Here is a 115,343-nt window from a genome sequence, read left to right on the forward strand (position 1 = left end):
GCCCAATACATAGACCTATTTTTAAAAGATTTTATCATCATGGGAATGCCCTATCCCGGGGTAAAAACTAGCACTTCCGTTTGGCGTGGATTGGAGGTTGCTGCCCGTGCCAAGATATGGTCCAGAATATTTTATGGCTTATTGGAGAGCGAATATATTTCCCCTGCCACACAACTACTAATGCTCAGTAGTTTACCCGATCATGCCCATTACAATAGAAATTTTCACAGCAGCAATAATTGGCTTACCATGGAAATTTCTGCTTTGGCTACTGTTGCGGCCTATTTTCCAGAATATAAAAATGCGGAAGAATGGTTGGACTATGCCATTGAAACTATGGTGGAAAGCATGAAAGATCAGGTATATCCAGATGGGGTACAAACCGAACTAAGTTCGCATTACCATAATGTATCCCTAAACAATTTTGAACTTTTCAAGGAAATCTGCGAGAGGGCCAATAAGAAGTTGCCCGATTTCTACAACCGTACCATTGAGGCCATGTATGGATACATTGCCCATATGGTAAGACCAAGTGGTTATAGAATAATGAACAATGACGGAGATAGGGGCAGTGATCACAGCCTTATAATGAAAGGCGCCCAAAAATTTGATCATGAAGATTGGGAATACATTGTCACCAATGGAGAAACAGGTCGCCAGCCAATGGATGGCCCCTCCTATTTTTATCCTTGGGCAGGGCATTTTGTTTCCCGAAGTGGCTTCGACCGGGATGCCCATTGGTCGTTTTTTGATATAGGACCTTGGGGCAGTGGCCATCAACATAACGACAAGGTACACCTTTCTGTTTCGGCTTATGGAAAGGATTTTCTGGTAGACTCGGGAAGATTCGCCTATACCGGTGAGGTAGCTGAAAAATTCCGTCCCTATGCCAAAAGCAGTGCCGCACACAATATTTTATTGATAGACGGCAAGGGTCAGGTAAATGGACCACCGCTGGCGGAAAAGCCATTGGGAGAAGAACAGTATAAAATAACAACAAGTTTTGACTATGCCAGCAATTCTTTTGATGCGTTTATGGATTTGGAAGGCGCTGTAAAACATACCCGGGCAGTTTTGTATGTACGTGGAGAATTTTGGGTAGTGGTAGATAGGGTGGAAACGGACAGGCCACGCACCGTTGAAGCCCTTTGGCACTGGCATCCTGATAATATGATGGAAAAAGAAAGGTCCATTGTGAAGACGATTAATGCAAGGGGAAACCTCGCAATTATCCCTGTAGGTAGGCAAAAAATTAACCCAAAGTTTATCAAAGGGCAGGAAACACCAGAAATCCAAGGCTGGTATAGTCCGGAATACAATATTTATGAACCCAATATAACAAGTTCATATACTACCAATATAACTTCCGATGCTACTTTTGTTTGGTTACTTATGCCTTCAGAAAAAGCTATTCCGAAAATAAAGGCGAAGATAGAATCGGAGAATTCGGAAGGAATTACGCTTAGTGTATCTGCCAAGGATAAGAAATGGCTGCTCAGCATTCCTTTTTACAAAAGTGCCAATGCAGCAATGGAGAAATCACATTAATATAGTTTGGCAAAATCCAGGCTTGATAAAAACACCTACGGCAATCCTGAATTTTTAGTCTAAATACGGGGCAAAACACAAATGGATTTTAAAGATTTCCTATATTGGGTGTATTAAAAATATATGATCTATGGTCATATATAATTGCTAGCTACAACCATTAAATGATCAAAAACAGAAAATACATTATTGGGATCGGAATACTAATATTCTTAATTGCTGCATATTTTATAGCGGACAGTATTCTATTTAGTGGTGTAAAGCCAAGACCCATAAATGAAAATGGTTTTCAGGCAAATTATTTTGTAAAAACCGATACCAAGAAAAAAGTATCAATAGTTTTGATTGGAGGAGGACCCTGGGGAGATTACTGGGGGCAACAGTTTGCGAACAGCGGATATAGTGGTTTATCATTACCATATACCCAAAGGGAAGGCTTACCCAAATTACCCGAGGAAATTAATTTAGAATATTTTGAAAAAGCTTTGGCATGGTTAAAAATACAGCCAGAAGTTGATCCAAATAAAATAATTGTAATGGGAGCATCGAGAAATGCGGAATTAGCTTTAGTCCTTGCTTCCATATTCCCTGAATCTATTAGTGGAGTTGTTGCCTACGCACCAAGCGCTGTCTCTTGGTCAAATACAGTTTTACCATACAATTCCAACGAATTGAAATCGAGCTGGAAATATAAAGGGGTTGATATTCCATACGTGCCTATGAATAAGATCTCAGGAAACGAATCGAATAAAATTAAAATGGTAGAGTATTGGAAAAAGGGGTTGCAAAAAACAGATTTCATTGAACAAGCGGCTATCAAAGTAGAAAAGATCAATGGACCTATTCTACTTTTTTCTGGACACGATGATCAGGTTTGGCCATCATCCATAATGGCAGATATGATAGAAAAAAGATTGGAAGCCAATAGTTTTAAATACTCTTTTCAGAATATAAAATATGAAAACGCTGGACACTTAATTTCTAGTAATCCCGATGACAATACCAGTTATAGAACTGGAACAATTAATATTAGTGGAAAAAATTATGAATATGAATTTGGCGGAAATGACGATGGAGATTTTAAAGCTAAACGAGACGCCAAAATGAAATTGATGGAATTTTTGGAAAAGATTTAAATGTTGACATTAAAACCTTTGAAGTAATGAAGGCCCCGGTTTCTATTCCAAAATTTTGTCCAAATTTCCGAAATCTCAAAATCGGAAAGGTTTTGTTATCTGATTTGCGGAAAGCAAACGATAGTTTGCTCTCCTACTTTTAATAACCCAACCGTTTTGCTCTATGATGGGAAACCGTAATAAAGATTTATAAAGTGGAGATATTTCATGGAACTTGGTTAATGATTAAAAAAGGGTCCGATTATTGTCCGCCTGAATTTATTGAATTTGAAAACACCCAAATTATTCACTTTAAGTTAGAGAAAATAAGCGTTGACGGATTAACAGAAAAAGTACATGAAAGGAATGAAAATTTTTCTGAAACCAAATGTGTGTTTATAAATGAAAATCGGATAAGAATATTCAGAATGGGAAAAACCCATACAGCCATTAGCGAAACAGAATCGCTTACAGCTGATACTGAATTCGCTACGGATTACGAAAGAATAAGACCTACAAAAACAAAATTGACCGCAAAGAAAATTCAGGAACTCGAATTCGAAGCTGAATGGAATGATGAAAAATTCCCCTTCGTGTTTAATAAGATTTTGGATAATCCAACAATAAATAAAATCAACAAAAGACTTAATATAGAGGGTCAAAAATTAGTGTTGGAAAAACTTCAGGGAACATATTTTGCTTCGATGTATGAAAATGGAGAAAGAAGTACACTTATCGGAATTAAGGAAATTGACGAGGAAAAAGCAATTCTTTTTGGTTTTCCCGAAACACCCTATCAAATAACAGCAAAATGATTAAAAATATCATAGACGGGACAATGCGTAAATTCTACCGGAATTACCAACGTTAGTGCCAAACCAAAAGTCAATGTATAGACACCCTTAACTAACGGTTATACGAGATTGTAGTTGGACCTTTTTTGAAGAATATTTTGCATGGAAAAAACAAAAATTTTGAATAAATGAAATCAAATTTGCACCCTCTTAAAATGACAAAATTACTTTTTCTATTTACAGTAATCATTAGTACAGGATGTAAGGAAAAACATTCAGAATCAATAGTTGGAACACAGTTTAAAGATTATTGGAGTTTAAACCAACTAGCCAATTTTGAAAAGGTATCCGATACTACTTTTTTTAATGATGAAATTGAACCTAAATTCAAATTACTTCATTTAAAAAATAAAAACAGAGACCTTGTTATCTATTCCAGGATCCAGTATGACTCTAAAAATAACAGGATTTACAAAGTATTGGATACCTTATCATTTTTGACTTCTGACAATAGTGAAAAACTAACAATTGGTTATTGTGAAATTGACTTAAAAAATAATAACAAGGGTAACATAATTGCATTCATTGAAAAAACCGATGATGAAAATATGTTTATCGAAAAAATAATGGAGGCATGGGTTGCCAACCCCGTTTCTGAACGAATTGAAAAATTAAAAAATATTGATAAAGTGGATTGTTTCAATGATTCATACAACGGATATGAAACCAAAATAAATTACGATCTTTTAAATAATTAAAACCGAACATAAAATGAAAAGTACATTTCCAGCTCTAGAATCTGAAAGGGTAGCCCTAAGACAATTTGTTGATTCGGATTTGGGAAATGTTTTTAAAGGGCTTTCACACCCCGATATTATTAAGTACTACGGAATTAGTTTTAATAGTATGGAAGCAACGAAAGAACAAATGGCCTGGTTTGCCGACCTGGAAAAAAATGAAACCGGAATTTGGTGGGCTATTTGCTCAAAAGAGGATGGCAGATTTCTTGGAGCAGGAGGATTAAACAATATCAGTAAAGAAAATAGAAAGGCAGAAATCGGTTTTTGGCTGATGCCAGAAAATTGGGGAAAAGGACTTATGACCGAGGTAATGCCCCTAATCCTTAATCACGCATTCACTAGTATAGGATTACATAGAATTGAAGGTTTTGTGGAGACTAAAAATGTGAATTGTAAAAAAGCTCTTGCTAAACTAAAATTCAATTGGGAAGGAACTATGCAAGATTGTGAAATTAAAAATGGAGAATTTATTAGTTTAGATATTTACTCAAAATTAGTTGATAAATGAAACGTCTTGCAACAGGGTGTTTGAAACATTCCCCATAAGAGTTAAAACGAAAGTTTGCGAATATTTGTAATGAGCGGCAAACAAAATAAAAGGCGATAGCAAAATGTTACTGCAAGTATCCTATCCCCATTACATATACTAACCATTGGCTATAATTATGAATAAAATCCATCTCCAAATAATAGCACAAAAAGAGGCGAAAGAATTATTTAGCCTGATAAACAGAAATAAGAAAAGATTAGCTAGATATTTTCCCCTTACCTTAAAAAAGAACGAAAATATTGGTTCGACTATCAATTATTTAAAGGAGTTAACGCAAAAAACAAAAAAGAAGGAAATTTATGCCTTGGGAATTTATTCCCAACAAGATTTGATAGGTATGATGTTTGTTAAAAATATCGATTGGCGGGTTCCAAAATGTGAATTAGGTTATTTTATAGACAAGGCATATGAAGGAAAAGGAATAATGTCCATAGCCATTGATGAAACCATTAAATATTGCTTTGAAAATCTGAAGATGGAAAAAATATTTTTAAGAATTGGAACTGAAAATATTGGTAGTAAACGCGTAGCCGAAAAAAAAGGATTTGAATTGGAAGGAATATTGCGCAGAGAATTTAGATTGGAGACCAAGGAATTAGTAGATGTAGAATATTATGGAAAATTAAAGACTCCTCCCAAAAATTCATAACCGCTTCTTGATCTAAAATTAGCAATTTAAAACCTGTAACGCATGGTTCTAGGAGACTATTGTACTTAATTGCCAAAATAGATTGTATTAAATCTGAAATTGGATTTGAAAATATTGTATTAAGTCACATCTTTACGCCTCTCATGAAGAAATCTATACTATTTTATATAGCTTTATCAGGAGTATTCGCCAGTGCACAATCTTAGGTCAAATTATTTTCCCCATCAATATCATCTACGGATTACTGAATCAGAAAGATAGAACCAATAGCTAGTACAGATCTCAATTTGGTCCTCACCTATTCCTAAGAAAAAACTTCTTGCTTTTTGTCCGTCACTATTCCTATCCTGTATAACCCTCCTAGACCTAAAATCCTGACAGGCCTGAATTTCTAGGTTCAATTGGGCAGGTTCGATATGTATTTACTAAATTAGTTACCAAAACATTAATATTAATTTTACACCAGCATTTTAGCGCCTATTGGATAAATGAAACTATTGAAACGTCTTTTGAAAATTTTCTTTGGGATTGTTGGTATGGTGATTATAGCTGCCATCATTGCATTGGGGCTGGACAAAATGGGGACGCGTTATTTGAAAATCAAGAATGTGCCGGCTTCCAATAACTCAACCTATCTTATAACCAATGTAAACATAATCCCAATGCTTCAAGATACTGTCTTGGCCAATAAAATGGTGTATATCCAAGATGGTATCATTAAAAGTATCTCCGAAAGCCTACCCGACAAAGAAGTAGAGATTGTTGATGCCCAAGGTAAATTTCTACTCCCCGGACTCATAGACATGCATGTGCACGTATGGGACAAATACGAACTTGGACTGTACCTTGCCAATGGTGTCACTGCGGTTAGAAATGTATGGGGTATACCAATGCATTTAAGGATCAAGGAAGACGTAAACAATGACAAAATACTTTCCCCCCACTTTTACACAACGGGGCCAAAGCTCACAGGGCCGGAATTTATAGGTGACGATAATTTAAATTTAACAAGTCCCAGTGAAGCCAAAGATAAAGTGATTTCATATAAGGACAGAGGCTATGATTTTATTAAAACCTATTACGGCTTGAACAGGGATATATTTGATGCCGTTGTAGAACAGGCTGCCATTTCCAAAATGGATATCGTTGCCCACCCTTCACAGAAAGTGCCCTTTTCATATCACTTAAACCCACAGATCAAATCTATGGAACACGCCGAAGAAATTGTGCAACAACCTTTGCAGTTCAATTTAGACACCATTAAACTACAATCTATAATCGATTCTCTTTCCAATTCAAAACATAGCAGTTATTGCCCAACGCTAACGGTGTTCAACAATATTTATCAGATGATGATAAATGATTCCATTTTAGAGGCGGAACCCTTATCCTATATGAATCCACTCATCAAAAAAGTAGATAGTAAAAATCAATTTAACCGCTGGCACAATGCCAAGATGGAAGATTTCAGTGTGGTGGATAGAATAAAAAATCAGCACGATTTTCATTTGGAAATCGTTGCCCAACTCCACAAGGCCGGGGTTCCAATTATATGTGGAACCGATGCAGGAATAGGAGTTACACTGCCTGGATTTTCAATTCATAAAGAACTTGCATTTTACAAAGAGGCAGGACTTTCCAATTACGAAGTTTTGAAAACGGCCACGGTAAATGCTGCTCAAACACATTCCATTATGAACCAACTGGGAACTATTGAAGAGGGTAAGGTAGCCAATTTGCTACTGGTAGATAATAACCCATTAATGGAATTATCCACATTGGAAAACCCTTCATCCATTTTTATTAAAGGAAGGAAGATAAATAGAAAGACCCTCCTTTCCTTTAAAGAAAAGGCCAAGAATCGGAAAAATTTAATAGCCTCAGCACTGACGTACTTGGAGAATTTGCTCATTGAAAAATAGATTATCGCCCATAATTAACCTATAATCACAACAGCCGGAAGGATTGTTGTTTACTATCAACAATTAAACAAATAAATAACCATGCAAATTACCTCCCAACACATGCAGGATGTACTCTACAAACTGTTCCTAAAGTATAAGTTTCATAAGGAAAAGGCCCAGTTGCTGGCCCAAACCTATACCGAGAGCACCTTAATGTAATTTACTTCAACATGAGATGTTAAGTACGACTCAAATAGCCTCAAAACAACAAATTTGTCCGGTAGCTTAAATATGTGTCACACTCTTTTAATGGTAAATATTGTGGTAATGCTTAATACTATACTTGATTTCAAAGGGTATTAATGGAATTAAATTGGTCTTGTGGATGTATTCCTTTGGCATCTTTCAAACTCTTTTTACCCTTTACTGTTATCTTTAAGGCTCCAAATTCAATATTAATATATAAGAATAGTGTATAAATAAATAACGCTATTCCGAACATTTCCATCGCCTCCTCAATAGTCATCAATATTATATATGCCCAATTTTCCTCACCTTGTAAATAATCAATCTTGGCAGTCACCATTTCTATTCCAACAGCTCCCATTAAAAAAATAGCTCCAGACAGTATAATGTAAAACCTTACTTTAGAGGGGAGATCCATAACAAACCTGAAATAAGTAATACCCAGAAATAAAATGAGAATGCCATAGGGTATTACCCAACCATAATATAAAAATCCAGTTGTTTTAAATGAATTTTGAACCATTCCCGATAAATGTTCATGTATCACACAAATTTCATCAAAACTTAAGAACATGAAGACTAGTCCCAACCCTATCCAAGATAAATGTTTATTTCCCATTTCCTTCTTTTTAAACCCAATAACCAGAAGTATTAAGGCTGAAATCATTAAGGCACATGCCGAATAAAATGTAGGAATAGCCATTTCATTATCCAAATAAAATAACTTGACAAAAAACCTTATTAATTTATTATCTATATATAATTGAAGACCTTTTCCAACTGTGCTTAATATTACAAAGGTTGTAATAATAATACTCAATAGTTTAAGAACATATTTCGGAGTTAATTTTTTCTTCATAAGTTTTAATCAATTAGATGCCATAAATTAATGGGAAACTCTTAAATCAGTTTGTTCGCTTCGGAAAACTTAACAAAGCCCGTCAACGAAAATGAGATCATGAATTTCCTGAGAAAATCATAACAATTTTAGTTTACAATAGGTTGCAAAAAATTCATCATGAATCAAATGTTAATTAAAAGTTAATCAAATGTAAAATAAATGTCAATAAAATAATAATACTTCTGATTAAGGGATAGATTTATTTGTTGAAATAATCTCTTTTAGTTCCAAATGAATACCTGATTACCAATTGATTATCCTATTGGAATTACGTAAATTGAGAATTCAAATATAAAAAGTAGTATTTTTAAAAAACTCAATCATAAATTTACCTGCTTAATTATTTCACTAATAAACCACTTTAGAAGATTTGGCGCATTTAAATGGAAGCAGTTCAGACATGAATTTGATTAAGTATAAATATTGACAACGGAGCCATTCATCAAAAGTTATTAATACCAAACGAATAAAACCATGCAAATTACCTCCCAACACATGCAGGATGTACTCTACAAACTGTTCCTAAAGTATAAGTTTCCCAAGGAAAAGGCCAACTTACTGGCCCAAACCTATACCGAGAGCACCTTGTCCGGTGTAAATTCCCATGGTATCAACAGGGTGCCCCTTTTTCTGGAATATGTTGAAAACGGCAGCGTTAAAATTATGGCCGAAGCAGAAAAAGTGGAATCTTTTGGCAGTATCGAACGGTGGGACGGCAATTATGGCCCGGGAATCATCAATGCTACCAAGTGTACCCAACGGGCCGTGGAACTGGCCAAAACACACGGCATGGGCCTAGTGGCCTTACGCAACACCAATCATTGGATGCGTGGGGGTACCTATGGAAAGTTGGCAGCGGATGCAGGTTGCATCTCCATCCTATTCACCAATACACAGCCCAATATGCCGCCTTGGGGCGGTAAAGACAGCCGGATTGGCAACAACCCGTTCATTGTATCCATTCCTAGGAAGGGAGGAAATGTAGTATTGGACATGGCCATTTCCCAGTTCGCCTTTGGAAAAATTAACGACTATAAACTTAGGGGCAAAAAACTACCCTTTCCAGGGGGGTGGGATGCCAATGACGAACTTTCCAACGATCCCGAGAAGATTACATTAAAGGAACGTGGTTTGCCCATTGGCTATTGGAAAGGTTCTGCCCTATCCATAATTTTGGATATGTTGGCCACCCTATTGTCCGCCGGGAATTCTACTTATAAAGTAGGGCAAAAAGATTTTGAAACGGGAATATCCCAAGTATACCTCTGCATTTACCAGGAGGTTTTTAAGGACAAGGAGCTGCAAGAAAAACTATTGAACGAAATTATTGATTATACCCATGACGTGGAACCCATGCAGGCCGGAGACAAAATTTATTATCCCGGGGAAAGAAGTGCCCTTACCCGCGAAGAAAATCTAAAGAACGGGATGCCAGTAAGCGATAGTGTTTGGGAAAAAATAATGGCACTGTACGAATCATAAGAAATTAAATAGACTTTGCAAGAAATGAAAAAATCTACCATAGCGGAGATCAGGGAACGGTTCGACAAGGATGTGGAGCGCTTTTCCAATTTGGACACTGGACAACTTACCACCATCGACGCAAAAATTTCTTTGGAACTCATTACCGAAGCGGCCAAAAGAATCGTACCCAATGCCCAGCAATTATTGGACATTGGATGTGGCGCAGGAAACTATTCCCTAAAAATGCTCTCCAAGCTTCCCAACTTGGAATGTACTTTGGTGGACCTTAGTGGACCCATGTTGGACAAGGCCTTGGAAAGAGTTTCTAACCAAACCACCAAAAAGGTGCATGTGGTAAAAGGAGATGTAAGAGAAGTTCACCTAAAGGAAAACCATTTTGATATAATTCTGGCAGGAGCCGTATTGCACCATCTTAGGGACGATCACGACTGGGAAACCACCTTTAAAAAAATATATGGCCTACTAAAACCGGGAGGATGTTTTATGATTTCGGACCTAATCACACAGGACAGCGAAATACTCAATGATTACACTTGGGAAAGATATGGGGACTATTTAGAGGATCTGGGGGGAAAGGACTACAGGAAAAAAGTGTTGGACTACGTGGACAAAGAGGATTCTCCCAGATCCATGAACTATCAGCTGGACCTTATGAAAAAGCTAGGCTTCAGCAAGGTGGAGATATTGCATAAGAATATGTGTTTTGGGGCTTTTGGGGGCATAAAATAGGTATTTCACCCATTATTGAACAAAATTCAGCAATTTTAGGTAGATCCACATTCTTATTGTGCCCTTTGAAGCAACAATATTTTAAAGGAAGTTGTAAATTAATTCTCAAAAAATTAAAGGTATGGCTACTAACCTAAAACTACGATATATTTACCTATACCTTATTTCCACGCTCGGATTTGTATCCTGTGGATCAACTACAACTAAAACCGTAGAGATTAAAGGAGTCTATGGGAATCCCAAACCCCTTTGGGAAAAAGGGTATAAACTTAATGAGCTTGGGGTAAATGCCATATTTGTCCACAGCGGGTCCATTAACGAGGACATGATTATCCGCGCAAGGGCCGAAGGCGCCATGGTATATGCCGAATTCGCCACCTTAAACGGTAAAGGTTACGTGGATACACATCCAGAGGCCTGGGCCATAAATGACAAGGGCACAAAAGTTGAGGCTGCCACCTGGTTTATGGGTGTCTGTCCTACCGAACCCGGATTTAGAAAATACCGCTTTGATCAGTTGCGCGACTTACTTCTAGAGTATGATCTGGATGGGGTTTGGATGGACTATGTACACTGGCACGCCCAATTTGAAGACCCCGAACCCATTTTACCGGAAACTTGCTTTTGCAAACAATGTCTAAATAGCTTTTCAAAAGATTACAATATACGTTTGCCAGATGCCACTACCACAGAAAAGGCTGAATATATCCTTACCAACCATGAACCAGCTTGGCGCAAATGGCGCTGCGAGGTTATTTACGATTGGACTACCAACATTAAAAGCATTATGGCCGAAATTAAACCCAACGCCCTTCTTGGTCTTTATCATTGTCCTTGGGACGATGACGAATTTAACGGTGCTAGGGAACGTATTTTGGGTTTGGATTACGATCTTCTAAAGAAAACGGTGGATGTTTTTTCACCTATGGTCTACCATCAAAGAATGGGGAGAGAACCCAATTGGGTGGAAGATAACATTGTATGGTTTGGCAAAAAGATAGATGCAGAACTTGGTGCTTACCCCAAAATATGGCCCATTGTCCAGGCCTACAATGAACCTGGCATAGTTACCAAGGAAGCCTTTGAAACGGTATTACGTGGTGGTTTAGCTGGGAAGTCGACCGGAGTTATGATGTTTACCACCAATGCCATGGCAGAGGATGTAGGTAAAACGGAAGTGATGAAGAAGGTGTATAAGGAATTATTGGAAAGTCATGGTGAATAACCATGAGGAGGCTAAATGTTAATAGGTATTTTTTATTGCTAATAATTACCTGTACCCACTTCCATTCAAATTTCCTCTAGCTTTTTATGCTTGGACAAAGCCATGTCTTTTTAATTTTATGAACCAATTGTATTAACGAACATCCAAAAAAAAGTAATACTATGGCCAAAAGTAGGAGATCAACCATTGAAATGGATAAGAAGGAGTTTCGAAAAATTGGATATCAATTGATTGATGATATTTCCAATTTTATAGGGTCCATAGATCAGAAACCTGTTACACCTAATGAAGGTCCTAGTCAATTGCAGGACTTATTGGGAAATACATCCCTACCCGAAAATGGTAGGCCTGCGGCTGAATTAATTGCTAAAACAACAGATTTACTGTTCAACCATTCCTTGCTTAACGGACACCCTAAATTTTTGGGATATATTACTTCATCTGCAGCCCCAATTGGCGCCTTGGCCGATCTATTGGCATCATCCGTAAATCCGAATGTTGGAGCACAAATATTAAGTCCCATAGCTACTGAAATTGAAAAACAAACAATTAAATGGCTATGCGATTTTATAGGAGTCCCATCAGACTATGGCGGGATATTGGTCAGTGGCGGCAACATGGCAAATTTCACCGCATTTCTAGCGGCTAGAACAGCAAAAGCACCACAGAACATTAAGGAAGATGGGATTCAAAATACATCTAATAAATTAACGGTATACTGTTCCAAAACAACGCATACCTGGATTGAAAAAGCCGTAATTTTATTTGGGTTGGGCACAAAATCCGTTAGATGGATACCAACGGATGCTTCCAATAAAATGGAGACTAAGGCACTGGATAACACCATAAAAAAAGATTTGGAAAATGGTTATCTACCCCTAATGGTAGTGGGTACGGCCGGGGATGTAAGTACAGGGGTTGTTGATAATTTGAGCGACATATCAGCTATTTGCAAAACATATAATCTGTGGTTCCACATTGATGGTGCTTATGGCGCCCCTGCTGCAATAGTCCCTAAACTCAAACACCTGTTCACAGGAATTAAAGATGCAGATTCCATTGCCCTAGACCCCCATAAATGGCTGTACAGTCCACTGGAAGCTGGTTGTACCTTGGTGAAAAACCCTCAGCATTTAATTGACACCTTTAGTTCACATCCAGAATATTATAATTTTAGTAAAAGTGGTCAGGATAAGGCTCAAAACTTTTATGAGTACGGACTACAAAACTCACGAGGCTTTAGAGCTTTAAAAGTTTGGCTGGCATTGCAACAAGTAGGCAGAAGTGGTTATAAAAAACTGATCAGTGAAGATATTGAGCTTTCTGAGATGTTATATGACTTGGCCGACCAACATCCTGAATTGGAAGCGGTATCCCAGAATTTAAGCATTACCACTTTCAGATATGTCCCTTTAGAGAATATTGACCATAAGGAGTATCTTAATACCTTAAATGAGGCTATATTGAATGAATTACAAACAGGTGGCGAAGTATTTTTATCCAATGCCATTGTTAACGGCCAATATTCTTTGAGAGCTTGCATTGTGAATTTCAGGACATCCAAAAAGGACATAGAAGAAATTATTGAAATAATCATCGGAACCGGGAGAAAGGTGCATTTAAAAATATCCCAAGAAAGAGCATAATAAACCCGCCCAGAAATACATAGGCAAACAAGTTGCCATTTAAAATAAAGAATAATGAAGGTTAAAGCTATTGTATGCCAAGGCCATGGGGTTGCTTCCGGGAAGGCGAGGGACCCTCGTTATCCCCATGGCACCTTAAAGGCCCAATACAAATATTTTTTGCAAAAAGGCTTAGACCTAAGTCAATACTTTCTGGGGACCATCAATTTAGACATTGCTCCGTTTATTTTTAAAATAAAAAAACCGAAATATTTTCTAGAGAATGTAAATTGGTCCGAATACATTCCCCCAGAAAATTTTTACTTTTTCGATGTATTCCTTCAATTTAAGGAAACTACCTATGAGGGTTTAATTTATATGCCAGATCCTGCCACCAAAGCAGATCATTTTCAGAACCCGACCATATTGGAGCTTTTACTTCCTTGGATAGAAGGCTTAAAATATGGGGACATGGTAATGCTTGAAGTAAGTGATACGCAAATGGAATTACAAGTAAAACAATTGGATCAACAATAAAGTATAAGTAATGAAAACAACACCCGAACACAATGAGCGAGTTGCAAAAATGACCTTCTCGTCAGTATATCCACATTATGTAACAAAAGTGGAGAAGAAAGACAGAACGAAAGAGGAATTACACCAAGTGATAGAATGGCTTACTGGATTTGATGAAAATAAAATAAAAGAACTCATTAATGAGAAGGTAACCTTTGAAACATTCTTCCAAAGGGCAAAATTAAACCCCAATGCCCACCTCATTACCGGGGTAATCTGCGGCTATAGGATAGAGGAAATTGAAAATACCTTAACGCAACAAGTACGGTATTTGGACAAGCTGGTGGATGAGCTGGCAAAAGGAAGAAAGATGGAGAAGATTCTACGTGCCGGGTAGAGTTACAGCCTGTCACTTCGAGTGATTTTATGGAGAAAAACGAAATAAAATTGTATCGACAAGAAGACCAACTACACATATCCAGCTCTCAATACAAAATGGTTGCCATTTCACTCGAACTGACGATAGAATACCTGTATAAAGTCGCCAGAATTTGAGCCCTACCCTATTCCGATTGCGATTACGCCTGTATGCCGCCACGCAGGCTAAATCTCCGGTTAATACCCTGAAAATGGAAACCTGGAACCTTGATCTTTAAACTTTGAACCTTAAACCTTAAGCCCCGCCGTTCCATAAAAGGACAGCAAAAGCAAGATGCCTGTCTACCAAATATATTATACATTCCGATCTGAGCAATTGATTTATTTATTACCTTGATGCTTAATATGGGGCAAAACTATTCTAAATCAACCTTTTAGAACCAAACAAAAGGCTTTAAAAGCCTATCCAATTGCATGTCGCCATATGGTTATTAAACATATAATGATATTGCCCATGGAAAAATTTACCTTAAACATCAATGACCAAAAGGTATCAATTGAATGCGCTCCCGACACCCCATTATTATGGGCGCTTCGTGATCAATTGGGGCTGACCGGAACCAAATACGGTTGTGGAATAGCCGTATGTGGATCTTGTACGGTCCATTTGGACGGTACGGCAGTTAGGTCCTGCAGTCTACCAATTTCCGCTATCAACGATAAAGCTATTACCACCATTGAAGGGGTCGGAAAAGATGGACTTCACCCTGTACAAAAAGCATGGATTGCTGAGAACGTTCCCCAATGTGGATTTTGCCAAAGTGGCCAAATCATGTCGGCCATTGCATTATTGGAACAAAACGGAAATCCTTCGGACGCAGACATAGAACAAGCTATGTCCGGCAATATTTGTCGCTGTGGAACCTATATCCGAATTAGAAGTGCCATTAAGAACGCTGCTAAAAACAATGTGTAATATGAAACCTAACCCTTCCAATAATAAACTGTTTAAAGTTAGTAGAAGAGATTTTGTGAAAATTGGGGCCTTGGGCAGCACTGGTTTGATCCTTGGCGTTCCTTTGGGGTGCAAGCAAGATAAGAATGCCTTTTTAACCGGTCGGGAAGACGCTGTCTTTGCTCCTAACGTATATATCACGATTTTGGGAACCGGGGAGGTGCAACTCATTGCCCACCGCTCGGAAATGGGCACTGGTATTAGAACAAGCCTACCCTTGGTCATGGCCGATGAAATGGAAGCCGATTGGACCAAAGTAAAAATAATACAGGCTGTTGGAGATGTAAAATATGGAGATCAAAATACGGACGGCTCCTATAGCGTTAGAATGTTTTATCAACCTTTAAGGATAGCCGGCGCTACGGTGAAATTAATGTTGATGCAGGCAGCGGCCCAGGAATGGCAAGTAGATATTTCTGAATGTAGTGCCGTAAATCATGAAATAGTCCACAGTTCGGGAAAAAGTTTGGGCTACGGATATTTGGCCGAAAAAGCCGGTGCCTTGCCCATTCCAGAGGAAAATGAAATTACTTTAAAGGACTCCAAAGATTTTAAATTTATTTCCAAGGAAACGGTTATCTATGATCTAGAGGATATCGTAACAGGGAAGGCAGTCTATGGACTGGATGTACAGATTCCAGATCTCAAGGTCGCGGTCATAAAAAGAAATCCAGAGGCTGGGGCTGGAATAAAATCGTTCAACAGCGATATGGCCACTGCTATTGAAGGTGTCTCCAAAGTATATAAAATGGAGTCAACCGCATTTCCTATGGGCTATAATGCCCCGTTGGGGGGTATTGTAGTGGTGGCCAACAATACCTGGACAGCATTAAAGGCACTGGATACGGTGGAAGTGGTTTGGGATAAGGGCATAAATGCTTCCTATGACTCCAACGCCTTTATGCAACAAATGCAAATATCCGTACAGAAAGAAGGGCAGGTGAAAAGACAACAGGGTTCGGCAACCAAAGCTTTAAAAGAAGCTGCCAAAGTCATAGAGTCCGATTTTTTGGTACCACACTTGGCCCATTCCCCTATGGAAACCCCTTGTGCCGTTGCGCGTTACAATGCAGATGGAACCTGTGAAATATGGGCACCCGTACAGTCGCCACAATGGGTACGGCAGGCAGTCGCCGCTGCCTTGGGCATTGAGGAATCCGAAGTTACCATTAACGTTACCCTATTAGGAAGTGCCTTCGGCCGTAAATCCAAACCCGATTTTGTAGTGGAAGCTGCCTTGATCTCAAAAGAAATGAATACGCCCATAAAATTGTTATGGACCAGGGAAGACGATATTCAGCACGATTTTTACCATTCCAATTGCGCACAACATATAAAAGTTGGTATCGACAAAAACAATAAGGTCACTTCCTGGGTGCACCGTACGGCTTTTCCATCCATTTCAGGTACGGCCAGCGCCGATGCCAAAGGGCCTTCATCGGACGAATTGTGCATGGGAGTTTTGGACATGCCCTTCGAAATTGATAATATATCCTGTGAATCCTTGGATGCAAAAGCGCAGATAAGGATTGGGTGGCTGCGATCTGTCCACAATATCAACCATGCGTTTGCCATAGGTTCTATAGTAGATCAGGTGGCCAAGGCCAGAGAGATGGATCCCATAGACAACATGCTGGATCTATTGGGCAGCGATCGTAAAATCGATTTTGCGGCCCAAGTGGAAGGGTTCAACAATTATAACGTTACATTGGAAGAGTACCCATGTGATACCCATCGCCTTAAGCAAGTAATACAATTGGTAAAAGAAAAATCAGGTTGGGGCAAAAGCCTTCCTAAAGGCAAAGGAATGGGGTTTGCTGCCCATCGAAGCTTTCTTACTTATGTAGCCTGCGTAGTGGAAGTGGAGGTAGATGACAACAACAATATTAAAATACCAATGGTACACTTTGCCATAGATTGTGGAGTACCAGTCAATCCGGATAGAATAAGGGCGCAATTTGAGGGAGGTGCTGCCTTTGGTGCCAGTTTGGCCTTAAAAAGTGAGATAAATGTGAAAAATGGGGCCGTTATGGAGGAAAATTTCAACAACTATCTTGTGGCCCGGATGGAGGATGCCCCCATCAATACGGCGGTACATTTTGTAGAAAATGAGGAAAAACCCACAGGAGTTGGGGAACCCCCTGTTCCCCCGTTCATACCAGCACTTTGCAATGCTATTTTTATGGCGACCGGAAAAAGGATTACGAGATTGCCAATAAGGCTATAGGATAATAAATTGTCATAATTGATTGGAATCATGAACAATTGACCATAAGGTTCAATTAACTGGACTATCTGGACCGACTACCTTCTTTTGGTAATCGGCTTTTATCTCTAGTCTCGTTCTGGGTGCTAATTGGCTGTCGCCTGCTCGTCAATTCAAGCCTGCCTATCGGCAGACAGGCCCGTCACGACGTCACTTCGAGTGATTCTATGAAGAGCACCGAAATAAAATTGTATCGAGAAGTATACTAACTACACATAACCAGTTCTCGATACAAAATGGCTACTGCCATTTCACTCGAACTGACGATAGATAAGCTCACAATGGTGCCCGACTTTATGTCCTCCCCTACTTCAATTTCGACTACGCCTGCCTGACGGCGGAGATGCTCGAGCCAGCGATTAGTCAATTGAATTTCGATTATCGAGTAAAAGAATGTATAGTAGGGTTTACTAAACACAACGTACAAAGGGATTTACTATCTTAGATTTTTGAAAGCGATAGGATCAACATTCATCTTAAATTGTCCTATACCATTAGCAAACAACCATGGAGAATTTATTAGCCTATATAAAATCGAGAGTTTCTTTGACTCCAAACGATGTTGATTTACTTAAAAAGCACTTGGTTTATGAAGAAGTCCCTGCGCAGACCCATCTTTTAAAAGCTGGAAACGTAGAACGCTATATTTACTTCTTAAGTGATGGATTTGTAAAAGGCTATCAGAATATTGATGGGAAAATGGTGGTGCAGCATCTTGTAAGTGAGAACGATTTCTTTACTTCTTTGGAAAGTTTTATGACGGAAACTATTTCAATGGATTATTACGAAACCATTACAAAATGTAGCCTTATAAAAATTTCCAAACCCGATTTTGACCTTTTACAAAACGAAACCGATTTTTGGCAGACTGTAGTAAAAGAGGTTACCAATGAGCACCTAAATTGTAAATTGGAACGAGTCAGAGATTTTCAAATTTTAACGGCCAAAGAACGTTACTTAAAGTTTGTAGATCAATATCCAAAATTGGCCTTAAATGTTTCCATAGAAAATATCGCTTCTTTTTTAGGCATGGAACCACAATCCCTGAGCCGTATACGTAAACAAATCGCTTTCTAACAAATGTTATTTTCCAATCCTTGAAAACCATAGAAATTTGCTCAAACAAAAGATATAAGCATGAGCAACGAAATTTCATTGGTAACGGGTGGAAACGGACATTTAGGAAACAACTTAGTTAGACTCTTACTTTCCGAAAATATAAAGGTAAGGACCACCATAAGAAACATTAACGACCAAGAATCTTTTAAAGGTCTCAACTGTGAAGTTGTACAAGCGGATATTACCGATAGGGAATCCTTAAAAAAAGCATTTATAGGAGTCACGAACCTATATGCCGTAGCAGCAAATTTTAGTATGTGGGCCAAGAATCCCAAAACTGAAATTTATGATAATAATATGCAGGGAACTCAAAACGTATTTGATATTGCCAAAGAATGTAGCGTAAAGAATATTGTGTACGTAAGTTCCGTAGCCAGTCTGGATTTTACAAAATTACCTGCCAATGTAGATAACGGATACAACAAGGATAGAAGAAATTGGTACTATAATTCCAAAAATGACTCGGATAAATTGGCATTGGAATTGGGAGAAAAATATGGCATAAGAACCGTTTTGGTGCTACCTTCTGCCATGATTGGCCCGGAAGCACATAAATTAAGTTATTCCAATAAGCTTGTACTACAAGTATTAAATGGCGAAATACCTGTAGACACCAATATAACCTTGAATTGGGTGGATGTAAAAGATGTGGCCTTAGGCACATTTAACGCAATGAAAAAAGGTAGCAATGCCGAGCGTTATATTTTATCGAACGAGAAACATACCACATTACAAGAAAGTGTAAAAATAGCATCCGAATTATACCCTGAACTAAAATTAAGGATACCTAAAAAAGTACCCAAATGTCTATTGTACTCTGTTGCCGGTTTAATGGAGTTTAGTAGTAAAATTACCGGAAAGGAACCTATACTTCAAAGACATTACCTAGACATGTTTTATAACTTAAAACAAGATTACGATATTAGTAAATCAAGAAAAGAATTGGATTTCAACCCCAAATCGTCAAAAAAAGCTTTGGAAGATGCTTTAAGATATTTAAAAAACGATTGGAAAAAGAGGTAATGACCAATGCATAAAATATAGTGGGTGACCTCGCTAGTTGGCGCGAGCCTTCTGCTCGTGCCAAAACAAAATAAGACATGGCCTTAGCCAGTACAAGCTACTAACAACCACCATCCATACTTATAAATATTCCTGCCTTTTTCAAAACATAAAATTCACTACATTTAAGCTATTATATAACAACACTAGTGCGAAACTTGTGTCGTCACCGAGGACACCACTAGTCTTATACAAATAGACGACCAAACGATAATACCACTATGAAAAAATCTATGTACAAATACCTTCTATTTTTAGTGCTAACAGGGCTAATCTCCTGTAAATCCAATACGAAGAATGAGAAGGTTGATGATGCTAAAGCAGAGACCACGGTGTCCAAGGAACACAAAGAAGAGATAGTCAATGATGCCAAGGCATGGCTGGTTTTAATTTATGACAATGATTATTCCCAAAGTTGGGATAATGCGGCTTCCCTTTTTCAAAGAGCGGTTACAAAGGAACAATGGACGCAACAGTTAAGTGGTATTGTGCCTCCCCTGGGAGAAGTAATCAGCAGGGACGTAATTTCATCGGAATACCATACAACACTACCAGGAGCGCCTGATGGGGAGTATATCGTTATCCAATTTAAAACCTCCTTTGAAAATAAAAATGAAAGCATAGAGACCGTTACCCAGATGAAGGATGGTGACCAATGGAAGGTATCCGGGTATTTTATAAAATAAATCACAGCCAGATCCTTGTGCGACTCGAAATTAAAGCCAATTCTTCGTGTGATTCGTAAAAGTCCACCTTCACCATTAAATCCTATATAGAACATGAACGAAACAATTACTTTAAGGAATAGTCCAAAATTGGATATTAACCTTCAAAAAGATATGTTCGAAATTGTGGATCAGCTAACTCCAAAGAATAATGGCAGCTATGCCTATGGCAGTTTAAAGTCGGTCCAATTAAACAAAGGCTGGTTGCTTTCCCTGTTGAGTTATATTCCATTTTTTTGGACGGTCCCCTTTGAACCGGGATTTAGAAACAGAACTCATCTTAATATTAAATTGGCCGAAAAGACGCTAAGAATATGGTTACTAGGTTCGGATATGGACAAAGCGGCCAGTGTAAAGAAAGAATTGAACAGTAAAAAGGTATGATATTTCGGATAGCATTTTGTTTAACGGCAATATTGAACACGGGCTTGGGATTTAACGCTTATGCCCAGGACCGTCCCAATATTCTTTTTGCCATTAGTGATGACCAATCATTTTTCCACACTAGTTACCAAGGGTCCAACTTTGTCAATACGCCTGCCTTTGATAGGGTGGCCCGCGAGGGGGTATATTTTTCCAACGCTTATGCCGGTTCTCCGGGATGTGCGCCTTCCAGAAGCGCCATTATTACGGGCAGACACCATTGGCAAAATGAACAGGCAGGACAACATGCCTCCGCATGGTTAAAGAAGTATGTACCCTTTGTGGATTTGCTTAAGAAAAATGGATATGCAACCGGAAGAACCGGAAAAGGAGTTGGTCCTTTCCAATACGCCCGCACTGAAGAAGACTCGCTTTGGCGAAAAAATGATGCTGCCGGAGTTTCGCATAGCAACCTTAAATATGAAGAACATAATGATGAGCGATTTGCCAAGGGCATCAGCAAGACCAATTACTTTGGTAATTTCAGGTATTTTGTAGAGAACATTAAAAAGGACAAGCCATTTTTTTTCTGGTATGGCGGTGTTGAACCACATAGAACTTACGAAAAAGGTTCATGGAAAAATATGTCCAAAAAATTAGAGGATGTAGAGGTACCCGAATTTCTTCCCGATAATAAGGAAATACGGGGAGATTTATTGGATTATGCGGTTGAAATTGAGTGGTTTGATCTTCATCTTCAAAGAATGCTGGAATATATGGAGGAAATTGGGGAATTGGAAAACACCATTGTAATCGTCACTGCCGATAATGGTATGCCTTTTCCCCGTGCAAAAGCCAACAGTTATGAATATGGAGTACATGTGCCTTTTGCAGTTCGTTATCCAAAGAAATTTCCAGGAAATAGGGTTGTGGAAGATCCCATTGGATTTATTGATTTGGCACCTACTATTCTAGAAATAACGAATACCTCTCCCAAAGGAATGCTCCCCATTACTGGAAAAAGCATCCTGAATCTGTTGCAGTCAAAGGAAAATGGAGTCTTGTCAAAAACGGAAAGAGCTGTATATTCCGGTAGGGAACGCCACTCCTCGTCCAGATATTTAAATTGGGGTTATCCCCAAAGGTCTGTTAGAAAAGGAGATTATCTTTTTATATGGAACATGAAACCCGAAAGGTGGCCAGCAGGTGCTCCTCAAAAGTTTGCAGAAAATGATAGCACGCAATTGCTTCCAATTCACGGACTGGACAAAAACAATACCTACATTAACGGCAGTGCCTATACCGATATTGATGATTGCCCAACAAAGACCTATTTAATAGAGCATCGAGAAGAAATAGAAATTATGCCCTATTTCGATTTAGCGGTTGAAAAACGTCCTGAATTTGAACTTTACAATGTGCAGCAAGATCCTTCTTGTTTAAAAAATTTATCGGGAACACCGTTATTTAAAAAGATGGAAAAAGCCCTGAAAACCGAATTCTTGAGCGAATTGAAAAAATCCAACGACCCACGAATTGTAGGTCCCGATCCCGAAATTTTTGATAGCTATAAGCGTTATTCCCCCATGAGAAAATTCCCTGAGCCCGTATCGGCAAATTGATTTTAATGGGTAAACATATCGGAAACTGGACCGCTTCGCTACAAGAGTTTAAATACTTGACTCTATTTTTGTCCCAGCTCTAGACTCTAGATTCTACGCTACTGTTTACTGCCAAATTACTACTCACCAACCAATACTTCGATTTCGACACCGCCTGTCAGCCGATAGGCAGGCTCAATCTCCGTAAAGACCTAGAACATTAAACTTTGAAATTTAAATAGATTCAGCCACTGCCTACTGAATACTGAATACTGGCCACTGACTCTTGGCTCAAGTCTCTAGACTCTAGGCTCCGTACTATTGGCTAATGGCTCTTGCCTATTGGCTCTAAATACTTACCGCCCACTGATTACTGCCTACTCAATACTCTACACTAACTTCTCAATACTCCCGACAGCCTTTAGAATCCCCTGGTATATGAAAGTATTACATACTGATGGGATCTGGCACCTTCAAACTCCGGAGAATTATATCGTACCCCTACCCAATAATCGTTTCGTCCATAGCGCCATTGAAAATCAAAACCGGCATATACTACTGTAGTATTGGAAGCAACCAATAACACGGAATCATCTCCCAAGGCATTGCCTTCCAACAGTCCATTATGACCTACCAAGCGATATCCCCCACGAAGGGCAAAGAAGATCTCACTGTCCGTAGATCCAATTTGGTTGTGCGCTATGCTAGCGGATAAGGGATTTCTCCTTCCAAAATAGGCCACCAACTCCGGATGTACATAGATATCCCTCGTACCAAAGGCAAATTGGGACTGTGTTGCAATGTGAATACTAAAGGGATTGGGTACCAATTGCCATTCGTAGAGGTATCTGGTGTACAGATTATAATGAACACTATTTTCCATTTCCCCCACCCAGGTAGGGGTTTCTGTCTTCATAACGGAATGATGGTACCATCTTTGCAAACTACCTGCTCCCGAAGCCTTACCTGCCAACCCTAAAAGAAAATTTGCCTCTATTAAACTGTTACGGCCCACATGGGACCATCCGGACCTAAGTGCCGAGAACCCTACATAGGCACGGTCCAATAGTTGGACGTCTTCAGTAATAAGATAGGATGGAGTTATAATTTCCTGACCAAGGGAAAAAGTTAACTGTTCGTTTTCGGAATTAAATAATCCCTTTTCCAGCCGGTGCCTATACGTTAAGAATAGTCCAGCGGTATAATACCGATCCGTGAGCAATATGAAATCATTATCGTGCCGTAGCCCAATCTGGTTCCGAATAGTAGCCCTTTCCCCTCCAACCTCCCCCTGCTGTGCTATGGAAAACACGGTCCCACCAAGGAAACATATCAACACTAGGAGAAAGTAAAATGGACCTTTGGAAAAATTAGGCCACATTGAAAGTGGTTTATTAACTAGGTTCAACTGAGTGGTTTTGGTTTTGCAATGAAAAAGTACAAATAATTCATCAGAATTGTAAGTACGTTTAAATTATGGGGAGGGAACTTCTTTGGACTACAAACATGATCTAAAAAGATTCTGGACTGCTGAGCTACCAGAACCTAGACTCTTGACTCTAGTTTGTCTTGGCTCCAGTTTCGAGACTTTTGGCAATTGGCTATTGTCTCCTGAATACTGACAATTGATTACTAGTCACTATTTACTAACTATTACCCCCTGATTACTGAATACTGACAACTGTTTACCGCCAACCAGCATCTCACCATTCTATAAGTTCCAGATCAACAGGTTCATCAAAGCCCTTTAGCATTTGCGGACCAAGCGACTTAAAGGAAATATCTTTTCCAATACAGAGGTCTTTTACCACCTTGGCGCTAATAATTTGTCCCGAATTTCCATAACTACAGATACGGGCCACGAGGTTCACTGTTGAACCAAATAGTGCATCCCCATCCTGGACTGGTTCTCCCGCCCCAATCCCAATCCTTGCCTGGAGCAGAATCCCATCCTCACGCGATTCATTGAATTTGGATAATTGGCGCTGTATTTCCACCGCACAGACCGAGGCCATATAGGCAGATCTAAAACTGGTCAGGAATCCATCCCCTGCCCTATCCACTTCTCGCCCCCCATGATCAACAAGGGCCTTTCTTACCACGTTCCTATAGGTATGAACTAAATCCAATGCCTTGGCATCTCCCAAAGCTTTGGTAATATCTGTTGAACTCACCATATCTATAAACATAATAGCCCTAAATGGACTCTCGGTCATGGGTTTGCCGTCTTCCTTTTCGGGGTCTATAACCCGGCCCAGAAATTGGGCTACTGCCGATCCATCCACTTCAATAATCTGGTTGGGTATAAGGCCGTGGGCTTCCTTGTGCATCCCGCGCACGGCAGCGGCAGAAGGGGCTTCTATAAGACAAAACGCCACACCCTTTTCTTCATCATGCCAATAGGTCAATGCCTTGCAATGATGCCTTGATTGGATTTTCATGTCTTCATGATGGGCTTTGGCCACCTCTTCAGGAGTGGCTCCTTCAATATAATGTCGATCCATGAATAGTGGCATAATTTCTCTGTTTTAGGATGGGGGAGGTAAAAATTGGTTAAAGCTGGGAACTAGTAAAGGTATAAGGACTCATTTTAGGCCATATAACCATGACCACCAGCCAAATAAAGATACCAAATTATTGGTTATAAAAATTACAAAAGGGCAAATCATTGGTTGTGATCGTTAAATTTGGTAGATAAGGGAATTAGCAACTAGACCGCTCCGCTACAAGAACCTAGAAGCAAGACTACTATTTGTCCTTACTCTGGACTCTAGACTCTTGGTTCCTAGCCCTGAACATCCCTGATTAGAGTTGACCGATCACTGCTACTGTTTTCTGATTACTGTTTACTGAAAACTGACTACTCTTTACTAACCATTGGCTCTTGCCTATTCACTTCAATCTGTCGATTAAAAATAATACCCCAAATCTAGCTCGGGTAAGAATGCTGGCTCAAATTTAAGAGTTTGGGCATTTTTTGATATATTAGTTAGACCAAGATTTATGAACCATGCCCCATGCATTTAGAACATCGTTAATAACCTTGGAAGTATTATCAAATATTAAATAATATAATTATGAAAAATGTAAACCCAGTGGTTTGGTTCGAAATTTATGTTGATGACTTAAAGCGGGCCAAAAAATTCTACGAAGCCGTATTTCAACTTGAGCTGAGTGAAATGCCCATGCCGCCTTCTGCCGAAGACAATATGAAAATGTTATTTTTCCCCTCCAATATGGAATCCAAGAACAGTGCCTCAGGAGCCTTGGTAAAAATGGATGGATTTAAGGCAGGCAACAATAGCACCATTGTATATTTTATGAGCGAGGACTGTAGTGTAGAGGAATCCAGGATTAAAGGTGCAGGTGGAAAAGTAATGAAGTCCAAAGTGTCCCTAGGAGAATATGGCGCCATGGTTCTTGCCACTGATACCGAAGGGAATATGATAGGAATACATTCCATGAAGTAGTATTCTTTACAAGGATACCATGGCAGGTCTCAAAAGTATATTTTAAACGAACTTGCCAGGTAAATGAACAATGCCCATTAAAAAAGGGAACCAGCTTCCACCCATTCCCTTTTCTATAAACATTAAAATTTACTTTCTATGCCTGGCATGTCCGGTAATTTCCAACCTTCCCGATACGTATGCTTAATTAATTCTGCGGCAAACTCACTAGCAGAATAGGGTTCTGTCCATTCTTTTTCAAATTTGGGACGACCGTCCTTCATTACAAAATTATCGCGGATTACGGTTTTAATGGTCTCGTCCTGTCCTATATTCGTAAACCTCATATTCTCTCCATCCCAGTTCAAAATTTTGTTTAAGGATTGCAACCTAACGGCTAACACTCCCATAACGACCATTTCGTTAAAGGGACCAGCTTCTGAAAAATCGGATGTACAAGGTTTGCGATTCTCCGGGCTTTCCTTACAGGCCCTAACCCAATCCATTTCATGTGCTCCTTTACCCCAACTGAGCCCCATCTCCTTCTCTACCCTGCGCTCCGTCTCAGCTACTTTGGGTAGTTCCCTACCCAGTATTTCCGGTTCCAATCCATAACATCCGGCATGTATAATTCCTTTGGTACCGTAGAAGAAAGTACCTCCGCCCGACTTGTTAGGGTTTTTGCCACTAGGCCAGTTGGCCGGTAGATCTGGCTTTATACCTCCGTCGTACCAGTTAACCTCTACTTCTGGCAGTTTAATCTTGCCTTTCCTGCCCCTTTCCGGGAAGGTCATTTGGACGGACTGTGCCGTTGGGGCACTGTCCCTTAAGAGTAGGGAGGAACTTCCCTGAACTTTGGTAGGATAGCCTAATTTTAGGGCTTCAAATACGGGATGCAGAATATGGCAGGCCATATCTCCCAAGGCACCTGTACCGTAATTCCACCATCCGCGCCAGTTCCATGGGTGGTACACCTGATTGTAGGGAATCAATTCTGCAGGCCCGGTAAATAAATCCCAGTCCAAGGTATCTGGAACCCATTGTCCTTGGGCCAGTGGATTCACTCCCTGTGGCCAGATAGGCCTATCCGTAAAGGATTCAACTTTGGTTATATCCCCAATGGCACCGCTCCAAATTAATTCGCAGGTTTGGGCCACTCCCTCTCCGGATGCCCCTTGATTTCCCATTTGGGTAGCCACCTTATACTTCTTGGCCAACTTGGTCAGTAACCTGGATTCATATACGGAATGTGTAAGCGGTTTTTGTACATAAACGTGTTTTCCACGTACCATGGCATCTGCTGCAACAATGGCGTGGGTATGATCGGCCGTGGCTACCAGAACAGCATCAAAGTCGTTGCCCATCTCGTCATACATCACCCTAAAATCCTTGTATTTCTTGGCTTTTGGAAAGTGATCAAAACAATTTTTTGCATATTTCCAATCCACGTCACACAATCCAACAATATTTTCGCTCTCTAAATTTCTTAGGTTGCCAAACCCCATACTTCCTACTCCTACCCCAACTATATTCAATTTATCACTGGGCGCTTTATGTCCCAATCCCGATATTACGTTGCTCGGGAGTATAGTAATTCCGGCTGCGGCAACGCCTGTTTTACTAATAAAAGATCTTCGAGTAAGTGGTAAGGGCTTGTTTGGTTCTTTTTTCATGGTTTTAGATTGTTTTTTTTGGATTCGCAATAGACTCTATTTGCACTTTATTCCCCTAAAATTCGGAAAAAATTTGGTAATTAGGGGACAACATGGATAATTTGCCTTTAAATTAATCTGAATTTTACTTAGTTTACATCCAAATATCTATATAAAAACATGTCCAAAACCCTCTACCGAGTCTATGTTGTGGAACTTTCCAAACGCGTTTTTACAGAGAACGCGAAGTTTAGGGCCGCCAATCCGCAATTTAACGGTGTACTGGAATGTCTATACGTAGGCATGACGTCCAAGACACCCAAAGAGCGATTTGAACAGCACAAGACCGGATATAGAAATATGAAGGGACATAAATTGTCGTCCGACATCGTGCAAAAATATGGTCTATACCTAAGGCCTAGTCTTTATAATCATATAGATCCCGTATTGACCAGAGCCGAAGCATTGGAAATAGAGGAAGGTCTGGCCTTGGAACTTAGGCGGGAGCGTTATGCTGTTTGGTATAATTGATTAGGTAGGGACACTGAATAAAAACCCCTAAATTTAGTCAAGACATATCCCTTAATGAAAAAATGTATCCCTTTCGTTTTTATTCTTTTTATAGTCACCATCGGCTATTCCCAAATCCTAAAAAAGGAAATACCGGACAAATTAGTGGTACTCACCTTTGATGATGCCCCTGCCAGTCAATATTCCGTAGTAGCCCCACTGCTAAAGGATTTCGGTTTTGGTGCTACCTTTTTTGTGTGCGAATTTCCTCCGAATCATAAAGATAGTACCCTCTATATGAATTGGCGCCAAATCAAGGCTTTGGACAAAATGGGTTTTGAAGTGGCCAATCATACCCACACCCATGCCAATGTAAGCAAACTCACACAATCCGAGTTTAATGCTGAGTTGGAATATATTGAAAACAAATGTGATTCCCTTGGGATCCAGAAACCCCAAAACTTTGCCTATCCCGGTTACGGACTAAATGCCAATGCCCTTGAATATTTACAAAAAAAGGAATACGCCTTCGCACGAGCCGGTGGCAACAGGGCGTACGACCCATTAACGGATCATCCCTTTCTTATACCCAGTTGGGCAACCAATGCGGATAACAAAAATGAAATTATTAGTGCTCTGGAAGAGGCCAAAAACGGAAAGATCGTGGTGATTACCCTGCACGGTGTGCCCGATGTGGAACATCCTTGGGTAAATACACCGCCAAAGTTGTTTAGGGAATATCTGCAGTATTTATCCGATCAGAATTTTAAAGTGGTTTCCCTTCGGGATTTACAGGCCTATATTGATGTGGATATAGCCAAGGGTAGCATTGTGCCCGATCTGGACAGCCCACTTAAAAATTAATAACGACCTCCTAAGTACTGGTTTTTAAGCCTTTTCATCTGCATGGTTACCTACAATAAATAACAGGGGAAATAAAAGGTATTAAACCTCAGGGCAAGCCTGTCTACCGACAAAGGCAGGCCCTGAAGCCAATAATAGGAATCGACCCTAGGGTCGAGGTATTGAACATAGATCCCGCCGAAAAAGGCGGGATTAGTTCAACTTGCAATTTTAAGTGCGTCTTACTGACTTCTCAAAATTGAGTTTCACTAATAAATATTATCGTTATTCAACAAGGTATAAATTGACATCATGAAATGTCGCAAAATTCTACCTTTGGTACTCGTTTTTCTGCGGATAGTTCAAGGGATTTCACTATATTTCAATAGAATAATAGCAACGCTCCTACCCTCCCCCTGCTCAAGCTATAACTTCTTGGCAAGGCATTTGGTGGCCCTAAAGCAATGAAATGGATACACTAAGTAAATTATTGGATTTTAATCTGATCAGTATTGGCGATTATAAAGTTAAAGTGTACAGCCTTGTCATTATACTTTTAATTTTACTGATCACCAAGGTGATAGTGCAGCTAATAAAAAAAGCCCTGTTTCGCCGTTATAAGGGGGTACATTTTGATACAGGAAATACCTATGCGCTGTATCAAATTATTAAATATGTAATATGGGTCATTGCCATTGGTTTTATACTGGAATCCGTAGGCATTAAGTTGACCTTATTTTTAGCCGGTTCGGCGGCGCTTTTGGTTGGGGTTGGATTGGGATTGCAGCAAACCTTCAACGACATAATTTCAGGCATAATTTTGCTTTCGGAGAAGTCGATCAAAATAAACGACATCCTGGAAATAGATGGGGATATTGTTGAAATCCAAGAAATTGGATTGCGAACCTCAAGGGGACTCAACAGGAACGACATATCCATCATCATCCCCAATTCCTTGATCACCACCAACAAGGTCATCAACTGGAGCCACCAGAAGAAAAAGACGCGTTTCAAGATCGGTGTTGGGGTGGCTTATGGGAGTGATGTTGATCTGGTGGTAAAAATATTGGAGGAAAGTGTATTGGAACATCCCGATTTTGAGGACGGTAAAACCATAGAGGGCCGCTTCGTAAACTTTGGCAATTCCTCCCTAGATTTTGAGGTGCTTTTTTTTAGCGAAAATGTATTTAGGATAGAGAAGGTGAAAAGTGATATCAGAAAGATCATCAACCGGAAATTCAGTGAAAACAAAATTGTTATACCCTTTCCCCAGATGGACCTGCATTTTAAGTCGGGCCATACTGAGATAATACCCAAAAACGAATAGCCAGGTTCAGGAACATGAACCAAAATAATCCAGAAACATGTGATCAACAAAAATTTAAACATGGCAAGATTCTTAAAGAAATCGAAGGAAGAAATAGGAACCGCACCGGATGAACTTATCTTCCGGGGAGATAAAAAAATAAATGAAGTACTACTTCGTATAATCGATTTTGATGCCAATAGCCTCGCTGAAGAAACCATTAAGACGGTAAAAGATGTTCTGAAGTATCAGGAAAAGAACACGGTTACCTGGTTTAACATAGATGGACTGCACAACACCGAAGTTATTGAAGGCATTGCAAAAGAGTTCAATTTTGACCGAATGGTTTTGGCCGATGTACTGAATACCCAGGCACGGCCCACGATCAAGGAGTATGACAATTGCATATTTATATCCATAAAGATGCTGCAACAAGCCCCCAATTCCGATACCATAAATGTTGAAAACCTGAGTTTGATACTCACCGAATCCATTCTTATTTCCTTTCAGGAAACCAAAGGGGATGTCTTTGAACCGGTCAGGGAACGGATCCGAAAACAGAAACGAAGAATTAGGAACGGGGGTACGGATTATCTGTTATTTGCCTTGCTGGATATTGTAATAGACAACTACATCTACATTATTGGGGTTCTGGGCGAAAAAATTGAAACCCTTGAAGAAAGCCTGCTACAAGAACCCAAGCAGGAGATTATAGGGGAAATCAACTCCTACAAACGGGAATTGAATTTCTTGAGAAAGAATATTAAACCTGCCAAGGAAGTGATTTTGAGCCTTGCCAAAATGGAATCGGATTATATTACGGAAAGTACCGAAATGCATTTTAAGGAACTACAGGACAACATAAATCACGCTAGCGATTCTTCGGATAGCTATAGGGAAATACTGTCCGACCAATTAAATATTTATCACACCACTATAAGCAGCAAGCTGAACGACATCATGAAATTCCTGACCGTGTTTTCGGTAATTTTTATACCGCTCACCTTTATTGCTGGTATTTACGGGACCAATTTTGATGTTGTTCCGGAACTACATTATAAATACAGTTATTTTATCATGTGGGGGGTAATCATTGTTATTGCCATTGGAATGTTGATCTATTTTAGAAAGAAGAAATGGTTGTAAAAACTCTAAATAGCATAATACGTACCAGCCTTCTTCTAATAGGAGTTTTGATTATGAATTATACCTATGCACAGGATCTAAAAAAACACCAATGGGAAAATCGAGTTGTTATAATCGCGTCCCAGAATGAGGATTCCAGAACATATCAAGAACAAATTACCAAATTCAATAGTCTTCCCAAGGAATTCAAGGAAAGAAAAATTATAGTCTATCAGGTTTTGCCGGATAGGTATAAATTGACGGATTACCAGATTAAAGGAAAAGATATCGAATCGATTAGTTCTCCTGCTCTTTTTGATAAATTTGTAAACAATAAGGAGCACTTTAAGGTGATTTTGATAGGCTTGGACGGGGGCATAAAACTAGAAAAGACTAAAGTACTTTCAACAACGGAACTTTTTGCAGCCATTGACGTTATGCCGATGAGAAGAGCCGAAATGAAAAACAAAAACAGGTAAATCAATGTTAGGAGCACTGCTATTGAAATGGCAAATCCGTAATTGTTTATTTTTAAAAAATATGGATCCTAAACCATCAAGCTGATCCAATGAATAAAATCCACACCATGGAAATAACCAAAACTTCCACATACTACCTTTTATTGCTTTTAACGGTTATGCTCGGCAGTTGTAAAAAAGAAACCGAGAAAAAACCGACCCAAATTAATACTGGAGAGTTGTTATTCAATTCTTCCAACAAGGAATTGGACAAGGCTTTCAGCTGGGCTAAGAACAAAGCCCTGTCCTACGCCCATGACAATGATGACCCGGTTGGGTACTGGTATGAGGCTGCATTACCTGACCGTGAAGCGTTTTGCATGAGGGATGTTTCCCATCAAGCGATAGGTGCGGAAATATTGGGATTGGGGAAACATAATTTAAATATGTTCCTGAAATTCGCCCAAAACATTAGTGAAGAAAAGGATTACTGTAGCTATTGGGAAATCAATAGATATGATAAACCTGCTCCGGTAGACTACGAAAATGACAAGGATTTTTGGTACAACCTGCCCGCCAACTTTGATGTAACCTATAACGCCTTCCGACTTTATAAATGGACAGGAAACAAGGAGTACCTTGATAATCCTGATCTCATTAATTTCTATGAACTTAGTCTTAATGAATACGTAGACCGATGGGAATTGGGTTGGGACAAGATCTTAAACCGAAGTCGCTCCCTACATGCACCAGAGAATCCTGAAAAAAGCAGGTTTGGAAACAAGCGGGGCATTCCTACATACAACGAAGGTGGCCGGGGAGAAACTTTGTTGGGAATAGATATGTCCGCCTCCATTGTAGCCGCATATAAGTCCTACTCCGAGATGTTAAAGCTTAGGAATGATTTGCCCCAGTCCGAAAAATATGCCGAAAAGGCCCGTCAAGAGCAGGAATTCCTAGATCGGTATTGGTGGGATCCCGAAAGGAAAGAATACCGCTCTATACTTTATGATGACGGTAACTTCGATTATTTTATGGTAGGTGAAGATCAGGCTTTTCTACATTATCTCTTTTATTTTGATGCCATCCAGGACGATTCCAAAATATTGGATCTGGTTGGGAAATACGAAACCCATTTCGGTAAATTAATTGTGGAATTAAAGTCTTATTTGCCCATCATATTCTATGAAAACAACAAAGCTGCGCTGGCCAACAAGATGATCATTAATTTGTGCAGTCCCTTAAACCCTAGAAGGGCCTATCCAGAGAATTCCTATACCGTAATTGAGCATATCACCAGAGGTTTAATGGGCATTGACGCGGATGCTGCCACCAATGGATTTATAAGCCTTTCCCGACTCGATAAAAAAAATGATTGGGCAGAAATTATGAACGTTCCCTTACTCTCCAATAAAATTAGCGTAAAACATTATGGAAAAACCAAAACAACGGCCCATAATGTTAATGGCGGTACCATAAAATGGATTGCCAAAATACCGGGTGTCCATGAATTTTTATTTGTAAACGGGGAAAAAACAAACTGTACCACAGAGAAAAATGTACCACAGCCATATTCCTATCTTACCATAGACCTCAAAAAAGACGAAACGGCCACGGTATCCACAACGCCAGAATCCTAATAGAAAATAGAACTGCTTAATATGGGTAATTTGATGTTAACATAATATAAAATGACCATTGTCATATTTCAAAAGAAAAAATCACCTTAGGTTTATTCCCGCTTATTACTATCATAAAATGTAATATACCTTGAGCACCTCACTGAATACCCTTGACTACCATTTGATTCTACTATGAACAAAGAATTTATTCCTAAGTTGTTCTCTCTTTTAAAAGAGGGAATTTCAAAGGAAACCATTACAAAAGATGTACTTTCTGGACTTATTGTGGGCATAGTAGCCCTTCCTTTGGCAATCGCCTTTGCCATAGCTTCCGGAGTATCGCCGGAAAAAGGAATCGTTACGGCTATTATTGCCGGGATAATCATTTCTACATTTGGGGGCAGTAGGGTCCAAATTGGAGGCCCCACGGGAGCTTTTATCGTAATCGTATACGGAATTGTTCAGGAATTTGGGGTTAATGGGCTTACCATAGCCACTTTTATGGCCGGATTTATCATCATTGGCCTGGGACTGGCCCGCTTGGGAAACTTATTAAAATTTATTCCTTATTCCCTGATCGTTGGATTTACCAGTGGTATAGCCCTGATTATTTTTTCCTCCCAGATCAATGATTTCTTCGGACTTCAAATAGCCAAAGTACCGGCCGACTTTATGGATAAATGGGTGGTATATTTTGAAAACATCGACAAGATCAACGGGTATGCCATTGCCATCGCTGCCGGAACGGTGATCATTACCCTTTATTTCCAAAAGTTGATCAAGAAAATTCCAGGTTCCATAGTGGCCATCCTATTGTCCACTATTGTGGTCCAGATTTTCGGGATTCCTGTGGATACCATTGAAAGCAACTTTGGGGAGATCCCAAATCATTTGAGCATGCCCAGCCTTCCCAATGTGGATTACGCTACCGTGAAGTCGCTCATCCAACCCGCTTTTGCCATCGCCTTATTGGGCGGTATAGAATCCCTGCTGTCTGCTGTGGTTTCGGACTCTATGATAGGCGGTAAACATCGTTCCAATATGGAATTGATAGCACAGGGCGCTGCCAACATATGCTCTGCCATCTTTGGGGGCATCCCTGCTACTGGGGCCATTGCAAGAACTGCCACCAATGTAAAGAATGGGGGCAGAACGCCAATTGCGGGCATTGTACATGCATTGGTGCTCTTATCCATTATGCTATTATTTGCCCCCTACGCCAAGTTGATCCCCCTTTCCTGTCTGGCCGGAATATTAATGGTGGTAGCCTATCATATGAGCGAATGGCGACAATTTAGATCCATTTTAAAGGGAAATAGAATGGATATCATCATTCTTTTGAGCACCTTCTTCCTAACGGTCATTTTTGATCTAGTGATAGCTATTGAAATTGGGATAGTGCTTTCCAGTTTTATGTTTATGAAAAGGATGAGCGAATCCGTCTTGGTCGAAAAAATCACTGCGGATAATATTAACGGCGAACATTTGTTCGACGATGAATTGTTGGAGCTCCCCAAAAACGTGCTGTTATATGAAATTAACGGACCTTTGTTTTTTGGTGCAGCCCGGCAATTTCAGGAAACCATATCCAATACCCACCTACAACCAAAGGTCATTATAATTAGGATGCGTTATGTTCCCTTGATCGATGCCACCGGATATCAAAGCTTAAAGGAGATCATAAAATCCTATAGGGCCAAGGGAATAAAAGTGATCCTCTCTGGAATAAACGAAGAAACCAAAAAGGATTTTGAGAAGAATGAAATGTTCTTAGTACTGGAAGAAGAGTATATCCTAAAGCATATTAATGAGGCTTTGGATAAGGCCAAATCCTTTAAGTAATTTACCTCAAACATCTTAGGATCAAGGATGGTGTAATTGCCTTTAATTATCCAAAATCCCGTAGAAGTTTCAGTATCACTGTAGTGAAACCACGCAAAACCCAATACTTTAAAACCCTTTTTGTTTCCTAGGGAAAAGCTTCAATTAGCCCTTCACAAATAATGGAGAGAAAATCCGGTTAAAAAAAACACCTACAACTCTCTGATTAAAAGTAGATTGTTAAAAAATTCTTCATCGCTTTAATCGAAAAATTCACTAATTTTAGTATGGACTGCGGAGTATACAATGATAACAACCAACAACTAAGCCTACCGTATGACCAATGGACAACCAATGATAAAATTCTTTCTTAAAATTTATCCCCCACATTTTTAGAATTTAATATTGAACAAGAACTACGGTGTATTGCGTAAAATAATACCGATTTACGGAATACTGGCCAAGGTGTGTAGATAACAATTTCAATAAAAAATAAAACGTTCCCACATATTGAGTACACTTTGTTTAATTAATTATAATTAAGATGAAAAAAGTATTTAAAATTGTTGGTATCGGACTAGGAGTTATTGTTCTTTTAATTGCCATTGCATTGATCTTTATCAGTGCCAGCGAAATTCCTTCCTATGAAGTTGAAAAAGTTGATTTTAAGGTAAAAAGTAGTCCAGAAGCGATAGCAAGGGGCGAAAAATTAGCCGTTATGTTGTGTGCCAGTTGCCATATAAACCATCAAACCAATAAACTTACCGGACAAAAGATGATGGATGCGCCACCGGAATTTGGAGAAATATATTCCCAGAACATTACCCAGGACAAAACCTATGGTATTGGGGATTGGACAGATGGCGAACTGGTATATCTTCTAAGAACGGGTATAAAAAGGGATGGAAAATACAGTCCTCCCTATATGGCAAAATTACCGCATATGGCCGATGAGGATATTAATGCCATTATCTCGTTTTTAAGATCGGACCACCCTATGGTCAATGCCGATCCCACACCCGATATCCCACCCATGCCTTCATTATTGACCAAACTCTTATGTAGGGTGGCTTTTAAACCCCTTCCTATGCCCACAGAAGCAATTCCCCTGCCCAATGAAAACGACCCCGTGGAATTGGGCAAATACCTGGCTCATAATCTGGATTGTTTTGCCTGCCACTCGGCCGACTTTAAAACCAACGATTTATTAAATCCGGAATTAAGTGAAGGGTACTTTGCAGGCGGTAATAAACCCTTGGATCTGCAGGGAAGGGTAATGCTTACCTCCAACTTAACACCGGACAAGGAAACTGGAATTGGCAACTGGAGCAAGGAAGATTTTATAAATGCACTTAAGTATGGGCAGAAAAAGGGTGAAAAGGCCCTGACCTACCCCATGCTGCCCTATCCTCAACTTACCGATGCCGAAGCCGGGGCCATTTTTGAATACCTACAGACCATACCTTCTATAAAGAACAAAGTGGAGCGGTCCATTTACTAAAATGCATAGCCAAATCCCAAGGATGCGTAAATCTGTCCATTAGGTAACCAATGAAGTAAACTTGGGAGTTATATTACAATTTAAAGGAATTGGTACAGGCTTGGGAAATAATGCCACTCAATCCGTATTAATATCATTCCTAAATGCCCTAATTGAATATGGTCTTTAGCCTAAGTTGTCGTAAATTACCCTAAAGGTAAATTATGAAGTATCTTTTGGCCACTTTAGTTATTATGACACTTATGACCTCAAAAATAATTTTCGATTTCAACAAAAATTCCAACATCAAGGAATGGAGAATTGTGAATGATGGGGTCATGGGTGGCTTATCGGTAGGCAGCTTTACCTTGAGCCCTGACGGACATGGATTATTTGCGGGCAAAATCTCTTTGGAAAACAATGGTGGATTCTCTTCTGTCCGTTACAGATTTGACAAACTACAAGTAACGACTGATAGTTACATTAGCATTCAGCTCAAAGGCGACGGGAAGAAATATCAATTTAGGGTAAAGGACGATTCCAGCACTTATTATTCCTATATCACTACCTTTCCAACTTCCGGGGAATGGGAAGAAATAAGGGTATCGCTCAAAGATATGTACCCTTCTTTTCGGGGCAGAAAATTGGACCTGCCCAATTTTTCAAAAGAATACATTGAGGAAATCGTCTTTCTGTTTGGGAACAAAAGAACTGAAAACTTTCAATTGTTGATCGATAAAATAGTATTGCATCAACCCTAGTCCTAGGACCGTGTATTGAAAAAATATAAAATTCCTTTTAATTCGATTACAATTCCGCTACCAACCATATTACTGGAAACAGTTGTGGACTTTCTACCCAACTTGAAACCATAAATATTTGTTACATTTATCGGAGTACTATCTCCTTATGCAAATTCCCTGTGTATTTTCTTGAGGAACATTTTAATAATAACCTAATACACTATTTTTTAAACAACTATGAAAGTATTGAAAACCTTATTATTGGCATTGCTATTAAGCACTGCCACTGTCTCCTTTGCACAAATACAGTTACCGGCCTTTTTTGGGGACCACATGGTCTTGCAGCAGAAAGACAATGTTTCCATTTGGGGAACCGATAAACCCAATACCAAAATTAAAATAACAGCTAGCTGGGGGGAAGAAGCCTCCGCATCTGCCAATGCCCAAGGGCAATGGAAACTAAAGATTAAAACACCTTCCTATGGCGGACCTTACACCCTAAACATTAAGGGTAGCAATGAAGCTGAGCTTAAAAATGTGATGATCGGGGAGGTTTGGTTGTGTTCTGGGCAATCCAACATGGAAATGCCCGTAAAAGGATTTAACAACCAACCCATAAATGGTAGCAACGAGGCCATTTTAAACTCCAAGAACAGCCAGATACGCCTGTTTACCGTAAAAAGAGCCAGCAGTTTGGAACCTCTGACAAATGTGGAAGGAAAATGGGCCGAGGCCAGTCCGGCAACCGTAAAGGACTTTAGTGCCACTGCCTACTTCTTTGGAAAAAAACTGAATACCCTCTTGAACATACCCATAGGACTTATACATACCTCTTGGGGCGGGTCCAATGTGGAAACCTGGATGGATAAGGAGACGCTTTCCCAATTCAGTACCATAGAGCTTCCAAGTAAACTTCCAGAAGGAGCACCACAGCGCACCCCTACCCTATTGTTCAATGCCATGATCAACCCCTTGATAGGGTACAACATAAAGGGAGCCATTTGGTACCAGGGAGAATCCAACAGAGGCAGGGCCGAGGAATACAGTCGACTGTTCCCCACTATGATCAAAACTTGGAGGGAAAAGTGGCAACAGGGCCAATTTCCATTTTACTTCGTACAAATTGCTCCTTATGGCTATGATGGCGGCAATGCAGGCTATGTTAGGGAGGCACAATTGCACACTATGAAAACGGTTGAGAACACTGGTATGGCTGTAACTATGGACATTGGAGATTGTGATTATATACACCCTAGGGAGAAAAAATTGGTAAGTGATAGATTGGCCCTGTGGGCACTTTCAAGGGATTACGGCTTGGAAGGTTTTGCCTATAGTGGTCCTGTGTATAAAAAAATAGAAGAAATTAAAGAGGGCAAGGTAACGTTGTCCTTTGACTATATTGAGAACGGTCTCTCCAGTTACGGACAGCCATTAATTGGCTTTGAAGTGGCCGGTGCGGACAAAGTCTTTCATCCTGCCAAAGCCAAAATTAATGGGGACAAGAGCCTTAGTGTTTGGGCAGAAGGGGTTACAAACCCCGTTGCCGTTAGGTATGCATTTAGCAATTGCGAGGCTGGCAGTTTGTTCAATACGGAAGGCTTACCAGCATCATCCTTTAGGACAGATACTTGGGAAAAATAATTTCATGAAAAAATGATGCTTAGGGTACAACTCCTTGCAGTTCTGTGCCCTAATCATCAATGTTTCTACCCTTATGGTAATTAGGTAGCACCGCACCCATACACAATCTTAGTCAAGCTGGATTATAAATAAATTGGAACAGATAACGCACCTTGTCCCAAAGCTATTTCCCTTTTAAGCATCTCACTCCTACCTATTAAGTCTATCAAGGTTCAATGCCTATATTACCCCAATTAAGAACAAGGAAATGAACTAGATTTAATAGACAATTATGGTGGGCAAAAACCTAAAAAGTGCATTAGGCTTTTTTATAAAATAAATACATCCATATTGTCCTGGACAACCTAAAATTGAAGGCACTACTTAAGAGGGCTATACCTACCACACATAAAAATATATAGATTACAGGAATTTTAAGAATTGCCCATGTAATCACAAAACAGGCGATCATTTCAGCGCAGGCCAAGGCATAACTAACAAACATTGCCCCAAAGAAAAAGCCAGGTTCCACTTCAAATTTATAATTGCAAATTTTGCATCTTTTTCCCATTACGGGCATCTTAAAAAGTAATGAACTCCCCTTGGCACTAAAAATATCACCCTTTTTGCAATGGGGACATTTACCTTTAAACATGCTTATAATCATAATGATATGGTAAAATTATATTGCAAATTTAGGACATCCCTCCAAAAATAAAATTATCCCATTATCACCATTATTTGTACATTTCGGACATTTAGACCCATCGGCATGAAAAAAATTCCAATTCTTGACATTAAACAATTTGAGCATAAGGCCCAGCTAGAGGATTTTTACAGCAATGACCTAGAAATCCACTTAAAAAATAATAGGGATTTTTTTCACAAACCCCACAGACATAACTTTTTCCTTTGTGTATTGTTTACCCAAGGATCGGGTATACATGAAATAGATTTTGAAACCTATGCCGTAAAACCAGGCTGTGTTTTTTTTCTTAGACCTGGACAGACCCATTTTTGGCAATTCAACACTAGTCCACAGGGCTATATCTTTTTTCATACCCAAGAGTTCTTTGAGCTTCATTTTACCAATACCAAACTAGACCAATTTCCTTTTTATTACTCATTTAAAAACCCACCAATTGTGAACATTACCTTGGACCAAATCCTAACCGTGAAATCCCAGTTCATGGAAATAAATCAGGAATATTACTCCGATCTCCCCTTAAAAAGACAAAAATTGGCGAGTCTATTAAATACTGTCTATATTGATCTTTCCCGCCATTATATAGAACTGGAGCCAAAAAAGGAGGTAGTCTCCATGTCATATATCAGCACGCTTAGGGCGTTGGAAAAATTAATTGATCTATATTACAAAGAACAGAAATCGGCCAAATTTTACGCAGAGGCCTTAAATATTAGCAGCAAGCATTTAAATAGAATTTTAAGAACCACCTTAAACAAAACCACCACCCAAATCATTTCTGAACGCGTAATGCTCGAAGCCAAGAGACTTATGGTCCATAGCTATAATACCCTAGCAGAAATTTCCGAAATTCTAGGCTATGAAGATTATGCACATTTTTCGAAAGTATTTAAGAAAAATAGCGGTATTACCCCCAAATCGTTCAAAAGGAATTATAGTTGAACAAGCTAAATTTCAACAGGATGAACTGCTTGGAAGCAGCCTTTCATGGTTCAAAATACGCTTTCATAGGTTCAAAATAATGTTCCTGCCATCCCTGAATATAATGTTCGCCATCTTCAGGAACTTTGCTATGTATTAAAGTCAATTCGGTTACACAATCGGTCTCCGAAAGGATCACCTCAATTTGCGAATCATCCTCGTTTTCTTTAAAATTATCAGTCCTCCAGGATTGCACAATTTTATGGTAGGGTTCCAAAACTAGATTCTCCCCTTTAATGTAGCCGTCCCATGCGGTAAACGGATCGCCAACCTTATCGGAAACGAAGGCCTCACCTCCGGTCATTTTAGTATGGCCTTGGGTACTAAGCCATGCCTTATAAATTTGTTTTGCCGTGGTATTAAATGTCGTTTTTAAGGTAAATTCCATAGGTGTGGTTTTTTGGTGTGATTATATTGATTGCCCGATTCTTAAATTTACTAAATAATTTTTGGCGGGTTTAATTCTTTATGGCAATTATGAACCACAGCCCCTTATTGTTGCCCGATACCCATTCCCTCAGAAGCTAATACGACTCTAGTGACATGGAGCTTTTCAGAATAAGTGGTACCCCAGGAAAGAAATATCGATTTAGATAAGCTTTTGCTAACTTTGCCCTCTTAAGAACCATACCCGTGCATCCAAAAAATCCGTTTTCCAAAGCCTACGATTTCGATTTACTTATGCGGCATTCCCCAGAACTAAGGAAATTTGTCTTTGTAAATGAGTATGGCAACCAAACCATAACTTTTGGAGACCAGCTGGCAGTAAGGGCATTGAATACAGCCCTATTAAAAGCACACTATGGACTTGACTATTGGGATATTCCGGAGCAGAATCTCTGTCCCCCAATTCCTGGACGCTTGGATTACCTTTTGCATGTGGCGGACCTGATTCCAAAGTCCACTCTCCGTTTGTTGGACATTGGTACGGGTGCCAACCTTATCTATCCCATTTTGGCTAACTGTCACTTCCATTGGCAGTGTGCGGCCAGTGAGGTAGATCTTGATGCCTTAAAAAATGCCCAGGAAATTATTGACGGAAACAGCGTATTGGCCAACATTGACCTTAGGCAACAACGCTTTAAAAACAGCATTTTAGAACATATAATTAAGCCTGAAGACGAGTTTGACGTAGTGGTCTGCAATCCCCCATTTTTTAAGAACCGTACAGATGCCGAAAAACAAAATCTGCGGAAGGTGCGGAACCTGCAATTGGAGGACATGGAGCGTCTAAATTTTGGAGGCTTGGCCAACGAGTTGTGGTATAAGGGCGGTGAAGAAGCATTTGTAAAAAAGATGGCAGAGGAAAGTGTACAATTTAAAGACCAGGTACATTGGTTCACCTCCTTGGTATCCCAAAAGGAAAACCTAAAAAATATAAAAAGGGCCATTAATAAAACCCTCCCTACAGATGTCCAGGTTATAGCTATGGAACAGGGCAATAAAAAGAGCAGGTTTGTGGCCTGGACTTTTCGATAGCAAAACTATCGCGTTTTAAAATAATCTGGATTTGTTATTAGGGATATACAGTCTAGCGCCAAAACTACTGGCATTCCTTATATGCTAAACCCAGTCTTGTTTAAGTAAGCAGCCCACAAGTCAAAATCCTATATAGTTCTTCACTAACCTTTAACCTTCGTTTAATGTAGCATTATAATGAATCTAACGGACTTTCGATATTCGCAAGACTACGTGGTGTTACCTTGGTATAGACCTGAGTGGTCTTAATAGAACTATGCCCCAATAGTTCCTGAATAAACCGCATATCGGTACCCGATTCCAAAAGGTGGGTTGCATAGCTATGCCTAAGGCCGTGAACCCCAATATTTTTTTTGATACCTGCCCTTTTCATGGCCTCTTTGAACACCTTCTGTATGCTACCTCTGGAATATTGCCCCCCATACCTGCCTTCAAGCAAATACTCCTTGGGATTATATTCTCTATAATACTTTCTTAGTTTTGGCAATAGCGTTACGGGTAGCGGTACCATCCTATCTTTCTTTCCTTTTGCACCACGAATATGCACAACCATTCTAGAGCTATCAATGTCATTTATTTTAATAGCAACGACTTCTGAAACCCTAAGTCCCAAACCATAGCAAAGTTCCAGAGCAATGCGATGTTTTAAATTTTCTACTTGTTTAAACAACTTTGCCACTTCACTCTTAGCCAACATTTTAGGTAAGGTAGCCGGTTTTTTAGGTCTCGGAATATCAAAAAAGAGTTGTGGCCTATATAATACTTTTTCAAAGTAAAATTTAATGGCATTTATTTTACCGTTCATTTTGCGTTCCCCCATTTTCTCCTGGTAAACGCAATAGAGAAAATAATCCTTTAATTTTTTAGGTGTAAGCTCATCCACAGGATAATTTTTGATCAATTGAAGTAAGTGTACAAACTCTGCAATATAGATCCGAATGGTGTTTGGACTAAGCGCTTTTAACCTAAGCTGATCATAATACCGTATTAGGGCAGTTTGGTTAACAGGAGCTATTTTGGGAAGTTGTTTTTCAATAAATGGTCGCTGCTCTATTTTCAAGGCCTTTCTAACCGCAGGTATATCCGGTAAATACCACGCCTTATTGGTTTTGCTCCATTTTGCAGAGGTAAAGCGTTCTCTAAATTGTTGTACCAAATGGGGATTAAATGGAAAAAAAACCAATATTACATCTTTGTTCCGATGCACAGCAGGTTTAAAAGTATATTGGGAAAAATCCATTCGTCATTAGGTATATCAATATACTGTAAGATACAAAATGATATATAAAATGACAACTTTTAAAAATCCCCCTATCTATTTATGCATAGGAGATAAGGAGGTATACCATTATTTTTATATCTTAACCTTTAATTACACATATATATGTGTTGGCAAACATATGAAAAAACCGAAGTGGCAAACCGAATTTAGAGATTTACCGAAAATCCCAGACACCAAAAAATGGTTGAAAGGAGAACACGAAACTATCGAGCAAAAGATTTCTAAAAAACTTGCAGTCGGAATGTCAATTAGCGATGCCGAAAGGGAAATAATGCAAGGTTTGGTTCTCTTCTACGGAATTCTCTACAAATCTTTACAAGACTTGGAATTTGAAAGTTTCACGCAAAAAGACTTTAAGAATTTCGAGAATTATATCTTCTACGCTTTTAATTATTTTCCCGTTTTAGCGAACAAGTTGACTATTTACCAACTTTATCGTGTTGTAATAAACGAACATTTGATTGGTAACAAAGAGTCTTTGACTAAAAAAGGTCTTCTATCATATCCACCTTTACATATCGTTAGAAAAATCAACAAATATAACCGAGCAAACACGCCGAAAACGAATGTGTTTTATGGAGCTGAAACGATTGATACAGCTCTGAATGAGATTAAGCCACAAATCGGAGATAAAGTAACAGTTGGAGTTTGGAAACCGATTGTAGAAAGAGAATATAATAGTTATCCAATTTCTCATAGCGAAAAAGGTTTTGGAGTAAACGAAAACTCTACAAATGCAATTAGAGCTTTCAATGAATATAAAAAAACTCACGACAAAGTTTTGACTGACCATATGGAACCTTATTTCCACGTATTAGGTTACGAATATTCAAAACCAATTAAACATCATTATGAATATTTAATTAGTGCAATGTTTTCAGAAAAGATTTTAGATAATCCTCAAAACAAAGGAACATCTTTTGATTTTGAATGTATAATCTATCCAAGCGTTGGAAATAAATTTAAAACAAGTAATGTCGCAGTCAGAAAAGACATTTTAAGACACGAATTTGAATTAACAAAAGTAATTGAGTTTGAAGTTACAGATTGTCATTATGAAAAAGGACAGAAAACAAATCCTGAAAGTATAAATCTTGTGGATTATAAAGATTATCGAATAACAGAGAAAATAGAGGACAATAGAATAATATGGAAATAAATACGATTTGCCAACACCGTGTATAATTAATTACTTGGTTCTCGACTACTTACGAAAATTCTCGCGAATTTTCTATTCGGTCTTTATTTGCTAAATTACGTGCTTAACCACGCAACTAATCATACACAAACACGTTGGCAACAATTAGAAATGAAAAGATACATTCCCATAACTTTAGAATCTGAACCATCAATTATTGGAGTAAAAAATGGAATTTATCAATGTGAAATCAAGCCAAAAAAATTCAAAAGCCTAATTGAATATAAAAAACTTTCTGACTTTTATGATGGCTATGAATTTGACTCTAAAAAGAATAGAAAAATAAATGGTGTCTCTGAAATTGAATATTGTCAGCTTTTAAAAAAAGCATACTTGACAAACATTTTAAGTTTTAGCCCACATCTATTTGGTTGCCACTTTGTAATAGATGAAAAAACTCATTCTATATTTAAAAACTTCAATTTTGGAGAATACTCGGAATTTATTCCTCTAAAACTTTTTGATAATAAAGGACAGCTTGTAAGGGAAAAATATTATCTATTATTTCAAGATTTAATTTTAAACTCTTGGATTGATTTTAAGAATAGTGTGTTTTATAAAGGTCATTCATTTACTAACGACAAAGAAAATATCAGTTTCAATAGCCCAATTGATTACAAAGAAGAATTATTTGTGAATACCGAAAATATTGTGTTAAACGACAATTTTGACTCTAGTTTAGATTTTTTCACAACGCGGATAGATACTAATTACTTTGTTTCGGAAAACCTACTGTTAGAAATGGAAAAAAATGGACTAACTGGAATAATAAAAAGTGAACGAATAAATAAAATAACTGTTGCCAACAATGTATAAAAATAATTGCTCAATTTTGGGCTTAACCAGAGGTCGTTGCAAGTTTACTACGTCTGATTTTCCTGCGGAAAATCCTCGCACATAAACCCGCAACTATTCTTATACGAGACGTTGGCAACAATATGACCAAAGAAGAAGAAATAGAAATCGTACACGGAAAAGGAACACACGTTGTAATTCTTGGAGCTGGAGCTACTTATGCTTCGACATTAAGAAATCCTGAAAAAAATGGAAAAGCACTTCCTTTAATGTGGAATGTAGTTGACATTGTAGGATTGACTAACGTGGTCAACAAGTTACCAAAAGAATACCAACTTTTAAAAGAAGATTTTGAAAAACTATATAGTTTATTGGCAAAGGATGATAAATTTAAAGCCGAAAGAGTACATATAGAAAAAAAAGTATACCAATACTTTAGCGAATTGGAATTACCTGATGAGCCTACAATATATGACCATCTTATACTTTCTTTGAGACATAGGAAAGACATAATTGCAACGTTTAATTGGGATCCATTTCTTTATAAAGCATACGTAAGAAATAGTGAATTCGTAGAAAGTCCTGGGATTTTACATTTACACGGTTGTGTTTCTCTAGGATTTGACAAATCAAATGGAACTGTTGGTCCTGCTGGTTGGACTTCTAAAAAAACATTGTGTGATTTTGAGCCAACTAAATTATTATATCCTGTAGACAAAAAAGATTATAATAGCGACACTTATATAAGCGGACAATGGGAAGTACTTGGCAATAGATTAAAAGAAGCAGAAAGAGTTTCCGTTTTTGGTTATTCTGCACCAGTAAGTGATGTAGAAGCAATCGACTTACTTCAAAAAGCTTGGGGAAATGTTGAGGATAGAGCAATGGAAGAATTTGAATTGATAGATATTCAAGATGAGAAAAAATTATTAAAATCGTGGGATACATTTATTCACACACATCATTATCACTACTGTAATGACTATTTCGATTCCTCATTGGCTTTACATCCAAGAAGAACGGTAGAGAGTTATCATCATTGGGCAATGCCTATGACACCTAATGAAGCCTTTCAAGATGGAAATCAAATACCAGATGATTTTAAAACCCTTGAAGAATTGTGGGAATGGCACAAACCATTAATTGAAGCTGAAAAAAAGTTTTATGGAAAATAAAGAGTCTACGAAAACAAAACAACCCGTAAAACCTTATTTAAGACCAGATTACAAACCTAAAAATTGGTGGCAACGAAATTGGATTGAGCTAGTTACAATAGCGGTTGGTGTAATTATTATTCATATTTTTTTTACTTTTTAAAGCGTTTAATGGTAATGAATTAAATTCCACCAATGCGAGCGAATTTGGGAGCTTCATTGGTGGATATATGGGAACTCTTTTTGCTCTAGTAAGTGTTATTTTTCTATATACAACTTTGAGAGACCAAAGGAGAACTTCCGAAATTGAGAAATTTGAAACACGCTTTTTTGAACTAATTAGACTTCATAGGGATAATGTTCAAGAAATAACTCTAAAAACACAAAACGGGAAAAAAATTTTCGTGTTATTTATTCGAGAGTTTAGGGAAATAATGAAAATTGTCAAAGACGTTTTTAAAAATGACAAGCTAGAAAAAAAACAAATTATTGAAATTTCATATTTGGCATTTTTTTACGGTATTGGACCAAATTCTACAAGGATATTAAAAAATTCACTTTCCAATTATGATAAAACAAAAGTGAAAAAATTGACTGATGAACTACAATCACAAAAACAAGAAGTAAAAAAAGAACGAAAATTTAATTACGTGCCTTTTGAAGGACACCAATCAAGATTAGGTCATTATTATCGCCATTTGTTTCAATCGATTGCCTATTGTCACAATAAAAAAATTGACATTGATAAATACGAGTATATTAAATTAATTAGAGCTCAACTCTCAAATCACGAACAGGCTCTTTTATTTTTAAATTCAATTTCTAAACTCGGAAAACCGTGGAAAGATGAAAACTTAATTAAAACATATCGTCTGATTAAAAATATCCCAGAAGATTTTTTTGACCCTAAAAAGGAAATCGATATTAAGGAATTATATCCTGAAATGATATTCGAATATGAAGAAAATACTGTTGCCAACAATGTATAAAAATAATAGCGGTTTAATCGCTAAAACGAAAGAAAGTAAATATAAAAAAGGTCTGTGTTTATCTGAAAAGCTAGTGAGTGCAAATCCGCTACTATTCTTATACTAGACCGTTGTGAGCAAGCTAAATATGAAAAGAGTTTTAATAATATCGATTTGTTCCATAGTATGGTTTTGTTCTTGCAAACAAAAAAGTACATCGAAAACAGAAAAAGTAGCCATTCAATCGGAAATAAAAACCATTGCCCATAGTAATAAGGGACAACCATCACGGAATCATGATTTTGAAAAATACATCTACGCGGATACTACATACACCCTCGTTAATGGAAAAAGGATTACCATACAAAACAGTTTCCCAAAGGGAGGAATGATTGAACCGAATGGATTACAATATTCTAACTCAGCTGGAAAATTACATGGGTTTGCAGCCTTTTGGACTCGAATAATAAATGAAACTGATATCCCTTTAGAGCTAAACATAAATGTTCCCGCTGATTCATTTCCAATTTTCACTCCACCTGACTCATACTTGAAGTTATTTTTGCCTAAAGAAAAATTCTCGGTTAATAAACTTTCAAAATTTAACTATGGCTTAACTGAAATAAAGTCATATTTAGACGCAAATTTTGATAATGCCAGCATTTTACAAAAAACCATTAATCCTAATGAGGAGTATATTTTTTATGTAATAACATTATCTTATGAAGCAGCTGGAACCCCAAGGGCTGGACTTATCTTGAAAGAACAAGACCTATACTATAAAATGAGTATAGCGCCTCATGGTTCTGGAATTATTCCATTAGGTACGATTACACTAAAAAAATAAAAAGCCAGCTCACAACAACGGCTATAAAACATAGCTAAATCAGGCTTTCCGAAAGGTTTGTGTGTGTTTGCGAAAACCGCCAAATTTACAATTTGACGATTTAAATGAAAGAAAGTTAAAGCGAAAATTGTAAATTTCGCTAAGTGATAATCCGAAATGTCAGCGTCAATTTGCACGCTACGTTTCATAGCCCAACCGTTGTAACCAATTAACTGACTCAAACGATAATGCTTTTTTCATATGATTCAACTTGAAGAAATAACCTCTATTCCCACCTTTTCTAATCAATTGGAAAATAAGTTATTGTACTCTAATCATTCTGATGACATTTCAATATCCTATCAATCTACTTATACAATAAAGTATGTTATTGATGGTGTAAAACATTATAACTATAATAATCAAGATATAGAAGTTTCAAAAAGTCAATATTTAATTTTAAATAATGATAGTCTAATTACCACCGAAGCAAAAAAAGGAACAAAAGGTTTATCATTATTCTTATCGCCAAAATTGATTAATGAAATATCTCATTTTTACTCAAGAAGTAATTCTACAATTAAATTTCTTGAAATTATTCAAAGAAATTCAAACCAAAAAATCAACAACTTACTTCATGAATTAGTATACTTATATGAGAACAACCTAATTGATTTGAAACAACAAATAGATGATTTATTTATTACGATTTCTGAACTAATTGTTCAAGAGCAAGTTTCTATTGATAATAACTTTATGAACCTAAAAGTAATTAAACACGACACAAAAAGAGAGTTATATAAATCAATAATAGAGGCTAAAGAGTATTTAAATGATAATTTTAAAGAAAAAATCTCACTTGATATAATAAGTAGAGATGTTGGAATTAGTAAATATTATTTACACAGACTTTTTAGAGAAATTAATGGAAATACCCCTCTTGAATATTTAAAAAATATTCGTTTGGAAAAAGCGAAAAACAAACTTCAGTATTCAAAGGATTCTATTTTTGAAATTGCTATTAAATGTGGTTTTGATAATACAGCTTACTTTTCTAATGTATTTAAAAAACACGTTGGATTATCACCAACACAATTCAGGAAAGCTTTATAAAATCAGCAAGATTTTATAACTCTTCATAAAAAAACGCCATTACTTTTGATTTTAGAAAACTAAGCTAAATGGTGAAAAAAATAGCGCACATTACTGATTTACATCTTGATGAAGAATTTCCTTTTGAGGACAAAATATCTGCAAGAAAACGATTTGATAAAATCTTAGCAAGTGTTAAAGATAATGGGATTAATCATATTGTATGCACAGGTGACATCGGAGAAAATAAAGGTATCCTATATTTCTTTGACCAGCTTAAAAAAATGGACTTATCAATTGCTTTAGGAAACCATGATAATTTTACAAAAATTTCCAAGCATTATAATCTAGGAGCTGATTATAATTCAAAAAAAATCTATAGAAGTGAGCTCAAAAATCATTTCAAGTTTATCTATTTAGATTCTTCTTCAGGCATTATAGATATTAAACAACTCGAGTGGTTAAAAAAAGAACTTATATTATCTCATCCTATTATCATTTTTATCCATCATCCGATTATTGGACTTAATTTAAAAGTAGATGAAATAGGTAAGTTGAAAAACAGAGAAGACCTCATCAAGGTATTAGAGGAAGTACCAAACGAAATTGCTATTCATTGTGGTCACTATCATATGGAGAGTACTTTAGTGTATAAAAACATTACACAATACATTACGCCAGCAGTTGCTTTTCAGATTGAAAAAAACATTTCTGAAATAAAAATAAATACTGCTATTTCTGGTTACAGAATTATTCTACTTGAAAATAACGAACTCTCTTCAGAAGTTAAAATCATAAATAATGCAAACTAAAAAACAATCTTTCGTTGAAAGCTTGGCGAATGTGACAGTTGGTTTTTTAGTCACTATAATTTCATTACATATAATATTTCCGGTTCTGGGAATAGAAAACCATTCTGGTAAAAATACCTTAATTACAATTTATTTAACGGTTTTGAGTATCTTGAGAAACTATCTTTTAAGAAGATACTTTAATAAGAAACAAAGCTTTAATGAAAAATAACTGGTTACAACAACGTATAAAAATAATTGCTCAATTTTGGGCTTAACCAAAGCTCGTTGCAAGTTTACTACGTCTGATTTTCCTGCGGAAAATCCTCGCACGTAAACCCGCTACTTTTCATATACAAGACCGTTGGCTGCAAGTACTCCAAAACAATATAATGGACGATCATATCATACCGATTTTAATGTTTGACATCCCAGGTCTAATTCTTCTAATTGGAGGTATAAATGGACTAATTAAAAATTCAATAATTAAGAAAAACGGGATTAAAACGATTGCCACAATTATTGACCGAAAATTATATGCCGAAAAAGATTTAGAATATGGGGATAGAACATCAACTTATCCAGTAGTACAATTCCGTGATACAAATGGAAATACGATAATCCAAGAATTAGACCAAGGAGATGGAAGTTATATGGTCGGACAAAGGTTAAGCATAATATATTTAAAACGAAATCGCGAATACGAAATCGTAACTAACTCCAAACTATTCTTAGTTAGATTCCCTCTAAGAATGCTAATAATTGGACTAATTATATTATCCGTAATCGGTTATTTTATCGCAATAAATTAGATACATTTTTAGCAGCAAAATTCAGAGCAATTTTCTGTAAACTGACTTACTCAGAAGTAACTGTTGTGCAGATAGACTTTTGAGCTAGTCTGGGCAAATAGATTTTACTCGAACCGACTAAAATGGTGAACGGAATCGAAATGTGCTTACTCAAACCTGTCGTACCGGCAGCTAACAATACCTAAACGTAATGCGAATTTTAGGGCTAAATCGAAAGGTCTGTGTATATTTATGAAGTCGCTAAATCTTATGGATTTAGCTTTGGACAAAAAAATAAACTAAACCCGCCCGAACGCCCGCCTGAATAACAAAGTCGGGCAGGTAGCCGTTCGGTACGGGCGGGCAATAAGCTTTAGCTTCGTGTATAGACCACGCCTTTGGCGTGGCAGGCGGAAACGGGCCAGCGCGCCAACTCGCCCGCTGCTAACGCAGACGGCGTACCTCCGCACGAAGCTTAGCCGAGCCGTTGGTAGTCATTTAAACCAATATTATGAAATATATCTATTTACTTATTTTCATCTATATAGTTGGTTGCACAGAAAGTCCTAGTAAAAAATACGACTTTGTAATTTCAAATGTTCATTTGATAGATGGAACCGGAAATGCGCTAAAATCAAATGTAAACGTATATATAAAAGATGGAAGGATTGCCTTAATGGACAAAACAGAAGTAAGTAAGAAAGAAACTATTATTGATGGAACGGACAAGTATTTGATGCCTGGGTTATTTGATTGCCATGCTCATACCGGTACTTTTCAAATAGATTTTCCAAAATTCATTCACTTTGGTGTTACTTCAATTTTTGTTCCCGGAGGAAGTACGTGTACTAATGAATATTATAAAGAAATGCGAGAAATTGGTAAACAAGATTCTATACCGGCACCAAGAGTTTTTCACACAAGCCAACATTTTATAATGGAAGGGAGTCATCCTGTACGTACCTATGCATCGAGCAATTGGGAAGATGGGAAAACAGTGTTTTATTTGAATGATACGCTGCAAATCGAATCATTGGTGAAGGAGGTTTCTCAATATGACATCCAAGGTATAAAACTAACTATTGAAGATGGTCCTATGCCCCCTCCCATACCTCGAATGCCACAAGAATTTATTAATAAAGTTGTAAAAGAAGCAGAGAAAAATAATACCAAAGTTTTTGTACACATTAGTGATAATATAGAATTGCGCATGGCACTGGAGGCAGGAATAAATAACTTCATCCATTTTACCGGAGTGAATCTGGATTTTCAAAACGACAGAGAAATGATAGAAGATATTTATCAATCTGACGTTTCGTGGGTCACTACTTTAATGATCGATAAAAGTTTCATCTACCCACTTCACCCTGAATGGGTCAGTCAAACGGAAATTATAAATATTTATAGTGCTGAGGAGAGATTCAGCAACTTAACTAGTGAATCAGAAATAGAAAAAGCTAAAAAATATCTTAGTTTTTTTGAGACCGACTATGGTCTAAAAGATCCAACATTAGAAAGTATTATGTCTTTCCAGGTTGAGGACATTAAAACTCTTTTTGAAAACGGAGTTAATATGGTCTTGGGTACAGATGCCGGAAATACTTATAATTTTCATGGGCATAGCTTACACGAAGAAATGCAACTATTGGAATTGGGTGGAATGAAGCCCATGGATATCATTAAAATGGGCACTTATAATGCTGCAAAAATGATGGATACTCTTGATGAATTAGGCACGATTGAGCAGGGAAAAATTGCCGATATGGTTTTATTGGATAAAAATCCTCTTGAATCAATTAAAAACACTTTATCAATAAACACGGTTTTCAAAAATGGAATTATTCAACAAAGAATTGAGTAATATAAACGACTACCAACAACGTATATAATTAATTGCTTGATGCGAGCCCACTTACGAAAATCCTTCCACGCCCAAAAGCGTGGCGGGACGGATTTTCTATTCGGTTTGTACTTGCAGAATTTGTTGCCTATCTACGCAACTAATCTTATACAAACACGTTGAGTGTAATTTCCGTTCAGATGTAACATTTATCCTTTTGAAGAGTCTTCATGTATAGGCATTGAACTAAATGAATTAAAAATTTGGAAGATTACTAATGCCAAACACTACCCACAAAACAAATTATGTTCAACTATGAAAAATTTGAATCCAAATGGAAAAAGGGAAATCATTATATTCTCGGTAATTGTTATAGCCTTGAGTTCGATAATATGTTTTATCTCTTATAAATTAGATGATCCAAATGTCTCAATATTAACTGTTTTCACACCATCAATAGTTGCACTGATTTTTATTGCCATCACCAATGGGAAGAAAGGTCTCTATGAATTGTTCGTTAAACAGACGGTGAAGAAAACAGGCTTAAAATGGCTTCTTATTTCCATGGTTGGAATTCCGGTCCTTGCATCTTTAGCCATGCTTACTTCCTTGGACTTCGATATCTCCAGATTTGATTTAAGAACTACTCAACTGCTGCCACAGATTGTTGTTATTGTATTAATTGCAGTAGGTGAGGAATATGGTTGGAGAGGGTTTTTACTTCCCAGATTGATGGATAAATTTAATCTGTTATATTCAAGTATAATACTTGGTTTGATATGGGGAATCTGGCATTTTCCAGCATATCTGATTGGAACAGGGGTCCCATTGCAAATGGACTTTACAGTGTTTTTATTATGGGTTATTCTGGGAACACTTTTTATAAGTTGGATTTATTACTATACCAAAAGTGTGCTGACATCCATAATCGTACATATTAGTGCTAATGCCGCCTTTAATTATCTACTAATTTTGCCGGAATTTACTGGAAGTATGAATACATTCTGGTTGTTTATTCTATTCTTATCTGTTCTGATGATTATGATCTTCTACACTAAGAGAACAGATTTATTAAATAAGGATAACAATAAATATAATTGAGTGGAACGTTTAATAAAAACCTTATAAAGAATGGTTAAAAAGCTCGAATTAAAAATCCCAAAAAATACCGGTCAAAATTAAAAACCACACACAATATCGGCTATACAAAATAGGGCGGTAAGTGCTATATCCATTGGTCTGGTCGTGTATGCTGACACCGCCAAATCTTTTGGATTTGGCAATGAAAAAAGGAAAATAATTACAAAACAAAAAGCTTTGGCTAAGGGCTAGACGGAAAGGTCTGTGCCTATCACCCGCCCTACTTGCCATAGCCGCAACGTCAGATCACATAAAACCGTAGGATAAGAGTACTTTTACCAAGAGGGACGCTTAACGGAAGAAATCAACGCAACATATCAATAGCTACCTGCCTACCGGCAGGCAGGTATGTAATTTATTCATGTCATGGCCATTGTTTAATGTATTCATGTGTTCGCTGCGGTCGGTAGGACCACCACATATTATTCCCAATACCGTCGAAAACCAAAAAAGGTTTTCACTATATTTCCATAAAATTGCACACCAACGCTACAACCCGCCAACTGCTATCGTAGATGTCGTACATAGCGCTGCGTTGGCATTAATTAAGAAAACTGAAATGAAAATTAGAGAAGCTCATAGAAATGAATATACCATTTCAACTGACAAGGATAAATTAGATATTTTGAGCATTCACAAATTCCTTGCAAACGAAACTGATTGGGCTAACGGAATTCCAATCAATACTTTGAAAACATCAATTGAAAACTCTTTGAATTTTGGGCTTTATTACGAAAACAAGCAAATTGGCTTTGCTAGAATAATTTCAGACTATTCAACTATTGCTTATTTAGGAGATGTTTATGTTTTAAAGGAATATAGAGGAAAGGGATTAAGTAAATGGCTGATAAATGAAATAATGGAACATCCAAATCTTCAAGGATTAAGACGCTGGATTTTATTAACTGATACAGCTGAATGGCTTTATAAAAAGTTTGGGTTTACTGGAATACCTAATCCTGAATTTTATATGGAGAAACATAACCCGAATGTATATAACGGAATAAAAAACTAATGCCAACAAAGTATCCTATGAAACAATTGTCAATTTTACTTCTGACCCAGATTCTACTATTTAGTTCTTGTCAAGAAGAAAAAACTAATAATCCTGATCAATTAAAGTCCGTTTTAATTGGATATTTTAACGGAATTGAAACAATGGATTTTAAAAAAATGCGAGATTTGACAACTGACGACTTTATTATATATGAAGATGGAGTAGTTTTTAACAATGATAGTATTTTCAAAATGATGAAGAGTTTTCCAAAATATACAGCTGAATATAAATTTGAAAATCTGAAAATTAACGTGGATAGCAATTCCGGTAATATCAATTATTTTAATCACGCAAAATTTGTCTTTAATGACACAACTACAGTCAAATTTGACTGGTTAGAAAGTGCTACTTTTAAAAAGATTGACGGAAAATGGAAAATGGACTTTTTACATTCAACAGTAAGAAAGTAAAAAAATACTGCACACAACACTATGTATAATTCATTGCTAGTACTCGCTTACTTACGAAAATCCTCCCATGCCCAAAAGTGTGGCGGGATGGATTTTCTACCAGCCTACCGGCTGGCAGGTTCGGTTTTTATTTGCAAACTTTAGTGCTTATACACCTGCTTGAGGCAGACAGGCGCAACAAACGATAGCCAAAACCGTTCTAATGCATTTAAAAACAAGCTTATGAAAGTAATGACTTCAATTTTGCTGCTAATGTCCAGTTTTACTTTGGTCTCCCAAGCGGATATCTTGGTGGGCGAGTATTTTCTTAGCACTGGAGATAAAGAAAAACACCTCATTGAATATACACTAACTTTAAATCAAAATGGAACCTTTCATTTTCATTCGTATCGCAATCATAAACGGGGGATTCCTAGGGAAGAACATAAATACGGACAAGGAAATTGGAGCCTAGACGGAAAAATTGTTTGTTTTTCTACAGATAAGAAAACAGATTTTGATGAAAAATTCACATTAGACTTCAGTAATTCCAGAGCCCGATTTATAGCTAAACCTTTACGCGATAAAACCAACCGATTAATTGAAACTAAACTCCAATTTTTTGAATCAGAGATCCCCTGGATAAAGAGACTAGGAATACCTAAAAAATAAAAAGGCAATACAACAACAGCTATAATTCATTTTGGCTACACCTACCTTCAATTATTTATTCTATTTTTAGAACGAAAACTAGGTTAAATGCTATCAAAAGCAGCTTCGTGTTGCCCTCATTAATTTCTTCCACTAACCGTGGAAGTCTGGTCGCTGGGAACTAAACGAAACCATAGCTAAACCGATGGCCAGCTGTTCAAATGAAAATAAATCTTTACAATGAAAAAACATAAATTAAGCATAATTATTCTTCTATTCATTAGCTGCAAAATATTTGGACAGACAAAGCAACCTAATTTTCTCATTATCCTTGGAGATGACATTAATGCTAGGGATATTGGATGTTATGGAGCTGAAAACAAGAATACTACACCAAATATTGACAAATTAGCTAGTGAGGGTGTTTTATTTAAAAATATGTTCGTGTCAGAAGCTATATGTGCTCCAACAAGAGCTGAATTATTTACTGGTTTAACTCCTAATAATAATGGATGTAATGTAAATCATGCTGCTACAAAAGAAGGCACACTTAGTATTGTTCAACATTTAAATAAACTTGGTTATCGTGTTGGACTAACAGGAAAAATGCATTTTAGGCCTGAATCTGTTTATCCTTTTGAAATTATTGAAGGATTTACTAAAAACGCCAATTATAGTGGGACACCTCCTGAGGACTGGGATGGAGTGAGTGAGTTTATAAACCGTGATAAAAATCAACCTTTTTGTTTGATTATTTGTTCAGTACATGCCCATGCTCCTTGGAATGCAGGAGACAGTTCTTTATGGGATCCAAACACCATTGTACTTCCAAAACATTTGGTAGACACCAAAGAAACTCGTGAGTATTTTACAGAATACCTAGCTGAAATAAAACTTTTTGATGAACAAGTAGGGAACGCCAGAAATCTTCTTAAAAAAAACAATCTAGATTCTAATACCGCACTTATAGTCCTAGATGAAAATGGTGCTGGTATGCCTGGTGGAAAATGGACTACTTATGATATTGGAGTTAGATCTGCTTGCATTATGAAATGGCCAAAACCTTATAACAATAAATTTGTAACTAATGCCATAACGCAGTACTGTGATATTTTACCAACACTAATTGAAGCAGCAGGTGGTGAAGTCCCTTCTAACCTAGATGGGAAAAGTTTACTACCACTACTAAAAGAAAATAATACAAAACACAGAGAATATGCCTATTTCTTATATAACAATACTAAGGAAGGTCCAGATTACAAAATGAGGGCGGTAACCGATGGAAAATTTAAATTAATTTGGAATAAATCAGAAAACAACCTTTATGCTATTAGAGTTATAAACGGCTTTGATTTTGGTTATGTTGATAAAATGGAAGACCGTCATGTACGTAAAATGTATCTTTCGTGGCTTGCCAAAGCAGGATATGATGAAGACGCAAGCAAAATTGTTCAACGTTATAGAAAACATCCTGATTTTGAACTGTATAATCTTAATGATGACCCTGAAGAAATGGTTAACCTTATAGATAGGCAAGAATTTAATGCTAAAGTAAACGAACTTAAAAATGCCCTTATGGCGCATATGAAGAATCAAGAAGACAGTTTTTATACCATTAATTAAAAATCAAACAAAACCTACTCGCCAACACTGGATATAGGTAATGCGGCTTGGGTTCTAAATCCAAAGTTTTGTGAATATTTACCTAGTCGCTGATTCCTTTTTGATTTTGCTTTTTGACATAAAATAAAACTAAACCCGCCCCAACGCCCGCCTGAATAATAAAGTCGGGCAGGTAGCCTTTCGGTACGGGTGGGCAATTAGCTTTAGCTTAGTGGTTGACCGAAAATATTGCCGATTTTCAACCCCGTACTAAGCTTAGCCAAAACCATTGTTTGTAATTAAAACCAACCAAAAAGTATACGACATACGAAAATCTGTATAAGGAGTCCAGTCTATTTCCACCCGACCTTTGTCTTATTCTATTAAACATTAGAAAATAGGCAAAAATGAAAACAAATCAATTTGGAAAAAAAGGGTGGACACCCGATAGAATAAAAGATTTAAAGGGTAAAACTTTTGTTATAACCGGGACCACCAGCGGTACTGGTTTTGAAGCGACCCGCATTCTACTATCTAAAGGTGCTAAAGTGGTAATGCTAAACCGTAACCCTGCAAAAGCACAAGCTACCATCGCAGCTTTAAAACAAGAACTTGGTAATAACATAGATGTAAATGCTATTACAATGGATTTGGCAGAGCAAGCTTCTGTGAAAAAAGCCGCAAAGGAAGTTCTAGTATCTGTTTCACAAATAGATGCACTACTTTGTAATGCTGCAATTGCTCAAACTCCAAAACGTGGTTTAACAATAGAAGGATGGGAAATGCAAATGGGGGTAAATTACTTCGGTCATTTTACCCTGCAAAGCTTATTGTTTCCACTGATTGAAAAATCCAAAGGACGAATTGTAACGGTAGGAAGTCTGGGATATGATATGGGAATTAAAACCATCAAATTTGAAGATCTGAATTGGGAAAAGGATTACACACCTAATAATGCTTACAGCCAAAGTAAACTAGCACAGATTATGTCGATGTATGAACTACAGGACAGATTGAAAGAAGCTGGGAAAACAGATGTCAAAGCATATTCTTGTCATCCAGGTTCTTCAAGAACCTCATTAATATCTACCAATGGAAGCCTTATGATGAAAATGATTTTTGGCATTATGAAATTAACGCCCTTAACTCAACCTGCCGAGAATGGAGCTTATCCTCAGTTGATGTGTGCCACAGAACCAAACCTTGATGAAAAAGGTTTTTATGGCCCCACAGGCAGGAATCATTGGACAGGTCCAGTGGGAGCACACAAAATAGAGCCACATGCTAAAGATAAAACGGTTGCTAAAAGACTATGGGAGCTTTCCGAAAAGGAAACAGGTATAAAATGGAATATCTAAATTTGTATTATGCAACATTTTAAAACATTATCATCATATTTGGATTATTTAGGGCTGCCTCGACCAGAGCACCCTATGTTGAGCGTGTTCAACTCAAAAGGCGATGGCTATTTGCCTTGTCCAAGAGAAAGTTCGCCACCCATTACCAATGATTGCTATTCCATTAGTTTTAAAAAATACGTAGAAGGTAATTTAAACTACGGACGGACAAATTATGATTTCACGAATGGCGCATTAATTTTCATTTCCCCAAGACAAGTATTACAATGGGACAACAGCGTAGTATTTGAACAAAAAGGGTTTTCTATAAACTTTCACGAAGATTTTTTGAAAGGAACGGAATTAGCCCATCAAATAAAAAAATATGGTTTCTTTTCCTATTCTGTAAATGAAGCATTACATCTTTCGCCAAAAGAAGAAAAGCAAATAGAATCAATTGTAGAAAATATTGAAATCGAGTATCAAAACAACCAAGATGCCTTTAGCAAAGAAATAATCGTTTCTCAATTGGACACCTTTTTAAAATACGCTAATCGGTTCTATGAAAGGCAATTTTTAAATAGGAAAGAAATATCCAACAATTTGCTAGAGCAATTTAATCAGCATTTAACGGAATATTTTGAATCCGGACAATTGCAAGAAAAAGGCATTCCCAGTATAGAACAAATCGCAGCTAAAATGTCGGTTTCGCAACGTTACTTAAGTGATACATTGAAAAAAGAAACAGGTAAAACCACAACCGAACATTTACACCTGCATTTAATAGATGAAGCAAAAAATATACTATTACAACCAAATAAAAGTATTTCAGAAGTGGCATATGAATTAGGGTTTGAATATCCGCCCTATTTTTCGAGATTATTCAAAAAGAAAGAAGGTATGAGTCCAACCGAGTACAGAGAAAAATATAAATTAAACTAAAATGGAACTATTAAAATTAGCCACAGAATGGGCAAAAGCCGAAGTCTTCTCAACACGTTTCTTCATTTTCTTTGCAATTTTATTTTTAATCGCAAGTATTGGATTTTGGCAGTTGGGAAAAACGGATCTAGCAAAAGCATACATAATTCCAACCTTGGTAGCTGGTTTGTTACTTATGACCATAGGACTTGGATTATTTTACACTAATAAATCAAGAATTACCCAATTTGAAAAAGCATTTAATACTGATGCATCTGCCTTTTATCAGTCTGAAATAGAACGTTCCGAGAGTACTTTAAAGGAATACACGGTTGTATTTAAGGTAATTCCAATTTTAATTATCGTAGCGGCATTAATAATTCTTTTTATTAGCACTCCAACTTGGAGAGCAATTGGCATTACAACCATTGCTATGTTGATAGTCATTTTATTAGTTGACGGAACCGCACACTCAAGAATTGAAGCCTACCATAAAGAATTGAAATTGGTGGATATTAAAAATGAAATAAAAAAATAATTACACACAAACATGTGTCTAAGCAATAGCGGTTCAGGTGCAAATCTGGACCGTTTTTCATTAAATTAAAGTATATTGATCCCTGAAAAGCAGTAGCTTAAAATCCGCTACTGCCCATGCACGAGACGGTTGCGGGCAAATTAACCAAACCAATCTAAAACGGATTATAAGACAAAGAATGACATATCAACAATGGAATAATAAAAATGAAAGACTTAAATCAATACGTTGAAATTTACAAAGAAGAACTTAAAAAAGGTGACATTCAGGAAGCCTACGTTGGACTTGTTAAGTATGTAACAGGACTTGGGACAACATTGTCCAAAAATCTTTCAGAACACTATTCATTTGGAAGTCTTTTTCAAGGGTATATGGACTATACCTATTTCTATTTCACAAACGACTTTTTGAAAAAGCGAAAGTTAAAAATTGGAGTTGTATTGAACCATTCAAAAATGCAGTTTGAAATTTGGCTTCTAGGTCAAACAATTCCAATTCAAGAAAAGTATTGGGAATATTTTAAATCGACACGGTGGAATAAAAATAGAACTACGAGACCCCAATATTCAATACTAGAAACTGCTATAATTCAGAATCCAGACTTCAATGATTTGGAAAAATTATCAAGGCAAATTGAAGACAAATTAGTGCTTGTGGCGGATGAGATTATTCAGGACATTAAAACGAGTAAACTCATCTAATGAGACAGAATAAACCAGCACCTAACAGCAGCTACCCAAAAGTGACGGTTCTGCGGTTAAATCAAGCTTTGTGCTTCCATCCAAGTTTGTGCTTGGTTGACAGTGAAGTGCTCCGAAATCATCACATTCAGGTAGCTGAAAACCGTTATGTATCATTAAAGAAATACGAAATCCAATTTGAAAGACCTCTATAATTTTCTTAATACTATTTCTCCAATTCAAGAAAACACTTGGAAAGAAGTAAAAAACCTTTTTAAAGAACATTCATTGAAAAAAGGTGAGTATTTTTTGAAAGAAGGTGCAGTAGCCAATAACTTTGGCTTTCTTAAAGAAGGAGTTGTTAGAGCGTTCTATCGTAATAATGAAGGAGCGGAATACAACAAACATTTCTTCACAAAAAACAATATGATCGGTGGCTATTCTTCCTTGGTTACCCAACTCCCAAATACCATAAATCAACAAGCTTTAACTGACTGTTGTCTATTAATAGCAAACTACAGAAAATTAACAGATTTATTAGACCAGCATCAAGACTTGGAAAGAATTTTAAGAAAAATTGCTGAACGCTATTTTGTTGATAAAGAAAAACGGGAAGTAGAAATTGTGTTGCTAGAAGCAAACAAACGATATGCTATTTTTCAAACAGAATATCCCGAATTAGAACAACTCATACCTCAGTACCACATTGCTTCTTACCTTGGTATAACACCCACACAATTAAGTAGAATTAGAGCCCAAAATAACAGGAGCTAGTTTTCTTTACATATGTAAATGTATACAAATCTTAAGTGTACTTCCTTTGAGCCATAATTGAAGTTCTAAAATTATGATAGGAAAAATAATGTCGTTTGCAATATTGCCAATATTGTTTTCGTGCACACAACCAGAAAACTTAAACACTCAAAAAAATAATATTATGGCTCAAGAAAAAAACATATTTATCAATCCAAAAGGATTATTTAACCCTAAATACAATGGCTTTTCTCACATCGTTAAAGTTCCAGAAGGAAAAAATTTATATTATTTCTCAGGTCAATGGGCTTCAAATGTTGAAGGTAAATTGGTTTCAAATAATTTTGAAGAACAAGTGAAGCAGACTGTTTCTAATGTTAAAACAGCTATAGAAGCAACAGGATTATCATTAGATGATGTAGTAAAACAGACTGTTTATATTGTAGATTTTACACCTGAGAAAAAACAAATTATGATAGACGAAGCATCAAAAGAATGGAGAGTGAAAAATTTTCCTGCCAGTACTATTATTCCTTTACCTCTATTGGCTACTGCTCCAAATTGTCAAATAGAAATAGAAATTATCGCATCCAAATAATCATAAAATGAAAAACATAATTTCAATAATAACATTGGCAATGATTACTAACTTATCCCTTTACTCTCAAAACAGGAAAATTCTTTTTGTTTTGAGTGCTGCAAACACTTTAGAGCTTAACAAAGGACAAAAATTAAGACAAACAGGAGTCTTTTTAAATGAATTATACTTGGCCTATAAATCTGTTTCGGAAAATGGATATACAGTGGATTTTGCCACACCAAATGGTGTTGTCGCGACCATTGATGAAGAAAGTACGAACGATAAGTATTGGAAAGAAATATTAGAAATAAAGAAGGAATCATTAGAATTTATAAAAAAAGATAATTCCTTCAATAACCCAATAACACTTGAAAATGCAATTGAAAATCAAGCTAATTATATAGGTGTAATTATTCCAGGTGGACAAGGTTTAATGATAGATTTAATAGAAGACAAAAATATTCCCATTCTTTTAAATCATTTTGCTAAAGAGAACAAGCCAACCGGACTTATTTGCCACGCTCCCAGCCTTATATTGACAATTGCAGTAGAAGAAAATCCATACATTGGATATAAAGTCAATTCTGTTTCACCTCTTGAAGAATTTGTTATTGAAAAATTCATAATGAAAGGAAAACCTAAAAACAGGAAAATAGCCCAGCAACTGAAAAAAATGGGATTAAAGTATAGAAGTGGTCTACCGAAAGCAAACTTTGCTTTAATAGATAGAAATTTAATAACTAGTCAGAATCCATTTTCAAGTAGCTCTTTTAACATCCTTTATTTAGAAGCGTTATCGGGATATTTAGAATCAAAAAAATGAATAGATAAAAACGCTACACAACAATTTATATAAAATAAAGTAGTCCAGGTGCAAATCTGGACCGTTTTTCATTAAATTAAAGTATATTGACCTCTGAAAAACAGTCGCTTAAAATCCGCTACTGCCCATACACGAGGAGTTATAGCCAATTAAAATGAACATATGATGTCCATAACAAAAGAATCTGAATTAATAGGAATGAAAAAAATTAGTGAAGTTGTAGGAACTACACTAAAATTGATGAGAGAACATGCTAAAGTTGGCATGTCGACTAAAGAATTGGATGAGTATGGAGGAGAAATTTTAAAAAGTTTTGGAGCCAAATCAGCACCATATGAAACTTACGGATTTCCTGGTTATTCTTGCATAAGTGTAAATGATGAAGCAGCTCACGGAATACCTTCCGAGAAAAAAATATTGAAAGAAGGGGATTTAATTAACATTGATGTTTCTGCGGAACTAAATGGTTTCTGGTCCGACAATGGAGGCTCTTTTGTACTGGGCAAGGACATTCATAATCACCAACCTCTTGTTGACGCTTCTAAAAACATTTTACGTAAAGCAATAGGGAACATTAAAGGCGGAGTAAAAATTTCTGAAATCGGATATTTAATAGAAACGGAAGCCAGAAAATCAGGATTTAAAGTCATTAAAAACTTGGCTGGTCACGGAGTGGGTAGAAGTCTGCACGAAGAACCAGAAAATATTTTAAACTATAGAGTTAGAACCAATCGAGAAAGGTTTAAAAAAAATACCACTGTCGCGATAGAAACCTTCATTTCAACAAAATCTACCGTTGCTGTAGAATTAAATGATGGTTGGACTTTAGTTGGCAATAAAGGTGGATATGTAACACAACACGAACAAACAATACTTGTAACAGATAACTATCCAGTCATTTTAACAGCATCTAATGAAATCTGGAATTAATTGACTGGCTACAGCAAGGGCTATAATTTAGTCCTACCCTATTCAAAATAGAAAATTTATTACTTTTAATACGGCATGGTTCCGATCTAGAAAAACCCCACCACGCCCAAAAGCTTGGCAGGCCAGATTTCCCAGACCGCAATCATAGTCTTGACCGTTGTGGCTAATTAAAAAACTGTCGTTCAAGAATATTATGACTAAGAAAAAAAAGACCTTAATAATCAGAATCATTTTGTTCGTTGGAACGGCAATTTCCATGTTTTTTGTGCCATGGCTTTTGGTCAAGGCATGGATACTTCCTTTACCTGATACAGTTCAAGAACAGTTGGATGAGGCCATTGGTCATGGATTTGATGGAATGATCGTTTATGTAGACCAAGCAAACAAGCCACCTCAGTTTTTTGCTTCCGGTTGGCATAATCGAGAATCTAAGATACCTGCAAAAGCTGACGCACTATTTAAGATTGCCAGTATTAGCAAACTCTATGATGCTGTGGCCGTTACTAAACTGGTTAGTGCTGGCAAGCTGTCATTGGATAAAACAATAGCTGATTATTTACCAGAACTTTCTGGAAGAATTGAAAACGCTGAAAAAATAACCTTGAGGTTAATGATTCAGCATAGAAGTGGTATTCCCAATTTTACGAATGCTCTAAATTTTTGGGCAAACCCAACAAAAACTTTTGAAGAGAGTCTTGCGTTGATTTTGGACAAACCAGCCAATTTTGAACCCGATGAAGATTATGAATACTGTAATACAAATTATCTTTTAATCAATAAGATAATGGATGATGTACTTGGTTATAATAACTTTCAATTCATTAAAGAAGAAATTCTTATACCACTAAATCTTAACCATACCTTCGGCTCATTAAGTGAAGTAAATATAGACGATGTAATGAGTGGCTATCATGTTGGACATCCTTTTGATTTAAAAAATGATGAACATGGTATGCTTGCTACCGCTGAAGACGTGGGTATGTTCATAAGAGCATTGAATGATGGATCGGTATTTAAACAGGGAGAAAAGGAAATATATACTTCTATTTATGAGTATGAACATTCTGGTTGGGTTCCTGGATATCAGAGTTTCGCAAAATATTACAAAGACATTGATGCTGCCATTGTTGAATTCTACAGCACAACTGATTCTAAATTGTACAATTGGAACTTATCAGAAATAATAAATAACAGAATTGGAAAAATAGTTAAAAATAAAAACTAGCCGTTACAAGGTGTGTAATCCTTTGCACATAAGTTGCTTTTTGGAAACTTAGTTTTATAGTACAGTACCGCTTCCTACTCGAGAAAGTTATGCTTCTTTTGAAAAAAGAATAACCGATGATTAAATTCTTTAGAATGCCGAACTGAAAGTAAAGGCCTAGTAGACCTTTGATAGTGGGCAGCCAGGTGGAGGGCAGGTAAAAAAACAATACCTCTCTACGCTTAGCTAAGCCATTACCACCAATCGTTAGACTAACTAAATCTTTATCAGAAATAGAATTATTATGCACAAAATACTTGCATTATTTATGGTAGTAGCTTTGAAGGTATCCACACTCCCAGCTCAAAACACCGCGTGGAACAGACATGTCATTGATTCCACAAACAGCGGAGCCGATGGGGTAAGGATAGCAGATGTGAATAATGATAATTTGCCCGATATTACCACTGGTTGGGAAGAAGGAGGTTATACTAAAGTATATATTCACCCAGGATTCGATTTGGTAAAACAAAAATGGCCATCTGTTAATGTTGGAAGAACCCCAAGTGTGGAGGACGCTGTATTTGTGGATTTGGATAACGATGGCGCATTGGATGTAGTGAGCAGTACCGAAGGGGACAATAAGAGGATTTATTTCAATTGGGCTCCTAATAATGCCATTGACTACCTCAATGCAGAAAAATGGAAGTCTCAGATACTTCCTGCTTCAGAAAAAGCCATACAATGGATGTACGCTTGGCCAATACAAATTGATGGAAAAAACGGAATCGATTTAGTGGTTGGTGCTAAAAACAAAGATGCAAAAATTGGTTGGTTTCAAGCACCCAAAAATACAAGAAAAATTTCCGATTGGAAGTGGTTTTCAATAAGCCCTGCAACATGGATTATGTCCATTATGTCTAAAGACATGGATGATGACGGTGATATGGATATTGTGGTGTCCGACCGTAAACAGGGGGAGACACAAGGAGTACGATGGCTGGAAAACCCAGGTAAAATTGGAAAACAAAAAAAAGAATGGGTCAATCACTTTATAGGATGCAAAGGCCTGGAAGTCATGTTTATGGACCTGACCGATTTGGATGGAGATGGCCTTGAAGATGTTATCGTAACGGAGGCAACTACCCGTAAAATAGTATTCTTAAAACGACTCGACAAAACTGGTCAAAATTGGAAGAATTATTCTATTGACATTCCTGAATATATGGGCAAACCAAAATCTGTAGCAGTTGGTGACATCAACATGGATGGAAAACTTGATTTGGTACATTCATTCGAAAAAGCAGATGAGGAAATTGAAGGGGTGTATTGGTTGTCTTATAATAACGCCCCTACTGATTCTGCATGGCAATGGCATAAAGTTAGCGGCCCTATAGGTATTAAATACGACCGGGTTGAATTAGTTGATTTAGACGGTGACGGTGACCTGGACGTACTAACGTGTGAAGAAAATTATGGTGCTGACAGTAAAGGTTTAGGTGTTATTTGGTATGAGAATCCTCATAATTAAGCCAATTGGTAGAATCTTAGTTACAAAAAAACAACTTTAACGGTAGTCAATAGTTAACACAAAATGTCGACCAAAGAAAATTACAGAAATAAAATTGGCACAATTTTGCAACATATGTAGTTCTTATAAAAATTTTTGTTTGGATGTTTACCCCATATTGTACCGTCGAACTACAACAGTTGGTAACATTGTATAAAATAATAGCCGGGACAGCAGTATATTCAAGAGTGGTTTCTACTTCAACTTTTTGGCAACTTGATTTAAAGTGCCACACAGTTGGCTATTAATCATGTACAAACGTTGTGCGACATTTGAAAAACTATTTGAAATGAAAAAATCTAAGGAAAATAGCGAACATTATAATTGGGGAGATAATTGTAGCGGATGGCATTTGGTGAAATCCAAAAGTTTGAGTGTAATAGAGGAAATGATGCCTCCAAAAACTCAAGAGAAAAAACATTATCATAGTAATTCCCAACAATTCTTCAGAATTTTAAACGGAAGGGCAACTTTCGAAATTGAAAATGAAATAATAGAAGTGGAAAGTGGAAACGGAATCCACATTCTGCCGAAAACAAAACACCGAATACGGAATGACCAATCAGAAAATTTGGAATTTATCGTGATTTCGGAACCAACAACTCGTGGAGACAGATATGATCTGGACGAATAAAAAGGCACAAAACAATGTAAAACGGTTATTACGGCGTCCCTATAGCTATCAGGACCAACCAGTAACCAATGACTTGAATTAAAAATTATTGTTGGACAAATAATTTATGAAACTGTTGTCTGCAATTGAAACAGGGAATAAGGGAGTTTTAATAAGGGTCAATAAATTAGAAACGAGTATTGCTTCTCAGTAGGTATTACTCGAAAGTGAAAAATAGCGAAAGAACAACACCCTATATAATTAACAAATCTGGGTTGCTTGGTTTACTTGCATCTAAAAAATACTAATCGAAAATGAAAACTGGCATAATCACTGGATGTAGTAGAGGAATTGGATTTGCAACAGTCGACCTACTGACCGATAATAATATAAAAGTTATTGGAACTTCAACTTCGGGAAGTTGCTCCATTTCAAAACCGAACTTTGAATGCTATTCATTAAATCTTGCTGAAAGTAAGTCAATAGAAAAATTCATTAATATTATTGACAACAGAAAAATTGACTTTCTAATTAATAATGCTGGAATTTTGTTGGAAAAATGGAATGAATCCGCCATAAACCTCGAATATTTAAGACAAACATTTGATGTGAATTTATTTGGAACAATTGAGTTGACCGAAAAATTGATTCCAAATTTTAATAAAAACGGACAAATAATCAATATTACTTCAGATTGGGGATCGTTCAGCGAAAAGAACTTTGATGAATTTCAACCTCACTATAAAATGTCCAAGTCTGCCTTGAATATGTACACAAAACTTCTGGCAAAAAGACTTGAAAAACAAAATGTGATTGTTTCGTCTTTGGACCCGGGTTGGACTCAAACGGATATGGGCGGAAGTGATGCTACCAGAGAACCAAAAGAAGTTGCCAACGACATTATGAACTTACTAAACAAGAGTCCTGAAAGCGGTAACTTTTGGCATCAAGGTAATATTAGAAAATGGTAAATACGCTACAAAACTATACATATCCATAATTTGGTGCATTGTTCACTTCGCTCGGAACAGCAGATTCCACAACCTTATCACTTCGCTCCGGGCAGACTCAGTTAATCCAGCCCGCTAGAATAATTTTGTCGGGCCGCTCTGAATAGCTAATGTCTATGCTTATCCTAAAAACATTAACTTATATTCAGTAATTCAAGCTTATGCGAAACCTTACCCGCAAGCATCTAAAAGCATAAAATATGTTATTAAAGAGGTAAGCTGAAATTATTTCCTATTTTTAAATTATTAATCATAACAAAACTCAAAAAAAGGCAAATTGAAAAAAATATTACTAATCAGTAGTCTAATTCTTTTGGGGATGTTACTGTTTATGAACCCAACAGTAAAAGAGATTGCTGCAGGAGTAGCAATTTTACTCTTTGGTATGATTATGTTGGAAGAAGGGTTTCACTCCTTTGTTTCCGGTCCACTACAAGTTCTGCTCAAGAAATCTACCGATAAGCTGTACAAAAGTATAGGCTTGGGATTTTTAAGTACCGCAATCCTGCAATCCAGTTCATTGATTTCTGTAATTCTCATTTCTTTTATTAGTGCCGGTCTTCTTGAACTTAGGGCTGGAATTGGGATAATTTTTGGTTCAAACATTGGAACAACAGCAACCACCTGGCTGGTATCTACGCTTGGCCTAAAAATAGATATTGCCGGTCTTGCAATGCCTATGTTGGCATTCGGGATTGTGTTGGTATTGCAAAAACCAAAAAAACTAAAAGGCATTGGCCAGATCTTGGCCGGTTTAGGATTTTTCTTCATGGGCATCTATTTCATGAAAAATGGTTTTGATGTCTATAAGGACAATATCAACCTTGCTGACTTTGCCATTCCTGGAGTCTTGGGCTTGCTAGTATATACTTTTATTGGGGTGTTGATAACCATGATATTGCAATCCAGTAGTGCCACCATGGCCCTGATTCTTACAGCATTGGCAGTTGGTCAGATTACCTATACCAACTCATTGGCACTGTCTATTGGAGCAAACGTGGGCACTACTATAACCGCTATAATAGGTTCCCTTGGTTCCAATACTTCCGGGAAAAGGCTGGCGGGTGCACACTTTATATTCAATATCGTAACTGGATTGATTGCACTGGTATTTATTGGTTATTTGGGACAACTGGTGGATATAATCTCTGAGTGGGTGGGTATAGCCCAATCCAATTACACTTTTAAACTGTCCGTATTTCATAGCATATTCAATGTCCTTGGAGTCATCATCATGATACCCTTGATCAACCCATTAATCAATATCCTGCACCGGGTATTCAAGTCTACCGATGAAGAAGACATCATAGAACAACCTCAGTTTTTGGATGAAAATGCATTGGCCTATCCGCAAACTGCCTTGCTTGCTTTGCGTAACGAAACCAAACGTTTATTTGAAAAAGCCGCCTTCACTATCATTCCCCATGGTATGAATATTCACCGGACCGATCTTTTTGGAGAAGAAAAAATAAAGGAGGTGGTAAAAAAATCGAGAAAGGAGATTGAAGTGAACATTGAAGAGTTGTACCTGCGTAAGATAAAGACCATTTACAGCAAAATCATTGAGTTTACCACCTTGGCGCAATCCCGCTCTTCCGTTTCTCCTGAATTGACCAAACAATTTGCACAAATTAAATTGGCCAGCAGAAACATTGTGGAGGCCATCAAGGCCTTAGAGGAAATCAGGAAAAACATGAACGTACATCTTTTCTCTGAAAATATGCATATCCGGCATGAATATGATCTATTGAGGCAGAAAATTTCCAAAATCCTTAGAGAATTATATTTATTACAAAAGAGCCCAGAGCCAACCCTGCACCTTAAGAATCTCAAAAAATTAAAATCAAAAGCTGAAAAGAGCGATATCCTGTTGGATGGAACGCTGGATCAGCTGATCAAGGAAAGTAAAATTCCCAGTTCAGTGGTTAGTTCCTTGGTCAACGACAGCCATATTGTAGCCTTAATTTCAAAAAAGCTGATTGAAGCTGGTGAATTAATTTATATTAGCCAAGACACCATGGATCTCACAGAAGTTAATCCCTGATATTAATAATTAAGGCCTAATTGGAATCATTGGAAATGGGTCAACCGGGAACATTCCGTATATTGTTTATACCAGCACGCCATTTACGCTCAGTTTGTAGGTAATTAAAATGATACTTTGAAGTTGGTCAGGATATATATTAAAACATTGTAAGCTAAGAACAGAGGTATAATTAAAATAATTAAATGAAAAAATTAAAAGAACTTACTGATGCAAAAATTGCAGCTGGACGACAAGCCAATCCTGAGTTCATGAAAGGTGTTGATGATATCATTAAACAAGAAAAAGCCTTTGAAAAAGGGAAAAATGCCATTAAAATTGGACAGAAAGCTCCTAGCTTTGAGCTCCCTGATCCTGAAGGAAAATCAATATCATTAAATTCTTTATTGGAGAAAGGTCCTGTTGTTATTACATTTTATAGAGGTAATTGGTGTCCTTACTGTAATCTGCAGCTCAGGGCCTTGCAAGCTAGACTAGATGATATCTATGCATTAGGTGCCACATTGGTTGCCATTAGTCCACAAGTACCGGATGGATCATTGACCAAAGATGAAATTAGTAAGATGGACTTTATTGTCCTGTCCGATCAAGACGCAAAGGTGGCTTTGCAATATGGTGTTGCATGGGAAGTACCTGAGTTTTTAATGGAACACATGAGAGTAGATCGTAAACTCGATTTGGATAAAATAAATAATGGTAAGGGTAATGTATTGCCAATTCCAGCAACGTTTATATTGGGACGGGACGGAGTAGTTACATGGAGCTATGTAAACGTTGATTATAGAACTCGTTCGGAGCCCGACGAAATAATTGAAGCCTTGAAAAATTTATCCTAAGAACGTATCCATATTTAGCGTTGGCCGTTATTTGTCTACCTTAAAAATAATCCTAATTAAGAGATATATTGCTCGTTATTTTTTTCTGAATTAATACTGTCCACTACACGTTGAACGAATTGCTTGCCTAAAAAACCCTTCCTGCCTTTTAGCAGCTTAGGGCTTTATTTACTAAATTTAGTATTAACTTAAATGCCTGTGGAAGGTAGGAAAACGTTTCATAATCAAATAGAGGCGGTGGTTGGAACCAACTGAATGAGTTGAACAAATCAAAAAGGTCGGAGGAATAATCCATTTCGATTCCAATGTTGATCTGAAAGAACTCTATGATAAAAATGGAATTGATGTTTGTGTATTTGCCGACCCTTAACGGACACAAATTCAACTTGCTCTTTAATGATATAAAATATAGTAATGAGTAAAATCATCTTTGACAGCGGAATATCCCTTGATGGCTTTTTTGCAGGTGATAATAGAGGGCCAAACAATCCAATGGGCGGCGTTTCTGGAAAACTACATCAATGGATGTTTAAACAAAAAGCATTTTGGAAACAAATAAAAATGGAGGGCGGTGAAGAATATGGCGAAGATAGTAAGTTGATTGAAGATGTGTTTGCAAGGACAGGTTCCTATATAATGGGAAAACGAATGTTTGATGAAGGTGAAGTAGTTTGGGCCGAAGATTTATACGAAGCGGATGTTTATGTCCTGACACACGAAAAACGGAAGCCTTGGGTTCAGAAGGGTACCACAACTTTTTATTTTATCAATGACGGTATAGAAAGTGCCTTGGAAAAAGCAAGATATTCGGCAAATGGAAAAGACATCAGGATACAAGGTGGTGCTAATACTATCCAACAATTTCTAAACGCAGGACTTGTAGATGAGTTTTTTATTCACATTGCACCTGTATTTTTGGGTAGTGGCATCCGATTGTTTGACGGCATTGACAAAGACAAATACGATATTGAAATTCTAGAGGTTATTCCATCAAACCTGACTACACATCTGAGATTTAAAATGACGAAAAAATAAAAAACTACTTAAAACACCCTGAACAGGCTTTTAGTCCCTCGACATGCAGGCGTAGGAAAACTATCTGCATACACCTGCTATGGCAACCCTGCACCATCAATTCTGCTTCTGAATTTTTCAAATCCGTTGAGTATTACGGTAAATTACCTACAATCACTACATTTTTATTGTTTATCAATAAATATTTATTAAATTAGAATAGTAATATTCATTTATTATAGATCATCATGGAAAAACATAGTTGTCAAAAACTAAAATTGAGCAAAATGTTTTCTATTCTTACTATAGCCTTGGGAACCAACTTAATGATCTAAATGATTACGGTTGAAGAAAAACAAAGTGCATTACCAATGATTTTGATACTAATCGGCATCTTATGGTTTACGATAAGCCTACATCAAACCAAAAAATGATATTATGAAACGAGTTTCCATCGTATTCCTTCAGGCAGTCATTGTGCTTATAGGTCTTGTGATACTGGTACTTTTAATTTGGCTTCCCTTAATTGAAGGGAGAGCCACAAACTTGGACCTGGTCAACATTTACTCGGACACGTTCATTTTATATGGGTACACAATATCAATTCCTTTTTTTGTTGCGTTATACAACGCCTTCAAACTACTTGCTTATATAGGGCAGAATAAAGTATTCTCAACAAACGCTGTTAAGGCTTTGAGGAACATAAAGTATTGTGCAATTATACTAAGTGCATTGGTTGTGATAGCAGGACTTTTCATAAAGTTTACCCATCATAAGGATGACGACCCCGCAGGCTTTCTTGCCATTTGTATTGTATCTACTTTTGCGTCCATTGTGGTTGCAACTGCTGCGGCAATTTTTGAAAAACTTTTGCAAAATGCCGTAGATATGAAATCTGAAAACGACCTAACAATTTAAGCTATGCCTATAATCGTAAACGTGGACGTAATGATGGCAAAGCGAAAAATGTCATTAAATGAACTTTCCGAAAAGGTAGGCTTAACGCTTTCCAACCTTTCCATCTTAAAGACGGGAAAGGCGAAAGCAATTCGCTTTAGTACCTTGGAGGCTATTTGTAAGGCATTGGATTGCCAACCTGGCGACATTTTGGAATATGTAAATGACTAAAAAAAAGTAACACCCCCCTACCCTGGGCTATCATTAACCAACCCAACAAATCATCAAAGCGATCTGCAAGTTCTCCCCAATTCTAAAAATCCTGCCACCCTATTGGACGTGCAAGACGGATTTTCTAATCTGCTAATATTTACTAAATTAGTTGCTTAAACATCTGTCTGGAGCGGGCAGGCAGAGGCGAATATCATATACCAAACCGTTGTGGCTAATTCAGAAATAAAAAAATGAAAGCAGTTATCTACACAAAATATGGCCCCCCAAGCGTTCTAAAATTGGTTGATATTGAAAAACCACAGCCAAAGAACAACGAGATTCTTGTAAAAATATGTGCTACTACTGTCACTTCAGGTGATACACGATTACGTAGTTCTAATTTTCCTCCAGTAGCTTGGCTTCTTGTTAGGCTAATGTTCGGTCTTTTTAAACCGAAAAAGGAAATATTGGGGCATGAACTGTCCGGAATTGTGGAAGCTGTTGGAAAGGAGGTTACCAAGTACAAAGTTGGCAATGAAGTTATTGCCACTCCTACCATGCTAAGTACCGGCTCCTACACCGAATATATATGCATACCGCAAGAAAGAAAAAAAGGAGTACTGGGGTTAAAGCCAAAAAGTCTTGATTTTAAAGAAACAGCGGCCCTACCCGTTGGAGGGATGACCGCTTTGTTTTTGCTAAACAAAGCCAGGCTCGGTAAAGGACAAGATGTATTAATTTATGGCGCTTCAGGAAGCGTAGGAAGCTACGCCATACAAATAGCCAAAGAACAAGGGGCAAAAGTGGTGGCCGTCTGCAGTAGAGCCAATTTCGAAATGGTAACATCACTAGGGGCTGATAATGCTATTGATTACAGGAAGCAGGATTATTCTTTACTTGAAAAGAAGTTTGATATCGTTTTTGACGCCGTTGGAAAAACGTCAAAATCCAAAGCAAAGAAAGTATTGAAACAAGGAGGCAGCTTTGTTACTGTAAAGTCGCTCACAAGCCCGAAACAGGAGCACCTGAATAAACTATGTGAACTGGCCGAAGCTGGAAAGTTTAGACCATACATCGATAAATGTTTTCCTCTTTCGGAAATTAGGTCCGCTCACGAGTATGTTGATAAGGGACAAAAAAAAGGAAATGTAGTGATTGAACTAGCCCATTAAAAGCACTCCATTAAAAGAGAGACAATAATGGTGTAATGATGGCTACAGCAGAAGATTTGGGCAAATTTATTAGGGCCCTAAATGTTGGCTCCGTATTTCATTACAAAAAAGAACAGGAGATCTATACATCGATTTATGAGTAAGAGCATACAGGTTTAATTCCAGGCTATCAAACCATTGCCAAATACCATAAGGATATTGATGCCGTAGTTATTCAATTTACAAATACGGTGGACTTTGAAGGCTACAATTGGAATTTATTGGAAATCATGTACAGTCGAATAGTTAAAGTAATAAGAAAGACAAACGAGCCACAACCAAGTTTATGAGTAATGACAATTAAGGTGACGCAAAGAAAGTTAACACAAGGTAAGTGCGCAACTGCAAACTTAGAGTGTAGAAATCCGCTACTACTTATACATTGTGAGGTTGCCGGTGATTAGAAACAACAATGAAATTTAGAGTAACAATTGCTGTACTTCTTCTAATTTTTGCTTCAACCTTGCTATTGGGTCAGAATAGAAGTGATACTCCTGTATACAATACACTTCTCTTCAAAATTACTAACCCAAATTCTTCCAAGACTTCATATCTGTTTGGAACACATCACGCCTTTGGCAAACGCTTTTTCGATTCTTTAACTGTCGCGAATAAGGCATTATCATCATGCGAAATTTTAATCAAAGAAAACTTGAATGTTCCGGGTCATTTGGCTCAGGATATTATTAATGATAGGGCAACAAGAACGCAATGGTACAAATATCTAACCAGGGATGATTTAAATTTCATTAAAAACCTATTCTCAACAAGCCCTACAGATTATAACAAGATGACCCCAACAGAGATGTACGCTTTTCTTAATAGACATTATAAACAGCAAGTGTGCCTAAATAAAGCGGTTAAGGATACCTCCCAATCCTTGGATAACTATATAGGTGCTAAAGCCCAACAATTAAATATGGAATTGATTGGACTTGAAACGACACAGGAGCAGATTATACTTATCAATAAAGATGTTGAAGGGATGCCAAGAAAAGTGCATAAAAGGAGACTCTCTAATATTATTGAAAAAATGGAATCCAAAAATCCAGCCGATTGTGTGGAAACTAATTGGTATTTAAAAATGGAAATAGATTATCAATTAAAACAACCCTGTAGTAATACTCTAATATTGACCAATAGAAACAAAAAGTGGATGAAAACAATTCAGCAATGGATAGAAAAGAATAATTGTTTCATTGCTGTAGGATTAAGTCACTTAATGTATGAATGTGGACTAATTAACGCATTACAAAGCATTGGATATAGAATTGAACCAATAAGCTCAATATAAATATAATACTGCTTATCCTTAATAACAGAAAATGACCCAAACCGAACTCATAATAATGAATCTAAATGAAATTAGAAGAAGAAGTATAAAACTCTGGAACGGACTTCCCAAAAGTCATTACAATTGGAAACCGGACGAAAATGCAATGAGTGCGATAGAAATGATAAGACACGTATTGGAAGCCGATTATGGATGGAACATTATTATCAATCAAGGGAACATGTCCAATTACCAAACGCCATGGAAAAACCGCCCATTCGTAAGTGTAACCGATGAACTTGAATTTGCCGAACCATACAGGGAAAAATTTCTGGAAAGTGTCCGACAATTTTCGGATACGGAATTAAGCGAAACTAAAATAGTCCACCCTGGAAATGGAGAAATGAAAATCCTAGGAAAATATTTATTGCGGATCGGTTATCACGAATCTGTTCACGCAGGGCAATTTTTATCATATATAAGAGCAATGAAAATTGAACGACCTAAAATATGGGATTAATATCAAAAGCCCATTGGTAACAGTGGTTCACCATAAATTGTTTTACTATTCCCTTCGAAGGTTTCAGGGCGGACTAAAGCCAAACCAACTCGTAAAGAAAGACTTTGTTGGACAAGTCATAATTGCTAGAGCCTGTAACTAACCGAAAATGTCGCATACTAATCCGTCATAGACCGTTAAAAAAAGCCATTAAGTATAATTTGAGAAAACAAAAAATAATATGGAAAAACACCTAAGCGCGAATCCCGAATCCGGAAAAAAATTCTATCAAAACTTTCACGATAAAGGAGAAATTGTAATGCTGAATTTACTAAAGTTTCATGAAAAAGCTGATTATACAAACTTGGAACAATTACAACCCAACAAAGAGATCAGCGGTGAAGAAGCCTACCTACTCTATATGGAAAAGACTTTGCCAGAACTGAAAAAAGCAGGTAGCCGCATCCTCTATTACGGAAAAAGTAAAGATTTTCTAATTGGACCTGAAGCGGAAAAATGGGATGCTATTTTATTGGTAGAACACGAGTCCGTTGTTAAGTTTATGGAATTTGCCCAAAACAAGGATTATTTAAAAAATGCAGGACATAGAACTGCCGGATTGGAAGATTCCCGGTTGCTGCCATCAACCGAAATAAATCTTACACCTAATATTATCCATAGCTAAGCAACTAGGCATAATCGTCCCCGCTTAACAAACCTTTCCAAATGACCACCGACCAAATTGGTCATGGCCAGCTTAAGTATTGTGCCCCCCTTCCGGAAGATGGGCACAACTCTTCATACAAGTTTGTTGGCTGCGTTATGACCTAATCCCAATCGGAATCTTCCAAAGTAAAAATCTGATTTACATCGACTTCAAAAATGTGGGCCAATCTCAAAGCCAATACTGTAGATGGAACATATTTGCCCAGTTCCATAGCATTTATAGTTTGTCTACTAACTTTCGATAATTTGGCTAAATCAGCTTGGGTAATATTTTTTTTTGCTCTTTCGACTTTTATACTATTCTTCATAACCAGCAGATTTTTCAAGTTTGGAAATTTGCCAATTAAATCTGAGCACAAAAAACAATAAAACTGTAAACATATTAAAGATCATAACCCATAAAAAGGAAAAGTCGAAAATGAATATAAATGCAAACAAGAGAATGCCATAATTAACATAAACAGCCCAAACCAGAGACTCCAATCTAATTTTGGAAATATATTCATCTTCTAATTTTTCTTTGGAAAAAGCAACCAATAAAGCACTAATAATAATTAAAATCCCGAAAATTTCATTGAGAATATTATTCTGCACCATTCCGAATAGTTGCTTATCCTTAAAAAGGTCATCCACAAAAATAGCCGGAACATTATAATCCAAAAAACTCGGCTCGTACTCGTAAAAAAGTGAGACCAGACCGATTATTGCTGATGGAATAAGTATAAACCAACCGATCCTTTTATACCTATTGGGAAATAAATAATTTACTTTCATAATGCATGGATTTAAGTTTAATCAAATGTAAAACAAATATTCCTTTTAGACAAACAAACTTTACATTTAGTAAAACAAACACTACTGAATAACTACTAGTTATGGTCCACTTACAAATATTCCCGGGGAATCTTATTTCCGAGATTTAATTGCTAAATTAGATGCTCAACCACAAGCTGCGGCTGGCAGGAACAACAGATCATAACTTAAGCGTAGGCAAAACGTGTAGACAATTCACAGATATGAAAATAAAATTTAGGAAGAAAAGATTAGGTGCGCATTTATTGCTCGGTATGGTTTGGATTGGACTCGGAATTCTAAGCATTGTGGTCAATGATGAAATTCGTTGGACAGATTACGGGTATTTAATAGTAGGAATTTTATATGTTGGTCATTATTTACATGATTGGACCTATCAATATCTGACTATAGAAAACGGAACAATCCGAAAAAATGCACTTTATGGATTCGCAAAAGAAATAAACCTGCACGATATACATTGGATTAAAAAATTTGCAGGTGACTATACGCTAAAAACAGAAGATAGGGAATTGAAAATCAATACAGAATTGATTGACATAGATTCCCTTAAAGAATTGATTGGGATATTGACTGAATTGAATTTGCCACCAGAAAAAACGCCATTTGTTAACAAGGCACAATATTAATTGTGGGCAGATTTTCCAATTGGAAATTCCTGCCGTAAATAATCTTTAACGACAGATGGACATTTTGCGTAGAAAAAATCAGGAACTATTCTTATACAAGACCTTTGGCAGACATTTTAAAGGTATCACTATGAAAATACAATTTGACGAAAAAGAAAAATCGATTGAAATAAAAGACGGCTTAAAAACTCAGTATTTATTGATCAAAATGATGCTGTTTATTACGTTTATCAACTCTATCCTTTTTCCTGTTTTCATTTTGGATAAAAAGCAATTGGAATGGTTGGGGTTCATTTGGATACTTCTTGGATTGGGATCAATGATTATGCTGATCTATCAAGTAATGACTAAATCAACGTCTGAAAAACTGAATTTATCTGAAATCAGCTCGCTGACAGAAAAACAAGTTTTTGGACGAACAAGGTTCAGTTTAAAATTGAAAAATGGAAAGTTGAGAGACTTAATGGAAATGAAAAATGAATCTGATATTATAGAAACTAAAGAGCTATTTAAAAATATTGGAATTAAAATAAGCTGAATAACCATAAAGCGATTGGTCAACACCCATTATGAAAATTTGCTATTTTTTGGTTTAAGCCCAATAAGCCACTTTTCATACCCAGAACCTTGGCAGCAATTATGAATACTGTTAATAAGAATCATAGTTATGAAAAGATATAAATTTTGTCAGAGTTGTGGATTCCCAATGAAGAAAGACATAAAAGGCGGTGGGTCTGAAAAAGATGGAACAAAAAGTCTAAAGTTTTGTTCAATGTGCTATGGGAATGGTGAATTTCTAACTCCACCTGAAATTGACACCGCAAAAAAGATGCAGAAGTATTGCATACAAGAAATGAAGAAAGACGGAATCAACGGTTTATTTGCCTGGCTGGCTACCAGATCAATTCCAAAATTGGAGCGTTGGAAACAATAATGTCCATGCCAATTCATGAATAAAGTTAATAGAAGTAAATGGACAATCAACAAATCATAGACTGGCTGTTGGAAGGAGATGTCTCCATTCAATACCAAGTTTGGCGCGATTTGTTGGATGTTGATAACAAAAAAATTCAAGCCCGAATAGCATTTGAAGGATGGGGTATGAAACTCTTATCAAAACGTCATATGGACGGCCATTGGGGAGATGGATTCTATCAGCCCAAATGGATTTCGACCCATTACACCTTGCTTGACCTTCGTAATTTATATCTCCAACCAGATCATGCGATGGTAAAAGAGACCATAGAAATGGTCTTACAAAATCACCTCGCAGATGATGGCGGAATCCGGCTTGGTCCATCCACCTCCCAACACAGTGATGTTTGTGTAAATGGTATGTTCTTGAATTACGCATCTTATTTCAATACGCCTGGTAAAAAGCTAGAATCTATTGTAGATAGCGTTCTGAACGAAAAAATGCCAGATGGTGGATTCAATTGCAGAACAACAAGAAGTGGTGCAAAACATAGTTCCCTACATTCCACTATCTCCGTACTGGAAGGATTTTTTGAATTTCACAGGCAAGGACACAACTACAAAAAGAACGAAGTTTTAAAAGCCATTCAAAGTGCTGAAGAATTTATCCTCGTTCACAGGTTGTTTCTCTCTGACCGAACTGGGGAAATAATTCACAAAGATTTTTTAAAGTTATCCTATCCATGTAGGTGGAAGTATGATATCCTTAGAGCATTGGATTACTTCCAAAAAGCGGAAAGAAAATGGGACATAAGAATGGATGATGCTATTACAGTGCTTCTAAATAAACGCAATAAAGATGGATCTTGGAATATGCAAGCTGCCCATCCTGGCAAGTTGCACTTTGTTATGGAAAAAGCAGGTAAGCCCAGTAGATGGAACACCGTGAGAGCCATGCGGGCATTAAAACATTTAAAAATAAATAACTACAGCCAACAAAAATGACAGTATATTAAAACGTTTTTGGCCAAATGGTTGGCAAACAATACAAAACATGAAAACTAAAATTAAATTTACAAGAAAGAGACTTAATTATAACTTGTTTTTTGGGCTAGCCTGGTTGACATTGGGAATATTGAAACTGGTTATGGATACGACTTTAGATGAAATTGACTATGTCTGGTTTGCCATAGCTGGACTTTCAATTGGAACTTATTTTTATGAATACATGAACCAATATTTGACAATAGAAGGTGGAATAATTTCCAAAAGTTATCCTTTTGGAAATAAAATAAAATTGCGAGAAATAAAACATATAAAAAAAATTGCAGGCGATTATATCTTAAAAACTGACCGAAACGAATTGACAATAAACACTCAAATAATTGATAAAAATTCTCTATCTGAATTGAATGAAATACTCGGCCAGTTAGACTTACCTTCTGAAAAAACACCTTTTGTTAGCAGTTAATGCACTGAATTAATCTATTATAAGACATATGAAAAGAAAATTAAAAGTGTTGGAATTTGACAAGAAACAAAAACTTGTAGATTATGTAAACACCAACTCGGACAAATTGGACGTACTAACTATTACAACCAGTCAGGAAGCAATTTCCTTCAAGCATTTTTTGTGGTATTACGAAAACTAAAAAAGTAAGTCATTGAAATAAAATAATTATTTGCCAATTCCAGGCCGAATCAATTTAACACCAATGGCTAATAAAACCAAACATTAATGGCGGGCATATTTTCCAGAGTGAAATCCGTGCATTTTTAGTAAGTTTAGTGAGCGGGCGTAAATCCTGTCAAATTATTCACCGTAACTACAATCATGGTTTAACCGTTGGCAACACTCCAAAAACAGAACTGAAAATTAAAAACCAACCAAATGACAAAAACAGACCCAATAATAGCCGTAAAAGATGTAAATGTTAGTGCGGAATGGTATCAAAGAGTTTTTGGTTGTAATAGAACACACGGAGGAAATGACTTTGCCGTTCATGAAGACGATAATGGGGAAATATTGATATGTCTCCATAAATGGGGCGAACACGAACACCCAACCATGAAAAATCCTGATATTCCCAATGGAAATGGTTTGATTTTATACTTTAGAACGAACAAGTTGGACATTACTCGAGCAAACATTGAAAAAATGAATTATCCAACAGAAGCGGACATTCACGTCAACCCAAATTCAATGAAAAAAGAATTTTCGCTGCGAGACCCAGATGGGTATTATGTAACTATAACCGAATACCACGAATATAACGGATAGAAAAGTAAGTTGCCAACAATATATGAACACCATTGGCTGTACTGTTCTATAAGCATGGAACCACCAATTCCATTACCATTCTACTTTGATCAGTGGAGGCAAACATTTGGAAATAAAAATGTCTATGTTAAATCGAAAATTATCGCTTAAAACCAGTAAAAACCGTCGTAGTAAAAAGCTGTACGCAGGCCAAACCAAACAATGAACCTAAATAAACAGAAAAATGAACATCAACCAAATCTTTAAAAACAACCAAAAATGGGTTCAAGACAAATTGGACATTGATGCCAATTATTTCAAAAACCTATCAGAAGGACAAAATCCGGATATCCTATATATTGGATGTTCCGACAGCCGGGTATCGGCCGAAGAACTAATGGGTGTTTCTCCTGGAGAAGCCTTTGTTCACAGAAATATTGCAAATATGGTACCCAATACAGATTTAAGTGTAATGTCGGTAATTGATTATGCCGTGCTACATTTAAAGGTAAATCACGTTGTGGTTTGCGGACATTATTTTTGTGGAGGTGTTAAAGCTGCTATGGAGTCGGCAGATTTGGGAATTCTTAATCCCTGGTTGCGAAATATAAGAGATGTATACAGAACTCACAGAATTGAATTGAACGGAATTAAGGATGAAGAGCTACGCTATAAGCGACTTGTGGAGCTGAATGTTCAAGAACAATGTATCAATGTAATTAAAACCGCAGAAGTGCAGAGGGCCTACCGCGATAGAGGTATAACAGTTCACGGTTGGGTATTTGATATTCACTCTGGAAAACTGATAGATTTAAAAATTGACTTCAATAAGATTTTAGAAAATGTAATGGAAATTTATCGACTTGATTAATGAAAAAAGAAAAATCATATCCCATTTGGCAAGCCTTTAATAGGTAACATTTATAGCTTTAACTTTTTTAAGGACAACACTCAATTTAAAAGTGTAAAATGTGTTGTTAAAAACAATTATTATGCAAAAAACAATATTTGAAATCACCAAAATGGATTGTCCTTCAGAGGAAAATCTAATTCGCATGAAATTGGACGAAATTTCAAATATTGTCCATTTGGATTTTGATATTCCAAATCGAAAATTGACCGTTTTTCACAACGGAGAAACTGAGCAAATAGAAAAGTCCGTTATCGAACTCCATTTAGGCGGAAAAAAAATCTCTACCGAACAACCCGACCGAACTGATTTTAAAGAAAATACCAACCAAAAAAAAGTGCTTTGGTCTGTACTCGCCATCAATTTTGCCTTTTTCATAATAGAAATGGCAACCGGTATAGTTTCAAAATCGATGGGACTAGTTGCCGATAGTTTGGATATGCTTGCGGACAGCTTCGTTTATGGAATTAGCTTGATTGCGGTTGGAGGAACATTGATGAAGAAAAAGCGGATTGCAAAACTTGCTGGGTATTTTCAAATTACACTTGCAATAATTGGATTTGTGGAAGTCTTACGGAGGTTTTTCGGAGCCGACAAACTTCCCGATTTTTCAACAATGATTATCGTTTCGATTTTTGCGCTTGTTGCCAACGGAATTTGTCTCTACATTTTACAAAAGTCTAAAAGCAAAGAAGAGGCCCATATGAAAGCGAGTATGATCTTCACCTCAAATGATGTGGTCATCAATATGGGCGTTATAATCGCCGGGCTTTTGGTAAACTGGTTAAACTCGAGCAAACCCGATTTAATTATAGGCACAATAGTTTTTGTTTTGGTAATCCAAGGAGCGATTAGAATATTGAAATTAAGTAAATAAAAACACTAGCCTCTACAATGCCATAAGGAACCAGACCCAACTAGTCTTTCTGCCTGCCAAGCTATAAGGTGTACGCCCTACCCCACTGGTTACTAGAATGCGGCTTAATCAGCCAATAAATTTTCAGAAAAAATACATTTTTGAATAAAAATCCTTTACTTTTCATATACCTGAAATATGGAAGAATATCGGAACTACTAATGGAATTAAAACAGCATGGAAATAATATCTAAAACTGATATAACCTGGTTTCCAAATTCCTGGATTCGATTGCGGATCAACAAAAAAGTAATCTATTTTGACCCTGCCTATTTAAAAACGTATTTTTCAAAATATCCGGATAAAACAGAGTACTCAAAATGGCCGGACCCAATTGATGGAATGCCTAACGGACTTGAGAAAGCGGATCTTATATTTATAACCCATCACCACAAAGACCATTGCAAAAGAGTAACGGTAGATCGACTAATAAAACAGGATACAATAATTTTTGCCCCTAAAAGTTGTTTGAAAGAGCTTGGGGATAGAATCAACCTCGTGAAGCCAAATGAAACCCTCCATATAGATAATGGCATCTCCTTGAAAGTTTTGAATGCCTATAACACTCAACAAGGAACATCAACCATAAAACAACATAAAAAAGGAATAGGTGTTGGCTTTATTTTGACAATCGACGGATTATCATTTTATCACCTGGGCGACACGGACTTTTTAGTAGATATGGAGGCAGTGAATGACATTCATGTAGCATTTGTCCCTATAGGTGGGAAATTCACAATGAACATTGACGAGGCTGTTAAAACAACCTTGTCTATAAATCCAAAAATTGTTATCCCTATTCACAATCTTGGACAAGATTTTTGGGAGTTTCAAAATAAGTTAAACGATAAAGGAAAAAATATAAGGTGTATCATTCCCACAATTGGTCAACCAATAAAAGTTTAAAAACAAAGGGACTAACAAAGGTTAAAATTAACCTCACTGTGGAAACCAGCTGTTCAAAGCAAACAAGCGTAAATAAGCATTCAATGTCACCTTGTGCTCCATCCCAATAATTTCTTATTTTTAATCTCGTACTATTTCGATCCCAAAAAATCCTATCTGCCCAAAAGCCTGGTTTCTAGGATTATTCTTACCGAAATCATAGCCTAGACATTGAATACAATTTAACGAAATATGAAAAGACAAGTTTTAAAAATTACCCTTTTAATTTTCAGTATTACATGTTCTTCAAGCCTTGCTCAAGAAACACTTGATGCCTTTTTAAAGGATCAGCCTATTATCGATATGCATTTTCATATCACTAAAGGGTATGGGGATAATGAAATATACCGGCATCTAAATGTTGATATTGATAGTGCAAAACTATATTGGGCCATTGAAGATTACAAAAAGAATAATGTGGTGCTGGCTTTAGGCGGCGGACCATTAAAATATGCTAAAATGTATGCTGGGGCAGAGCGCCTTTTTTGGTCAGGACTAATTTTTCCCTGTACAAAAACCGTAGAACAAGACGAACCTTGCGAAAAGGAATTCTACTCTGAATCCGAATTGCGTGAAATATACCAAATTGGAAATTTTAAGAGTTTAGGGGAATCTATGTTTAATTATTATGGTATACCACCTACCGACGTACGATTGGAGCCTTATTGGAAAATAGCAATGGAGTATAATATTCCCATTGGCATTCATGCAGATAGCGGACCACCAGTAGAGCGAGTCAATAAGGAGGAAAGGCCCAATTATAATCCAGCCTACGCAAATCCTGAATTACTAAAACCTATTTTGGAAAAATATCCAAAGCTAAAGTTGTACCTGATGCATTATGGAGGGGAATATTCTGATCAATCATTAAATTTAATGAAGGAGTATCCTCAAATTTATTGTGAGATTTCTGCAGTTAGTATGTTCCTCCCAAAAGAAGTTTGGGAACCAAATGTAAAAAAGTTATTTAGCGAAGGGCTTGGCGACAGGTTAATGTTTGCTTCTGATTATTTTGGGACAGTAAGAAAGAATATTGAAATAATTTATAATCTGGATTGGCTGAGCGAGGAACAAAAAGGGGATGTTTTTTATAATAATGCCGCCAGATTTCTTGGGCTATCAGATTCTGAAATAAGGGAGCACAGAAAGAAATTGAATTAAGAACCGAGGCTACTATTAACAACCATTATTTGTTGAAATTTTGCCTTCCTTGGGAACTTAGCGTTAGCCTAACCTAGAAATATTAACTTTATTCTCTTAACTGACGATTATACAAATTGTTTTCCCAAGAACTAAAAACACCGATAAGTGATTAAAAATGAATTTGAAAAATTAATTAAAAAGTATGATAAAAAAATTGTCATAGATAAAATTGTTGATGGTAAATACAACACTATAAACAATTACAGCACAATTCTTCATCGTCACGTTTTTTATCAAATTGTTTGGATTGCAAAGGGCTCCGGAACCCATATGATTGAAGGGCAAAATTATGTATATTCCGATGGAACCATTTTTCTACTGGCTCCTTATTATTTACATAAAATAAGTTACGACAAAAATGTACAAGGCTATGTTATTAGTTTTTGCGATAGTTTATTAGACCGCTTTCAAAATAAATCCACACTTCTTTTTCACAACATAGAAAAGGCCTACATAGAAGTTCCTAATAAGGAAGTTGAACTTTTAAATGATGAATTTAAATTATTGAATCATTATTCAATAACAAACACAAGTATATCACAAAGTATAGTTCAGGATTATCTACATATAATTCTAACCAAAATAAACGGATTTAAAAGCTTAAAAGAAAATGATAGTGTTCAGGCCCAAACAAATAACACTAAAATATTGGAACAGTTTGTATTACTTGTCAGGCAGCATTACACCGAAGAAAAACAATTGCACTTTTATACTTCCCAATTGGCAATTTCTCAAAAAAAGCTTAATCAAATAGTACGAAATGCTACTGGTCTTACTCCTGCTAAATTTCTAGAAACTTACATTTTAAATGAGGCGGCAAGAATACTGCGTTATAGCGACCTTAGTGTTAAACAAACTGTAGCAGAGCTTGGGTACTCTGATAGTTCGTACTTTATAAAAGCCTTTAAGAAACAATTTAAAAAAACACCAACGGAGTATAGAAAATCTGCCAAGTTCAACTTAAATACCAAATAATACCATAATCTTCCCCAATTGTCATATTTATAGTCGCACATAAAACTGAAGTTTGTAGCAATTATAAACCTTAAGTTTTCTAGTATGAACAAATCAATCGTTTATGTTTTAGTCTGTGTATTCTTATGGGCATTAATTCCTGTAGTATCCAAATTAGGACAAAATGGGTTGGATAACCATCAATTTCTTTTTTGGTCCAGCTTGTCTTCACTATTGTTTTTTTTGGGTATTGGGATCTATAAAAAAAATATTGCCCATTTATACAAAATCTCCAAAAACAAATGGCTCAAGGCAATATCCCTGGGCTTCTTAGGTACTTATTTGTATTATGTACTACTCTATTTTGGCTATGCCAATGCACCAGGAATGGAAGTCCTTATTGTTCAATATTCCTGGCCTATACTAGTTGCTGTTCTATCACTCATAATTTTAAGGGAAAAACTTACAACCCCAAAAGTAATTTCCATTCTTTTGGGGTTTTTAGGTGTATTTATGGTATTGACAAAAGGAAATTTTAGCCAATTAAAATTTGAAAACTTAACTATAGATTTAATCGTATTCTTTGGAGCATTTGTTTTTGCCTTATTTTCGGTTCTAAGTAAAAAAATTGAAATGAACGATATTAGTTTATTAACTATCTATTTTTTAACTGCCAGTGTTGCTTCGTTCATTTCAATGAATATATTCTCGGAGTTTAAAACACCTGGATTAAATACTATAACTCCTATTGTCATAAATGGCTTTTTTGTCAATGGACTTTCATATATTTTTTGGATTAAAGCGCTCAAAATTGGCGAAGCTTCCTTTATAGCCCCGTTTGTTTTTTTAACCCCGGTCTTGTCTTCCATTTTTTTGATCGTTTTTTTTAATGAACCTTTTTACACAGCTTACCTTATAGGAATGTCTTGTGTAATTCTCGGTGGTCTTTTAAACGCTAAAAAAGCAAAGAAAAACGCTTTCTACCACAACGTAAAAATTAACCAGCCCGAATGAGTTGTACCCGCTGGCCAAGCTTTTTGGCATGGTTCCCTTCAAAATTAGTAAGGGCCAGCGAACAGGCATTGCAGGACTGGCTAATTTTATGATTAAAGCCCACTCACGAAAATCATCTAAGGCATAAAAAAATGGCAGGACCTATTTTCTGTCGGTTAGGCGAAAAGTTCGGTTTTTATTTTTTAAATTAGGTGCTTAACCCCCGCAACTAAATTTATAGGAACTTCAGTAAAAAATTGAGAGCAACCGACCGAGAACTATGTATTTATCAATTCTATTGGGCATAATACTAATTGGACTTGGACTAATTCATTTCAATTGGGTGATCGGAGGCAAATTTGGATTTTCAGAATCCTTACCCACAAAGGAAAGCGGAGAAAGAGTATTGAATCCTAAAAAAATTGATAGTGCCATTGTTGGAATTGGATTGACAATATTCGGTATTTTTTATGTTCTTAAATCAGGACTTATTGAATACAGTTTACCAGCATGGATTATAAAATACGGAAGTTGGATAATACCAATAATTTTTCTTTTAAGAGCAATTGGCGAATTTAGATATGTTGGATTTTTTAAAAGTATAAAGAAAACGGAATTCGGAAAATTGGACACCAAACTATTTTCACCCCTATGTTTGGCAATCGGAATACTGGGAATAATAATTCACCTGGTAAAATAAAAACAAGTCCTATATAATTTAAATCAATATCGTTGCAGGTTTAGTATGTCCAAGTCCCCTATAGAAGTTTCCCCGGCATAAACCCCAAACTATCCATATCTAAGAGCCCAGTGCTTAATTAAGGAATGGACAAGAGTATTAGAATCACACCTAAATTTATGAAGCCTTTGGAAAGGGCCTTAGATTTTCGAAAGACAAAAAAAAAGGAATTGGAAATACATTTATAACTTAAACCAAAAATCATGGAAAACAAACAAAATCTTAAGGTTATCGAGAATCTTTACAATGCTTTTGCCACTGGGGATATGCCTACAGTCCTTGGTTCTATGGATCCCAATATTGAATGGAACGAAGCCGAAAGTAATGCGCTTTCGGACGGCAATCCCTATATTGGTCCAAATGCAATTTTAGAAGGCGTATTTGCCCGTCTTGGAGCCAACCATGAGTATTTTGGCTTAAAGGATATTAATATCCACAGCATGAATGGCAACAAGATCTTGGCCACTCTACGTTATGATGCTAAAGTAAAAACAACCGGAAAGTCCTACAATGCCCAAGCTGCACATCTATGGACGCTTAATAATGAAGGAAAAATTACGGCCTTTCAACAATACGTAGATACTAAGAAGTTGGCAGACGCTGAAAAGTAAATCTAATAGTACCGACGGTTAAATCAACGAAAGCACATCATTGGCCATAAATTGAAGCCTTAACGCCCTCCTTAATATTGAGTCGGGCATGTTTTCGCGCGGGCAAAAGCCATCCCATGGCACCTATAAGATAGTGAAGAGTTTCCCTCCTCCCCTCTACTCCTGTCCTGATCGTTATCCTTTTTTAGAACAAAATTTACTAAAAGCACAAAACCATTTCCAAGACCAAAATCAAAGTTGGCAGTGGCAACAATATTAAATTGCTTACCTTCTTATATTATATTTGTAAAAATAAATATATCCCATCCTAAACGACAAGTATTAATTTTACAACGATTATCAACGCTATTGACTCAGGAACAATATGAAAAACAATAACAAATTAACAGGAAAAAACGTTCTCATCACCGCTGGCGCCCAAGGAATTGGCGAGTCAATTACCAAGCACTTTATAGATAATGGGGCCAATGTTGCCATTCACTATTTTTCCAGTGCCGATACCGCAAACCAATTAACGGAATACGCAACCGGCAAAGGTCAGAAAGCCGTTGCTTTAAGTGGTGATCTTACCAAGGAGGCCGATGCGAATGCCTTGGTTAAAAAAACAGTAGAAGCATTTGGTGGCTTGGACATACTTATCAATAATGCAGGTTCACTGGTTGCCCGTAAAATGCTGAGCGAAATGGAAGCTGAGTTCTGGAATAAGGTCATGGATATAAACCTTACCTCCATGATGTTCGTAACGCGGGCCGCAGCTCCTTTTCTAGCAAAAAATAACAATAGCAGCATTGTTAATTTGGCATCACTCGCTGGCCGCAAAGGAGGTCACCCCGGATCGCTGGCTTATTCAACCAGCAAAGGTGCAATCCTTACCTTTACTAGAGCTCTCTCGGCAGAATTGGGTCCTCAAGGTATACGGGTCAACGCAGTTGCACCGGGGCTAATCCTTGGCACTTCATTCCACAACACGCATACCACCAAAGAATCGGCTGCTGCTACTACAGCCGGTATTCCAATTCAACGCGCAGGTAACGCCGACGACGTAGCCCGTGCAGTTGTATTTTTGGCGTCCGAATACGATGGTTTTATTACCGGTGCCACGCTGGACATTAATGGTGGAGTCTACAATATGTAGTTCGTGCTAAATTTGAACGTGACCAGAAACTTAACCAAATGCAAGAGGTAGGTGAAAAACAGAAAACACTGGGAGACAAATAACGCCCCGTGTTTTAATAATATTATTTTTTAAAGGATAAGCTTATGTTAAAGACTCCGGTAATACATCCTACAATCATGGAAGTGCTTGCGCGATCAGGGCATTTTGCACAAGTTGTTATTGCAGACGGAAATTTACCCGTCGGTGCCATGACAGGTCCAAACTCCACCACTGTACATCTTAACTTTCGTCCGGGACTATTGGATGCCCTTACAGTACTTGAAGGCATTTTGGAAGTCTGTCCTGTTCAAGGAGCAATTGTCATGGAAAAGCCAGCAGAAGCAAGCGCCGAAATACACGATGCATACAAAACATTGCTGGGGGATGTATCCTGGGAGACCATGGAACGCTGGGCTTTCTACGAAAAAATTAGGGAACCCAATACCACATTGATTATTCAGACAGGTGAGCAGCGCCGCTTTGCCAATTTGATCCTAATCGTAGGTGTTGTAAAAATGGCAGAGGAAAGCAACTTTTAGGAACTTGGAGCTCGTTTATTATAAGTGTGCGTTTTGGTACTTCATTTATTGGAAAAGGAATATTATTATTCAAATGAGGCTTTGGACCAAAAAGAAGTCTCACAGTCCAATGTTATGTGCTTCCAAAGCAAATTACTTATAACTTATCTTGCATCCTATATGCAGATGGGCTAACCCCTACATTTTTCTTAAAAAATCTTGAAAAACTACTGATGGAATCAAAACCCAATACAAATGCCAATTCTTTGGTAGTAATTTCACTCTTAACAAGTCTGCGTTTTGCTTCCGTAATCTGACGTTGTCCAATAATTTGTTTTGCGGTGAGATTTAGTTTTTCTTTTAGGATCTGATTTAAGCGCTTCATGCTTATTCCAATTTTATTGGCATAGAAGTCAGTGTTTGTTTCGGTCAAAAAATTGATTTCCATTAATTCTAGAAATTGAAACACTCTTTTTTGATTTAAGTCTTGCTCCAAAAATCCATTATTTTGATAACGTATTAAATGCAGCAATAAAACTTTTAATAAAGTTTTTAGCATTATGTATGAGACAGAATCACTAAAGAATTCCTTCTTGAGCAAAATCAATACATTTTGTATCTGCTCCACTTCATTTTCATTAGTCAAAATAAATTGTGGATACTTGTTAAACAGTGACATCACATCTAGGGCATACTCTATGTCATCTTCATCTATAAGGTCGCGTTCAAAATTCACCAAAACACCCTCTTTGGCTTGGAAAACTTCGTTCTTAAAATCTTCATTTAATGGTTTAAAATGAATGGCCAAGCTATTTTTAGCTCTAGGCTCAAAATAAATTCCCATAGAATTATTGGAAAGCAATGCACTATTACTTTCCAATTTTTGAATGATATTAATTTTATTATTCCAAGGTTTCTTGTTCATTTACTTTTAAAGTATACCTTAAAAGTAGGAAGAATTTAATCGAGTGTATTCCTTATGCAGTTTTTGAAACAAAAAATATACAACACAAGCGATTAATAGGGCCAAACTGGCCGCAACACTATAAATGGCCATATAATTATGAGAAATATACTCCACAAAGGTGGATAAAAACTGTCCCCCAAAAACACCCATAGAAAACAAACCTAAGTTTTTACCTTGAGTATTTGCGGTGCTGGCTTCCAACATCATATGGTTCAATAAGGGAATGGTAAATCCAAAACCCGTACCTATAAAAATCACGGTCAATGACAAAAAGGCTATGCTGGTCGTAGTAGCCAAAACAATATAGCCCAACATAAAAAATAAAAAGCCCAAAACCACTGTTTTGTCATCTCCAAAAACTCTTACCATTTTCGGCATACGGCTAGCGGCGATAATGGCAATTACCGAAATAGACGCCATTAAATAACCAGTCTCAGACTCGCTAAACCCAAATGATTGTGGTAAGTGCAAAGGTAAAGTAACAAAGCCTACAAAGAATAGCATCATGGCCAATAGTGATGCAATAAAGATTAAACGCACTTTAGACTTATTATTGGTATCTGTTGCAGAGACTTCTTTATTAACTTCTTTATGAGGAGTAGCTTTTGGTAATACTTTTATCACCAAGAATAAGCATACCAAGGCTAAAAGATAGATATAAAAAGGAAATTGCCAATTAATTTCCCCTAATACTCCGCCAATAGCTAAAAAAACAACACCTCCCAACTCAATGGCCATACCTTGCCAAGCAATCATTTTTACTCTAGTTTCCCCAGTAAAAAAATCGGCAATGTAAGCGGTTACCGAAACTTGAATGGCTACCGTGGCCGCACCAAGTAAAATTCTATCGACAATTAATAAATAATCATTGGTGATAAATGCACCCAATAGGCCTAAAATAGCGTATGGTATAAGCCCCAAGCTTAATAAATTGATAGCACCCAGTCTATGCAGTAATCTACCTATTATAGGTGCAAAAAGGACAACACCCAGAGATGGCAATGTAATTAACCAACCAGGTGAAAAGCCCAAATTTTTATGTTCTACAATTCCTGATAATGAGGGTGCAATAACTGTACCTACCATTATAGTTAGGCTGCTAACAAACAGTAAAGTAAAAATTCCGAAGTTTGATATTTTATTCATACTGCAAAATTCTTACTAATCAAACGGAATGCCTTGACCCGTTTTCTAAATAAGTATGCAAAAATGGAAAAATCACGATTGTATTTTTAGCCTGGTCCAGGCACAGGCTATACACCCTGTTTATTTCTGAACCAATTGGTCAAATACCGTACAGAAGGCAGATGGGTTTTAAAGATTTGTTATATTAGACTTATTATCGATTTATAATACTGGCAAAAATTTTGAAAATAATTGAAGGTAACATGTTAACTATGTCCCTATTTTCTTCGATGAATCCTAGAATCCAATCCCGACATAATTTACATATAGCCCGGGGTTGCCAATTTGAATAAAATATTATGAGAATTGAATATCTGAATAGCGTTAGGAAGCAATTTGAATATTACAAATCCTTAGGGGAAAAAACCGTTGAACAATTAAACGAAAAAGACCTCTTTTGGCAATATAATGAAGAGTCCAATTCCATTGCAATTACGGTGAACCACCTTTGTGGAAATATGAAATCGCGCTGGACAGACTTTTTAACCACAGACGGAGAAAAAGCTTGGCGTAATCGTGATTCGGAATTTGAATCCGAAATGAAATCAAAAGTTGAACTACTATCAAAATGGAATGATGCCTGGAGTTGCCTGTTTGAGGCCTTAGCCTCTATTAACAACGAAAATTTTGATACCAAGATTTATATCAGGAACCAAGAGCATTCAATAATCGAGGCAATAAACAGACAGTTGACCCATTATTCCTATCATATTGGACAAATTGTTTACTTAGGCAAAATGATCAAAGGAAGTGAATGGAAAAGTTTGACGATTCCAAAAGGAAGATCAACAGAATTTAACCATGGGAAATTTTCTAAAGGAAAGCACAAAGGACATTTCTCCGACGACATTATTTAAAACCAAAAAAGGAACTTTGTTGGAATATTAATTTGGAAAAAACAAATACAATGAAAATTGGTGTTGCACAGACAAAATCGGAAAAAGGAAATATAAAGGCCAATATCCAAAACCATTTAAGATGGATAGAACTTGCCGTTTCCGAAAAAACCGACATGATTGCATTTCCGGAATTATCTTTATCAGGTTACGAACCGGAACTTGCCAAGGATTTGGCGACCGACCAAAACGATGAGAGACTGCAAGTGTTTCAAGATATTAGCGACGCCCATCAAATAGCCATTGGAGTTGGTTTGCCTATCCAATCGGAATCGGGAATTCTAATCGGTATGGTTATTTTTCAACCAAACCAACCACGGCGAACCTATTTTAAACAAATACTGCATCCGGACGAAAAGCCGTATTTTGTAGAAGGAATCGAAAATACTATTTTGGCCATAAAAGACAGGAATATTGCCCTTGCCATTTGTTACGAATCTTTACAGCCACAACATGTAAAAAAGGCAAGGGAAATGGGTGCGGATATATATTTGGCCAGTGTAGCCAAATCACAGACTGGAATAGATAAAGCGTATGAGCACTTTCCGAAAATAGCGGACCAACATTCAATACCGGTACTAATGGCCAACTGCATAGGATTTTGTGATAATTACCTAAGCGCCGGACAAACATCAATTTGGGATGCTGAGGGAGTTTTATGCGCACAACTGGATAGCCATGGCGAGGGCCTACTTATCTATGATACAGTTACAAAAACAACCCATAGGGTAAAAGAAGCAAAAGACAGCAATGTGTAAAAGTAATAGGGCCAATACCTGCAAAACCTGAAATTGTAAGTATGAATTAATGAAACGTATATAGGAAGTCAGGTTCATTAAATAGGCGAGTAATTTTACCAATTGCTCATGATAGGGTCAGCGTCAGTACCAATCAATAACCCAAATACTACAAATTACTGCACACTTTTGCATTTTTGGCCGATACAGCATAACTTCAATGTAGAAAAGCATCCAATTTAAAATATGCGGACAAAGCTGTAACTTACTTCCCCTTAATCCAAGATTGACAACGTTGACAACTGCGAATAAAAAATAAACGAATAAAATGGGTAACCTAAAATTAATCACAAGCCCGAAAGTTGATGCGGTTTTTGCAAACTATCCAGGGTTTGTTCGGGATAAAATGCAATCGTTGCGGGAATTGGTCATTGAAACAGCGGAAGAAACCGAAGAGGTCTATAAATTGGAAGAAACTTTGAAATGGGGAGAACCAAGTTTTGTAACCAAAGATGGTAGTACCCTGCGAATGGATTGGAAAGAAAAAACGCCAGACCAGTACGCCATGTATTTTCATTGCACTAGTAGATTGGTAGATACTTTTAGATTGGTTTTCAACCACAAATTTCAATACGAAGGCAAGCGTGCCATAGTTTTTCAATTGAATCAGAAAATCCCGAAGGCGGAATTGAAGGAATGTATTAAAGCTGCATTGACCTATCACAAAGTAAAGGAATTGATTACGTTGGGGATTTGAATAATTGGGGGAGAAAGTAGATTATGTCATCTCCGTATATTGAACCCTATAAATTTAATGATGCCCATCCTTTAAGATAGTCGAGACATTTTGAACAATGATATCTTAAAAATTAGTGTGCACCCTATTGCCATTGGAAGGCTTCCCCTTAATAGGCAAGCTCGGTCGGGCAACATTAACCCTAAGCATTCCTAGACACTAAGAACTAAAGAAACTCACCTTATTCATCTGTGCTATACTTCGGCCAATATCTTGTACAGTAGAAAAACAACACATAGCAGAGCGGCAAACAATGGCAATAAAAACTTCCGGTTCCCCCAACATTTCTTCATCCCATAATCGTTAATGGCTAACTTGGCCTGGGATAAATTTACCATAACAAAAACACTTATAACAACGTAGCTAGTAGTGTTGGCCAGTTCAACAATAGGCACAAAAATAGCTAGTACAACAATCCCAATGGCTATAGCAATAGTGGCCAGAATAGGGGTGCGATACTTACGATGTACCTGATGAAACCATTTGGGTGCGTTGTTCTGCCCAGCCATTCCGTAAAGGACCCTAGAGCCCATTATTAACTGCGCCAAAACTCCATTTAAAACAGCAACCAAACTAATGAGACTTATAATATAGGCATAATGGGGGCCCTTGTTCGCGACTATGTCCGCCATAGGTGCATCGGTAGAAGAAAGTTCGTTCAACGGCAAGGCAATCACGGCGACTACGGCGACGGCCACATAGAGGAGCAACGCAATAAATAAACTGCCCATAATGGCTATAGGCATGCTCTTTTTTGGATTTTTTGCCTCTTCAGCAACATTTGCCAAATCCTCAAACCCAACAAAGGCATAGAAGGCTAGGAATGCGCCCTGAAACACGGCAAAAATATCATAACCTGGTGCCGCGATGAACATTCTGGAAAACTGCGAAGTGAATTTCTCCATATCTATGCCGGCCACAAAAATGACAAAGAGTAGCCCCCCAACCTCAATCAGTGTTATTAATCCAATCACGTTCAGGGATTCCCCTATACCCCAAATGGCCAATAAACTCAGTAGTGTCATACTAACAATGATGACAACAGCATCGGGGAATTCTATGAACACGTCCAGGTAGCCAACAAATCCTTTGAGAATGGCAGCGGCGGAAATGAACCCAGTAAAAATTACGCCCCACCCCACTAAAGAGGCCAAGCGTTTGGAGTTAAATGCCTTACCTACATAGATTATTTCCCCTCCACTTTTCGGGAACCGCGGCGCAAGAAGTGAATAAGAGTATGCGGTCAATCCGGCCAAGACCCCCGCAAGCAGAAAAGAAAGTGGAGCAAGTGTTCCAGAATATCCAGCTACTTTGCCAACCAATACATAAATCCCTGCTCCCAGCATAGTCCCAACACCGTATAGCAATATTTGCACGGTACCCAGTTGTTTCTTTAAACCAACCTCTTCATTTTCTTTATTCATAACTTCAAGATTTCCCATTAATTCGTAGGTTGTTAGATTTTAGTCATAGGACAGCTTAATAGCCTATTCAAATCCTGAAACGGCATTCACCAATCTTATAGTTGAAGCTCAAGGTCTTAAGGAATTATAGCAGTACTATAACTTACTAACTAAGATTGACTTCACTTTTCCCGATCCCCATTCTACGTGCCTGGATTCCAATTAATGGGCCAGCGAGAATCGAGGAAAGTAGCGCTGAAAATACAATAGCCACAAATATTGCCTGTCCAATGAGTTCCAATTCTATTGCCAGTGTAGCAACCACAATCTCCATGGCACCTCCCGGAATAAAGATCAAGCCCATTAAAGTAGAGGTTTGTTGAGATTGCTTACCCATTTTTGCTCCTAACCAGGCACCTATAAATTTACCCAAAATGGCAACAACACAGAATATAACGGTTGGCCAAAGTTCCAGTCCGGCCAAAAAATCGATTTTAATCCCTAGTGTGGCAAAAAAGAGGGGCACAAAAATGGCGTGCAAAGTATCCGAGACGCTGTTCCGAATATCCTCTGTTACTCTTTTGGCACTTCCGGCCATGGTACCTGCCAGGAAGAATCCCAGAATAGCATGAATTCCCATCCACTGGGTGATGGCTCCACAAAGCAATCCAACACTGACAATTAGAGTCTGTGCCGCTGCAGGCTGTGGTAATGAAGTACCCTCGACTCGCTTTAGCGCATAATTCAACACTTTGGCCCCAACAGCTATACTTACAATAATAAAGGCGATTACCAGCAAAGCCCTAAAACCCAATTCCATGACACCCATTGCATGGGCCGTTACCATTGACATTACAACAGTAAACAATAACCATCCAAAAATATCATTGATTGCACAGGCAGAAAGGGCAAGGGACGCTTGTGGTGTTTTACTGATTCCCAGATCCCCCAAGGCACGTGCCACTACGGAAATGGCTGTAATGGAACATGCTACGGATAAAAATAAAGGGAAGGTAATTCCTGTGGCTGCCTCTCCCCAATAAATAGGGTCATATGCACTAAAAATGGGATAGCCAATGGCGATGGGAAACAGCACTCCAACAATACCGATGAAAATGGATGCACGGCCACTTCGGAGCGCATGCCCTACATTTACATGAAACCCAGAAGATAGTAAAAGAAAAAAGACCCCCAGCCAAGAAACCGTTTCCAGCATTATGTATTGGGGTTCGCTATCAGGAAAAAGCATGTTTTGTAAGTCTGGAGATACCCTTCCGAGTAGGGTTGGCCCCAAAATAACACCAGCTAAAATTTCACCAGCCAAGGCCGGAATCTTTATGGACTCACAGATAACACCAAGGGTACGTGCAACCCCGAGAAGAACAAGGATTTGCACAATAAAAAGTAGAATATGGCTTTCATTAAGGTAATGCATACAAATATTTTATCCTATTGTAGTCATATTGGAGGATATTAAGTGCCATTCATAAATGCACTTGGCAGATTGCCAACACCATATCTCCGTTAATCCAATTTTCCCTTTATCTGTTATTTTGATACCATTAAATTCAATGAAGCTCAACCTCCAATTTTACTTAGGTTATCCTTGATTGGTTTGAGTTCCGAACTGCACATTCCTATACCTAAAACTGGGTCAAAACAGTAACACTAATTAATAAGGGGAAAATGTTTTGTTCAAGGTTTATGCCTCCTTTTGAAAAGTAAAAAGTGGTATTCTAGTTTGAAATGCCGTATTTTGGGTGACGCTCTGTTGAAATACCTTTTCTATGAAGTTGGTATGGTGGGTAAACATGATTACCATATCTGCGTCAACATCGGCCACAAACTTATTGATACCCAATACAACGGAGTTGATTTTTAGTTCGGTCATTTTGATCTTTTGATAAGAAAAATCCTTTATTAAACTCTTTTCCTTTTGCTGTAGGTCCCCTTCAAAACCTTCATCGGCCTTATCTATATGAAGGATTTGAATCCATGCATCCATTAACTTTGCGAATGGGATAATTAAATCGAGCTCTTTCTCAAGATTGTAAAAGTCGCTGGAGTATACAATATTTTTGATACCCTTATATCGGGCAAATTCAGGAATGGTAAGCACAGGGATACTACTGTTCTCTATTATACTGGCGGCATTACTACCAAAGAGAATCTTTTTAAGCCCACTGGCACCTTTGGTTCCAATACATACAATATCGATATCATTTTTAAGCGCAGTCGTTTCTACATATTTTCCTATGGACGTACCAGAAGTAATTTCATAGCTTATATCAATCTTATGGGTATTATCTTTTTCAATAGATGCCAAAAGTTCTTTCATTGCCCTTTCGGAACTAGCTTTTATAGCCTCTTGAAGCTTATTGGAACCTACTCTGGCCCTTGAAGGGGCACTGGTATCTATTACGTGAAGTAGTTTAAGTTCTACCTCCAGGTCCTTGCTCAAATCTACAGCATACTGGATCGCTACCTTGGATAATTCTGAAAAATCTGTTGGGATTAAAATTCTCATATAAAAACTGTTTTAGGTTTATACTTTAAAAATATCCAACTCCTGGGTCAAATAATATGATATTGGTCATCCCTAGTAATAATATAACACAGACCCATTTATCCTAAAATCCTTCAACATACTTATATTACAACTGCTTCATAAAATGTTGTGGTCTTTTTAATGAACGCCAAATGTATGTAGTTAAGGCTTCCTGTTGGCTTCTATTGTTGTGCTTACCACTCCCCTTTAACCGTATTATGCGCAACTATGCACATTGCCCAATTCCTGAGAGTCCAACATAGTACTCCTATCATCATCTTCTAAAGTCGTGTAAAGCCAAAACCGGTATAGTGCTGTAATAACCAAGGTTTTTTACCATAGGTCGGGATAATATCATTTTAAAAAAATGGTGCCTTCTGTTCATAAAGGCAATCATATTACTGCCACTACTCTGTAAGAACACATTGATTGCCGATTGCACATCTTTGTTAATTATGGAATGGAAAGAACAGTCCAAGCCTTCAAAATAATCTTTTAAAAGGTTTTGATTATTAATCTGGTCTTCATCCAGTATTTCATCCTTGGGGAGCACAATTAACACTTTTATTGATGATTTTGAAATTTTTGCTATGTCAACCATAGACTGAAATTCATGCCTTTTAAAGTTTGTCCTGTAATCCGTTGGAAAAACAATTTCCTTTATTTTAGTATAGGTTGTTTTTGAAGGTATGGCAAGTACCGGACAGCCTCTTATTTCTTCCATGGCAAGGACCGTCTGGCTCCCGTAAATTTCCATTCTAGAATCCGCAGCTCCCTTGGTCCCCATAACAACAATATCTATATCGTGTTTATCCACCATATTTTTCATGGTATCAATTAAATTACCACGTTCTGATACCGTGTGGAATTCATGATGAACAGCCTTATCAGCAGTTACCCAATCACGAACAATTTGCAATCCATCAGTCGATTTCTTTTTGGATTCCTCCAATGTATTGGTAAACGTGAGCTCCAAAGTATAAGCTTCAACTTGATAAGTGTTTAGAATATAAAAAACACACTTTTCCTTTTTAAAAAGGGCAATGGCATAATCAATGGCATTTTGAGCATTTCTGGAAAAATCCGTCGGACAAAGTATTCTTCGTGTCATAATTGAAACTGTTTGCCCGAATATATTTTATTAAAAACTGGGAAGCAATGATATTTATCAGTAGGGCAATACCTCTTTGAACAGGCCAGCTTATGGACCGTCCTTTGGTTAAAATTGAAACCCAGGCAAATTAAACTTTAAATACAACCAAGTGTATCAACATGATGAAAACCTAAAACATTCTATAAAGGGTAGTAACTATTGCTTCTTTGCCATCATTTACCAAATGGGATAACAATTGTTTTTCTTCCAATACCTTCAAATTAAATGGTGGGGCCAATAGGTTTATGCCACTTTGCTTTTTCAACCTAATTCCCTGTCCGGAAATAATTTCTTTATTGGGTATAAAATCCCCTTCAGGTAAATGTTCCGTTAAAACAACATATTTATAATTGTACAACTTACCTACTACACTTTGTACTTCTGCATTGGATAAATGTTGAAGCACTTGTCTCAATATCACACAATCCCCTGAAGGCAAATCGTCATGTGCTATATCCAAACAAAGGAACTCCAAATTTTTGGATTTAAATGTTTCTTTATTACGGGCTATTAGCCCCATCACTATATCTATGGCCATATACCTCTTTGTATGTCCAACCAAATCCTTTCCTACATTAAAATCCCCACAGCCTAAATCGCAAACGGTCAAGGGTTCTTTAAAGGATTTTAGGAATGATGTTAGAACAGCTATATAGGGGTTTACAATTTCAGGTAGATGTGACCCTTCCCCGGAATAAAAATCGGATTCCTTTCCACCCCAAAGATTCATTTCATAAACCTGTTCCATAGCCGCTTTTGTAGGCCAAGGCTTCTTCCTAATTTTATTTCCAATTTCCTCTTTCTTCACAAACCGTAATATTTACATTACTAACTTAAAACAAACGTACAGAAATAACGAAGACAATAATAATTGGGAATAATAAATTGAAATGTCTTGGCCGTGGAAAATTAAACCATTTTCTTTCTATTATTTAAGATAACAAGGGTTGCAACGTATATCGCTACAATGGCCAAGGGAATGGCCACAAATCTTAAATCGGGAAATACATACCACAATAATACAATACTTACCGTTCTTACTATGGCATGTACAATGCCAATCCAATGCTGAATGATCCAGGAAAAAGGCAACCACATGGTTCCGGTCAATATACCAACAGACAAGGGTAAGGAAGTATAATCGATCAAGAAAAACGGAATGGCAATGGCATATGCCAACACCGCCTGAGCCACAGTGAAAAAGAATAAACTGTCGAAAACATTCTTGGTCTTGTTCTTAGCCAAATAATTCTCCCCTGTGAATTTCGAAATAAACAAGGCCAAATATACGATGCTTCCAGTTCCTATAAATAGTACCCAAACCGTCACCCAATCAGAAAAAAAAATACCGGATAAGGCTACCAGCAACCAAGCTATCAATCCTGAAATTGGCGTTGCCAAAAAGGGACCTTTTGAAAATTCTTGTCGTTGTTGTTCCAATGTCTTCATGCCGCTAAATTAAAAAATATTTTATCTGGAAACCTGCTTTACAGTATTATCGCTTTTCTATTTTTTGAACCCTTTTACCATTAACTAAATATTGGATGAAAGTTTCTGAAGAAATTTACTTCAAAGAACATAAGGCCAATGGTCCAGATAAGATCAAAAATGGATACAATCTATATTATTTACTACCCCACACCCTGTAATCTCTAAGGTTTTATCTATTTACTTTGATTAATAAAAATAGATCTTACCTTGTACCTAACAGGATTTTTTTCGAATTTTAATCAGAAAATTATATAAGAATAATCCAATCCCAAAATAATGTACGACCTCCTCATCGGAAATATCAAAGAATTGGTTCCTATTACCGAAGATGAATCCAAGCTGATTCAAAAATCCTTTGAACCAGTATATCTAAAAAAGAAACAATTTCTACTTCAAAGTGGGGAATATTCCAACCATATGCGCTTTATTTCCCAGGGATGCGTAAAACTATATAGTATAGATGAATTGGGTGCTGAACATATATTACAATTCGGGATAAGTGGATGGTGGATCAACGACCTATATGCCTATCTCACTCAAAAACCTGCCACCTTCTTTATACAGGCCATAACACAGAGTACCGTACTGCAAATACATAGGGATAGATTAGATGAACTCTTTGATAAAATCCATATGATGGATAGATTTTTCCGTATCAAAACACAAAATGGCTATGTTGCCCTACAGGAAAGAACGATCAATAGTATGAGCCAGTCTGCCGAGCAGCGCTACCTTGAATTTCTCGGGCGTTACCGGGACATAGAACAACAGATTCCACAATATATGCTAGCCTCCTACTTAGGGGTAACCCCTGAACATTTAAGCACAATCCGAAAAAATATAAGGGATTATTAGCGTTCTTAAGATACCTTAATGGAATAGTTCCAAATGGTTTTAATATTTGTTCCATCAAAATATTTAAACCATGAAAAAGACAAAAATTTTTATTGCAATCCTGCTATTTTCCCATTTTCTGACAAAAGGGCAACAACAGGAAGTAGTGGGCCAAAGCCCATGGGGGCCACAAGATCAAATTGGCACACTCAACATGATGACCGAAGCTTCAAAGCTTCAGGTATTCTCCAAAATAACCTCTGGAAAGACCTACGACCTTAGTGTAGATTACTTTGTTGGGATGCCCAGTTTTCATTCTTTGGGAGATCCGGGTTACCAGTATTGGCTTACGCATACGCCCCATGGCACCATAGTGGACAATCCCAATGGCCTAGGAGAGGGCATGAACAAAAAAGTAAGCTATACCGGGGATGCCATCTCCATGTATACCCATATGGGTACACATATAGATGCCTTGAACCATTTTGGCCTGGATGGAAAAATATGGAACGGCTTTACCCCAGAGGAATACCTTGGCGACAAGGGCTGGAAGAAGACCGGCGCAGAAACCATTCCTCCAATTATTGCCAGAGGGATACTCTTAGACGTGGCTGCTGCCAAAGGACCACTTCCAAAAAACTACCGAATTACTTCCCAAGACCTACAGCTCACCCTGAAGAAACAGGGTATAAAGCTAAATAACGGAGATGTTGTTTTGATCAGAACCGGTCAAGCCGAATTCTACGAAGATGCCCCACACTACTTAGATAACTATCCAGGTATTGGCCTTGAGGCCGTCAAATGGTTGGTAGAAGAGCAAGGAATTATGCTCTTGGGTGCCGATAACCTTAGTTTTGAGGCATTTCCGCCAGAACGGGAAGACAATTGGGTACCGGTCCACACCTATCTGCTGGCCGAAAAGGGGGTTATGTTCATAGAACAGCTATTCTTGGAACAGTTATCCAAGGATAAGGTGTATGAATTTGCATTTATTGCCGCATCCCTGAAATTAAGGGGTGCAAGCGGGTCCCCATTGCGGCCTATTGCCATCCCTTTGAATACAAAAAAGTAAGGTCATGAACAATTCATCACTATTACTGCTCTCGTTTACGGTAGGTATTTTGGTCGTAATCCAAGGGGGAATAAATGCGAGGCTCGGGATACTTCTAAACAACACCTTGTTAGCTACCTCCGCAGCTTTGGTAATGAGTGCAAGTTTTACACTAATTGCAGTTTTTATGACCGTTCGCGAACTTCCAAACATAGACCAATTACAATCCATCCCAACTTATATGTGGTTTACAGGAGGGGCCTTAAGTTTCTTGGCAGTAACGCTCTTTTACTACATCATTCCACGTATTGGGATTTCTACTGCGGTGATTTTTGGACTTAGCGGTCAGATAATTTTTGCAGCGATAGCCGGCCATTTTGGTTGGTTTGGTATGCCCCTGGAACCCATCACCATTAAAAAAGTTATGGGAATGATAGTGATGACCTTAGGCATCATACTTATAAAATATTAAAAATTATGGATTTGATTACAGCAAACATTAACAATCTTACAAGCTTATGGAGCTTGGCTGGCAGTAAGGACGGTCAATTGTTGGATGATGAAAATTTCGCCATCAGCACCGTGTCAGAATCGGAATGGCCAAATAAACTATGGTTTCATAGGCCTCCGACCCAAGAACTATTAGAGGAAATCCTTAACAGATGTGAAAGGGACGGTATCACTATTCCCATATGGCAGAACATTGCGCCGGAAGGACTATTAAAATCCCATGGTTTCTCCATAAAAAATGAATTGACCGGAATGTCCCTACAGCTCAAGGGTATTCAAAATAGACCCTATAGATTATCCTTCCAAAAGGTAAGCGATACCAACTCAGCCACGCTTTGGTCCAAGCTTTTCCATAAAGCCTTTGGATACTTTATCAGCCCGAAAACAGTTGAACTTACCATGGATCGGGTAGACTATCTCATTGGGAACCATGGGCCACAATCCATTGGAACAGCGGTTATTTATATGGATACCCCTAAGGTTGCCGGTATCCATTCCATTGGGGTGGTCCCCAAGCATAGACGAAAGGGATATGCCGCAGACCTACTGAATTATGTTTTGGACCTGGCCAAACACCAAGGTGCCATCTATGCCACCCTACAAGCGTCTTCCATGGCAAAAGAACTATATCTAAAAACAGGATTTCAAGAAGATTTCCTTATTCAAAATTTTGTAAAACATTAAAGCAGTATACAATGAATCTAATTGATCACCTAAATTGGCGATATGCCACCAAAATGTTCGACCCAAAAAGAAAGGTAAGCAAGCAAGACTTGGAATTGCTAAAAGAAGCCATTAGGCTTTCCGTATCTTCCTATGGTCTACAACTGTATAAAGTATTGATTATTGAAAACAATGAAGTAAAGGCAGCACTGCGAAAAGCTTCTTGGGATCAATCGCAGATTACAGACGCATCCCAATTGTTCGTTTTTTGTAATTACACCCTTGACTATGATAGGCATGTAGACGATTATGTAGAACGAATTATCACTACACAGGGCAATTCTTCCGATGGGATAAGAGAATATGGGGAATTCATTAAGAGGAGCATCGCCAAGATGTCGACAGAGGAACGCAAAAGTTGGTCGGAAAAACAGACCTATCTGGCCTTGAACAACCTTCTTATTGCCTGTGCGGAGCTAAAAATAGATGCCTGCCCCATGGAAGGGTTCAACAAACAAGCCTATAATAGAATACTGGGTTTGGATGAGCTAGGACTCAATGCAGCCGTGATAGCCCCTGTAGGTTATAGATCAGCTTCAGACAAAACACAGAATAGAAAAAAAGTAAGAAAAACCAAGAAAGAATTGTTCCAAACTGCCTAATTAAATAGAATTGAAAAAAAGTATGGCAAGTTCAACATCCTTATAAAGCAGGTTGGACTTGCCTAAAATAATCTAAAGAATAATAGTATGCCACACTTTGTAATTCATTGCTCGCAAAACATATTAAACAAAAAGACTCCAAACGAAATCATTCAGAGAGTTTATGATACCGCTGAAGCATCCGGTCTTTTTGAAGTCGGGGATATTAAGGTAAGGATCAATCCCTTCGAATATTATACGATAGGCAATACCAGGGACGACTTTATGCACATTTTCGCCAATATTATGGAAGGAAGAAGCATTCTCGAAAAAAGTGAATTATCGAAAAGAATAGTTTCTGAATTGACATCAATGCTTCCCGAAGTTCCCATTATTTCCATAAACATACGGGATTTTGAGAAAGCCACCTACTGCAATAAATCAATGGTCGGCTGAATTTCTAGAGTATATCTGGGGTAATACCAAAAAAAAATTAAACGCCATCACGCAACTTTACCCATCATTTTCATCTTCGGAAATACAAGGTAAAGGTTATTGAATGAATTATGTATAATGGCGAACTTAAAATTACCCTGAGTCTCCTAAAAATTAATTATAACAATAATGCAATTGGTTTAGGATACCTCTGCCATAGAATCGATTATGGAAGCTGAAATCCCCAATTTAAAAGGATATAATCAATATCCACAAACCGGGTTTATTTGGTGCTAGGAGTCAAATTTATATTATTGGGATAATAATCTGTAACATTTAGGCAGTATCCATCACCAATATTAGGATTTTACCATTATACCACCTTAGATTAAAATTGAATGTAATAAATGAAAAAATTGGTATCCAGTTATTTTAATACTTTTAATGGCCTGTCCAAAGAAGTTTGGTGGCTGGCTTTGATTACACTAATCAATAGGGCCGGTACCATGGTTATACCGTTTCTTTCCCTATACCTTACCCAAAGTTTAAGCTTTAGCCTTGCGGAAGTGGGTTGGGTCATGGCGCTTTTTGGCTTGGGATCGGTGATCGGCTCATGGCTTGGAGGAAAATTAACGGATGGAATAGGCTATTATAAGGTCATGGTAATTAGCTTATTGGCTTCAGGCGTTTCTTTTATCCTCCTACAGTACATAACATCATTTGTTGGTTTTTGTATTGGTGTCTTATTACTAATGGCCATTGCCGATATGTTCCGTCCGGCCATGTTTGTGGCATTAAGCTCCTATAGCAAACCAGAAAACAGAACTCGATCCATAACGCTGATTAGATTGGCAATTAATTTAGGGTTTTCTGCGGGACCCGCCCTGGGAGGACTTATTATTTTTGCCTTAAGTTACGGGGGACTTTTTTGGATAGACGGCATTACCTGTTTTATAGCCGGAATTTTATTATTGCAAATTCTCAATCCTAGAAAAGCTAACGTTATTGAACAAGTGAAGGTTGTGAATCCCATGGAAGCCTACACGGATAAGGCCTTTATGATTCTCTTGGTGGCAATGACCTTGTTTGGGCTGGCATTTTTTCAATTGTTATCTACCCTTCCCATATTCTATAAAGATGTTCACCATTTAACGGAGGCCGAGATCGGCCTACTCCTAGGTTTGAATGGCTTTCTTATATTTATTTTCGAAATGCCTTTGATCAAGTGGTTGGAAGGCAGTAAAAATAATATGTCCAAACTCATCCTTATTGGGGTAATATTAACGGCATTGAGCTTTATTGTAATCAATCTTACCGGATGGTTCGGTGCCCTTGTTATTGGTATGGTTTTAATGACCTTTGGAGAAATGATCGTATTTCCTTTCTCCAATTCCTTGGCCCTAAATAGATCCATAAAAGGAAATCAAGGGCAATACATGGCCTATTATTCCATATCATTCTCTATAGCCCATATTTTTGGACACAGCATCGGTATGAATTTAGTGGCGAATTTGGGATATACGTCTACCTGGTATATCATTACCCTAGTAGCCTTATCCAGTGCGGCCTTTATGTTATTCTTGATTCATTTTCTAAGGAAGGAAAAAGTAGCTGCAACCGGTTCTTTGAGGAGTGCTGGGTAAACCATTTGAAGACGATGTGCATATTACTTAATTAATGGGTCAATAAAAGTATTGCAAAGAAAGTTGTTCCTAGATTTTAACAGAATGGGGTATTAAGTAAATGATAAAACTATAATTTAGTTTGAAAGTAGAGATAACAGATTTTAGGGAGAATGATAGGGAACGTCTTCAACAAATCTATTTTGAGGTTCGGAATACCACATTCACTTGGCTGCCCCAGGATTCTATTGACATAACATCATTCAACAAGGACACCGAAGGAGAGTATATTTTAGTAGCGCGAGCAGGAAAAAAAATTGTTGGTTTTGCCTCGGTCTGGCTTCAGGACGGCTTCCTTCACCATCTGTATATCTCCAACCAATATCAGCGCAAGGGCATTGGAACTATGCTTTTGAACAAAGTCATTGAAAATGCCGATTATGACCTTACCTTAAAGTGTTTGAAACAAAATGATCTCGGAATTAATTTCTATTTAAAATCTGGATGGGAGGCGGTATCCGAAGGCATTTCAAATGAAGGTGAGTATATTTTATTTAAGTACCACATTTCCAGATAGAGATTTTAAAAGGCACCAATAATTAGGTGCTTATCCCAAAAGCCTGAAGTCGGTAATAGTTGCAAAAAACTATGGTCTTCCACATAGAATACCTGAATTTCATAAAAAATAAATCCACCGAAAAACAATAACATCCAGGATTTTCAAAAATTATGATAATTTGTATATTTATCAAGTAATCAGTTACTTAATACAGACCTTTCGTCCAAAAACAACCAAATTATCAGATGTGGAAAAGAAATTACCTTATTCAGATTTTATTCCTTAGTGCTCTTTTAGTTATTATTTCTTCCTTTAACCACTCAAAAGACCCATTAGAAAAGGAGTGCAACCCTCCGCAATCGTTAGTGTTTAATACCGATGGGATGTACAACGCCGAGTTCTTCGATTATATATTTAGAGGCCATTTTGAAAATATAGATTTAAAACGCGAGGACATGCGATTCCTAATGATTTTTGAACAATACCTCAGAGCCTTTGGAAGGCAATGTCCCAGCTACCTGCCAGACTACAAGGTAGAGATTATGGACCAGGTGTGCGCCGTGGAAGAGGTTTCCAAAAATATATATGGAGATGTGCTTAGCAGGGTTTGTGTTGAATATGAATGGGTAGGCACCGGCCTTTATGCACGTCCAGATCTCTATAATGCCAAAATCGAGGTTGAAAATATCCAAAAATCCGACGCTGTGCGTACCACAATGGAGATGATCTTGGACCCAAATGCCATGGGCAATTCCGTTGATTTAATGCATCAGGCCAAAGGTCTTCAAAATGATATGCTACAGATTTTTAAGATCAACAACTGTAACAGTCCAGGAGTTCGAAGGTTTGAAGAGAACCTTAAATTGTTTGCCCTGAACAAAGCTTCCATCCGCATGGACGGTAGCAGTAAATACGCTGCTGTGAAAAAAACTGGAGGACCTACAGGAGTCCAAGATTACAATAAGTTGATAGATGACCTGGTAGCCAATCAATCGAAAACCTGGACGTTCAATCGCTATACTCCCGGAAGTATTTCGGCTGTTTCCATCCTGTCCAAGGACAGTGAAGGAAGACCTAAGTCGATCAAGGCCAATTATAGTTATTCAGGTTTTGGTAGTGGCAGTCAAGGCTGGGTGCAAATCGACTTTGAGAAGGGGCTGCCCAAATGTATTTATTTCTTTGACTTTCCCACTAACTGCAAAACTCCGAACAGTAGTATTGTGGCCTCGTATGCTCAGGGAGGTTACGGAAAATAGTTTTCTTCCCAAGCTGTCCAAGATATCCCTACAATGATGAAAATGCATTATTTTTATTCCACATTGAAAGGAGTTCACCGTCGCCTATAGCCAATGGCTCTTATAACTTTGTCCATTCATGATAAAAAAGAAATTAACCACAAAAGAACAGACCACTATCCTGGAAGTTTTAAAAGACCGTTTTCACAAAAACATGTATCGGCATAAAAGCCTTGATTGGAAGGCCATAGAAAATAAACTCATTGAGAACCCAGCTAAACTATGGGCACTTAACGAAATGGAAAAAACCGGTGGTGAACCGGATGTAGTAGATTTTGATGAAGCAAGCGGTGATTACGTTTTTTTTGATTGCTCTTCTGAAAGTCCCGTAGGAAGAAGAAGTACCTGCTATGATCAAGAGGCGCAAGAATCCAGAAAAAAATTCAAGCCCGAACAAAATGCCTGTGACATGGCTATGGCTATGGGAGTCCAAATAATGACCGAGGAAGACTATAGAAAGCTACAAAAACTAGGGAAATTTGATACAAAAACCTCTAGCTGGATACATACGCCTGCCGATATTAGACAACTTGGAGGAGCACTCTTTGCCGATTATAGGTATGGCCATGTATTTGTTTATCACAATGGAGCCGATTCCTATTATGCTGCCAGGGGATTCCGAGGTACATTAAGAATCTAATTGCAAATAATTTATGAGCTCTTAATAAACAAAGCAGGCGCGGTTAACTTTGGATACTACAATCTTTAATAATCTCCTATATATTAAAAAGAGGACATTTAGGTGGATTTTAGAACTGCCTATTACTCAGTTTAACTAAAGTTTATTGCTATATTACTCTACACTAAAACCGTAACAGATGCCATCCAACAGACGTAAATTTCTTGGTCAATCCCTTGCTTCGGTAGCAGGAATAGCTGCCACTGCCATGATCCCGAACCACATATTTGGCCACAACTTACATAATACCTCGAGACCGGAAGAAATCATATTGCCACCCAATAAACCTTCCAGTATTAAAGAATCCATTAAATTTTCCGTAATTGGATTGAACCATGGCCATATTTATGGCATGGTTGACGCCTTACTTACCGGTGGAGGAAGTTTGGTGGCCGTTTATGCCAGAGAGCCCGAACTGTTGCAGCAGTTTACCAAACGCTACCCCAAGGTGAAAATGGCAAAAAGCGAAAATGAAATTATTGAAGACAATTCAATTCAGCTGGTGGCCAGCGCCGCCATTCCTGTAGAAAGGGCGCCAATTGGAATTCGTGTTATGAAGTCCGGTAAAGATTTTATGGCGGACAAGCCCGGCATAATTACTTTGGAACAATTGGACGAGGTAAAAAAAGTACAAAGGGAAACGCAGCACATTTATTCCATAATGTATAGCGAACGTTTAGGCAATCCGGCCTCCATAAAAGCTGGGGAATTGGTCAGCGCCGGGGCCATAGGTAAGGTGGTGCAAACTATAGGACTGGGACCGCACCGAATGCGTCCTGAATCCCGTCCCGACTGGTTTTTCGACCCCAACAAGGCAGGAGGCATTCTATGTGACATAGGCTCGCACCAGTGTGACCAATTTCTATTTTATACCAACTCCAAACAAGCAGATGTAAATTTTTCCCAAATAGGGAATTTTAATAATACCCACAATCCCGAATATCAGGATTTCGGGGATATGAGCGTGAGGAGTTCCCATGCTACCGGCTACATAAGAATCGACTGGTTTACTCCAGAGGGTCTAGGAACTTGGGGAGATGGGCGTACCTTCATCCTGGGAACTGAAGGCTATATTGAAATGAGAAAATACATCGACATTGCAGGTCGCGAGGGAGGTAATCACCTATTTTTAGTGAATCAAAAAGAAACAAAATATTACGATTGTTCCAATATCTATATGCCCTATGGAGAACAATTGGTAAACGATGTGGTGCACCGTACGGAAACGGCCATGACTCAGGAACATTGTTTCCTTGCTACGGAATTGGCGCTGACCGGACAAAAAATGGCACATAAGATCAATGTATAAACTACATCAATAATCACATACAATTGATTTAAATGAGTGGAGAAACCAATATATCCAAACTAATAAATGAAATGACCCCTGTTTTGAACCAAGGGGAATATGTATTTTCTACGGTACATAACTTGGATCGTATTGATAGAAAGGATACCATCTGTGAATTCACGGAAAATGAAGGGACTACAATAGTAATCGAAAAAAACAAAGCGGACCAATTAAAGCTGCCCTATGAATATGTAGCCGCATGGATTACCTTAAAAGTTCATTCCTCACTGGAAGCAGTAGGACTTACCGCCGTGTTTTCAACTGCATTGGCAAAAAACAATATAAGCTGTAATGTTATAGCCGGTTATTATCACGACCATATTTTTGTAGATACAAAGGATTCGGAAAAGGCCATGCTCGTTTTAGCCAACTTATCCAATACCTCAACCTAACGGACTCCCTCGAGACTACTACGCCCCTACCCCCTATTTCCTCCATTAAAGTCCGGATTATATTTTTATCAAAATTGCATCATTTCTACAATAACGCCATAATATTCATTCAATTAAAAAGATTTTAACTGAATATTTATTATTATTGATAACTGTAACCTTGGGCAATAGTTTTCACGAAATATCAAGTGCCTTTGGAAATGATAAATCGGAGACCATTTATTGTTTTAACAATTAATCAACCATTTAAATTTATCCAATCAATGAAAAGAACAGCCATTTTTACATCACTATTAATATTTGCATTTTCCTCCCTCACTCAAGCCCAAGATATAAAGCCGACGGAAGTTAAAAAAATCATGGAGAAAGTGGCCGATTGGCAGATAGACAATTACCAAGGGCTGTACAGTGGACATGATAAGCCGCATCATCCATTGGACTGGACCAATGGCGCCTTGTATGTAGGAATGGTAAAATGGGCCGCCATGGCCGAAACCGACAAATATTATGAGTGGCTTAAAGATATTGGACAAAAACATGAATGGCAATTGCACCGTAGAAAATACCATGCCGATGATCATACTGTTGGCCAGCTATATATTGATCTTTACAGGAAGTATCAGGACAAGGAAATGATAGAACCCACCAAAGAGCAGTTTAATTTTATCATGTACCATCCCTCATTAAGCTCCCTACATTGGAAGACTCCCTATCATCAGGATCGTTGGAATTGGTGCGATGCCCTTTTTATGTCACCTCCGGTATGGGCAAAGCTGTACAATGTTACCGGTGAAAAAAAATATCTCGATTTCATGATGACCGAATTCAAGGCCACTACCGATTTTCTGTTCGATAAAAAAGAAAACCTATACTATAGGGACGAAAGTTATATGGGCAAATTGGACAATGGTACCAAAATATTTTGGGCAAGGGGCAACGGCTGGGTATTTGCCGGACTCGTTAATGTCATGAACGAATTGGATCCAAAAAGCAAGGAGTACAAATATTTCCTGAATATTTACAAAAAAATGGCTGCCAAATTACTAGATATCCAAACTCCCGAAGGCCACTGGGCCATGAGCCTATTGGGGCAGAAATATTACCCAACTCCAGAAACCAGTGGAACCTCTTTTAATGTATACGGTTTGGCTTGGGGCATAAACCAAGGCATATTGGATAAGGCCACCTACACCCCTGCAGTACAAAAGGGATGGAACGCCTTGGTGGGCCATGTTACCAGTGAAGGAATGTTGGGATATGTTCAGCCTATTGGTGCTGCACCTGGGAAGGCCTGGGCGGACAAAACCGAAGTCTATGGCACAGGAGCCTTTCTTAGCGCCGGTTCTGAAATTTATAAGTTGTACGGAGGAAAATAAGGCACCCGTAATTATATCTTAAAAATTATTTTAGGTTAATTCTTAAAGTAGTAGAAGCAAAAACTTGTTGATACGGGTCATTGCAATGGCTTTTAATGCTATAATTTTATGTACTTTACAATGGGATGAAAAGAAGCTTGGTCCAGTTTAGGAATAGCCGGTTACGGGGATTTATAAGAAAACATGAGAAATATGCTCCCATCCTATTTTTCATCGGCGGGTTTATTTTTGACACCCTTACCTTAGGACGCATAGATAGGCTGTATGACCTTAGTGTACTGTGCCTGCACATGACTTCCTTAACCATTACACTTTACCTTTATAACCTAGCGGATGATGGCAAATGGAACAACACCGTACTAGAAAGGTTTAAGGAATATTATCCGTTGGCCATACAATTTTTCTTCGGTGGACTTTCCAGTGCCTACGTAATTTATTACTCACGTAGCGTATCCATGTCCAAAACCGTTTTCTTCCTGATCATTCTACTCGTCTTATTATTTGCCAATGAAATTTTAAAAAAAAGAATATCCAATAAGTACTTACAGTTCAGTGTATATTTCTTTATCAGTTTTACCTTTTTCACCTTTATGGTTCCCGTGTTGATCAAAGAAATGAGCCCCGATATTTTTATACTCTCGGGTCTAATTAGTTTAATTAGCACCTTGGCACTAATTGCTATTATTTATCGTGCAAGTCCCAGCACAAGGTCCGAAATACATTTGGGAAAACTTATGGGAATAGTGTTTTCCATTTACCTAATAATCAATATATTCTATTTTTTCAGGCTTATCCCACCGGTACCCCTTGCCTTGAGCAACGGTATTGTTGCGCACCAGGTCAAGGTAGAAAACAACAACTATCTTGTTACCTATGAAACGGATGAATGGTACGTATTTTGGAGAAAGCACAGACTGAAATTTATTCAGAAGCCCAATGAAGATGTCTATGTTTTTTCGTCCATATTTGCGCCGACCAGTTTAAAGAAATCGGTATTTCATCGCTGGAAATGGTATAATGATGCAACCCAGGAATGGGAAATTATTGAGGATATTGGCTATGACATTACCGGCGGTAGGGACGGCGGTTACCGCGGTTATACCTATAAGAACAATTTAGTTGAGGGCTTGTGGAAAGTGGAGGTTCTTACCCAGGAAGAACTGGTTTTGGGCATAATAGATTTTGAGGTAATCACCAGTGATACCTTGCAACCAAAGAGATTGACACAGAAAATATTCTGACCCTTGGTGTTACTGTTTATGTCCGTTTTACCAAAGAAAGTGCCCCACAGATAGAATAAATTTCTAGAGAACATTCCTGTAAAGAATATATTTTTTAAGCTTTATAAACCAGCATTTTTTCCACATGTTGAAATAATGTGCAAAAAACATACATTTTTTTGTATCCTTTTGAGCAAGATTTGGTCTCCTTAATAAACATAAAATCTTTTAGTAATGAATAATTGTAAATGTACCCAATGCGAATGTACCAAATGTACTTGTGTAAACTGTTTGGAAAAAAACTGTCCATGCAGCAAA

General features: G+C 37.4%; 120 protein-coding genes and 1 pseudogene (1 of these 121 only partly in view). 104 read left to right on the forward strand and 17 right to left on the reverse strand.

Annotation, left to right across the window (positions count from 1 at the left end; translation table 11 throughout):
* The 7 genes from BUA60_RS10265 to BUA60_RS10295 all read left to right on the forward strand — a co-directional run.
* Window positions 1–1,548: the 3' portion of an alginate lyase family protein gene (locus BUA60_RS10265; protein ID WP_072861700.1), read on the forward strand. The gene continues 504 nt to the left of window position 1, outside the view; only the last 1,548 of its 2,052 coding nucleotides appear in the window; its start codon lies beyond the left edge, outside the window; its stop codon occupies window positions 1,546–1,548.
* A 164-nt stretch (window positions 1,549–1,712) separates the two neighbouring features.
* On the forward strand, window positions 1,713–2,684 hold the full coding sequence (locus tag BUA60_RS10270; protein WP_072861701.1) for an acyl-CoA thioester hydrolase/BAAT C-terminal domain-containing protein: 972 nt from the start codon (window positions 1,713–1,715) through the stop codon (window positions 2,682–2,684).
* A 194-nt stretch (window positions 2,685–2,878) separates the two neighbouring features.
* Window positions 2,879–3,478, forward strand: coding sequence for a hypothetical protein (locus BUA60_RS10275; RefSeq protein ID WP_143153169.1), 600 nt, complete (start codon window positions 2,879–2,881; stop codon window positions 3,476–3,478).
* Window positions 3,479–3,645: 167 nt separating this feature from the next.
* Window positions 3,646–4,215, forward strand: a complete 570-nt coding sequence (locus BUA60_RS10280; RefSeq protein WP_072861703.1) for a hypothetical protein — start codon at window positions 3,646–3,648, stop codon at window positions 4,213–4,215.
* A gap of 13 nt (window positions 4,216–4,228) precedes the next feature.
* The gene (locus BUA60_RS10285; protein WP_072861704.1) at window positions 4,229–4,765 is read left to right on the forward strand and encodes a GNAT family N-acetyltransferase; all 537 of its coding nucleotides are present in this window, start codon (window positions 4,229–4,231) and stop codon (window positions 4,763–4,765) included.
* 157 nt (window positions 4,766–4,922) lie between these two features.
* Window positions 4,923–5,456 carry a GNAT family N-acetyltransferase gene (locus tag BUA60_RS10290; protein WP_072861705.1) on the forward strand — a complete coding sequence of 178 codons (534 nt, stop codon included), beginning with the start codon at window positions 4,923–4,925 and terminating at the stop codon, window positions 5,454–5,456.
* A gap of 488 nt (window positions 5,457–5,944) precedes the next feature.
* The gene (locus BUA60_RS10295) at window positions 5,945–7,378 is read left to right on the forward strand and encodes an amidohydrolase family protein (protein ID WP_072861706.1); all 1,434 of its coding nucleotides are present in this window, start codon (window positions 5,945–5,947) and stop codon (window positions 7,376–7,378) included.
* Between the two features lie 331 nt (window positions 7,379–7,709).
* Here BUA60_RS10295 and BUA60_RS10300 read toward each other — a convergent pair whose 3' ends face one another.
* Window positions 7,710–8,465: a hypothetical protein gene (locus tag BUA60_RS10300; RefSeq protein WP_072861707.1), complete on the reverse strand. Its 756-nt coding sequence runs from the start codon at window positions 8,463–8,465 to the stop codon at window positions 7,710–7,712.
* Window positions 8,466–8,981: 516 nt separating this feature from the next.
* On the opposite strand from BUA60_RS10300, the gene yiaK reads away from it, so the two are divergent.
* From yiaK to BUA60_RS10365, 13 genes are all read left to right on the forward strand, one after another.
* Window positions 8,982–9,989: a 3-dehydro-L-gulonate 2-dehydrogenase gene (gene yiaK / locus BUA60_RS10305; protein WP_072861708.1), complete on the forward strand. Its 1,008-nt coding sequence runs from the start codon at window positions 8,982–8,984 to the stop codon at window positions 9,987–9,989.
* Between the two features lie 24 nt (window positions 9,990–10,013).
* On the forward strand, window positions 10,014–10,721 hold the full coding sequence (locus BUA60_RS10310; RefSeq protein WP_072861709.1) for a class I SAM-dependent methyltransferase: 708 nt from the start codon (window positions 10,014–10,016) through the stop codon (window positions 10,719–10,721).
* A gap of 121 nt (window positions 10,722–10,842) precedes the next feature.
* The gene (locus tag BUA60_RS10315) at window positions 10,843–11,946 is read left to right on the forward strand and encodes a hypothetical protein (protein WP_072861710.1); all 1,104 of its coding nucleotides are present in this window, start codon (window positions 10,843–10,845) and stop codon (window positions 11,944–11,946) included.
* Window positions 11,947–12,107: 161 nt separating this feature from the next.
* The gene (locus BUA60_RS10320) at window positions 12,108–13,592 is read left to right on the forward strand and encodes a pyridoxal phosphate-dependent decarboxylase family protein (RefSeq protein WP_072861711.1); all 1,485 of its coding nucleotides are present in this window, start codon (window positions 12,108–12,110) and stop codon (window positions 13,590–13,592) included.
* Between the two features lie 54 nt (window positions 13,593–13,646).
* Window positions 13,647–14,108, forward strand: a complete 462-nt coding sequence (locus BUA60_RS10325) for a hypothetical protein (RefSeq protein WP_072861712.1) — start codon at window positions 13,647–13,649, stop codon at window positions 14,106–14,108.
* A gap of 10 nt (window positions 14,109–14,118) precedes the next feature.
* The gene (locus BUA60_RS10330) at window positions 14,119–14,484 is read left to right on the forward strand and encodes a DUF2200 domain-containing protein (RefSeq protein ID WP_072861713.1); all 366 of its coding nucleotides are present in this window, start codon (window positions 14,119–14,121) and stop codon (window positions 14,482–14,484) included.
* A gap of 495 nt (window positions 14,485–14,979) precedes the next feature.
* Window positions 14,980–15,441, forward strand: coding sequence for a (2Fe-2S)-binding protein (locus BUA60_RS10335; RefSeq protein ID WP_072862052.1), 462 nt, complete (start codon window positions 14,980–14,982; stop codon window positions 15,439–15,441).
* 1 nt (window position 15,442) lies between these two features.
* On the forward strand, window positions 15,443–17,707 hold the full coding sequence (locus BUA60_RS10340; RefSeq protein ID WP_218587921.1) for a xanthine dehydrogenase family protein molybdopterin-binding subunit: 2,265 nt from the start codon (window positions 15,443–15,445) through the stop codon (window positions 17,705–17,707).
* 546 nt (window positions 17,708–18,253) lie between these two features.
* Window positions 18,254–18,823: a Crp/Fnr family transcriptional regulator gene (locus tag BUA60_RS10345; RefSeq protein ID WP_072861715.1), complete on the forward strand. Its 570-nt coding sequence runs from the start codon at window positions 18,254–18,256 to the stop codon at window positions 18,821–18,823.
* 60 nt (window positions 18,824–18,883) lie between these two features.
* The gene (locus tag BUA60_RS10350) at window positions 18,884–19,888 is read left to right on the forward strand and encodes an NAD-dependent epimerase/dehydratase family protein (protein ID WP_072861716.1); all 1,005 of its coding nucleotides are present in this window, start codon (window positions 18,884–18,886) and stop codon (window positions 19,886–19,888) included.
* A 260-nt stretch (window positions 19,889–20,148) separates the two neighbouring features.
* The gene (locus BUA60_RS10355) at window positions 20,149–20,613 is read left to right on the forward strand and encodes a DUF4019 domain-containing protein (RefSeq protein ID WP_143153170.1); all 465 of its coding nucleotides are present in this window, start codon (window positions 20,149–20,151) and stop codon (window positions 20,611–20,613) included.
* A gap of 93 nt (window positions 20,614–20,706) precedes the next feature.
* Window positions 20,707–21,036, forward strand: a complete 330-nt coding sequence (locus tag BUA60_RS10360; RefSeq protein WP_072861717.1) for a hypothetical protein — start codon at window positions 20,707–20,709, stop codon at window positions 21,034–21,036.
* A complete protein-coding gene (locus BUA60_RS10365; protein WP_084532559.1) occupies window positions 21,033–22,637 on the forward strand; it encodes a sulfatase family protein in 1,605 nt (534 codons plus the stop codon). The genes BUA60_RS10360 and BUA60_RS10365 overlap by 4 nt, the downstream gene beginning before the upstream one ends.
* A gap of 400 nt (window positions 22,638–23,037) precedes the next feature.
* Here BUA60_RS10365 and BUA60_RS10370 read toward each other — a convergent pair whose 3' ends face one another.
* Both BUA60_RS10370 and BUA60_RS10375 read right to left on the reverse strand, forming a co-directional pair.
* On the reverse strand, window positions 23,038–24,024 hold the full coding sequence (locus tag BUA60_RS10370) for a lipid A deacylase LpxR family protein (RefSeq protein ID WP_143153171.1): 987 nt from the start codon (window positions 24,022–24,024) through the stop codon (window positions 23,038–23,040).
* Window positions 24,025–24,319: 295 nt separating this feature from the next.
* Window positions 24,320–25,132 carry a nickel-binding protein gene (locus BUA60_RS10375; protein WP_072861719.1) on the reverse strand — a complete coding sequence of 271 codons (813 nt, stop codon included), beginning with the start codon at window positions 25,130–25,132 and terminating at the stop codon, window positions 24,320–24,322.
* A 561-nt stretch (window positions 25,133–25,693) separates the two neighbouring features.
* Between BUA60_RS10375 and BUA60_RS10380 the strand changes: the two genes are divergently transcribed.
* Window positions 25,694–26,086 carry a VOC family protein gene (locus BUA60_RS10380; protein ID WP_072861720.1) on the forward strand — a complete coding sequence of 131 codons (393 nt, stop codon included), beginning with the start codon at window positions 25,694–25,696 and terminating at the stop codon, window positions 26,084–26,086.
* A 122-nt stretch (window positions 26,087–26,208) separates the two neighbouring features.
* On the opposite strand, the gene BUA60_RS10385 is transcribed toward BUA60_RS10380, so the two are convergent.
* Window positions 26,209–27,738: a Gfo/Idh/MocA family protein gene (locus BUA60_RS10385; RefSeq protein ID WP_072861721.1), complete on the reverse strand. Its 1,530-nt coding sequence runs from the start codon at window positions 27,736–27,738 to the stop codon at window positions 26,209–26,211.
* A 159-nt stretch (window positions 27,739–27,897) separates the two neighbouring features.
* Between BUA60_RS10385 and BUA60_RS10390 the strand changes: the two genes are divergently transcribed.
* The 10 genes from BUA60_RS10390 to BUA60_RS10435 all read left to right on the forward strand — a co-directional run bounded on the left by BUA60_RS10390 (window position 27,898) and on the right by BUA60_RS10435 (window position 39,266).
* Entirely contained in the window at window positions 27,898–28,248 is a 351-nt protein-coding gene (locus tag BUA60_RS10390) for a GIY-YIG nuclease family protein (RefSeq protein WP_072861722.1), read from the forward strand.
* A gap of 54 nt (window positions 28,249–28,302) precedes the next feature.
* Window positions 28,303–29,091 (forward strand): polysaccharide deacetylase family protein, encoded by a 789-nt coding sequence (locus BUA60_RS10395; protein ID WP_072861723.1) that lies wholly within the window; start codon window positions 28,303–28,305, stop codon window positions 29,089–29,091.
* 448 nt (window positions 29,092–29,539) lie between these two features.
* On the forward strand, window positions 29,540–30,397 hold the full coding sequence (locus BUA60_RS10400) for a mechanosensitive ion channel family protein (RefSeq protein ID WP_072861724.1): 858 nt from the start codon (window positions 29,540–29,542) through the stop codon (window positions 30,395–30,397).
* Window positions 30,398–30,457: 60 nt separating this feature from the next.
* A complete protein-coding gene (corA, locus tag BUA60_RS10405; RefSeq protein WP_072861725.1) occupies window positions 30,458–31,522 on the forward strand; it encodes a magnesium/cobalt transporter CorA in 1,065 nt (354 codons plus the stop codon).
* A gap of 53 nt (window positions 31,523–31,575) precedes the next feature.
* Window positions 31,576–31,980 (forward strand): DUF4174 domain-containing protein, encoded by a 405-nt coding sequence (locus BUA60_RS10410; protein WP_178346988.1) that lies wholly within the window; start codon window positions 31,576–31,578, stop codon window positions 31,978–31,980.
* 107 nt (window positions 31,981–32,087) lie between these two features.
* Window positions 32,088–33,599 carry a hypothetical protein gene (locus BUA60_RS10415; RefSeq protein WP_072862055.1) on the forward strand — a complete coding sequence of 504 codons (1,512 nt, stop codon included), beginning with the start codon at window positions 32,088–32,090 and terminating at the stop codon, window positions 33,597–33,599.
* Window positions 33,600–33,773: 174 nt separating this feature from the next.
* Window positions 33,774–35,423, forward strand: coding sequence for a SulP family inorganic anion transporter (locus BUA60_RS10420; RefSeq protein WP_072861727.1), 1,650 nt, complete (start codon window positions 33,774–33,776; stop codon window positions 35,421–35,423).
* Between the two features lie 523 nt (window positions 35,424–35,946).
* Window positions 35,947–36,903: a c-type cytochrome gene (locus BUA60_RS10425; RefSeq protein ID WP_072861728.1), complete on the forward strand. Its 957-nt coding sequence runs from the start codon at window positions 35,947–35,949 to the stop codon at window positions 36,901–36,903.
* 203 nt (window positions 36,904–37,106) lie between these two features.
* Window positions 37,107–37,643 carry a CIA30 family protein gene (locus BUA60_RS10430; protein WP_072861729.1) on the forward strand — a complete coding sequence of 179 codons (537 nt, stop codon included), beginning with the start codon at window positions 37,107–37,109 and terminating at the stop codon, window positions 37,641–37,643.
* Between the two features lie 219 nt (window positions 37,644–37,862).
* The gene (locus BUA60_RS10435) at window positions 37,863–39,266 is read left to right on the forward strand and encodes a sialate O-acetylesterase (RefSeq protein ID WP_084532561.1); all 1,404 of its coding nucleotides are present in this window, start codon (window positions 37,863–37,865) and stop codon (window positions 39,264–39,266) included.
* A 298-nt stretch (window positions 39,267–39,564) separates the two neighbouring features.
* Here BUA60_RS10435 and BUA60_RS10440 read toward each other — a convergent pair whose 3' ends face one another.
* Window positions 39,565–39,816, reverse strand: a complete 252-nt coding sequence (locus BUA60_RS10440; RefSeq protein WP_245802528.1) for a DUF983 domain-containing protein — start codon at window positions 39,814–39,816, stop codon at window positions 39,565–39,567.
* A gap of 201 nt (window positions 39,817–40,017) precedes the next feature.
* Here BUA60_RS10440 and BUA60_RS10445 point away from each other — a divergent pair, with 201 nt between their 5' ends.
* Window positions 40,018–40,893 (forward strand): AraC family transcriptional regulator, encoded by an 876-nt coding sequence (locus BUA60_RS10445; RefSeq protein ID WP_072861731.1) that lies wholly within the window; start codon window positions 40,018–40,020, stop codon window positions 40,891–40,893.
* A 43-nt stretch (window positions 40,894–40,936) separates the two neighbouring features.
* Here the strand turns inward: BUA60_RS10445 and BUA60_RS10450 are convergent, their stop codons facing one another.
* Window positions 40,937–41,320 carry an SRPBCC domain-containing protein gene (locus BUA60_RS10450; protein ID WP_072861732.1) on the reverse strand — a complete coding sequence of 128 codons (384 nt, stop codon included), beginning with the start codon at window positions 41,318–41,320 and terminating at the stop codon, window positions 40,937–40,939.
* Window positions 41,321–41,565: 245 nt separating this feature from the next.
* Here BUA60_RS10450 and rlmF point away from each other — a divergent pair, with 245 nt between their 5' ends.
* Complete coding sequence (gene rlmF / locus BUA60_RS10455; protein WP_072861733.1) at window positions 41,566–42,411, forward strand: 23S rRNA (adenine(1618)-N(6))-methyltransferase RlmF; 846 nt, start codon at window positions 41,566–41,568, stop codon at window positions 42,409–42,411.
* A gap of 172 nt (window positions 42,412–42,583) precedes the next feature.
* On the opposite strand, the gene BUA60_RS10460 is transcribed toward rlmF, so the two are convergent.
* Window positions 42,584–43,651, reverse strand: coding sequence for a tyrosine-type recombinase/integrase (locus BUA60_RS10460; protein WP_072861734.1), 1,068 nt, complete (start codon window positions 43,649–43,651; stop codon window positions 42,584–42,586).
* Between the two features lie 160 nt (window positions 43,652–43,811).
* On the opposite strand from BUA60_RS10460, the gene BUA60_RS10465 reads away from it, so the two are divergent.
* The 37 genes and pseudogenes from BUA60_RS10465 (at window position 43,812) to BUA60_RS10655 (ending at window position 77,618) form a co-directional block, all read left to right on the forward strand.
* Window positions 43,812–44,852 carry an RES domain-containing protein gene (locus BUA60_RS10465; protein WP_178346989.1) on the forward strand — a complete coding sequence of 347 codons (1,041 nt, stop codon included), beginning with the start codon at window positions 43,812–43,814 and terminating at the stop codon, window positions 44,850–44,852.
* Between the two features lie 150 nt (window positions 44,853–45,002).
* Complete coding sequence (locus BUA60_RS10470) at window positions 45,003–45,707, forward strand: hypothetical protein (RefSeq protein WP_072861736.1); 705 nt, start codon at window positions 45,003–45,005, stop codon at window positions 45,705–45,707.
* Between the two features lie 122 nt (window positions 45,708–45,829).
* Window positions 45,830–46,861 carry a hypothetical protein gene (locus tag BUA60_RS10475; protein WP_072861737.1) on the forward strand — a complete coding sequence of 344 codons (1,032 nt, stop codon included), beginning with the start codon at window positions 45,830–45,832 and terminating at the stop codon, window positions 46,859–46,861.
* 209 nt (window positions 46,862–47,070) lie between these two features.
* Complete coding sequence (locus BUA60_RS10480; protein ID WP_072861738.1) at window positions 47,071–47,829, forward strand: putative phage abortive infection protein; 759 nt, start codon at window positions 47,071–47,073, stop codon at window positions 47,827–47,829.
* A gap of 127 nt (window positions 47,830–47,956) precedes the next feature.
* On the forward strand, window positions 47,957–48,655 hold the full coding sequence (locus BUA60_RS10485) for a hypothetical protein (protein WP_072861739.1): 699 nt from the start codon (window positions 47,957–47,959) through the stop codon (window positions 48,653–48,655).
* A gap of 240 nt (window positions 48,656–48,895) precedes the next feature.
* The gene (locus BUA60_RS10490) at window positions 48,896–49,747 is read left to right on the forward strand and encodes a helix-turn-helix transcriptional regulator (protein WP_072861740.1); all 852 of its coding nucleotides are present in this window, start codon (window positions 48,896–48,898) and stop codon (window positions 49,745–49,747) included.
* Window positions 49,748–49,815: 68 nt separating this feature from the next.
* Entirely contained in the window at window positions 49,816–50,538 is a 723-nt protein-coding gene (locus BUA60_RS10495) for a metallophosphoesterase family protein (protein WP_072861741.1), read from the forward strand.
* Window positions 50,528–50,749, forward strand: a complete 222-nt coding sequence (locus BUA60_RS10500; RefSeq protein ID WP_084532562.1) for a DUF7220 family protein — start codon at window positions 50,528–50,530, stop codon at window positions 50,747–50,749. Before BUA60_RS10495 ends, BUA60_RS10500 begins: the two co-directional genes overlap by 11 nt.
* A gap of 160 nt (window positions 50,750–50,909) precedes the next feature.
* The gene (locus BUA60_RS10505) at window positions 50,910–51,329 is read left to right on the forward strand and encodes a DUF3592 domain-containing protein (protein WP_072861743.1); all 420 of its coding nucleotides are present in this window, start codon (window positions 50,910–50,912) and stop codon (window positions 51,327–51,329) included.
* Between the two features lie 490 nt (window positions 51,330–51,819).
* Window positions 51,820–53,169: an amidohydrolase family protein gene (locus BUA60_RS10510; protein ID WP_072861744.1), complete on the forward strand. Its 1,350-nt coding sequence runs from the start codon at window positions 51,820–51,822 to the stop codon at window positions 53,167–53,169.
* Window positions 53,170–53,463: 294 nt separating this feature from the next.
* Entirely contained in the window at window positions 53,464–54,249 is a 786-nt protein-coding gene (locus BUA60_RS10515; protein ID WP_072861745.1) for a CPBP family intramembrane glutamic endopeptidase, read from the forward strand.
* A gap of 598 nt (window positions 54,250–54,847) precedes the next feature.
* The gene (locus tag BUA60_RS10525) at window positions 54,848–55,303 is read left to right on the forward strand and encodes a GNAT family N-acetyltransferase (RefSeq protein WP_072862057.1); all 456 of its coding nucleotides are present in this window, start codon (window positions 54,848–54,850) and stop codon (window positions 55,301–55,303) included.
* 17 nt (window positions 55,304–55,320) lie between these two features.
* Entirely contained in the window at window positions 55,321–55,755 is a 435-nt protein-coding gene (locus BUA60_RS10530) for a nuclear transport factor 2 family protein (RefSeq protein WP_178346990.1), read from the forward strand.
* A 222-nt stretch (window positions 55,756–55,977) separates the two neighbouring features.
* Complete coding sequence (locus BUA60_RS10535) at window positions 55,978–56,406, forward strand: copper resistance protein NlpE (protein ID WP_143153172.1); 429 nt, start codon at window positions 55,978–55,980, stop codon at window positions 56,404–56,406.
* A gap of 219 nt (window positions 56,407–56,625) precedes the next feature.
* Window positions 56,626–58,008 (forward strand): sulfatase family protein, encoded by a 1,383-nt coding sequence (locus BUA60_RS10540; RefSeq protein WP_072861749.1) that lies wholly within the window; start codon window positions 56,626–56,628, stop codon window positions 58,006–58,008.
* 386 nt (window positions 58,009–58,394) lie between these two features.
* Complete coding sequence (locus tag BUA60_RS10545; protein ID WP_072861750.1) at window positions 58,395–59,345, forward strand: SDR family oxidoreductase; 951 nt, start codon at window positions 58,395–58,397, stop codon at window positions 59,343–59,345.
* 9 nt (window positions 59,346–59,354) lie between these two features.
* The gene (locus BUA60_RS10550; RefSeq protein WP_072861751.1) at window positions 59,355–60,266 is read left to right on the forward strand and encodes a helix-turn-helix domain-containing protein; all 912 of its coding nucleotides are present in this window, start codon (window positions 59,355–59,357) and stop codon (window positions 60,264–60,266) included.
* Window position 60,267: 1 nt separating this feature from the next.
* Window positions 60,268–60,783 (forward strand): hypothetical protein, encoded by a 516-nt coding sequence (locus BUA60_RS10555; protein WP_072861752.1) that lies wholly within the window; start codon window positions 60,268–60,270, stop codon window positions 60,781–60,783.
* A 206-nt stretch (window positions 60,784–60,989) separates the two neighbouring features.
* Window positions 60,990–61,484 (forward strand): DUF7000 family protein, encoded by a 495-nt coding sequence (locus tag BUA60_RS10560; RefSeq protein WP_072861753.1) that lies wholly within the window; start codon window positions 60,990–60,992, stop codon window positions 61,482–61,484.
* Window positions 61,485–61,661: 177 nt separating this feature from the next.
* The gene (locus BUA60_RS10570) at window positions 61,662–62,237 is read left to right on the forward strand and encodes a Crp/Fnr family transcriptional regulator (protein ID WP_072861755.1); all 576 of its coding nucleotides are present in this window, start codon (window positions 61,662–61,664) and stop codon (window positions 62,235–62,237) included.
* Between the two features lie 73 nt (window positions 62,238–62,310).
* Window positions 62,311–62,814: a RidA family protein gene (locus BUA60_RS10575; protein WP_084532563.1), complete on the forward strand. Its 504-nt coding sequence runs from the start codon at window positions 62,311–62,313 to the stop codon at window positions 62,812–62,814.
* Window positions 62,815–62,821: 7 nt separating this feature from the next.
* Window positions 62,822–63,619, forward strand: a complete 798-nt coding sequence (locus BUA60_RS10580; protein WP_084532564.1) for a type 1 glutamine amidotransferase domain-containing protein — start codon at window positions 62,822–62,824, stop codon at window positions 63,617–63,619.
* A gap of 165 nt (window positions 63,620–63,784) precedes the next feature.
* Entirely contained in the window at window positions 63,785–64,549 is a 765-nt protein-coding gene (map, locus tag BUA60_RS10585; RefSeq protein WP_072861756.1) for a type I methionyl aminopeptidase, read from the forward strand.
* A gap of 193 nt (window positions 64,550–64,742) precedes the next feature.
* Complete coding sequence (locus BUA60_RS10590) at window positions 64,743–65,774, forward strand: serine hydrolase domain-containing protein (RefSeq protein WP_072861757.1); 1,032 nt, start codon at window positions 64,743–64,745, stop codon at window positions 65,772–65,774.
* A gap of 283 nt (window positions 65,775–66,057) precedes the next feature.
* A complete protein-coding gene (locus BUA60_RS10595) occupies window positions 66,058–67,284 on the forward strand; it encodes an FG-GAP repeat domain-containing protein (RefSeq protein ID WP_072861758.1) in 1,227 nt (408 codons plus the stop codon).
* A gap of 328 nt (window positions 67,285–67,612) precedes the next feature.
* On the forward strand, window positions 67,613–67,957 hold the full coding sequence (locus BUA60_RS10600; protein ID WP_072861759.1) for a cupin domain-containing protein: 345 nt from the start codon (window positions 67,613–67,615) through the stop codon (window positions 67,955–67,957).
* 293 nt (window positions 67,958–68,250) lie between these two features.
* Complete coding sequence (locus BUA60_RS10605; RefSeq protein WP_072861760.1) at window positions 68,251–68,907, forward strand: SDR family NAD(P)-dependent oxidoreductase; 657 nt, start codon at window positions 68,251–68,253, stop codon at window positions 68,905–68,907.
* Between the two features lie 316 nt (window positions 68,908–69,223).
* Window positions 69,224–70,990 (forward strand): Na/Pi cotransporter family protein, encoded by a 1,767-nt coding sequence (locus tag BUA60_RS10610; protein WP_245802529.1) that lies wholly within the window; start codon window positions 69,224–69,226, stop codon window positions 70,988–70,990.
* A gap of 185 nt (window positions 70,991–71,175) precedes the next feature.
* Window positions 71,176–71,826 (forward strand): peroxiredoxin-like family protein, encoded by a 651-nt coding sequence (locus BUA60_RS10615; RefSeq protein WP_072861762.1) that lies wholly within the window; start codon window positions 71,176–71,178, stop codon window positions 71,824–71,826.
* A gap of 414 nt (window positions 71,827–72,240) precedes the next feature.
* Window positions 72,241–72,861, forward strand: a complete 621-nt coding sequence (locus BUA60_RS10620; RefSeq protein ID WP_072861763.1) for a dihydrofolate reductase family protein — start codon at window positions 72,241–72,243, stop codon at window positions 72,859–72,861.
* Between the two features lie 417 nt (window positions 72,862–73,278).
* Window positions 73,279–73,758 carry a DUF2975 domain-containing protein gene (locus BUA60_RS10625; protein ID WP_072861764.1) on the forward strand — a complete coding sequence of 160 codons (480 nt, stop codon included), beginning with the start codon at window positions 73,279–73,281 and terminating at the stop codon, window positions 73,756–73,758.
* Between the two features lie 3 nt (window positions 73,759–73,761).
* A complete protein-coding gene (locus tag BUA60_RS10630) occupies window positions 73,762–73,968 on the forward strand; it encodes a helix-turn-helix domain-containing protein (protein ID WP_072861765.1) in 207 nt (68 codons plus the stop codon).
* Window positions 73,969–74,201: 233 nt separating this feature from the next.
* On the forward strand, window positions 74,202–75,122 hold the full coding sequence (locus BUA60_RS10635; RefSeq protein WP_072861766.1) for an NAD(P)-dependent alcohol dehydrogenase: 921 nt from the start codon (window positions 74,202–74,204) through the stop codon (window positions 75,120–75,122).
* A gap of 14 nt (window positions 75,123–75,136) precedes the next feature.
* Window positions 75,137–75,451: pseudogene (locus tag BUA60_RS23270) on the forward strand (serine hydrolase); the annotation flags it as partial.
* Window positions 75,452–75,573: 122 nt separating this feature from the next.
* A complete protein-coding gene (locus BUA60_RS10645; protein WP_072861767.1) occupies window positions 75,574–76,455 on the forward strand; it encodes a TraB/GumN family protein in 882 nt (293 codons plus the stop codon).
* A gap of 31 nt (window positions 76,456–76,486) precedes the next feature.
* Window positions 76,487–76,954 (forward strand): DinB family protein, encoded by a 468-nt coding sequence (locus BUA60_RS10650; RefSeq protein WP_072861768.1) that lies wholly within the window; start codon window positions 76,487–76,489, stop codon window positions 76,952–76,954.
* A 220-nt stretch (window positions 76,955–77,174) separates the two neighbouring features.
* Entirely contained in the window at window positions 77,175–77,618 is a 444-nt protein-coding gene (locus BUA60_RS10655) for a DUF1330 domain-containing protein (protein ID WP_072861769.1), read from the forward strand.
* A 142-nt stretch (window positions 77,619–77,760) separates the two neighbouring features.
* On the opposite strand, the gene BUA60_RS10660 is transcribed toward BUA60_RS10655, so the two are convergent.
* Both BUA60_RS10660 and BUA60_RS10665 read right to left on the reverse strand, forming a co-directional pair.
* The gene (locus tag BUA60_RS10660; protein WP_072861770.1) at window positions 77,761–77,967 is read right to left on the reverse strand and encodes a helix-turn-helix transcriptional regulator; all 207 of its coding nucleotides are present in this window, start codon (window positions 77,965–77,967) and stop codon (window positions 77,761–77,763) included.
* Window positions 77,957–78,433: a hypothetical protein gene (locus BUA60_RS10665; protein WP_072861771.1), complete on the reverse strand. Its 477-nt coding sequence runs from the start codon at window positions 78,431–78,433 to the stop codon at window positions 77,957–77,959. Before BUA60_RS10665 ends, BUA60_RS10660 begins: the two co-directional genes overlap by 11 nt.
* 242 nt (window positions 78,434–78,675) lie before the next feature.
* On the opposite strand from BUA60_RS10665, the gene BUA60_RS10670 reads away from it, so the two are divergent.
* From BUA60_RS10670 to BUA60_RS10745, 17 genes are all read left to right on the forward strand, one after another.
* Window positions 78,676–79,101, forward strand: a complete 426-nt coding sequence (locus tag BUA60_RS10670) for a hypothetical protein (protein WP_072861772.1) — start codon at window positions 78,676–78,678, stop codon at window positions 79,099–79,101.
* Between the two features lie 130 nt (window positions 79,102–79,231).
* Entirely contained in the window at window positions 79,232–79,639 is a 408-nt protein-coding gene (locus BUA60_RS10675) for a hypothetical protein (RefSeq protein ID WP_072862060.1), read from the forward strand.
* Between the two features lie 129 nt (window positions 79,640–79,768).
* Window positions 79,769–80,035 (forward strand): zinc ribbon domain-containing protein, encoded by a 267-nt coding sequence (locus BUA60_RS10680; RefSeq protein ID WP_072861773.1) that lies wholly within the window; start codon window positions 79,769–79,771, stop codon window positions 80,033–80,035.
* Window positions 80,036–80,073: 38 nt separating this feature from the next.
* Window positions 80,074–81,021: a hypothetical protein gene (locus BUA60_RS10685; RefSeq protein ID WP_072861774.1), complete on the forward strand. Its 948-nt coding sequence runs from the start codon at window positions 80,074–80,076 to the stop codon at window positions 81,019–81,021.
* A 49-nt stretch (window positions 81,022–81,070) separates the two neighbouring features.
* Window positions 81,071–81,487, forward strand: coding sequence for a hypothetical protein (locus BUA60_RS10690; protein ID WP_072861775.1), 417 nt, complete (start codon window positions 81,071–81,073; stop codon window positions 81,485–81,487).
* Between the two features lie 28 nt (window positions 81,488–81,515).
* The gene (locus BUA60_RS23030) at window positions 81,516–81,668 is read left to right on the forward strand and encodes a hypothetical protein (protein ID WP_176225593.1); all 153 of its coding nucleotides are present in this window, start codon (window positions 81,516–81,518) and stop codon (window positions 81,666–81,668) included.
* A 239-nt stretch (window positions 81,669–81,907) separates the two neighbouring features.
* Window positions 81,908–82,297, forward strand: coding sequence for a VOC family protein (locus BUA60_RS10695; RefSeq protein WP_072861776.1), 390 nt, complete (start codon window positions 81,908–81,910; stop codon window positions 82,295–82,297).
* Between the two features lie 223 nt (window positions 82,298–82,520).
* Window positions 82,521–83,147 (forward strand): carbonic anhydrase, encoded by a 627-nt coding sequence (locus tag BUA60_RS10700; RefSeq protein ID WP_072861777.1) that lies wholly within the window; start codon window positions 82,521–82,523, stop codon window positions 83,145–83,147.
* 121 nt (window positions 83,148–83,268) lie between these two features.
* Complete coding sequence (locus tag BUA60_RS10705) at window positions 83,269–84,063, forward strand: cation efflux transmembrane domain-containing protein (RefSeq protein WP_072861778.1); 795 nt, start codon at window positions 83,269–83,271, stop codon at window positions 84,061–84,063.
* Window positions 84,064–84,279: 216 nt separating this feature from the next.
* Window positions 84,280–85,008: an MBL fold metallo-hydrolase gene (locus BUA60_RS10710; RefSeq protein ID WP_072861779.1), complete on the forward strand. Its 729-nt coding sequence runs from the start codon at window positions 84,280–84,282 to the stop codon at window positions 85,006–85,008.
* Between the two features lie 231 nt (window positions 85,009–85,239).
* Window positions 85,240–86,208: an amidohydrolase family protein gene (locus tag BUA60_RS10715; protein ID WP_072861780.1), complete on the forward strand. Its 969-nt coding sequence runs from the start codon at window positions 85,240–85,242 to the stop codon at window positions 86,206–86,208.
* A gap of 147 nt (window positions 86,209–86,355) precedes the next feature.
* Window positions 86,356–87,225 (forward strand): AraC family transcriptional regulator, encoded by an 870-nt coding sequence (locus BUA60_RS10720; protein WP_072861781.1) that lies wholly within the window; start codon window positions 86,356–86,358, stop codon window positions 87,223–87,225.
* Window positions 87,226–87,309: 84 nt separating this feature from the next.
* Entirely contained in the window at window positions 87,310–88,218 is a 909-nt protein-coding gene (locus BUA60_RS10725; RefSeq protein ID WP_072861782.1) for a DMT family transporter, read from the forward strand.
* A gap of 259 nt (window positions 88,219–88,477) precedes the next feature.
* Window positions 88,478–88,897: a DUF3995 domain-containing protein gene (locus BUA60_RS10730; protein WP_072861783.1), complete on the forward strand. Its 420-nt coding sequence runs from the start codon at window positions 88,478–88,480 to the stop codon at window positions 88,895–88,897.
* 242 nt (window positions 88,898–89,139) lie between these two features.
* The gene (locus BUA60_RS10735) at window positions 89,140–89,547 is read left to right on the forward strand and encodes a nuclear transport factor 2 family protein (RefSeq protein WP_072861784.1); all 408 of its coding nucleotides are present in this window, start codon (window positions 89,140–89,142) and stop codon (window positions 89,545–89,547) included.
* Between the two features lie 364 nt (window positions 89,548–89,911).
* Window positions 89,912–90,682: an SDR family NAD(P)-dependent oxidoreductase gene (locus BUA60_RS10740; RefSeq protein ID WP_072861785.1), complete on the forward strand. Its 771-nt coding sequence runs from the start codon at window positions 89,912–89,914 to the stop codon at window positions 90,680–90,682.
* 125 nt (window positions 90,683–90,807) lie between these two features.
* Window positions 90,808–91,242 (forward strand): RbsD/FucU domain-containing protein, encoded by a 435-nt coding sequence (locus BUA60_RS10745; RefSeq protein WP_072861786.1) that lies wholly within the window; start codon window positions 90,808–90,810, stop codon window positions 91,240–91,242.
* A 136-nt stretch (window positions 91,243–91,378) separates the two neighbouring features.
* Here BUA60_RS10745 and BUA60_RS10750 read toward each other — a convergent pair whose 3' ends face one another.
* Window positions 91,379–92,146: a helix-turn-helix domain-containing protein gene (locus BUA60_RS10750; protein ID WP_072861787.1), complete on the reverse strand. Its 768-nt coding sequence runs from the start codon at window positions 92,144–92,146 to the stop codon at window positions 91,379–91,381.
* Between the two features lie 18 nt (window positions 92,147–92,164).
* The gene (locus tag BUA60_RS10755) at window positions 92,165–93,334 is read right to left on the reverse strand and encodes an MFS transporter (protein ID WP_072861788.1); all 1,170 of its coding nucleotides are present in this window, start codon (window positions 93,332–93,334) and stop codon (window positions 92,165–92,167) included.
* A 338-nt stretch (window positions 93,335–93,672) separates the two neighbouring features.
* Here BUA60_RS10755 and BUA60_RS10760 point away from each other — a divergent pair, with 338 nt between their 5' ends.
* The 3 genes from BUA60_RS10760 to BUA60_RS10770 all read left to right on the forward strand — a co-directional run bounded on the left by BUA60_RS10760 (window position 93,673) and on the right by BUA60_RS10770 (window position 95,763).
* Window positions 93,673–94,230 (forward strand): DUF1572 family protein, encoded by a 558-nt coding sequence (locus tag BUA60_RS10760; RefSeq protein WP_072861789.1) that lies wholly within the window; start codon window positions 93,673–93,675, stop codon window positions 94,228–94,230.
* A gap of 50 nt (window positions 94,231–94,280) precedes the next feature.
* Entirely contained in the window at window positions 94,281–95,027 is a 747-nt protein-coding gene (locus BUA60_RS10765) for a carbon-nitrogen hydrolase family protein (protein WP_072861790.1), read from the forward strand.
* A 307-nt stretch (window positions 95,028–95,334) separates the two neighbouring features.
* Window positions 95,335–95,763 carry a DUF1801 domain-containing protein gene (locus tag BUA60_RS10770; protein WP_072861791.1) on the forward strand — a complete coding sequence of 143 codons (429 nt, stop codon included), beginning with the start codon at window positions 95,335–95,337 and terminating at the stop codon, window positions 95,761–95,763.
* Between the two features lie 233 nt (window positions 95,764–95,996).
* On the opposite strand, the gene BUA60_RS10775 is transcribed toward BUA60_RS10770, so the two are convergent.
* The 6 genes from BUA60_RS10775 to BUA60_RS10800 form a co-directional block, all read right to left on the reverse strand.
* The gene (locus tag BUA60_RS10775) at window positions 95,997–97,226 is read right to left on the reverse strand and encodes an APC family permease (RefSeq protein WP_072861792.1); all 1,230 of its coding nucleotides are present in this window, start codon (window positions 97,224–97,226) and stop codon (window positions 95,997–95,999) included.
* A gap of 145 nt (window positions 97,227–97,371) precedes the next feature.
* Complete coding sequence (locus BUA60_RS10780) at window positions 97,372–98,640, reverse strand: cation:proton antiporter (RefSeq protein WP_072861793.1); 1,269 nt, start codon at window positions 98,638–98,640, stop codon at window positions 97,372–97,374.
* Window positions 98,641–98,907: 267 nt separating this feature from the next.
* A complete protein-coding gene (locus BUA60_RS10785) occupies window positions 98,908–99,732 on the reverse strand; it encodes a universal stress protein (protein ID WP_072861794.1) in 825 nt (274 codons plus the stop codon).
* A 295-nt stretch (window positions 99,733–100,027) separates the two neighbouring features.
* Window positions 100,028–100,864 (reverse strand): universal stress protein, encoded by an 837-nt coding sequence (locus tag BUA60_RS10790; protein WP_072861795.1) that lies wholly within the window; start codon window positions 100,862–100,864, stop codon window positions 100,028–100,030.
* 172 nt (window positions 100,865–101,036) lie between these two features.
* Entirely contained in the window at window positions 101,037–101,654 is a 618-nt protein-coding gene (locus BUA60_RS10795; RefSeq protein WP_143153183.1) for a class I SAM-dependent methyltransferase, read from the reverse strand.
* A gap of 161 nt (window positions 101,655–101,815) precedes the next feature.
* Complete coding sequence (locus tag BUA60_RS10800) at window positions 101,816–102,355, reverse strand: DUF7010 family protein (RefSeq protein WP_072861797.1); 540 nt, start codon at window positions 102,353–102,355, stop codon at window positions 101,816–101,818.
* A 318-nt stretch (window positions 102,356–102,673) separates the two neighbouring features.
* Here BUA60_RS10800 and BUA60_RS10805 point away from each other — a divergent pair, with 318 nt between their 5' ends.
* From BUA60_RS10805 to BUA60_RS10870, 14 genes are all read left to right on the forward strand, one after another.
* Complete coding sequence (locus tag BUA60_RS10805; RefSeq protein WP_072861798.1) at window positions 102,674–103,252, forward strand: Crp/Fnr family transcriptional regulator; 579 nt, start codon at window positions 102,674–102,676, stop codon at window positions 103,250–103,252.
* Between the two features lie 70 nt (window positions 103,253–103,322).
* Window positions 103,323–104,303 carry a cyclase family protein gene (locus BUA60_RS10810; protein WP_072861799.1) on the forward strand — a complete coding sequence of 327 codons (981 nt, stop codon included), beginning with the start codon at window positions 103,323–103,325 and terminating at the stop codon, window positions 104,301–104,303.
* 4 nt (window positions 104,304–104,307) lie between these two features.
* Window positions 104,308–104,754 (forward strand): DMT family transporter, encoded by a 447-nt coding sequence (locus tag BUA60_RS10815; protein ID WP_072861800.1) that lies wholly within the window; start codon window positions 104,308–104,310, stop codon window positions 104,752–104,754.
* Window positions 104,755–104,759: 5 nt separating this feature from the next.
* Complete coding sequence (locus BUA60_RS10820) at window positions 104,760–105,476, forward strand: GNAT family N-acetyltransferase (RefSeq protein WP_072861801.1); 717 nt, start codon at window positions 104,760–104,762, stop codon at window positions 105,474–105,476.
* Window positions 105,477–105,487: 11 nt separating this feature from the next.
* Window positions 105,488–106,117, forward strand: coding sequence for an NAD(P)H-dependent oxidoreductase (locus tag BUA60_RS10825; RefSeq protein ID WP_072861802.1), 630 nt, complete (start codon window positions 105,488–105,490; stop codon window positions 106,115–106,117).
* An 87-nt stretch (window positions 106,118–106,204) separates the two neighbouring features.
* On the forward strand, window positions 106,205–106,552 hold the full coding sequence (locus BUA60_RS10830) for a 5-carboxymethyl-2-hydroxymuconate Delta-isomerase (RefSeq protein WP_072861803.1): 348 nt from the start codon (window positions 106,205–106,207) through the stop codon (window positions 106,550–106,552).
* 386 nt (window positions 106,553–106,938) lie between these two features.
* The gene (locus BUA60_RS10835) at window positions 106,939–108,174 is read left to right on the forward strand and encodes an MDR family MFS transporter (protein WP_072861804.1); all 1,236 of its coding nucleotides are present in this window, start codon (window positions 106,939–106,941) and stop codon (window positions 108,172–108,174) included.
* 121 nt (window positions 108,175–108,295) lie between these two features.
* On the forward strand, window positions 108,296–108,730 hold the full coding sequence (locus BUA60_RS10840; protein ID WP_072861805.1) for a GNAT family N-acetyltransferase: 435 nt from the start codon (window positions 108,296–108,298) through the stop codon (window positions 108,728–108,730).
* Between the two features lie 227 nt (window positions 108,731–108,957).
* Window positions 108,958–109,968 (forward strand): hypothetical protein, encoded by a 1,011-nt coding sequence (locus BUA60_RS10845; protein ID WP_072861806.1) that lies wholly within the window; start codon window positions 108,958–108,960, stop codon window positions 109,966–109,968.
* A gap of 118 nt (window positions 109,969–110,086) precedes the next feature.
* Window positions 110,087–110,647 carry a DUF4256 domain-containing protein gene (locus BUA60_RS10850; RefSeq protein ID WP_072861807.1) on the forward strand — a complete coding sequence of 187 codons (561 nt, stop codon included), beginning with the start codon at window positions 110,087–110,089 and terminating at the stop codon, window positions 110,645–110,647.
* Between the two features lie 178 nt (window positions 110,648–110,825).
* Window positions 110,826–111,995 carry a Gfo/Idh/MocA family protein gene (locus BUA60_RS10855; protein ID WP_072861808.1) on the forward strand — a complete coding sequence of 390 codons (1,170 nt, stop codon included), beginning with the start codon at window positions 110,826–110,828 and terminating at the stop codon, window positions 111,993–111,995.
* Window positions 111,996–112,027: 32 nt separating this feature from the next.
* Window positions 112,028–112,429 (forward strand): ACT domain-containing protein, encoded by a 402-nt coding sequence (locus tag BUA60_RS10860; RefSeq protein WP_072861809.1) that lies wholly within the window; start codon window positions 112,028–112,030, stop codon window positions 112,427–112,429.
* Between the two features lie 263 nt (window positions 112,430–112,692).
* Window positions 112,693–113,805, forward strand: coding sequence for a glycoside hydrolase family 88/105 protein (locus BUA60_RS10865; RefSeq protein WP_072861810.1), 1,113 nt, complete (start codon window positions 112,693–112,695; stop codon window positions 113,803–113,805).
* Between the two features lie 125 nt (window positions 113,806–113,930).
* Window positions 113,931–115,046, forward strand: a complete 1,116-nt coding sequence (locus BUA60_RS10870; RefSeq protein ID WP_072861811.1) for a DUF2914 domain-containing protein — start codon at window positions 113,931–113,933, stop codon at window positions 115,044–115,046.
* Window positions 115,047–115,343 lie beyond the last annotated feature (297 nt).

Origin of the sequence: Arenibacter palladensis (genome assembly GCF_900129275.1) — a bacterium.
Taxonomy (GTDB): domain Bacteria; phylum Bacteroidota; class Bacteroidia; order Flavobacteriales; family Flavobacteriaceae; genus Arenibacter; species Arenibacter palladensis.

What these genes read in the sequence shown, in the direction of transcription:
- BUA60_RS10270 (WP_072861701.1), top strand. Translation starts at nt 1,713, where the DNA reads ATGATCAAAAACAGAAAATACATTATTGGGATCGGAATACTAATATTC.
- BUA60_RS10280 (WP_072861703.1), top strand. Translation starts at nt 3,646, where the DNA reads ATGAAATCAAATTTGCACCCTCTTAAAATGACAAAATTACTTTTTCTA.
- BUA60_RS10285 (WP_072861704.1), top strand. Translation starts at nt 4,229, where the DNA reads ATGAAAAGTACATTTCCAGCTCTAGAATCTGAAAGGGTAGCCCTAAGA.
- BUA60_RS10290 (WP_072861705.1), top strand. Translation starts at nt 4,923, where the DNA reads ATGAATAAAATCCATCTCCAAATAATAGCACAAAAAGAGGCGAAAGAA.
- BUA60_RS10295 (WP_072861706.1), top strand. Translation starts at nt 5,945, where the DNA reads ATGAAACTATTGAAACGTCTTTTGAAAATTTTCTTTGGGATTGTTGGT.
- BUA60_RS10300 (WP_072861707.1), bottom strand. Translation starts at nt 8,465, where the DNA reads ATGAAGAAAAAATTAACTCCGAAATATGTTCTTAAACTATTGAGTATT.
- yiaK (WP_072861708.1), top strand. Translation starts at nt 8,982, where the DNA reads ATGCAAATTACCTCCCAACACATGCAGGATGTACTCTACAAACTGTTC.
- BUA60_RS10310 (WP_072861709.1), top strand. Translation starts at nt 10,014, where the DNA reads ATGAAAAAATCTACCATAGCGGAGATCAGGGAACGGTTCGACAAGGAT.
- BUA60_RS10315 (WP_072861710.1), top strand. Translation starts at nt 10,843, where the DNA reads ATGGCTACTAACCTAAAACTACGATATATTTACCTATACCTTATTTCC.
- BUA60_RS10320 (WP_072861711.1), top strand. Translation starts at nt 12,108, where the DNA reads ATGGCCAAAAGTAGGAGATCAACCATTGAAATGGATAAGAAGGAGTTT.
- BUA60_RS10325 (WP_072861712.1), top strand. Translation starts at nt 13,647, where the DNA reads ATGAAGGTTAAAGCTATTGTATGCCAAGGCCATGGGGTTGCTTCCGGG.
- BUA60_RS10330 (WP_072861713.1), top strand. Translation starts at nt 14,119, where the DNA reads ATGAAAACAACACCCGAACACAATGAGCGAGTTGCAAAAATGACCTTC.
- BUA60_RS10335 (WP_072862052.1), top strand. Translation starts at nt 14,980, where the DNA reads ATGGAAAAATTTACCTTAAACATCAATGACCAAAAGGTATCAATTGAA.
- BUA60_RS10340 (WP_218587921.1), top strand. Translation starts at nt 15,443, where the DNA reads ATGAAACCTAACCCTTCCAATAATAAACTGTTTAAAGTTAGTAGAAGA.
- BUA60_RS10345 (WP_072861715.1), top strand. Translation starts at nt 18,254, where the DNA reads ATGGAGAATTTATTAGCCTATATAAAATCGAGAGTTTCTTTGACTCCA.
- BUA60_RS10350 (WP_072861716.1), top strand. Translation starts at nt 18,884, where the DNA reads ATGAGCAACGAAATTTCATTGGTAACGGGTGGAAACGGACATTTAGGA.
- BUA60_RS10355 (WP_143153170.1), top strand. Translation starts at nt 20,149, where the DNA reads ATGAAAAAATCTATGTACAAATACCTTCTATTTTTAGTGCTAACAGGG.
- BUA60_RS10360 (WP_072861717.1), top strand. Translation starts at nt 20,707, where the DNA reads ATGAACGAAACAATTACTTTAAGGAATAGTCCAAAATTGGATATTAAC.
- BUA60_RS10365 (WP_084532559.1), top strand. Translation starts at nt 21,033, where the DNA reads ATGATATTTCGGATAGCATTTTGTTTAACGGCAATATTGAACACGGGC.
- BUA60_RS10375 (WP_072861719.1), bottom strand. Translation starts at nt 25,132, where the DNA reads ATGCCACTATTCATGGATCGACATTATATTGAAGGAGCCACTCCTGAA.
- BUA60_RS10380 (WP_072861720.1), top strand. Translation starts at nt 25,694, where the DNA reads ATGAAAAATGTAAACCCAGTGGTTTGGTTCGAAATTTATGTTGATGAC.
- BUA60_RS10385 (WP_072861721.1), bottom strand. Translation starts at nt 27,738, where the DNA reads ATGAAAAAAGAACCAAACAAGCCCTTACCACTTACTCGAAGATCTTTT.
- BUA60_RS10390 (WP_072861722.1), top strand. Translation starts at nt 27,898, where the DNA reads ATGTCCAAAACCCTCTACCGAGTCTATGTTGTGGAACTTTCCAAACGC.
- BUA60_RS10395 (WP_072861723.1), top strand. Translation starts at nt 28,303, where the DNA reads ATGAAAAAATGTATCCCTTTCGTTTTTATTCTTTTTATAGTCACCATC.
- BUA60_RS10400 (WP_072861724.1), top strand. Translation starts at nt 29,540, where the DNA reads ATGGATACACTAAGTAAATTATTGGATTTTAATCTGATCAGTATTGGC.
- corA (WP_072861725.1), top strand. Translation starts at nt 30,458, where the DNA reads ATGGCAAGATTCTTAAAGAAATCGAAGGAAGAAATAGGAACCGCACCG.
- BUA60_RS10410 (WP_178346988.1), top strand. Translation starts at nt 31,576, where the DNA reads ATGAATTATACCTATGCACAGGATCTAAAAAAACACCAATGGGAAAAT.
- BUA60_RS10415 (WP_072862055.1), top strand. Translation starts at nt 32,088, where the DNA reads ATGGAAATAACCAAAACTTCCACATACTACCTTTTATTGCTTTTAACG.
- BUA60_RS10420 (WP_072861727.1), top strand. Translation starts at nt 33,774, where the DNA reads ATGAACAAAGAATTTATTCCTAAGTTGTTCTCTCTTTTAAAAGAGGGA.
- BUA60_RS10425 (WP_072861728.1), top strand. Translation starts at nt 35,947, where the DNA reads ATGAAAAAAGTATTTAAAATTGTTGGTATCGGACTAGGAGTTATTGTT.
- BUA60_RS10430 (WP_072861729.1), top strand. Translation starts at nt 37,107, where the DNA reads ATGAAGTATCTTTTGGCCACTTTAGTTATTATGACACTTATGACCTCA.
- BUA60_RS10435 (WP_084532561.1), top strand. Translation starts at nt 37,863, where the DNA reads ATGAAAGTATTGAAAACCTTATTATTGGCATTGCTATTAAGCACTGCC.
- BUA60_RS10440 (WP_245802528.1), bottom strand. Translation starts at nt 39,816, where the DNA reads ATGGGAAAAAGATGCAAAATTTGCAATTATAAATTTGAAGTGGAACCT.
- BUA60_RS10445 (WP_072861731.1), top strand. Translation starts at nt 40,018, where the DNA reads ATGAAAAAAATTCCAATTCTTGACATTAAACAATTTGAGCATAAGGCC.
- BUA60_RS10450 (WP_072861732.1), bottom strand. Translation starts at nt 41,320, where the DNA reads ATGGAATTTACCTTAAAAACGACATTTAATACCACGGCAAAACAAATT.
- BUA60_RS10460 (WP_072861734.1), bottom strand. Translation starts at nt 43,651, where the DNA reads ATGGATTTTTCCCAATATACTTTTAAACCTGCTGTGCATCGGAACAAA.
- BUA60_RS10465 (WP_178346989.1), top strand. Translation starts at nt 43,812, where the DNA reads ATGAAAAAACCGAAGTGGCAAACCGAATTTAGAGATTTACCGAAAATC.
- BUA60_RS10470 (WP_072861736.1), top strand. Translation starts at nt 45,003, where the DNA reads ATGAAAAGATACATTCCCATAACTTTAGAATCTGAACCATCAATTATT.
- BUA60_RS10475 (WP_072861737.1), top strand. Translation starts at nt 45,830, where the DNA reads ATGACCAAAGAAGAAGAAATAGAAATCGTACACGGAAAAGGAACACAC.
- BUA60_RS10480 (WP_072861738.1), top strand. Translation starts at nt 47,071, where the DNA reads ATGGGAACTCTTTTTGCTCTAGTAAGTGTTATTTTTCTATATACAACT.
- BUA60_RS10485 (WP_072861739.1), top strand. Translation starts at nt 47,957, where the DNA reads ATGAAAAGAGTTTTAATAATATCGATTTGTTCCATAGTATGGTTTTGT.
- BUA60_RS10490 (WP_072861740.1), top strand. Translation starts at nt 48,896, where the DNA reads ATGATTCAACTTGAAGAAATAACCTCTATTCCCACCTTTTCTAATCAA.
- BUA60_RS10495 (WP_072861741.1), top strand. Translation starts at nt 49,816, where the DNA reads ATGGTGAAAAAAATAGCGCACATTACTGATTTACATCTTGATGAAGAA.
- BUA60_RS10500 (WP_084532562.1), top strand. Translation starts at nt 50,528, where the DNA reads ATGCAAACTAAAAAACAATCTTTCGTTGAAAGCTTGGCGAATGTGACA.
- BUA60_RS10505 (WP_072861743.1), top strand. Translation starts at nt 50,910, where the DNA reads ATGGACGATCATATCATACCGATTTTAATGTTTGACATCCCAGGTCTA.
- BUA60_RS10510 (WP_072861744.1), top strand. Translation starts at nt 51,820, where the DNA reads ATGAAATATATCTATTTACTTATTTTCATCTATATAGTTGGTTGCACA.
- BUA60_RS10515 (WP_072861745.1), top strand. Translation starts at nt 53,464, where the DNA reads ATGAAAAATTTGAATCCAAATGGAAAAAGGGAAATCATTATATTCTCG.
- BUA60_RS10525 (WP_072862057.1), top strand. Translation starts at nt 54,848, where the DNA reads ATGAAAATTAGAGAAGCTCATAGAAATGAATATACCATTTCAACTGAC.
- BUA60_RS10530 (WP_178346990.1), top strand. Translation starts at nt 55,321, where the DNA reads ATGAAACAATTGTCAATTTTACTTCTGACCCAGATTCTACTATTTAGT.
- BUA60_RS10535 (WP_143153172.1), top strand. Translation starts at nt 55,978, where the DNA reads ATGAAAGTAATGACTTCAATTTTGCTGCTAATGTCCAGTTTTACTTTG.
- BUA60_RS10540 (WP_072861749.1), top strand. Translation starts at nt 56,626, where the DNA reads ATGAAAAAACATAAATTAAGCATAATTATTCTTCTATTCATTAGCTGC.
- BUA60_RS10545 (WP_072861750.1), top strand. Translation starts at nt 58,395, where the DNA reads ATGAAAACAAATCAATTTGGAAAAAAAGGGTGGACACCCGATAGAATA.
- BUA60_RS10550 (WP_072861751.1), top strand. Translation starts at nt 59,355, where the DNA reads ATGCAACATTTTAAAACATTATCATCATATTTGGATTATTTAGGGCTG.
- BUA60_RS10555 (WP_072861752.1), top strand. Translation starts at nt 60,268, where the DNA reads ATGGAACTATTAAAATTAGCCACAGAATGGGCAAAAGCCGAAGTCTTC.
- BUA60_RS10560 (WP_072861753.1), top strand. Translation starts at nt 60,990, where the DNA reads ATGAAAGACTTAAATCAATACGTTGAAATTTACAAAGAAGAACTTAAA.
- BUA60_RS10575 (WP_084532563.1), top strand. Translation starts at nt 62,311, where the DNA reads ATGATAGGAAAAATAATGTCGTTTGCAATATTGCCAATATTGTTTTCG.
- BUA60_RS10580 (WP_084532564.1), top strand. Translation starts at nt 62,822, where the DNA reads ATGAAAAACATAATTTCAATAATAACATTGGCAATGATTACTAACTTA.
- map (WP_072861756.1), top strand. Translation starts at nt 63,785, where the DNA reads ATGTCCATAACAAAAGAATCTGAATTAATAGGAATGAAAAAAATTAGT.
- BUA60_RS10590 (WP_072861757.1), top strand. Translation starts at nt 64,743, where the DNA reads ATGACTAAGAAAAAAAAGACCTTAATAATCAGAATCATTTTGTTCGTT.
- BUA60_RS10595 (WP_072861758.1), top strand. Translation starts at nt 66,058, where the DNA reads ATGCACAAAATACTTGCATTATTTATGGTAGTAGCTTTGAAGGTATCC.
- BUA60_RS10600 (WP_072861759.1), top strand. Translation starts at nt 67,613, where the DNA reads ATGAAAAAATCTAAGGAAAATAGCGAACATTATAATTGGGGAGATAAT.
- BUA60_RS10605 (WP_072861760.1), top strand. Translation starts at nt 68,251, where the DNA reads ATGAAAACTGGCATAATCACTGGATGTAGTAGAGGAATTGGATTTGCA.
- BUA60_RS10615 (WP_072861762.1), top strand. Translation starts at nt 71,176, where the DNA reads ATGAAAAAATTAAAAGAACTTACTGATGCAAAAATTGCAGCTGGACGA.
- BUA60_RS10620 (WP_072861763.1), top strand. Translation starts at nt 72,241, where the DNA reads ATGAGTAAAATCATCTTTGACAGCGGAATATCCCTTGATGGCTTTTTT.
- BUA60_RS10625 (WP_072861764.1), top strand. Translation starts at nt 73,279, where the DNA reads ATGAAACGAGTTTCCATCGTATTCCTTCAGGCAGTCATTGTGCTTATA.
- BUA60_RS10630 (WP_072861765.1), top strand. Translation starts at nt 73,762, where the DNA reads ATGCCTATAATCGTAAACGTGGACGTAATGATGGCAAAGCGAAAAATG.
- BUA60_RS10635 (WP_072861766.1), top strand. Translation starts at nt 74,202, where the DNA reads ATGAAAGCAGTTATCTACACAAAATATGGCCCCCCAAGCGTTCTAAAA.
- BUA60_RS10645 (WP_072861767.1), top strand. Translation starts at nt 75,574, where the DNA reads ATGAAATTTAGAGTAACAATTGCTGTACTTCTTCTAATTTTTGCTTCA.
- BUA60_RS10650 (WP_072861768.1), top strand. Translation starts at nt 76,487, where the DNA reads ATGACCCAAACCGAACTCATAATAATGAATCTAAATGAAATTAGAAGA.
- BUA60_RS10655 (WP_072861769.1), top strand. Translation starts at nt 77,175, where the DNA reads ATGGAAAAACACCTAAGCGCGAATCCCGAATCCGGAAAAAAATTCTAT.
- BUA60_RS10660 (WP_072861770.1), bottom strand. Translation starts at nt 77,967, where the DNA reads ATGAAGAATAGTATAAAAGTCGAAAGAGCAAAAAAAAATATTACCCAA.
- BUA60_RS10665 (WP_072861771.1), bottom strand. Translation starts at nt 78,433, where the DNA reads ATGAAAGTAAATTATTTATTTCCCAATAGGTATAAAAGGATCGGTTGG.
- BUA60_RS10670 (WP_072861772.1), top strand. Translation starts at nt 78,676, where the DNA reads ATGAAAATAAAATTTAGGAAGAAAAGATTAGGTGCGCATTTATTGCTC.
- BUA60_RS10675 (WP_072862060.1), top strand. Translation starts at nt 79,232, where the DNA reads ATGAAAATACAATTTGACGAAAAAGAAAAATCGATTGAAATAAAAGAC.
- BUA60_RS10680 (WP_072861773.1), top strand. Translation starts at nt 79,769, where the DNA reads ATGAAAAGATATAAATTTTGTCAGAGTTGTGGATTCCCAATGAAGAAA.
- BUA60_RS10685 (WP_072861774.1), top strand. Translation starts at nt 80,074, where the DNA reads ATGGACAATCAACAAATCATAGACTGGCTGTTGGAAGGAGATGTCTCC.
- BUA60_RS10690 (WP_072861775.1), top strand. Translation starts at nt 81,071, where the DNA reads ATGAAAACTAAAATTAAATTTACAAGAAAGAGACTTAATTATAACTTG.
- BUA60_RS23030 (WP_176225593.1), top strand. Translation starts at nt 81,516, where the DNA reads ATGAAAAGAAAATTAAAAGTGTTGGAATTTGACAAGAAACAAAAACTT.
- BUA60_RS10695 (WP_072861776.1), top strand. Translation starts at nt 81,908, where the DNA reads ATGACAAAAACAGACCCAATAATAGCCGTAAAAGATGTAAATGTTAGT.
- BUA60_RS10700 (WP_072861777.1), top strand. Translation starts at nt 82,521, where the DNA reads ATGAACATCAACCAAATCTTTAAAAACAACCAAAAATGGGTTCAAGAC.
- BUA60_RS10705 (WP_072861778.1), top strand. Translation starts at nt 83,269, where the DNA reads ATGCAAAAAACAATATTTGAAATCACCAAAATGGATTGTCCTTCAGAG.
- BUA60_RS10710 (WP_072861779.1), top strand. Translation starts at nt 84,280, where the DNA reads ATGGAAATAATATCTAAAACTGATATAACCTGGTTTCCAAATTCCTGG.
- BUA60_RS10715 (WP_072861780.1), top strand. Translation starts at nt 85,240, where the DNA reads ATGAAAAGACAAGTTTTAAAAATTACCCTTTTAATTTTCAGTATTACA.
- BUA60_RS10725 (WP_072861782.1), top strand. Translation starts at nt 87,310, where the DNA reads ATGAACAAATCAATCGTTTATGTTTTAGTCTGTGTATTCTTATGGGCA.
- BUA60_RS10730 (WP_072861783.1), top strand. Translation starts at nt 88,478, where the DNA reads ATGTATTTATCAATTCTATTGGGCATAATACTAATTGGACTTGGACTA.
- BUA60_RS10735 (WP_072861784.1), top strand. Translation starts at nt 89,140, where the DNA reads ATGGAAAACAAACAAAATCTTAAGGTTATCGAGAATCTTTACAATGCT.
- BUA60_RS10740 (WP_072861785.1), top strand. Translation starts at nt 89,912, where the DNA reads ATGAAAAACAATAACAAATTAACAGGAAAAAACGTTCTCATCACCGCT.
- BUA60_RS10745 (WP_072861786.1), top strand. Translation starts at nt 90,808, where the DNA reads ATGTTAAAGACTCCGGTAATACATCCTACAATCATGGAAGTGCTTGCG.
- BUA60_RS10750 (WP_072861787.1), bottom strand. Translation starts at nt 92,146, where the DNA reads ATGAACAAGAAACCTTGGAATAATAAAATTAATATCATTCAAAAATTG.
- BUA60_RS10755 (WP_072861788.1), bottom strand. Translation starts at nt 93,334, where the DNA reads ATGAATAAAATATCAAACTTCGGAATTTTTACTTTACTGTTTGTTAGC.
- BUA60_RS10760 (WP_072861789.1), top strand. Translation starts at nt 93,673, where the DNA reads ATGAGAATTGAATATCTGAATAGCGTTAGGAAGCAATTTGAATATTAC.
- BUA60_RS10765 (WP_072861790.1), top strand. Translation starts at nt 94,281, where the DNA reads ATGAAAATTGGTGTTGCACAGACAAAATCGGAAAAAGGAAATATAAAG.
- BUA60_RS10770 (WP_072861791.1), top strand. Translation starts at nt 95,335, where the DNA reads ATGGGTAACCTAAAATTAATCACAAGCCCGAAAGTTGATGCGGTTTTT.
- BUA60_RS10775 (WP_072861792.1), bottom strand. Translation starts at nt 97,226, where the DNA reads ATGAATAAAGAAAATGAAGAGGTTGGTTTAAAGAAACAACTGGGTACC.
- BUA60_RS10780 (WP_072861793.1), bottom strand. Translation starts at nt 98,640, where the DNA reads ATGCATTACCTTAATGAAAGCCATATTCTACTTTTTATTGTGCAAATC.
- BUA60_RS10785 (WP_072861794.1), bottom strand. Translation starts at nt 99,732, where the DNA reads ATGAGAATTTTAATCCCAACAGATTTTTCAGAATTATCCAAGGTAGCG.
- BUA60_RS10790 (WP_072861795.1), bottom strand. Translation starts at nt 100,864, where the DNA reads ATGACACGAAGAATACTTTGTCCGACGGATTTTTCCAGAAATGCTCAA.
- BUA60_RS10795 (WP_143153183.1), bottom strand. Translation starts at nt 101,654, where the DNA reads ATGGAACAGGTTTATGAAATGAATCTTTGGGGTGGAAAGGAATCCGAT.
- BUA60_RS10800 (WP_072861797.1), bottom strand. Translation starts at nt 102,355, where the DNA reads ATGAAGACATTGGAACAACAACGACAAGAATTTTCAAAAGGTCCCTTT.
- BUA60_RS10805 (WP_072861798.1), top strand. Translation starts at nt 102,674, where the DNA reads ATGTACGACCTCCTCATCGGAAATATCAAAGAATTGGTTCCTATTACC.
- BUA60_RS10810 (WP_072861799.1), top strand. Translation starts at nt 103,323, where the DNA reads ATGAAAAAGACAAAAATTTTTATTGCAATCCTGCTATTTTCCCATTTT.
- BUA60_RS10815 (WP_072861800.1), top strand. Translation starts at nt 104,308, where the DNA reads ATGAACAATTCATCACTATTACTGCTCTCGTTTACGGTAGGTATTTTG.
- BUA60_RS10820 (WP_072861801.1), top strand. Translation starts at nt 104,760, where the DNA reads ATGGATTTGATTACAGCAAACATTAACAATCTTACAAGCTTATGGAGC.
- BUA60_RS10825 (WP_072861802.1), top strand. Translation starts at nt 105,488, where the DNA reads ATGAATCTAATTGATCACCTAAATTGGCGATATGCCACCAAAATGTTC.
- BUA60_RS10830 (WP_072861803.1), top strand. Translation starts at nt 106,205, where the DNA reads ATGCCACACTTTGTAATTCATTGCTCGCAAAACATATTAAACAAAAAG.
- BUA60_RS10835 (WP_072861804.1), top strand. Translation starts at nt 106,939, where the DNA reads ATGAAAAAATTGGTATCCAGTTATTTTAATACTTTTAATGGCCTGTCC.
- BUA60_RS10845 (WP_072861806.1), top strand. Translation starts at nt 108,958, where the DNA reads ATGTGGAAAAGAAATTACCTTATTCAGATTTTATTCCTTAGTGCTCTT.
- BUA60_RS10850 (WP_072861807.1), top strand. Translation starts at nt 110,087, where the DNA reads ATGATAAAAAAGAAATTAACCACAAAAGAACAGACCACTATCCTGGAA.
- BUA60_RS10855 (WP_072861808.1), top strand. Translation starts at nt 110,826, where the DNA reads ATGCCATCCAACAGACGTAAATTTCTTGGTCAATCCCTTGCTTCGGTA.
- BUA60_RS10860 (WP_072861809.1), top strand. Translation starts at nt 112,028, where the DNA reads ATGAGTGGAGAAACCAATATATCCAAACTAATAAATGAAATGACCCCT.
- BUA60_RS10865 (WP_072861810.1), top strand. Translation starts at nt 112,693, where the DNA reads ATGAAAAGAACAGCCATTTTTACATCACTATTAATATTTGCATTTTCC.
- BUA60_RS10870 (WP_072861811.1), top strand. Translation starts at nt 113,931, where the DNA reads ATGAAAAGAAGCTTGGTCCAGTTTAGGAATAGCCGGTTACGGGGATTT.